The sequence below is a fragment of the Paenibacillus sp. FSL H8-0260 genome, from assembly GCF_045040625.1.
Classification (GTDB): Bacteria; Bacillota; Bacilli; order Paenibacillales; family Paenibacillaceae; genus Paenibacillus_AQ; species Paenibacillus_AQ odorifer.
In genome coordinates this window covers 1,499,456-1,614,798 of record NZ_CP150298.1, presented here as the reverse complement: position 1 = coordinate 1,614,798, position 115,343 = coordinate 1,499,456, and the positions used below count along the sequence as shown (strand labels likewise).

The 115,343-nt window shown below is 45.1% G+C and carries 94 protein-coding genes, 1 tRNA gene and 2 pseudogenes (2 of these 97 running past the window's edge); 23 read left to right on the top strand and 74 right to left on the bottom strand.

Going from position 1 to position 115,343, the window contains the following annotated elements:
* Nucleotides 1–648, bottom strand: the 5' end (the start) of a protein-coding gene (locus tag MHI51_RS07035) for a hypothetical protein (RefSeq protein WP_405173717.1). Its footprint begins 1,161 nt before the window's first position; the window shows 648 of its 1,809 coding nt (coding positions 1–648); it begins with the start codon at nucleotides 646–648; its stop codon lies beyond the left edge, outside the window.
* 73 nt (nucleotides 649–721) lie between these two features.
* Nucleotides 722–1,864: a DUF2264 domain-containing protein gene (locus tag MHI51_RS07030; protein WP_405173716.1), complete on the bottom strand. Its 1,143-nt coding sequence runs from the start codon at nucleotides 1,862–1,864 to the stop codon at nucleotides 722–724.
* Between the two features lie 180 nt (nucleotides 1,865–2,044).
* On the opposite strand from MHI51_RS07030, the gene MHI51_RS07025 reads away from it, so the two are divergent.
* Nucleotides 2,045–2,881, top strand: coding sequence for an AraC family transcriptional regulator (locus MHI51_RS07025; RefSeq protein ID WP_076185376.1), 837 nt, complete (start codon nucleotides 2,045–2,047; stop codon nucleotides 2,879–2,881).
* Between the two features lie 167 nt (nucleotides 2,882–3,048).
* On the opposite strand, the gene MHI51_RS07020 is transcribed toward MHI51_RS07025, so the two are convergent.
* The 4 genes from MHI51_RS07020 to MHI51_RS07005 all read right to left on the bottom strand — a co-directional run bounded on the left by MHI51_RS07020 (nucleotide 3,049) and on the right by MHI51_RS07005 (nucleotide 13,115).
* On the bottom strand, nucleotides 3,049–9,729 hold the full coding sequence (locus MHI51_RS07020) for an S-layer homology domain-containing protein (RefSeq protein ID WP_405173715.1): 6,681 nt from the start codon (nucleotides 9,727–9,729) through the stop codon (nucleotides 3,049–3,051).
* Nucleotides 9,730–9,878: 149 nt separating this feature from the next.
* On the bottom strand, nucleotides 9,879–10,718 hold the full coding sequence (locus MHI51_RS07015; protein ID WP_081383301.1) for a carbohydrate ABC transporter permease: 840 nt from the start codon (nucleotides 10,716–10,718) through the stop codon (nucleotides 9,879–9,881).
* Nucleotides 10,719–10,733: 15 nt separating this feature from the next.
* A complete protein-coding gene (locus MHI51_RS07010) occupies nucleotides 10,734–11,672 on the bottom strand; it encodes a carbohydrate ABC transporter permease (protein WP_036675858.1) in 939 nt (312 codons plus the stop codon).
* A 99-nt stretch (nucleotides 11,673–11,771) separates the two neighbouring features.
* Nucleotides 11,772–13,115 carry a sugar ABC transporter substrate-binding protein gene (locus MHI51_RS07005; protein WP_036675860.1) on the bottom strand — a complete coding sequence of 448 codons (1,344 nt, stop codon included), beginning with the start codon at nucleotides 13,113–13,115 and terminating at the stop codon, nucleotides 11,772–11,774.
* A 227-nt stretch (nucleotides 13,116–13,342) separates the two neighbouring features.
* On the opposite strand from MHI51_RS07005, the gene MHI51_RS07000 reads away from it, so the two are divergent.
* The 5 genes from MHI51_RS07000 (at nucleotide 13,343) to nrdF (ending at nucleotide 20,679) form a co-directional block, all read left to right on the top strand.
* Complete coding sequence (locus MHI51_RS07000) at nucleotides 13,343–15,166, top strand: sensor histidine kinase (RefSeq protein WP_081387872.1); 1,824 nt, start codon at nucleotides 13,343–13,345, stop codon at nucleotides 15,164–15,166.
* Nucleotides 15,167–15,196: 30 nt separating this feature from the next.
* Complete coding sequence (locus MHI51_RS06995) at nucleotides 15,197–16,846, top strand: helix-turn-helix domain-containing protein (protein WP_076185377.1); 1,650 nt, start codon at nucleotides 15,197–15,199, stop codon at nucleotides 16,844–16,846.
* 403 nt (nucleotides 16,847–17,249) lie between these two features.
* A complete protein-coding gene (nrdI, locus tag MHI51_RS06990) occupies nucleotides 17,250–17,609 on the top strand; it encodes a class Ib ribonucleoside-diphosphate reductase assembly flavoprotein NrdI (RefSeq protein ID WP_036675861.1) in 360 nt (119 codons plus the stop codon).
* Complete coding sequence (gene nrdE, locus MHI51_RS06985; protein WP_405173714.1) at nucleotides 17,596–19,680, top strand: class 1b ribonucleoside-diphosphate reductase subunit alpha; 2,085 nt, start codon at nucleotides 17,596–17,598, stop codon at nucleotides 19,678–19,680. Before nrdI ends, nrdE begins: the two co-directional genes overlap by 14 nt.
* A gap of 39 nt (nucleotides 19,681–19,719) precedes the next feature.
* Nucleotides 19,720–20,679, top strand: a complete 960-nt coding sequence (gene nrdF, locus MHI51_RS06980; protein ID WP_076099522.1) for a class 1b ribonucleoside-diphosphate reductase subunit beta — start codon at nucleotides 19,720–19,722, stop codon at nucleotides 20,677–20,679.
* A gap of 64 nt (nucleotides 20,680–20,743) precedes the next feature.
* On the opposite strand, the gene MHI51_RS06975 is transcribed toward nrdF, so the two are convergent.
* The 16 genes from MHI51_RS06975 to MHI51_RS06900 all read right to left on the bottom strand — a co-directional run bounded on the left by MHI51_RS06975 (nucleotide 20,744) and on the right by MHI51_RS06900 (nucleotide 40,094).
* Nucleotides 20,744–21,103, bottom strand: a complete 360-nt coding sequence (locus MHI51_RS06975) for a hypothetical protein (RefSeq protein WP_036675871.1) — start codon at nucleotides 21,101–21,103, stop codon at nucleotides 20,744–20,746.
* 498 nt (nucleotides 21,104–21,601) lie between these two features.
* Entirely contained in the window at nucleotides 21,602–22,375 is a 774-nt protein-coding gene (locus MHI51_RS06970; protein WP_036675873.1) for an SDR family NAD(P)-dependent oxidoreductase, read from the bottom strand.
* Nucleotides 22,376–22,664: 289 nt separating this feature from the next.
* A complete protein-coding gene (locus tag MHI51_RS06965; RefSeq protein WP_405173713.1) occupies nucleotides 22,665–23,927 on the bottom strand; it encodes an ATP-binding protein in 1,263 nt (420 codons plus the stop codon).
* A 101-nt stretch (nucleotides 23,928–24,028) separates the two neighbouring features.
* On the bottom strand, nucleotides 24,029–24,688 hold the full coding sequence (locus tag MHI51_RS06960) for a response regulator transcription factor (RefSeq protein ID WP_076219014.1): 660 nt from the start codon (nucleotides 24,686–24,688) through the stop codon (nucleotides 24,029–24,031).
* A 15-nt stretch (nucleotides 24,689–24,703) separates the two neighbouring features.
* Nucleotides 24,704–25,465, bottom strand: a complete 762-nt coding sequence (locus MHI51_RS06955) for a lantibiotic immunity ABC transporter MutG family permease subunit (RefSeq protein ID WP_076219009.1) — start codon at nucleotides 25,463–25,465, stop codon at nucleotides 24,704–24,706.
* 2 nt (nucleotides 25,466–25,467) lie between these two features.
* A complete protein-coding gene (locus tag MHI51_RS06950; protein ID WP_076219010.1) occupies nucleotides 25,468–26,214 on the bottom strand; it encodes a lantibiotic immunity ABC transporter MutE/EpiE family permease subunit in 747 nt (248 codons plus the stop codon).
* A complete protein-coding gene (locus MHI51_RS06945) occupies nucleotides 26,211–26,921 on the bottom strand; it encodes a lantibiotic protection ABC transporter ATP-binding protein (RefSeq protein ID WP_405173712.1) in 711 nt (236 codons plus the stop codon). Before MHI51_RS06945 ends, MHI51_RS06950 begins: the two co-directional genes overlap by 4 nt.
* 158 nt (nucleotides 26,922–27,079) lie before the next feature.
* Entirely contained in the window at nucleotides 27,080–30,151 is a 3,072-nt protein-coding gene (locus MHI51_RS06940; RefSeq protein ID WP_405173711.1) for a glycoside hydrolase family 2 TIM barrel-domain containing protein, read from the bottom strand.
* Between the two features lie 37 nt (nucleotides 30,152–30,188).
* On the bottom strand, nucleotides 30,189–31,010 hold the full coding sequence (locus MHI51_RS06935; protein ID WP_036675882.1) for a carbohydrate ABC transporter permease: 822 nt from the start codon (nucleotides 31,008–31,010) through the stop codon (nucleotides 30,189–30,191).
* Complete coding sequence (locus MHI51_RS06930; protein ID WP_232061505.1) at nucleotides 31,010–31,822, bottom strand: carbohydrate ABC transporter permease; 813 nt, start codon at nucleotides 31,820–31,822, stop codon at nucleotides 31,010–31,012. The genes MHI51_RS06935 and MHI51_RS06930 overlap by 1 nt, the downstream gene beginning before the upstream one ends.
* A gap of 228 nt (nucleotides 31,823–32,050) precedes the next feature.
* Nucleotides 32,051–33,352 (bottom strand): ABC transporter substrate-binding protein, encoded by a 1,302-nt coding sequence (locus MHI51_RS06925; RefSeq protein WP_076125404.1) that lies wholly within the window; start codon nucleotides 33,350–33,352, stop codon nucleotides 32,051–32,053.
* A gap of 184 nt (nucleotides 33,353–33,536) precedes the next feature.
* Nucleotides 33,537–35,327 carry a sensor histidine kinase gene (locus MHI51_RS06920; protein ID WP_076218298.1) on the bottom strand — a complete coding sequence of 597 codons (1,791 nt, stop codon included), beginning with the start codon at nucleotides 35,325–35,327 and terminating at the stop codon, nucleotides 33,537–33,539.
* Nucleotides 35,324–36,883: a response regulator gene (locus tag MHI51_RS06915; RefSeq protein WP_076218316.1), complete on the bottom strand. Its 1,560-nt coding sequence runs from the start codon at nucleotides 36,881–36,883 to the stop codon at nucleotides 35,324–35,326. The genes MHI51_RS06920 and MHI51_RS06915 overlap by 4 nt, the downstream gene beginning before the upstream one ends.
* A 239-nt stretch (nucleotides 36,884–37,122) precedes the next feature.
* Nucleotides 37,123–37,353, bottom strand: coding sequence for a hypothetical protein (locus tag MHI51_RS06910; protein ID WP_076218299.1), 231 nt, complete (start codon nucleotides 37,351–37,353; stop codon nucleotides 37,123–37,125).
* A gap of 6 nt (nucleotides 37,354–37,359) precedes the next feature.
* The gene (locus tag MHI51_RS06905; protein ID WP_076218300.1) at nucleotides 37,360–38,583 is read right to left on the bottom strand and encodes a Ger(x)C family spore germination protein; all 1,224 of its coding nucleotides are present in this window, start codon (nucleotides 38,581–38,583) and stop codon (nucleotides 37,360–37,362) included.
* On the bottom strand, nucleotides 38,580–40,094 hold the full coding sequence (locus MHI51_RS06900) for a spore germination protein (protein ID WP_076218301.1): 1,515 nt from the start codon (nucleotides 40,092–40,094) through the stop codon (nucleotides 38,580–38,582). The genes MHI51_RS06905 and MHI51_RS06900 overlap by 4 nt, the downstream gene beginning before the upstream one ends.
* Nucleotides 40,095–40,239: 145 nt before the next feature.
* On the opposite strand from MHI51_RS06900, the gene MHI51_RS06895 reads away from it, so the two are divergent.
* Entirely contained in the window at nucleotides 40,240–41,343 is a 1,104-nt protein-coding gene (locus tag MHI51_RS06895; RefSeq protein WP_405173710.1) for an endospore germination permease, read from the top strand.
* 292 nt (nucleotides 41,344–41,635) lie between these two features.
* Here the strand turns inward: MHI51_RS06895 and MHI51_RS06890 are convergent, their stop codons facing one another.
* A complete protein-coding gene (locus MHI51_RS06890; RefSeq protein WP_036679993.1) occupies nucleotides 41,636–42,049 on the bottom strand; it encodes a zinc ribbon domain-containing protein in 414 nt (137 codons plus the stop codon).
* A 286-nt stretch (nucleotides 42,050–42,335) separates the two neighbouring features.
* On the opposite strand from MHI51_RS06890, the gene MHI51_RS06885 reads away from it, so the two are divergent.
* Nucleotides 42,336–42,554 carry a PspC domain-containing protein gene (locus tag MHI51_RS06885; protein ID WP_038569266.1) on the top strand — a complete coding sequence of 73 codons (219 nt, stop codon included), beginning with the start codon at nucleotides 42,336–42,338 and terminating at the stop codon, nucleotides 42,552–42,554.
* Nucleotides 42,555–42,613: 59 nt separating this feature from the next.
* The gene (locus tag MHI51_RS06880; protein WP_405173709.1) at nucleotides 42,614–43,306 is read left to right on the top strand and encodes a PspA/IM30 family protein; all 693 of its coding nucleotides are present in this window, start codon (nucleotides 42,614–42,616) and stop codon (nucleotides 43,304–43,306) included.
* Between the two features lie 28 nt (nucleotides 43,307–43,334).
* Here MHI51_RS06880 and MHI51_RS06875 read toward each other — a convergent pair whose 3' ends face one another.
* The 4 genes and pseudogenes from MHI51_RS06875 to MHI51_RS06860 form a co-directional block, all read right to left on the bottom strand.
* Entirely contained in the window at nucleotides 43,335–44,045 is a 711-nt protein-coding gene (locus MHI51_RS06875) for a DNA alkylation repair protein (protein ID WP_076185389.1), read from the bottom strand.
* A 22-nt stretch (nucleotides 44,046–44,067) separates the two neighbouring features.
* Complete coding sequence (locus tag MHI51_RS06870; RefSeq protein ID WP_405173708.1) at nucleotides 44,068–44,685, bottom strand: DNA-3-methyladenine glycosylase family protein; 618 nt, start codon at nucleotides 44,683–44,685, stop codon at nucleotides 44,068–44,070.
* Between the two features lie 184 nt (nucleotides 44,686–44,869).
* Nucleotides 44,870–45,541, bottom strand: a complete 672-nt coding sequence (locus MHI51_RS06865; RefSeq protein WP_248547966.1) for a VWA domain-containing protein — start codon at nucleotides 45,539–45,541, stop codon at nucleotides 44,870–44,872.
* Nucleotides 45,542–45,652: 111 nt separating this feature from the next.
* Nucleotides 45,653–46,168 (bottom strand): annotated as a pseudogene (locus MHI51_RS06860) (TerD family protein); the annotation flags it as partial.
* A 111-nt stretch (nucleotides 46,169–46,279) separates the two neighbouring features.
* On the opposite strand from MHI51_RS06860, the gene MHI51_RS06855 reads away from it, so the two are divergent.
* Nucleotides 46,280–46,936, top strand: coding sequence for a 3'-5' exonuclease (locus tag MHI51_RS06855; protein ID WP_076125424.1), 657 nt, complete (start codon nucleotides 46,280–46,282; stop codon nucleotides 46,934–46,936).
* Nucleotides 46,937–47,006: 70 nt separating this feature from the next.
* On the opposite strand, the gene MHI51_RS06850 is transcribed toward MHI51_RS06855, so the two are convergent.
* Together MHI51_RS06850 and MHI51_RS06845 are read right to left on the bottom strand one after the other, a co-directional pair.
* Complete coding sequence (locus MHI51_RS06850) at nucleotides 47,007–47,963, bottom strand: 3'-5' exoribonuclease YhaM family protein (protein ID WP_036680004.1); 957 nt, start codon at nucleotides 47,961–47,963, stop codon at nucleotides 47,007–47,009.
* A gap of 197 nt (nucleotides 47,964–48,160) precedes the next feature.
* Entirely contained in the window at nucleotides 48,161–50,458 is a 2,298-nt protein-coding gene (locus MHI51_RS06845) for an FMN-binding protein (protein ID WP_405173707.1), read from the bottom strand.
* A gap of 450 nt (nucleotides 50,459–50,908) precedes the next feature.
* On the opposite strand from MHI51_RS06845, the gene hemH reads away from it, so the two are divergent.
* A complete protein-coding gene (gene hemH / locus MHI51_RS06840; RefSeq protein WP_175617361.1) occupies nucleotides 50,909–51,922 on the top strand; it encodes a ferrochelatase in 1,014 nt (337 codons plus the stop codon).
* Between the two features lie 92 nt (nucleotides 51,923–52,014).
* On the opposite strand, the gene MHI51_RS06835 is transcribed toward hemH, so the two are convergent.
* The 23 genes from MHI51_RS06835 to MHI51_RS06725 form a co-directional block, all read right to left on the bottom strand.
* Nucleotides 52,015–52,467, bottom strand: a complete 453-nt coding sequence (locus tag MHI51_RS06835) for an IDEAL domain-containing protein (RefSeq protein WP_076125508.1) — start codon at nucleotides 52,465–52,467, stop codon at nucleotides 52,015–52,017.
* Nucleotides 52,468–52,825: 358 nt separating this feature from the next.
* Nucleotides 52,826–54,643, bottom strand: a complete 1,818-nt coding sequence (locus tag MHI51_RS06830; RefSeq protein ID WP_405174042.1) for an adenine deaminase — start codon at nucleotides 54,641–54,643, stop codon at nucleotides 52,826–52,828.
* 234 nt (nucleotides 54,644–54,877) lie between these two features.
* The gene (locus MHI51_RS06825) at nucleotides 54,878–56,110 is read right to left on the bottom strand and encodes an alanine--glyoxylate aminotransferase family protein (protein WP_076276658.1); all 1,233 of its coding nucleotides are present in this window, start codon (nucleotides 56,108–56,110) and stop codon (nucleotides 54,878–54,880) included.
* Nucleotides 56,111–56,144: 34 nt separating this feature from the next.
* Nucleotides 56,145–57,401, bottom strand: coding sequence for a Zn-dependent hydrolase (locus MHI51_RS06820; protein ID WP_405173706.1), 1,257 nt, complete (start codon nucleotides 57,399–57,401; stop codon nucleotides 56,145–56,147).
* Complete coding sequence (locus MHI51_RS06815; protein WP_076218308.1) at nucleotides 57,398–58,792, bottom strand: allantoinase; 1,395 nt, start codon at nucleotides 58,790–58,792, stop codon at nucleotides 57,398–57,400. The genes MHI51_RS06820 and MHI51_RS06815 overlap by 4 nt, the downstream gene beginning before the upstream one ends.
* A gap of 33 nt (nucleotides 58,793–58,825) precedes the next feature.
* Nucleotides 58,826–59,200 (bottom strand): hydroxyisourate hydrolase, encoded by a 375-nt coding sequence (uraH, locus tag MHI51_RS06810; RefSeq protein WP_076125436.1) that lies wholly within the window; start codon nucleotides 59,198–59,200, stop codon nucleotides 58,826–58,828.
* Nucleotides 59,200–60,150 carry a factor-independent urate hydroxylase gene (gene pucL / locus MHI51_RS06805; protein ID WP_076218309.1) on the bottom strand — a complete coding sequence of 317 codons (951 nt, stop codon included), beginning with the start codon at nucleotides 60,148–60,150 and terminating at the stop codon, nucleotides 59,200–59,202. The genes uraH and pucL overlap by 1 nt, the downstream gene beginning before the upstream one ends.
* 39 nt (nucleotides 60,151–60,189) lie before the next feature.
* The gene (gene uraD, locus MHI51_RS06800; RefSeq protein ID WP_076218310.1) at nucleotides 60,190–60,702 is read right to left on the bottom strand and encodes a 2-oxo-4-hydroxy-4-carboxy-5-ureidoimidazoline decarboxylase; all 513 of its coding nucleotides are present in this window, start codon (nucleotides 60,700–60,702) and stop codon (nucleotides 60,190–60,192) included.
* 4 nt (nucleotides 60,703–60,706) lie between these two features.
* Nucleotides 60,707–61,243 (bottom strand): (2Fe-2S)-binding protein, encoded by a 537-nt coding sequence (locus MHI51_RS06795; protein WP_081387469.1) that lies wholly within the window; start codon nucleotides 61,241–61,243, stop codon nucleotides 60,707–60,709.
* Nucleotides 61,230–63,524 carry a xanthine dehydrogenase subunit D gene (gene pucD / locus MHI51_RS06790; RefSeq protein ID WP_076276661.1) on the bottom strand — a complete coding sequence of 765 codons (2,295 nt, stop codon included), beginning with the start codon at nucleotides 63,522–63,524 and terminating at the stop codon, nucleotides 61,230–61,232. Before pucD ends, MHI51_RS06795 begins: the two co-directional genes overlap by 14 nt.
* A gap of 34 nt (nucleotides 63,525–63,558) precedes the next feature.
* The gene (locus MHI51_RS06785) at nucleotides 63,559–64,458 is read right to left on the bottom strand and encodes a xanthine dehydrogenase family protein subunit M (RefSeq protein ID WP_076276662.1); all 900 of its coding nucleotides are present in this window, start codon (nucleotides 64,456–64,458) and stop codon (nucleotides 63,559–63,561) included.
* A 58-nt stretch (nucleotides 64,459–64,516) separates the two neighbouring features.
* Nucleotides 64,517–65,446, bottom strand: coding sequence for an ABC transporter permease (locus MHI51_RS06780; protein WP_042185778.1), 930 nt, complete (start codon nucleotides 65,444–65,446; stop codon nucleotides 64,517–64,519).
* A gap of 3 nt (nucleotides 65,447–65,449) precedes the next feature.
* Complete coding sequence (locus MHI51_RS06775) at nucleotides 65,450–66,592, bottom strand: ABC transporter permease (protein WP_076276663.1); 1,143 nt, start codon at nucleotides 66,590–66,592, stop codon at nucleotides 65,450–65,452.
* Nucleotides 66,589–68,121 (bottom strand): ABC transporter ATP-binding protein, encoded by a 1,533-nt coding sequence (locus tag MHI51_RS06770; protein WP_405173705.1) that lies wholly within the window; start codon nucleotides 68,119–68,121, stop codon nucleotides 66,589–66,591. Before MHI51_RS06770 ends, MHI51_RS06775 begins: the two co-directional genes overlap by 4 nt.
* Nucleotides 68,122–68,230: 109 nt before the next feature.
* Nucleotides 68,231–69,391 carry a BMP family ABC transporter substrate-binding protein gene (locus tag MHI51_RS06765; protein ID WP_036680038.1) on the bottom strand — a complete coding sequence of 387 codons (1,161 nt, stop codon included), beginning with the start codon at nucleotides 69,389–69,391 and terminating at the stop codon, nucleotides 68,231–68,233.
* Nucleotides 69,392–69,645: 254 nt separating this feature from the next.
* Entirely contained in the window at nucleotides 69,646–70,218 is a 573-nt protein-coding gene (locus tag MHI51_RS06760; protein ID WP_175617362.1) for an NTP transferase domain-containing protein, read from the bottom strand.
* Nucleotides 70,160–71,284 carry an XdhC family protein gene (locus tag MHI51_RS06755; protein ID WP_076276665.1) on the bottom strand — a complete coding sequence of 375 codons (1,125 nt, stop codon included), beginning with the start codon at nucleotides 71,282–71,284 and terminating at the stop codon, nucleotides 70,160–70,162. The genes MHI51_RS06760 and MHI51_RS06755 overlap by 59 nt, the downstream gene beginning before the upstream one ends.
* Before the next feature lie 74 nt (nucleotides 71,285–71,358).
* Nucleotides 71,359–72,954: a PucR family transcriptional regulator gene (locus MHI51_RS06750; RefSeq protein ID WP_076276666.1), complete on the bottom strand. Its 1,596-nt coding sequence runs from the start codon at nucleotides 72,952–72,954 to the stop codon at nucleotides 71,359–71,361.
* A gap of 348 nt (nucleotides 72,955–73,302) precedes the next feature.
* Nucleotides 73,303–73,638, bottom strand: coding sequence for a hypothetical protein (locus MHI51_RS06745; protein ID WP_143761899.1), 336 nt, complete (start codon nucleotides 73,636–73,638; stop codon nucleotides 73,303–73,305).
* A gap of 93 nt (nucleotides 73,639–73,731) precedes the next feature.
* Nucleotides 73,732–73,884 carry a hypothetical protein gene (locus tag MHI51_RS06740; RefSeq protein ID WP_179087005.1) on the bottom strand — a complete coding sequence of 51 codons (153 nt, stop codon included), beginning with the start codon at nucleotides 73,882–73,884 and terminating at the stop codon, nucleotides 73,732–73,734.
* A gap of 665 nt (nucleotides 73,885–74,549) precedes the next feature.
* Nucleotides 74,550–75,974 carry an amidase family protein gene (locus tag MHI51_RS06735; protein WP_405173704.1) on the bottom strand — a complete coding sequence of 475 codons (1,425 nt, stop codon included), beginning with the start codon at nucleotides 75,972–75,974 and terminating at the stop codon, nucleotides 74,550–74,552.
* Nucleotides 75,975–76,092: 118 nt separating this feature from the next.
* Nucleotides 76,093–77,670, bottom strand: a complete 1,578-nt coding sequence (gene ggt, locus MHI51_RS06730; protein WP_076276667.1) for a gamma-glutamyltransferase — start codon at nucleotides 77,668–77,670, stop codon at nucleotides 76,093–76,095.
* Between the two features lie 517 nt (nucleotides 77,671–78,187).
* Entirely contained in the window at nucleotides 78,188–78,565 is a 378-nt protein-coding gene (locus MHI51_RS06725) for a PH domain-containing protein (protein ID WP_036680049.1), read from the bottom strand.
* 178 nt (nucleotides 78,566–78,743) lie between these two features.
* Between MHI51_RS06725 and MHI51_RS06720 the strand changes: the two genes are divergently transcribed.
* The 3 genes from MHI51_RS06720 (at nucleotide 78,744) to MHI51_RS06710 (ending at nucleotide 81,485) form a co-directional block, all read left to right on the top strand.
* Nucleotides 78,744–78,911, top strand: coding sequence for a hypothetical protein (locus MHI51_RS06720; RefSeq protein WP_162636617.1), 168 nt, complete (start codon nucleotides 78,744–78,746; stop codon nucleotides 78,909–78,911).
* Between the two features lie 120 nt (nucleotides 78,912–79,031).
* Nucleotides 79,032–80,993, top strand: a complete 1,962-nt coding sequence (locus tag MHI51_RS06715) for an ABC-F family ATP-binding cassette domain-containing protein (RefSeq protein WP_405173703.1) — start codon at nucleotides 79,032–79,034, stop codon at nucleotides 80,991–80,993.
* A gap of 24 nt (nucleotides 80,994–81,017) precedes the next feature.
* Nucleotides 81,018–81,485: an ASCH domain-containing protein gene (locus tag MHI51_RS06710; RefSeq protein ID WP_405173702.1), complete on the top strand. Its 468-nt coding sequence runs from the start codon at nucleotides 81,018–81,020 to the stop codon at nucleotides 81,483–81,485.
* Nucleotides 81,486–81,586: 101 nt separating this feature from the next.
* Here the strand turns inward: MHI51_RS06710 and MHI51_RS06705 are convergent, their stop codons facing one another.
* The 4 genes from MHI51_RS06705 to MHI51_RS06690 form a co-directional block, all read right to left on the bottom strand.
* Nucleotides 81,587–81,739, bottom strand: coding sequence for a hypothetical protein (locus MHI51_RS06705; protein WP_155288093.1), 153 nt, complete (start codon nucleotides 81,737–81,739; stop codon nucleotides 81,587–81,589).
* A gap of 202 nt (nucleotides 81,740–81,941) precedes the next feature.
* A complete protein-coding gene (locus MHI51_RS06700) occupies nucleotides 81,942–82,559 on the bottom strand; it encodes an NUDIX hydrolase (RefSeq protein WP_076218513.1) in 618 nt (205 codons plus the stop codon).
* 33 nt (nucleotides 82,560–82,592) lie between these two features.
* On the bottom strand, nucleotides 82,593–83,546 hold the full coding sequence (locus tag MHI51_RS06695; protein WP_076218514.1) for an RsmD family RNA methyltransferase: 954 nt from the start codon (nucleotides 83,544–83,546) through the stop codon (nucleotides 82,593–82,595).
* A gap of 42 nt (nucleotides 83,547–83,588) precedes the next feature.
* Entirely contained in the window at nucleotides 83,589–83,984 is a 396-nt protein-coding gene (locus MHI51_RS06690) for a helix-turn-helix domain-containing protein (RefSeq protein ID WP_244886429.1), read from the bottom strand.
* A gap of 115 nt (nucleotides 83,985–84,099) precedes the next feature.
* Between MHI51_RS06690 and MHI51_RS06685 the strand changes: the two genes are divergently transcribed.
* The gene (locus tag MHI51_RS06685) at nucleotides 84,100–84,783 is read left to right on the top strand and encodes an SDR family oxidoreductase (protein ID WP_076276670.1); all 684 of its coding nucleotides are present in this window, start codon (nucleotides 84,100–84,102) and stop codon (nucleotides 84,781–84,783) included.
* A gap of 158 nt (nucleotides 84,784–84,941) precedes the next feature.
* Entirely contained in the window at nucleotides 84,942–86,297 is a 1,356-nt protein-coding gene (locus MHI51_RS06680; RefSeq protein ID WP_405173701.1) for a dipeptidase, read from the top strand.
* A 316-nt stretch (nucleotides 86,298–86,613) separates the two neighbouring features.
* Here MHI51_RS06680 and MHI51_RS06675 read toward each other — a convergent pair.
* From MHI51_RS06675 to MHI51_RS06660, 4 genes and pseudogenes are all read right to left on the bottom strand, one after another.
* Nucleotides 86,614–86,877: pseudogene (locus MHI51_RS06675) on the bottom strand (cation diffusion facilitator family transporter); the annotation flags it as partial.
* A gap of 147 nt (nucleotides 86,878–87,024) precedes the next feature.
* Nucleotides 87,025–87,098, bottom strand: a tRNA-Gly gene (locus MHI51_RS06670).
* Between the two features lie 64 nt (nucleotides 87,099–87,162).
* The gene (locus MHI51_RS06665) at nucleotides 87,163–89,289 is read right to left on the bottom strand and encodes a bifunctional diguanylate cyclase/phosphodiesterase (RefSeq protein WP_076192986.1); all 2,127 of its coding nucleotides are present in this window, start codon (nucleotides 89,287–89,289) and stop codon (nucleotides 87,163–87,165) included.
* 244 nt (nucleotides 89,290–89,533) lie between these two features.
* A complete protein-coding gene (locus MHI51_RS06660) occupies nucleotides 89,534–90,493 on the bottom strand; it encodes an aldolase catalytic domain-containing protein (protein WP_170914180.1) in 960 nt (319 codons plus the stop codon).
* Nucleotides 90,494–90,731: 238 nt separating this feature from the next.
* On the opposite strand from MHI51_RS06660, the gene MHI51_RS06655 reads away from it, so the two are divergent.
* From MHI51_RS06655 to MHI51_RS06640, 4 genes are all read left to right on the top strand, one after another.
* Nucleotides 90,732–90,974 carry a FeoA family protein gene (locus MHI51_RS06655; RefSeq protein WP_036680093.1) on the top strand — a complete coding sequence of 81 codons (243 nt, stop codon included), beginning with the start codon at nucleotides 90,732–90,734 and terminating at the stop codon, nucleotides 90,972–90,974.
* Nucleotides 90,971–92,983, top strand: a complete 2,013-nt coding sequence (feoB, locus tag MHI51_RS06650) for a ferrous iron transport protein B (RefSeq protein ID WP_405173700.1) — start codon at nucleotides 90,971–90,973, stop codon at nucleotides 92,981–92,983. Before MHI51_RS06655 ends, feoB begins: the two co-directional genes overlap by 4 nt.
* Before the next feature lie 44 nt (nucleotides 92,984–93,027).
* Nucleotides 93,028–93,207, top strand: coding sequence for a FeoB-associated Cys-rich membrane protein (locus MHI51_RS06645; RefSeq protein ID WP_405173699.1), 180 nt, complete (start codon nucleotides 93,028–93,030; stop codon nucleotides 93,205–93,207).
* A gap of 103 nt (nucleotides 93,208–93,310) precedes the next feature.
* Complete coding sequence (locus MHI51_RS06640) at nucleotides 93,311–93,457, top strand: hypothetical protein (protein WP_172628785.1); 147 nt, start codon at nucleotides 93,311–93,313, stop codon at nucleotides 93,455–93,457.
* Nucleotides 93,458–93,555: 98 nt separating this feature from the next.
* Here MHI51_RS06640 and MHI51_RS06635 read toward each other — a convergent pair whose 3' ends face one another.
* From MHI51_RS06635 to leuB, 5 genes are all read right to left on the bottom strand, one after another.
* Nucleotides 93,556–95,061, bottom strand: a complete 1,506-nt coding sequence (locus MHI51_RS06635; protein ID WP_143761989.1) for a leucyl aminopeptidase — start codon at nucleotides 95,059–95,061, stop codon at nucleotides 93,556–93,558.
* Nucleotides 95,062–95,168: 107 nt separating this feature from the next.
* The gene (locus tag MHI51_RS06630) at nucleotides 95,169–96,272 is read right to left on the bottom strand and encodes an ATP-binding protein (protein ID WP_076218519.1); all 1,104 of its coding nucleotides are present in this window, start codon (nucleotides 96,270–96,272) and stop codon (nucleotides 95,169–95,171) included.
* Between the two features lie 391 nt (nucleotides 96,273–96,663).
* Nucleotides 96,664–97,071, bottom strand: a complete 408-nt coding sequence (locus tag MHI51_RS06625; RefSeq protein ID WP_036680100.1) for a hypothetical protein — start codon at nucleotides 97,069–97,071, stop codon at nucleotides 96,664–96,666.
* Between the two features lie 225 nt (nucleotides 97,072–97,296).
* Complete coding sequence (locus MHI51_RS06620) at nucleotides 97,297–97,836, bottom strand: peroxiredoxin (RefSeq protein ID WP_076278011.1); 540 nt, start codon at nucleotides 97,834–97,836, stop codon at nucleotides 97,297–97,299.
* 181 nt (nucleotides 97,837–98,017) lie between these two features.
* On the bottom strand, nucleotides 98,018–99,100 hold the full coding sequence (gene leuB, locus MHI51_RS06615; RefSeq protein WP_036680106.1) for a 3-isopropylmalate dehydrogenase: 1,083 nt from the start codon (nucleotides 99,098–99,100) through the stop codon (nucleotides 98,018–98,020).
* 226 nt (nucleotides 99,101–99,326) lie between these two features.
* On the opposite strand from leuB, the gene MHI51_RS06610 reads away from it, so the two are divergent.
* Nucleotides 99,327–100,307 (top strand): aldo/keto reductase, encoded by a 981-nt coding sequence (locus MHI51_RS06610; RefSeq protein ID WP_076218520.1) that lies wholly within the window; start codon nucleotides 99,327–99,329, stop codon nucleotides 100,305–100,307.
* A gap of 76 nt (nucleotides 100,308–100,383) precedes the next feature.
* Here the strand turns inward: MHI51_RS06610 and MHI51_RS06605 are convergent, their stop codons facing one another.
* The 4 genes from MHI51_RS06605 to MHI51_RS06590 form a co-directional block, all read right to left on the bottom strand.
* Nucleotides 100,384–101,475, bottom strand: a complete 1,092-nt coding sequence (locus MHI51_RS06605) for a DUF4097 family beta strand repeat-containing protein (protein WP_076218521.1) — start codon at nucleotides 101,473–101,475, stop codon at nucleotides 100,384–100,386.
* Nucleotides 101,476–101,492: 17 nt separating this feature from the next.
* Entirely contained in the window at nucleotides 101,493–101,990 is a 498-nt protein-coding gene (locus MHI51_RS06600) for a hypothetical protein (protein ID WP_076125480.1), read from the bottom strand.
* A 75-nt stretch (nucleotides 101,991–102,065) separates the two neighbouring features.
* A complete protein-coding gene (locus MHI51_RS06595; protein ID WP_038569222.1) occupies nucleotides 102,066–102,518 on the bottom strand; it encodes an anti-sigma factor in 453 nt (150 codons plus the stop codon).
* On the bottom strand, nucleotides 102,515–103,096 hold the full coding sequence (locus tag MHI51_RS06590) for an RNA polymerase sigma factor (protein WP_076125482.1): 582 nt from the start codon (nucleotides 103,094–103,096) through the stop codon (nucleotides 102,515–102,517). The genes MHI51_RS06595 and MHI51_RS06590 overlap by 4 nt, the downstream gene beginning before the upstream one ends.
* 103 nt (nucleotides 103,097–103,199) lie before the next feature.
* Between MHI51_RS06590 and MHI51_RS06585 the strand changes: the two genes are divergently transcribed.
* Together MHI51_RS06585 and MHI51_RS06580 are read left to right on the top strand one after the other, a co-directional pair.
* Nucleotides 103,200–106,298 carry an ATP-binding protein gene (locus MHI51_RS06585; protein WP_076218522.1) on the top strand — a complete coding sequence of 1,033 codons (3,099 nt, stop codon included), beginning with the start codon at nucleotides 103,200–103,202 and terminating at the stop codon, nucleotides 106,296–106,298.
* An 83-nt stretch (nucleotides 106,299–106,381) separates the two neighbouring features.
* A complete protein-coding gene (locus MHI51_RS06580; RefSeq protein WP_081398187.1) occupies nucleotides 106,382–107,527 on the top strand; it encodes a response regulator in 1,146 nt (381 codons plus the stop codon).
* A gap of 67 nt (nucleotides 107,528–107,594) precedes the next feature.
* Here MHI51_RS06580 and MHI51_RS06575 read toward each other — a convergent pair whose 3' ends face one another.
* The 5 genes from MHI51_RS06575 to ilvB all read right to left on the bottom strand — a co-directional run.
* Complete coding sequence (locus MHI51_RS06575) at nucleotides 107,595–111,569, bottom strand: collagen binding domain-containing protein (protein ID WP_405173698.1); 3,975 nt, start codon at nucleotides 111,567–111,569, stop codon at nucleotides 107,595–107,597.
* Between the two features lie 287 nt (nucleotides 111,570–111,856).
* Nucleotides 111,857–113,398, bottom strand: coding sequence for a 2-isopropylmalate synthase (locus MHI51_RS06570; protein WP_038569217.1), 1,542 nt, complete (start codon nucleotides 113,396–113,398; stop codon nucleotides 111,857–111,859).
* Nucleotides 113,399–113,500: 102 nt separating this feature from the next.
* Nucleotides 113,501–114,493, bottom strand: coding sequence for a ketol-acid reductoisomerase (gene ilvC, locus MHI51_RS06565; RefSeq protein ID WP_036679485.1), 993 nt, complete (start codon nucleotides 114,491–114,493; stop codon nucleotides 113,501–113,503).
* A gap of 177 nt (nucleotides 114,494–114,670) precedes the next feature.
* Entirely contained in the window at nucleotides 114,671–115,159 is a 489-nt protein-coding gene (gene ilvN, locus MHI51_RS06560) for an acetolactate synthase small subunit (protein WP_170914191.1), read from the bottom strand.
* Nucleotides 115,156–115,343, bottom strand: partial view of a biosynthetic-type acetolactate synthase large subunit gene (ilvB, locus tag MHI51_RS06555; protein WP_036679490.1) — the 3' portion only. Its footprint extends 1,555 nt past the window's final position; only the last 188 of its 1,743 coding nucleotides appear in the window; the start codon falls outside the window, past its right edge — the gene reads right to left on this strand; the stop codon is at nucleotides 115,156–115,158. The genes ilvN and ilvB overlap by 4 nt, the downstream gene beginning before the upstream one ends.

Sequence of the window (115,343 nt, the reverse complement as noted above, 5' to 3'; positions counted from 1 at the left end):
CTCCACAGACAGCAAGGCGGCAGCCCCGATTGATCCCGCACAGACCGCTGCCCAATTATGCCGCGCTGTCTCCCAATCATAAGGACCATTTTCAAGAAATGGACGAAACAGTCTCCGCTCTACTTCATGGTGGATTCGGGATCTCAGAAGCTGCGAAAGTCGTTCCCCGAGCAAAAGTAAAACTTCACTTAAAGTAAATCCGGTCTCGGAAGAAAACAGATCAATATACCGGTTGATATCAGCTGCATTATGATCCGCTGGGAGGTGGGCCGGAAGACACCAGGTGTACTCATCGCAAATAGCCCAGAGGATGTCCTCCAGCTTCTCCAGTACTTCCGGATGATCCGGCTCCAGCAAAGCCAGAAATACATAAGTATTCAGCCTTCTTCTCCGTTCAAAATAGACCCGTTCATATTCCAGCCTTGAACCCGTACGCGAATAAATGGAAAATAACGTATACGACATTTCAGGTATAGACTGCCCGTCCAGCCTTACCGCCTCCGCGCGGATCTCGCTGATATCTGCCTGTAGTACTCCCGATGATAACGCCCGTTTCCAAAAAGCAGCCGCATCCCCCTTTGGATAATATAAGCTCAGATCGACTGGCTTCATTTCATGCACTATTTCCAAAAGCATCTGTTTATTCATGCCTTTTTTCCTCCTTAAAGGTCAGTCAGTTCCGCGAAGCATCTTATTCTTCACTAATATGGCTGAATACTTTTTATTCCAAGGCATGATCTCTCATAACATCCTCACCGGCTGCAATTTTTAGTGAAGTCCATTTCATCTCTTCCCCTGACCAGAATGGATCAGAAGGGAGCAGCCCCAGCGGGAGGAATACGGAGGCGCATAAATAAAGACTGCCTGTATTGATATAGCTCTCCGCAAGCTCCGGCTGATAACCGTATACCCCCGGACGTAGCCATCCGGACTCATCAAGCGTTCCCGGATATTCCATAATTCGCGTAATCACAGCTGTCAAAGCGCAGCGTACCTGTGCAGGGGGCAATGCTTCCTCCAAAAAATGCTGCAGCGCCGCCTGCGACAGCAGTTGAAACGCCCCAAAACGGTAAACGATCGAACGCCCGATAAAGGGATAGGTTCCATCCGGTGCAATGATCCGTTCGAGAACAGTAGCGTATCGCTGTGCCCGTTGCTGAATCAGCGGTTTCAATGCGGAATATTGCTCCGACTCCTGTTCAAAAAGTGCCACCACATCCACCAGCATCGGCTGAATAACAAAGCTGTTGTAATAATCCCAGTGAAAGTCCTTGCCATCCCCGTAAACTCCGTCGCCCTTATACCAATCCATGAACATATGGACCGCATAGCCAACGCGCATCCGGTCATATTCAGGATCGCCAAGTATATACAAAGCGGCTTCCACCATTGCGCTGAACAGCAGCCAGTTGCTGCCGCTTGGCGCTGTCCGGCGTGTCTGCTTCAGCGCTGTTATTACATTGCCTTTGACCCGCGCACTCAGCTTGCCGGCAAGCTGCTTTGGCGCACGCACCAGCGCGTGTGCCAAGAATGCCGCATCAACCAGCGGTTGGCCTTCAGTCTTGAATTCCATATAGTCAGGTGAATTCGGATCAACAGCGGCATCAATGGCTTCCAGCATTAGCCCGGCATAACGCGCTCTAAGCTGTTCTTCCTCACCCTCAAGTCCCTCTAGCTCAAGCCAAGGGGCCATTCCGCATGCCAATCTCGCAAAAGCCTCCAAATGGGCAAACTGGCTCCGGTCACTATGAAACTTAGTAGGCAACTGTTCCTTTAATTTCCGCTCAGCCAAAGCATTCAGCACAGGCCCCCCGATCAGCAGCATTGTATCCAGCCAGTATTTACGCTGTTCCTTCCCATTCATGCACAATTCCACCCTTTCAATTGCATCTAATCAGCTACAGCTACTTCTCTTGCCTACCGCCTGAATCTTGTTATATTGCGTAATCTTCTACTATAGTTTAGTGTTGTATTATTGCAATGTCTTTGCGAATAATGATGTTTTATTGCGTATATTGTGATCAATCTGAAAGGGGCAGTTCCAATGAAGCATGCCCAGTATTATGAGCCGTTCGATGGAGATATTCTGGCAGGTATCGGAAATTCGCCGATCTCACCTACCAGGGATTTCCACATCCATGACCACTATGAAATTTTCCTGTTCTTGGGCGGCAAGGTGAACGGTTTTGTAGATCAGTTCAGCTATCCCCTGCAGCGGGGCAATGTCCTGTTGTTCAACAATCACGAGATTCATAAAATCATCAATTTATCTCCGGAGCCCTATGAACGGTTGACAATCCATTTCAAAGCTCCACTTGTCTATCCCTTCTGTACCGCATCTACAAATCTGCTCGCTTGTTTCCAGAACCGCCAGCCCGGAGAGCATAATCTCGCGCAAATGGATGAACCGCTGATTGAAGAGTATACAACCCTTGCTTCCCGCCTGATTGAGACATTAGAGAATCAGCAGTACGGGAGCGAAGTTCTGGCTCTGACCTACCTGGTTCAGATCCTCGTCCTCATCAATGAGCTGTACAGCCGCACCCGATCCACCGTGCCCAGCATCATTTCCTCACATATTCAATCAGCCATGAGCTATATCGACAACCACTTGCATCTAAATCTGTCACTGGAGCAAATCGCTGGAGAACTGAACGTCGATAAATATTATCTCAGCCATCTGTTCAAACAGCAGACAGGCGGAACCATCTACCGTTACGTCTTGCTCAAAAAAATTGCGTTATCCAAGCAGCTCTTGTCCGCCGGGAACTCCGTATCCGATACCTGCTATCTGTCCGGCTTTAACGATTATGCCAATTTCATCCGTACCTTCAAGAACATCACGGGCATCCCACCCGGAAAATATAGTAAAAGAAGCTGAGCTTTAAAACTCAAATTCAAGGATTTTTCAAAAAAGATGCAATCGCTACTGCGGTGAATAGTTGGACTTCCGGCCGCTGTTTTCCTAAGCACTCCCCCGTCTCTCCAAATCTATAAAGAACCTGGCAGCCCGCTTAATGCAGCCTGCCAGGTTCTTTGAAATGCTACTTACAAATATCCCAGCAGATTGGAGATAACTTGCGCACCTTCGGCACGGGTCATCGTCTCTTGTGGCGCGAATTGCTTATTGCCGCGTCCCTTGATCAGTCCCGCCTGTTCGGCGATGTTTGCTGCGTTCTTCGCCCAGTCATGAATCCGGGAATAATCACTGAACGATCCTACAGCAGGTTCATTGGTCTCGCTTCCCTGCAAATATTCATAAGCACGAACGATCATCACAGCCATTTCCTCGCGGGTAATGCTCTGATCCGGGGCGAACGAATCCGCACTGCGTCCGAGCACGATACCCGTTCCGCTAACAGCTGCAACGGCTTCGGCATACCAGGCTTTGGAATCCACATCACCAAATGTTGAATGGCTTCCTGCCTTAAGCCCAAGCGCGCGTGCAATCATAGCAGCGAATTGTGCCCTAGTTACCTCCCCTTGCGGATTAAACTCCGTACTGGAAATGCCTTCAATAATATGCTTCGCAGCCATGGTCTTAATCACATTGCTGGCCCAGCTGTCACTGCTGACATCTGTGAACAGCTTATCGTATTCCAGGACTGCATACTGGCTGAAATGCCGTATTTCAGCAGTCCATTTACCATTAGTCAACGTTCCGCCCATGAATTCAAGCGCACCATTTGCAGAAATATAGTAGCTGCCGAGCAAGCTTATATTGGCATCCGGATCTACGTTGAACGTAAGTGTCAACGGTTTATCAAAAGCAGTTACCGTTACAGCAGTGCCGTTGGCAGCAACAACCTCCAAGCTGAAGTTAATCACATCACTTGCCGCAGATAAATGTACGGAACCATTAACAGCCCGATTATTGATTAACTGTTCCACAGCATCTCTGGATACCTTCACTGCTGAGAGCTTAATTCGCGCCCCCTCCGTTTGACCTCCAGTAGCTTTTTCTTGAATGCTCTTCAGCACTTCTGGGGTCAAATTGATAACAACCTTACTCCAAGCCAGACGTAGAGTGTTCTCTCCGATGATTCCTGATAATCCTGCTGGAAGCAGTACGGATTCTGTAGCTTCAGTAAGCTGAACCGTTATTACTCCTCCAACCGGTGCCGTAAAATCCTTTGGATCAAGAACCTTTTCGGTCTGCGGCAGCGGTGTTGGCGTTGGGGACGGGGTGACTGCTGGTGTCGGTGCTACCGTCCACACTGGTGCTTCCGTTGGCGCCGGCGTAGATGTTGCTGCTGTTGTTGGCTCCGGTTCCGGTGTTGGTGTTGGTGTCGGTGTTGGTGTTGGCGTCACTACCGGAGGTTGCTCTGCTTCGCCCACTGTCACGGTTCTAGTCACTTCGATAGCCGCGTTGCCCGCCGCATCACTCACATTATAATGATAGGTGTAGATGCCTGCCGCCTTAGTGTCCAGTGCCAGCACATTCTCCTCATTCTTCGTAATCGTTGCTACAATGTGCTCCGTAATGTCGCCGTCACGGTCATCTACCGCTGTCGCTCCGGCATCCATATAGCTTGCGCCATTTTCCAGTTGAATGGACGGTTCACCAAGCAGTGTAATCACCGGCTTCATTACATCCGGATCAAGTGCAACGACTACTTTTCTTGTCACTTCTTCAGCCTCATTGCCCGCAGTATCGCTGACATTATAATGGAAGGTATAAATATCAGCTTTCGCTGTATCGAGAGCAGTCAAGCCGTATACTTCACTGCTAACTGTTGTTGTTATACGGTCTGTAATATCACCATCCTTGTCATCATAAGCAGTCGCTCCTGCATCTGTATATTCAGAACCGATGTGCAAATTCACTATTGCATCACCTAACAGAGTAATCAAAGGCTGAACAGTATCCGGTTCCGGCAGCTTGATTGTTCCGCTCACCGAACTGTCCGCTGTGGCCTCTCCCTTACTCAGTGATACCGTAAAGTTGAAACTGCCGTTAGTCTCATCGGTTGCTTCTTGGAAGGAAGACAAGGTAATCTCACCGATCGCAACTCCGGTATCATTGAGACCGGGCAGAGCGCCTATCGTCTGCAGCAGCCAAGTCTGGACAGCTTCTTCGCTGTTTGCCACTTCCTTCTGCACGCTGTATACCGCACCTTCTATGATACTCTTAGCCTCATTTACAGCCTGCTCATTAGCAACACTGGCTTTATCTCTAGCTACAGCCACATAGCTGATCAATGCAGCCTGATTGCCTGAATACGTATTGTTTATTGAATATTTCACAGTACCGCTCACCGGAAGCGTGAAGTCATAGTTAATCATAGCGCCATTAGGACCTGCGACGAGTCCGGTTCGGACCGGTTTGGTCACTTCTTTCCCTTCAGCGTCGATATAGCTAAGCGTAATATCCATCGTGCGGTTGGTGTTGTTCCACCAGTCCCGATGGAATGACGTAATCGTATATTTGCCTGCGTTCAAAGGGAGCAGGTATACAAGTGGATTATTTTTTGTATCCGAACCATAAACACCTGTCTGACTTTTATCAGAGAGAACTACAGCGCCACCAAGCCCCTTGAGGAGGTACTTAGTACTGGTATGCCCCCATACGCCATTGCCTGTCGAAGGCTGATCCGCCTTGTTATTAAGCAAGCTGTCACCTACAAAATCCTTGATTAACGTATACGGCGGCGTGATACCGTCCACCGATACACCAGCATCGAGGAAGTATAAGAGACCCTCCGGTACCACTTCCACATAACAAGTTGTTTTCAGATTTCCATAAGTGCCGGTTACAGCTACCCGTTCATACGGATTGTTGAAGCTGGCCGCATTTACATTCCACTTTACTGATACCAGCAATTTGGATCCGTCTGTCCGAGTGGCTTCCACCTTGTCTGGAAGATCCGGCAGTTTTCCGGCATAAGTAGCCAAATCCTGAGGAGCGACAAGCTCCCGTATATCTCCCGTAGTCAACTGGTTCTGGGCGGAGATCAGGCGTGCTTCAAGCTGAGTAACTCCTTCCTGATCCAATTTGTATAAAATAGGATTATCCAGTGCTTCCTGTGCAGCGCTCTGTGCATCTACGAAGAGCTGCCAGTCTCTGTCCGAATATTCATCCTGTTTGTTCATTTCTTTCGCGGCTGTTACCGCCGCCTGAAGAGCAGCAGTATCTACAGTACCGGTTACTTCCCCGGAAACAACCGCCACCGCGTCGACAACCAAGGTGCCGCTTACCACCTTTATCTGCACATGGTGCTGGCCATATTTAAGCCCGCGGAGTGCGTACGTCTGGTACAGCTCCTTGGAAGCTAATGTATCAGCCGATAGAGCAATAACTTTTCCGTCCACCGTTACCTCAAGCTTCGCCGATCCGTTATTCGCTCCTAGAATATCCAGTCCGGTGCCTTCAAACGTATATTCCATTGCAGCGTCTACAGCCTGGCTGGTAGAAAGAGAACGCTGGTAAATGTACATGCCCGCTCCATTTATATGGCTCCACGACCCGGTATATATCAGTTTAGGGTTCGGAGCAGCTGCCAGGTCATACATCTCAAGATTGTCTAGAAGCTCTGAATAATACGGCGTGTAGCCCTCAACCTTCTCCACCTTCAAATTATCGAAGCGGACGTGATAGTAGCCGCTGGCCAGATCTACCCGGCCGGACAATTCAGGAGTAGGGTCGGTATAGGAAGCCAGCTTCACCCCATCCAGATAGGCAGTCACTTTATCGCCTGCAACCTGAACGGCAATATTATGCCATGCGTCATATGCGGTATCGAATCCGTCGATCTTCACGCCGCCGGAACCGTTCGCGGCATTTCCGCTCGCAACTGCGCTATTGTTGACCAGCAGCTGCCAGCCGCCGTCGAACCAGAATTTCAGCACATACGGTGTACCGGTTATGGAGTGGGAACTGCCACCTCCCTGATAACGGGCGCCTATCGCAGCATAATTGGCTCCGCCCTGAGTATTGTTTGTTTCGAACGAAACATCAACACTGGCCTTGTAGTTCATCCACCGGTTGTCGCCGATGGCCGTTACGGGATCTCCGCTGTTCCATGTGCCGCCAAGCCCCATGGTTCCCGTGTCCAGCTGCTGCCGCAGGACATAATTGTCTGAACCGTCCGGAAGATAGGCCTCAAATGCCCCGTTGCGGTCATGGGTATAACGCGGGATAACGCTTTGGGAACCGCCGCGGGATTCGATATAGCTCTGGGTACCCTCAAATTGACCGCCTGCACCAATCTTCACAACAGTCTGCTTGGAATAGTCAAAATCATCAGCGTACAGAATGTTGTCCCCAGTACTGTGTCCTGCTCCTGTAGCATCAGTATCCAGTACGGTACGCTCGCCTTCTACAGGCAGCGGTGTATTATATTCTTCTTTGTCCTTGTTCTTCAAAGTAGACACAGTCACGGTCGAATACGGTTTAACCTTAACGGTATACACCCCGCTGCCATCAGCAGTGACATCACCGAGATACTGCATATAATTGCTGTTGAACGCTTCTCCTGCATCAGCGGCACGGGTTTCCCATACTTCCATGGATGGATTACCCGTATAAGCCATATTGACTGTCTGCAGCTTGTAGATTTTGGAATACTCGCTATCGTTCACGATAACCGTCGAGAAATCTTTTTTATCAGGTGCTGCAAGGGTTATATAGCTAGGGGAACCGTTGCGGCCGCTGACCGGATTGGTGCCTGTCGCACCTGTAGAGCTGGCTTGAGGAACCGCTCGCCAGATCCCAGCAGTATTATCCTCGTTCTCCCAGCCTACATTCGCAAACCAGCTGTAATGCTGCAGAGTGACAAGACCCGCATCATAATGAATCCATCCCGTCCACGGATCGCGCATGCTGACCAATTCCTTGAAGGAATATTGTCCGCCTTCATAAAAGGAACCAATGGCGGGCTGGTAAATAAAGTGTGTCCGGCGGGAGTTAACGAATCCTTTAATAATCGTGTTACTCATCTCCAGCGGACTGCCGACACCACCAATGCCGGTTCCTGCCACTGTAGGATCTTTCATATTGTTGTTAGGACGGAAAGAGGAATTACTGAAGGTAGACTGCGCCTCGCTGTTCCAAACCTCAATATCATATTGTTCTGCGAGTTTTTTGAAATTGCCTGCGCTGTCGTCGTCCGTGTTGTAGTGGTATCCAGCGATCGGCACGGCTTCCCGCAGAGAAGGATCACTCACCATACTGGCACCGAAGCTGCCAATCCCGACTTCATCGGATATCACAGACTTGATCCGGTTGTACAGTTCCCGCTCTTCGGTGCTGTTGAAGCCTTCGCTGTCAGTCTTGACTCTCTCAGCGTACTGTTTGGTCCACGCCAAATCTGGAGCGTGCTCGTTGATATAAGGATTAACGTAATCGGCCATATAACCGTATTCACGATAAGCAGCCAGGATGGTTTTTTTGTACCATGTATAGATTTTGTCGTTGTTATTCGCCCAGGCCGGAGCACTCCATCGCAGGATACTCACTTTAAGATCAGGGTTCACTGCCTTGGCATCTGCGGCAAGCTGGAAGCCGGGATGCCGGGTAACATTTGCCTCTTCATCGGCCGTACGCATAGTCGCCGGGTCAGGTCCCGTGGAGTTATTGCGGTCATTGCCCATCTCGATTTTCACATGCGTCATGAGCGGATGTTCTCCACCAAATAAGATCTGTAGCATTTCTGCATAAGCCTCTGGATGCTCTGACTTATAGTCCAGCAAAAGCGCACTGGTGCTGTTAGCGCTTAGTACACCAAATCCCTTGAATGTGAGGCCGTTGACATTGTCAGCTTGGATATCGTTGCCGTCAAGCAGAACCTTGACCATAGAAGCTGCGCTCTGTGTAGCCTCTTCGATCTGTTTCTTGATTCCGCCCTTGGCAACGGCGAACCAGCTCAAAATAGGTTTTTCGTCAGCAACATAGGCGTAAGTCAACGTCATTGGACTACTAACGTCAATGTCTCCAGGAATGGTGAATTCGCCGGAAATTAGTTTAGTCACATTAGTGTTGAACTGGTCAAACAAGATGTTCTTGGTTGCCCCGCTAGCATCCTTATACTCGATCTGAGGACGTATTACACGGGAGCGGCTGCCGTACCAATCATGGAAACCGCTGCTGAGCGTATAGGTTCCAGCTTCAAGCGCTTTTAATTTATACACGATATGATTGCTGGCAGGGTCGGCACGAAGTCCGACAGTCCATAGGGACGGATCGGTGGCTGGATCGGTAAGTCCCCCGTCTTTGGAATTCTTGACCTTGTTTACGGAATCATCAAATCCCCAGTCCGCCGTACCGCTGATATACTTCTGGTCGGGTGACTGGTTGAGCAAATCGCTGCCGTTCAGCGTGCGCACCGCTTCGTACAGCGGCGAGGAAGTAGGCCCGTTGCCTACGGAATCGCCCCCTCTGCCGCTATCTACAAAGTAAACCAACGGATTACTTGCGGGCGGAATAACTTCCACACTGGCTACGACCGGCCCCCCGTTTGCTGTACCGCTGACGGTCACGGCATCGTATGGCACGGCAAAGGTATCTGCTCCAATATTCCAGTTCACTGCTGTTCTCTGGCCTCCGATATCAATGCTGGCTGGCAGCGTTGTATCTGCAATTGTTGTAGTCCCCATATGGGCGGCAGCGTAGATAGAATTTACGGTAGCAGCAGAGGCTGCAGGCAGAGTGAATGCCGGAAACATCCCAACTACGAGCGCAGTAGTCATCGTTATTGAGAAAAGCCTTTTTCGAACGTGCTTTCTGTTCATTCTCTTCTCCTCCTTTGATGGCCAATAATAAAAGAAAGCGTATTCATTTTATTGTTAAATGAAAAATTACTAGAGTTATACAGACCCCTTTGACTTATAAAAAAACCTGGCAGCCTATGAAGCATGCAACTGCCAGGTCAAATACGGTTCTAGCCCTTAATGCCCGATGCTGCAACACCTTGTACAAAGTACTTTTGCAGAGCCAGGAAAACAATTACAACCGGAATAATGGACACCACACTCGCGGCCATAATCAGGCCATATTCGGCGGAATATTGCGAGATGAACATTCTTAGTCCGATTTGGATAGTCTTGAGTTTCGTATCTGTCAGATAAATCATTGGCCCCAGGAAGTCATTCCAGGTAGCGACAAAGGTGAAGATCGTCAATGTAGACAATGCTGGCTTGGACAACGGCAGCATGATTCGCGCCCAAATTCCATATTCGCTCAAGCCGTCAATACGGGCAGCCTCGCATAATTCATCCGGAACACCTTGATAGAACTGGCGCATCAGAAATACTCCAAATGCCGAGAATGCCTGCAGCAGTATGATTGCCAAATGCGTGTTGTTAAGTCCCATGTAACGCATCAGGATAAATTGCGGCACCATGTAAGCCTGCCAAGGGATCGCAATCGTTGCAATATATCCAAGGAATAGAATGTTTTTTCCCCGGAAATGCAGTTTGGAGAACGCGTACGCAGCAAAGCTGGAAGTCAGTAGTTGTAGAATCGTTACGATAATCGATAATTTCGCCGTATTGTAAATAAAACGGCCCAGCGGAATGCGTGTCCAGATATCCGCGAAATTCTCCCAGCGCGGATTCTGTGGAATCCACTGCATTGGGAAGGAAAAGACATCTTTGTTCATCTTGAGTGAAGAAGACAACATCCATATATACGGAACCAGCATCGCCAGTACTGTCGCAAACAACAAAATATACACAAGAACCATAATGCTGATTCGAAGTCCTTTACTTTTACCAACCATATCTTTTGAATCCTCCTATTGTCCGTATTTCTTCTCGCCGCGGAACTGGACGATGGTGATGCCAAGTACCAGCAGAAACAATACAATGGCCATGGCGCTGGCATATCCGTAATCAAGCGAGCGGAACGCCGTATTATAGATTTGATACACCATAACCCTTGTAGAATCATTCAACTGGTTATCGGCGCCGGCAAATAGGTTGATAAAGATATCGTAGACTTTGAACGAATTGATGACTAGAATCATCAGAACAAAGAAAGAGGTAGGCGCCAGTTGAGGGACCGTCACATTGCGGAATCTTCTCCACGCGCCCGCACCATCAAGTTCAGCAGCCTCATACAATTCAGGGTTGATGCCCTGAAGACCTGCCAAGTAAATAACCATGTAATAACCCATGTTTTTCCATACTGTAAACAGTATTACTGTGAACATCGCCCAGTGTTTATCCGCTGCCCAGCGGGGAAGATCCTCCAGCGGGATACCGGTAAGGGTATGCAGGATATTGTTGATCGGACCCATCGTAGGACTGAAGATAAAGTTCCATACGGCAGCAACGGCTACCAGCGATGCTACATAAGGGAAAAAGAATACAGTTCTCATGAAATTGCGGGCCATTATCTTCTGATTAAGCAGAATCGCCAGCGCCAGCGCGACAATCATGGTGAACGGTACTACGCCAATAGTGTAAACAATGGTATTCCATAATGCTTTGTGAAATGTTGTATCTCTGATCAACCGGGTGAAATTGTCCAGCCCGATAAACTTCATTGGATTGGCCCCGTCCCATTTCACAAAAGCAAGGATAAAGGCAAAAAACATAGGTACCAGTGTAAACAGGGCAAATCCGATAAAGTTCGGCGCAATGAAGCTGTAAGCTACCAGGTTTTCCCGGACACCTTTTGACAAATGACGTTTAGGGATCTTTTTTGTACCCAATATGGTTTCGTTCTGCATTCTTTCTCCTCCAAACCTTCTAAAACTTTCCCCACAAATCTATACTTTTTAATATAAAAGGCGGGCTTTCACCCGCCCTTAGAACCGGCTCTCTTAAGGTTAATTATTCAAGAGCTGCTGTACGCGAGCATTCATATCATCCAAACCTTCGTCAATCGAAGCATTTTTAGTCATAATATTGTCATGCGCTTCATTCAAAATAACTTCGATGTCTGCGCTCTTTTCATGCATAGGCATTTCCAGATAAGTCTTAACAGTAGTCAGTGCCGCTTTGCTGTTCTCATCCGTAGGGAAGCCCTCGATGGAAGTAATGGAATTGATAACTTCATCATTCTTAATCGCTGGAATGGTTCCGGTGGAAGCAATAACTTTAGCGCCTTCTTCACCAGTCACGAATTTCATGAAATCAAGTGCTGCTTCTTTATGTTTGGATTTCTGATTTACAGCTAGGGAAGTAATTGTACCCAAGGTTGTACCGGCTTCCACACCATCCGGATGAGGGTATTTCGCAATGCCCCAGTTAGCCGATTGGGACTCGCCACTCTTCACTTTCTCAATCTGTGTAGCGATAAACCAGCTGCCCATGTTCATAGTAGCAACGGAATTATTGTAGAATACGCCAGAATAGTGCGTGCTTGAAGTCTTCAGTGTGGCGTAATCCATTACGATGCCGTCTTCCTGTTCTTTCAGGATCCGCTCATAGGTTGGCTTCAAGAAATCGTAGTTTCCGTCAACAACAGTGTTCTTGCCGTCCAGAATACCGAACAGTTGAACCGCACTACGCCAAGTATGGTAGTGAGCTCCGTACACTTTTTCAGAACCGCTGCCGGAAGTCATTTTTCTGGCCAACTCATCATATTGCTCGAATGTCATATCATTGCTTGGATATTCAACGCCTGCTTTGTCGAACAAATCTTTATTGTAGTAGAGAATCCAGAAATCGCTGCGGAAAGGAAGCGCATACACCTCATCGTTCACTTCGATTTGTTCTACAGTACCTCCATATACCGAAGGATCAATAGCGTTGCCACTCATAAAGCTTTTAAGCGGCTCCAGGTGATTCTGTTTCACAAGGTTCGAGTAGCCCGGAATATCTTTAATTGTAAGTACGTCCAGATCTGCGCCACCGGACAGTTGTGTGCTTAACATGGTCATATAGTCCGTCGACCCCAGATCGACATATTCGATCGTTACATTCGGATGCTCAGCTTTATAGGCATCGATTAGCGGCTTGTAGTAAGCAGTAGCTTCCCAATCCCACAAGGCCCATTTCAAAGTCACAGGCTCCTGGCTCGGTTCAGCGGAAGCGTTTGCAGAATTCCCCGTTGCTGGAGCTGTCGTTGCAGCAGCACCTTCGTTGTTGTTATTACCAGAACATCCAGCCAACAGACTCATGGAGAATACTGTGGCGAGGGTTATGCCATAGAATCTTTTCAGTTTCATTTAAATATCCCCTTTTCTTCTGATTGTGTAACTACGATCGGCTCTTCTGAGCTTAGTTCAAAGTTTATAGCTTTTTTCGCAAGAATGGCATGCATTATCAAACAAAGTTCATTCACTTTTCTGTGTTCTTCTTCCCTGCTCCGGTTCAAACCTGTAATTTTCTATCTAAAACATGTAAAATATTCAGCTTATGTACCTCCCCCTGTATCGGAACGCAGGAATATGCTATGGTATATGAAAACGCTTTATATGTTTTCACATTTTGTAGAGGAGTGTTAAATACGGTAAGAAAATCCACCATTAAAAGTCGCATTATTCTGCTCATGGCCGTATTCGCACTGCTGATAGCGTCGCTGTTGTCTTTTTTTAGCTATGAATTAATTACTTATTATCAGCGTAAAACAACCATCCAGGCGACCGAGTTCAATCTGCAGCTGGTATCCCATATTATTGAACAGGATTTAATTGATCTGTCATCGCTGGCGATGACCTGCAGCACTAACTCTTCTACTAATACCCTGATTACAGACTACTTCAGCTCACCTAAGGCTAGCTCTAAGGAAGCAGTTAATGTATTCAACTCGATGCAGCAGGACTTCCTGAACAACCGCTCCAACAGCTATGCCCGCCGTCTGATTGTTACGGACAGCAACGGAAAGTTTCTGCAGGTGGATAAAACCGGCACCTCTGTTCCGCTTACCATACACAATATCGGTCAAATTACCGGCCTTAGCAACGATGCCGAGGAGAAATGGGACCGGGTGATCAAGGACCCGCTGTCTAATACGAACGGGATTCCATTTGTTTTTCCTATTTACGGCAAAGGGGCTTCCCGGGTTGGAACGGTGTACCTGTTAGCAAATACCACTGTTATTACCGACAAGCTGAAAGGGTACTCCCTGCCGAAGAATTCCCGGCTGCTGCTGACGCTCGGCAATCATCATTATCAGCTCATCGGCGATCAGGTCATCGCCATTGCAGAGCCGTATGAACCGGTGGCCTATACCAATGATAAACCTGTCGGTCCGCAAACTGAGCTGTCCATGGTCAAGCTCGAGGACGAGAAAGAGAGCCATATCGTGGTATCTTATCCCGTCCGCAGCGGAGTCATTCTGTCACAGACTTTATCCAATGACCTGTTCGCTCCCAAGACAAATATATGGATTCTGGTTATGCTCGGCGTCTGTCTCCTGGTTATTGTCTTAAGCGCTATCATTACGCTGTATCTGACCCGTACCATCAGTCTTCCGGTGGAAAAACTGAAGAAGCGGATTGATAAGATCGCCCAGGGCAATTTCCTGCTGGACCGCAATATCGAATGGAACAGCGAGCTTGGCGATGTCGGCCGGGGCATTAACCGCCTGTCCCAAGATATCGTAGCGCTTATGGACAGCCGGCTCGCTGACGAGAAACAGAAGCAGGAGCTGGAATACCGGATGCTGCAGAGTCAGATCAATCCCCATTTCCTGTACAACACACTAAATTCGATCAAATGGATGGCTACAATTCAGAATGCTACCGGCATCGCGGAAATGACCACTTCACTATCCAGACTGCTGCGCAGCATCGCCAAAGACAACCGTAGACTAATGCCCTTGAAAGATGAGCTGAGCCTGCTGGATGATTATTTTCTAATTCAGAAATACCGCTATGGCAGTACGGTCTCTATGGTAAAGGAGATTGACAACGAGGAACTGCTAACCGGCCTAATTCCACGATTCACGCTCCAGCCCCTGGTCGAGAACGCCATCTTCCATGGCATTGAGCCCAAAGGCAGAGGAGAAATTCTCATTAAGGTGACCAAAAGTGGATTCGCCGATATTCTAGTTACGATTGAAGACAATGGTGTAGGGATGAAGGAAGAAGAAATCTCCACGATTCTGTCGAATCCAGGTGATGGAAGCAAAGAAATGCCCGAGAATATTGGACTCCGCAGCGTAAATGAACGTTTGCGCCTGGCATTTGGGGATAATTACGGTCTTTCGATTGAGAGTGAGTCGGGCCAATATACCCGGATGAAGATTCTTCTGCCGTTCCTGCAAAAGGAATAGAGTAGCATATCAAGCAAGGATGTGATGGAATTGATCAAGTTGTTAATTGCTGATGACGAGGCGCTGGTCTGCATCGGCTTGCAGTCCATGCTTAAGTGGGAGCAATATAATATAGAAATTGTCGGCATTGCACACAACGGGGCTCAAGAGGAAGAAATGATTGACACCCTACGTCCTGACATCGTAATCAGCGATATAAAAATGCCAATTAAAAGCGGCTTAGAAGTTGCCAATGCGGTACGCAAAAAACACGGCCGGCTTCCGCTGTTCATCATCTTAACAAGCTACGAGGAATTCGAATACGCGCGTGGAGCGATTGAAGTGCAAGCCACAGATTATCTAGTGAAGCTAGAACTGACACCAGAGGCACTTGATGCCTCCATTCGGAAAGCAATTTCCCAGTTGGAGGCTTTTCAAACCCTAGACAGCTATCCCATGCTTGCTCATAGAGGCAATCTACAAGCTCAACGCGATAAATTTTTCATCCGCCTGTTCAATAACTTATTCGCAAATAAAAACCAGTACCTTTTGCAGAGAGATGATTTAAACCTTGAGCTCAAGGAACCTGCTTATCTAGTCTGCACTTGCCGTATTTTGGGACCAGACAGTGTCCCGCCACGCGGCGATAAAATGGTTGCTCTGTGCTCAAGTACCGTCCAAATGGCTAAAGATACGCTTACTTCCATAAGACCTTGTTATGTGAGCAGTCTGGACTTGCGCAATTTTGCTGTAACCCTGCCCGTCAACGGGACGGATTCACGGCAATGGATGCCTGAGATTGAAATGCTATTGACCCATATGGCCTCCATACTCCATAACTACTTCAATGTAAGGATCATCGGCGCGATCGGCTTTGCGGTCGAGGATCCTTATTTGCTGCGGGAAAGCTACCTCGCTGCCCGAAAAGCGCTTCCTGCTGCGGTTAAAGCACAGTCGTTTGTGTTTTTTGCCGAAGGAGAGTCGCTGGAGCAGGATCATCTGTTGTTTGATTTCTCCGAATTGCGTACAGAGATCCGCCGTGCTTTTGAAGAAATGGATACCCAAGCTTTATACGCCATTATCTCCAAAATGATCGAAATCTTCGACGGCCGGGCCGACCTGCTGGTTCCCGCCACTGATGCCGCCTGCAACATTCTGTACATGGCCACTTCACTGCTCGCAGACGGTGAGAACATTGTGGAACAAATTTTCGAAAATGAACCGGAGGGCTACCGGGCTATCTACCAGATGCATACGATTGAAGAGATCGCTGGCTGGCTGATCCAGTTCCGGGACGGTTGCTCAGACATCCTCTCTACCCGCAGACAAAGCTACAAGGAGCAGCTCGTCAAAAATGTCCAAGAGTATATTAAACGAAATCTCGGAACTAAGCTCTCGCTCAATCAAGTGGCTGATGTCTTTAATTTCAGTCCCAACTATCTGAGCCACCTTTTCTCCAAGGTTGCCAAGGTCAACTATGTGGAATATATCACGGAGATCAAAATCACGACAGCCAAAGAAATGATGGCACGTGGGGAAGGTCGCATCTACGAAATCTCACAGAAGCTGGGATATGAGAGTGCCTTCTATTTCAGTAAAGTTTTCAAAAAGGTAACCGGAATTTCCCCCAGGGAATACATGCAGCAACTTAAAGCAGATTCACCATCTGACCGAAGCCTCGGAGTGAACAACCGTTCTTGAGATCAAGAGATTATTAAGAGTAATCCCACTTCGCAAAAATAAAGCCAATAAATCTGCAAGGAGCAGGCTCTGTTCCTTGCAGATTTATTGGCTTGCCATCACCCTCAGCAGCATCCCTAAGTATCACCCTTATTCCTGCAATTTTTTTATTTTTATTTTTAAACTAGCAAAATGCTAATACTCCGGTCTTTCTGCCCTAAAAGTCTACCAAAAAACCGCTTACGAGACACTTTCTCAGCTATTAAGACTGCTGTTCCCATATTGACTTTTCAACATATAGTAATTAAAATAAACAACGCACACTAAATATAGTATAGATACGATTTTTCAGAATTTATAGCTTATCCATTCAGTTTTCATACTATTTTCAATAGTTTTTAATATTTACAGGGGGACAGACACCATGCTAGTCGCGTATGATTCAAAAACAGGAAATGTCAGACGCTTCATCAGCAAACTTAAGTTGCCGGCTGTGCAGATTGAGGAGCATATGACGATTGATGAGCCCTATGTGCTTATTACATATACCACCGGCTTTGGACAGATTCCAGAAAAGGTGTCTACTTTCTTGAAGAACAATAATGCCAATCTGAAGGGCATCGCCGCCAGCGGCAATAAGAACTGGGGCGAGCTGTTCGCGCACAGCGCGGACTTGATTGCAGATCGGTATAACGTGCCCGTTATCGGTAAATTTGAGTTATCGGGTACATTTGGCGATGTAGAACGGATTAAACAGGAGGTGAGCCGGGTTGCGGCATATTGAATTAAACAACATGTTGATGAAGAGAGACGAAAGTGGCTTCTTTCAGTTAGACAAAGATCTTGAGGCAGTAGCCGAATTTATGCGGGATGTAGAGCGCCGGAGTCTGGTTTTTGCGAATACAAAAGCCAAGGTTGATTATATGATTGAACAGGATTTCTACGAGAATTTTTACGAACAGTACAGCACGGCGGAAATTGAAGAAGTCTACCAGATTAGCCATGCCTACAACTTCAGTTTTCCATCTTATATGGCAGCTTCGAAATTCTACACGGATTACGCTGTAAAAACCAATGACCGTAAACAATATCTGGAGCATTACCCGGACCGTGTGGCGGCAGTCGCCCTTCACCTGGGACGCGGCAACGCCGATACTGCGGGGGTACTTGCCCGTTCGATGATGGAACAGCGCCTGCAACCTGCGACACCAACCTTCTTAAATGCCGGTAAGAGCCGGCGTGGTGAGCTCGTCTCCTGCTTCCTAATCGAAATGGACGACTCGCTCAATTCCATCAACTATGTGCTGAATACCTGCATGCAGTTGTCGAAGATCGGTGGCGGTGTGGCCGTTAACCTATCCAAGCTACGCTCCCGTGGTGAAACTATCAAGGGTGTTGAGGATGCTGCGAAGGGAATTATACCTGTACTCAAGCTGATGGAAGACGGCTTCTCCTATGCAGATCAGATGGGTCAACGTAAAGGATCAGGAGCAGCCTATTACAACATTTTTGGCTGGGATGTTCTGGAATTCCTTGACAGCAAGAAGATCAACGCCGACGAAAAAACAAGACTCAAAACCCTGTCCATCGGCCTGATTATTCCAAACCGCTTCTATAAGCTGGCGAAGGACAATGAAGCGCTGCATGTATTTGCTCCTTACAGTGTGTACAAAGCCTACGGCACGCATCTCGACGATATGGATCTGGATGACATGTATGATAAGCTGCTGGCCGATCCACGTGTCAAAAAGAAGAAAGCTATGAGCGCACGGGATATGCTGACCAAAATTGCCATGATCCAGCTGGAATCTGGCTATCCATATATCATGAACAAGAGCAATGCCAATGCGGCCCATGCCCTGAAAAACGTCGGACAGATCAAAATGTCCAACCTTTGTACTGAAATCTTTCAGCTGCAGGAGACCTCAGAGATTGCCGACTACGGACAGGAGAGTACAATCCGCCGCGATGTAAGCTGCAATCTGGCTTCCTTGAACATTGTTAACGTGATGGAACATGGCAAAATCCGTGAATCCGTACATGAGGGCATGATCGCCCTAACCGCTGTTAGCGATATGACCAGTATTTCCAATGCCCCAGGCGTAGCCAAAGCAAACAAGGAAATGCACTCTGTCGGTCTTGGCGTCATGAATCTGCACGGCTATCTGGCTAAGAACAACATTGCTTATGAAAGCGAGCAGGCACGCGATTTTGCCCGGACCTTCTTTATGACTATGAATTTCCACTCGCTGGAGAAAAGCATGGAAATCGCTGCCGCCACGGGCCGATCTTTCCATGGATTTGAGGCTTCTGATTATGCTACGGGAGCTTATTTCGAGCGTTACCTGACTACTAATTACCGCCCGGTTACCCCAAGGGTACAAGAGTTATTCGGAGATATTTATATCCCATCCCCAGCAGACTGGGAACAATTGCGGGATGCGGTAAAAGCAAATGGCCTATACCATGCTTACCGTTTGGCGATTGCGCCAACGGCCAGCATTTCCTATATCCAAAACGCCACTTCAAGCGTTATGCCGATTGTTGAGCAGATTGAGACTCGGACTTATGCTAATTCAACTACTTATTATCCGATGCCGTACCTGCGGCCGGACAATGTGTTTTTCTATAAATCGGCTTACCAGATGGACCAGTTCAAGGTAATCGATCTGATCGCGGAAATTCAGCCCCATATCGACCAAGGTATCTCGACCGTTCTGCATGTTAACAGTGATGTTTCCACCAGAGAACTGGCCCGCTCCTACCTGTATGCGGCGCATAAAGGATTGAAGTCGCTGTATTACACCCGGACCAAAAAGCTGTCCGTCGAGGAATGCCTCACCTGCTCGATCTAAAAGGAAGGCTATAGCCGCAGAAAAGGAGATTGCAATATTATGACCGCTATCCAAGCCGTTAACTGGAACCGTCCCGACGACGATTTCTCATTGATGTTCTGGAATCAGAACATTATGCAATTCTGGACGGACGATGAAATTCCATTATCCGATGATAAAATGTCCTGGCTCACGCTCAGTGAGCAAGAAAAGGACTCCTATATGAAGGTGCTGGGCGGCCTTACACTGCTGGATACGATTCAAGGCGGAGTCGGAATGCCACAGATTATGGAGCATGTCGAAGGCCTTCAACGCAAAGCCGTACTGGGCTTCATGGGTATGATGGAACAAATTCACGCCAAATCGTACAGCAGTATTTTCACCACTTTGTCCTCTACAGAGGAGATCGACAGTGTATTCCGCTGGGTAGAAGAGAACCCCTTCCTCCAGTTCAAAGCGGAGACCATCTCACAATATTACAAAAACATAGACTCACCAAAAGACCTGTACCTCGCCATGGCAGCCTCCGTGCTGCTCGAGAGCTACTTGTTCTACAGTGGTTTCTTCTATCCCCTATATCTGGCTGGGCAGGGCAAAATGACTTGCAGCGGTGAGATCATCGACCTTATTCTACGGGATGAGAGCATCCATGGGGTATATGTCGGTGTGCTGGCACAGGAGATCTTTGACGGGCTCCCAGAAGACGAGCAACGCGAACTTCACCATACGCTGGTAGAATTGCTTCGACTGCTGCATGAGAATGAAGAGCGTTATACCGAGCAGATCTATGCCCCTATCGGATTGGTGGACGAGGTTAAGACTTTCCTAAGATACAATGCCAATAAAGCGATGATGAATCTGGGCCATGATCCGCTATTCGACGAGGAAGAGATCAACCCGATTGTTCAGAACGGGATCAGCACCCACACCAAGCAGCATGACTTCTTCTCGAAGAAAGGCAACGGATATGTCCGGGCGCTTAATGTGGAGCCACTGAAGGATGAAGATTTTCAATTTTAAATATAGATAAAACAAAAAGTGCGGAGAAAGCTCTCCGCACTTTTTGCTAACTCTATTTATTAGATTATTGCAATTTTTTCAGTACTGTTCTAGCTTCTTCATAGGTATCGTAAGCATCAGCAAAATCTCTGCCAAAAATACGTTTCAATTGCATTTTCCAAATTGGGTTTTTAGTTACATAAGCCCATCCTGCTTGGCCAGCTGCTTTCGCCATCTCACCTGTTGGAGCCAACATTGCTGCAACTTCAGGGGAAAGTACACTTGCAGATTCAGTTACATCAGTTGTACCCGTAAATTTAGGACTAACAAGCTTCATGATATTCTCAAAATCTTTCAAGTATCCTGGAACATCCTCAGCAGAAAAATCGATAGATACTACATCGATGTGGTTTTCACTTTTGTTGTATTTAATTGTGTATGACATAATTGTATTCCTCCAAGTTTTAATAGTTATTTTTTAATAATAGAAAGTAATGTATGTAACTCCAACAGACAAAAAATTTCTGCCCAGGCTTTTCAGTAACTTCTACTTTTGGCAACTGGGTTTGGAACAAACTGCCTTGTTTAAATGATGCCATATCGTTACAATCAATAGTTAATGACATCTATTTCCTGTATCGTTTTATTGCAACATCCTCTCTAATATATTTTAACTCATACCTATTACCTATATTATTATCGACAAATTTCTTTTTTTATTTATATTAAAATACAAATTTCTACAAATTCCAACATATTCATGGTTATATTTGCCTTAATTTCATACACAATTGTGTAATTCCGTTATCGTTTAGAAACAACTAAAAAAGGCTCTGCGTGCGCCTTCCAACTCCAGTCCATTCATCCTACAGGATATTCGAACAGGAATACGCCGCAAAGCCTTCAATACTAGATGCATATATAAGTAAATTAATCCGTCTAATTACTTAGTTGCGGAGTAGCCCCCGTCAATCACATGTGCTGTACCTGTAATAAATGAAGCCTCATCACTTAGAAGGAAACATGCAAAAGCAGCTACTTCCTCAGGCGTACCATATCTGCCCAAAGCCGTTCCAGAAGCGATAAGAGATTGAAGCATCTCTACATCATCAGACAACAGCTTTTCGTATCTGTTCATGGTTGGTGTAGGAATAGGACCAGGGCAAATAGCATTTACTCTGATATTACGGTGACCCACTTCTTTAGCAACCGATTTAGTCATGCCCACAATGGCGTGTTTACTTGCTGAATAAGCTGCATCATTTGCCATCCCAATAAAAATACCATGCAAGGAGGAACAGTTTAGAACGGAAGCACCGGATTTCATATGTGGTAATGCATAATGCAACATGTAGAATTGGCCATTAAGATTTGTCTGAATCACCTTTTGAAACAATATCGGATCATATTCTGTAACATCCGCATTATCTCCTGTAATTGCTGAGTTATTATAAAGGCAATCAATCTTTCCATAAGCTGCTAAGGTTTGATCTACGATATTTTTGCAGTCTGCTTCAACTGAAACGTCTGACCGCACAAACAGCGCTTCTCCACCTAAAGCTTTGATTTCTTCGACTGTGTTAGCGCCAGCATCTGATCGATTGGCAACTACTACAGTACCACCCTCTCTTGCTACTCTCAATGCTGTAGCTTTTCCGATTCCGGTACCAGCACCCGTAATAATAACTACTTTGTTTTCAAATCTGTTGCTACTCATTATGCGCACCACTTTCTTATGTCTTTTTCAGGAAGAGGATTTGAACCTCATAGACCCTAATGTCACCTGATACAATGTGGATTGGAACATTTTTGCAGAAAAATCGACAAAATTATCCTCTATATGACAACTTTATTGTATTTAATTGTATATAGCAATCAATATTTTAATCTACTTTTCCAACAATTGAGAATTTGGTTTTGATCGTCATAAAAAATACACCCCTTAGAATTTCATCAGATAAACCAGAAGTTTTATCCAATGTTATTCTAAGAGGTGTAATAAACCTCTACCTAACTCCACGAACTGGGATGTCGATTCGAACTTGACCTCCACCCGTCAGGGGAGAATTGCTAATATGCAGACTACCCTGATGCTGCCTGACAATGGTGTCGGCAATGTAAAGTCCCAATCCATAGTGACTTTTGGAGGTACGGCTACTGTCCCCTTGATAAAACTGCTTAACTGCTGATTGGAGTCCCTCACTTGTAAATCCTGATCCACTGTCTGCTACCGTTATACTCCACCGATCTTGTTTTGCCTCAACCTGCAAATAAATCACACTCTCATACGGGGAATACTCTACCGCATTAGCGAGTACATTCATCACAGCCCGATGAAGTAGCTCATCGTCAATCAACACCTCAAGGGGCAGATTATTGTCCTGGTGGAATTCTATCTGAAGACGCTTAGGGACAACCAACGCATCTAACTGCGTACGAATTTGCTGGATAAAGGCTTCCGTTGCAACCCATTTAGAGCGGGGAGAAATTTGTTTTCTTGTATTAGAAATCTCAATGAGTGTTGCCATGTATTGTTCGATTTGATCTGCATTTTTGGAAATATACCCTATATATTCTTGCTGATTCTCTGCTAAATCTGAGTCTATCAGCAAATCTGCATTTCCTTGAATAATCGTAAGAGGAGTCTTAATGTCGTGGGCAAGGGCAGAAATCTGCTCTTTTTTCATTTGTTCCAGATTCCATTGCTGTTCTAGTGACTTTTTCAATTCCTCTCTCAGCTGTTCCAGGGATGATAGCACCTCATCAATTTCACTGACCCCAGAATACACGACAGTAAAATCCAAATTTTTAGCTTCAATGTGATGTGCAGCTTCCTGCAAGGAAGCCATTTTTTGACTCAGTCTTCGAGCGAAAAATCCAGAAATCAGAATAACTTCCAGTAACATCAGAACTACAAAAAACAGCAATAGCGTTAATTGCGGATTAGGCAGCGTGTTATGCAGAAAATTTGAGGTGAACTGCGGTACAATTGCATATTGCAGTACGATAACCTCATGCTCCCGCTCAATCACATCGCTGCAGTTTGTACCCATGAGATTGCAACTGCTTTGATTCTTCTGCAATATATCTAGAGCGCGTTCTTTAGGAATATTTCCTGAAATATAGTTCTTTTGCTGATCCAATACCGCATATTCCGCTCCCCAAGGGATCATTTCTTCCGTAATTTGTGGCGCACGCTGCAAAACATCCCAAGACTTTGCAATGGATTGCTCGGTATGGTTTGCTGGAACAATCATTCCATACTGCATTAAGAGAGTAAATACCCCTAAACACAGAAATGCCAATAATAGAGTACACGCACCTAATGATAATAAATATTGAATGAAGACTGTACGGAGCCGTATTCGTTTCACACCCATTTGTAACCTATCCCCCAAACGGTTTCAATCGGTGAAACCTCCCTCGCACTCAGCTTACTGCGGATATTTTTCACATGTTCTGTAATAGTTGAGCTATCGCTTTCTCTGTCATAGCCATAAACCGATTCATAAATTTGTTCTTTGGAAAAAACCTGACCTTTATTTCTAGCAAGAAATTCACATATCTGATATTCACTTTTAGTGAGATTTATTTTCTCTTTATCAACAAAAATCTCCTTTGCCGAGAGATTGAATTTCACTCCAGATGCGCTTAACATATGATTTTTCCCTCGATTTTCACGCCGCAAATGAGCGTTAACCCGAGCCTTTAACTCGCCTGCGCGAAAAGGCTTCACGATATAGTCATCTGCACCTACACTAAGTCCAAACATAATATCCGTTTCCATTGATTTAGCTGTAAGAAACAGAATCGGACAGTCTACGATATCCCTGATTTGAGTACAGAGCTCAAAACCATCCATATCTGGCATCATCACGTCCAACAGGATTAAATCAAATGTCGAGTACTCATTCAAAGGCATATGTCGTGCACTTGTTTTTATCGTAACCCTATGGTGATCTTTGCTAAGAATATTATTTACTAGCGCCAAAATATCAGGTTCATCATCTATTATTAAAATATTAGCCAGTGACCTCACTCCTATTCATTCATATGATTTCCTACCCTGAAAGTAATGAAACCATATCAAGCCTAACACTGCCATTACCATTGTACTAATAAGTATAGCAGGTACGGAATGAAGAAGTTGCAGCTTCAATACTTCCGTTTCAATGAGCCCGTTGGGTTGTGCATAAAATAAGGGAAGTTGAATCATCCGCATCGACCAGGCCCACGGTATGTATAACCACACTTTATCGCCTACAATTGTTCCACCTACGATAGCTGCAATTAGCGTACCTGCACTACCCACCGTTAGAGAAAGTCCCATGCCTCCAGCATAACTTAAGATGAGATGAAAGATCATTAAGATTAGAGCAGTGCCTACTACCCAACAAGCTCCTTGCCAGAATATTAGATATTGTATCCGCTCTATATGCAAAATTTTTTTCATGCCCAGTATTAGAATTGATGTTGAACCGAATACGATCCATATCATCGCCAAGATTATGAACCCTAGTTTTCTTATATAACACTTCGGACGTGAAAGAGCACTTAATAGATTATAGAATCCCCCTGCCCCCTCCTCTAAACCACTCATTAAAGCAGAGAATAATCCTATCCCAACAGGCAACCCAAAGGCTAGTAATGAAAAATAACCATCATAGATGTGAAGCTGATCCGCACGCTGTGAAAAATACCAAAGTACCATCATCGGATATAGAACAGGAACAAGGAATATCAACCAACGAATTGCAGTGTGCTTAGTCATCAACCATTCAGCTTGTAATAGTCGGAGTATCACCATCTCTATCGCACCTCTCTTCTACTAAACCAGCAGCTAGTTAAGGTGAGGGTTACCAAAAAGAATACAAGCGACACCACAATTCCAGTTAAAATAACCGAAGAGTCTCTTAGAGCATCCTGTGCTGAAAGAGCCACACCATTGGGACGCACACCAACAATGGGACACATTAACCTTAAAGCCCAACTCCACGGAACATAAATCCATGAAGGTTGATCCGCTGCTAGTACACTCACAATCATCCCAAACAGACCTGCAAGAATAGATACTACCGCCCCAAATTGTTCGGCTAAGAATAGATAGAGCGGAATCATCCCCAAAGAGGTCAACCAAACAACAATAGCGGCTGTTGTAATTTCAGATAAGGGTGCTGCACCCAAAGGAAACAAAAGACCAGATAGGTACATTACTGCAATAAGGAGCAGCGAAGACAGCAGCAAATAATATGACACTACAATTATTTTACTGAGCCAAAGTTTAGCGATACTAATTCCGTGACTGCTTAAGCTACGGTACCCTCCAGCCTTACGATCCTTGTTATTCGATAGTGTAGACAACAAAGCAGATCCTATGGTCATGAATAACAGCGGCCACCAATTAAATACCATTTCCATAAAATAGTGGTCTTCCGTTTGCAGGTTCTGTTGTGTGAAAAATGAAAATAGAAGAAAAAACAGTGGCACCGCAACAATCAATTTTCGCGAAAATGTTCGTTTGAATTTAAGATTTTCGGATAACAGATAGTGGATCATCTTGTTACCTCCTGTCTGTTCCGAGTCACGACTTCCATGAACAATTTCTCCAAATCATCACCAGGATATATTGCCTTCTGATACCCTAGAACACCATTACTAATGATCCCAATATGATCGGCAATTTGCTCCACCTCATGTAGAATATGACTCGATAAGATGACTGTAATCCCTTGTGCAGGAAATGAGCGTATAAGCTCACGTAATTCCTGAATCCCAATCGGATCAAGCCCATTTGTCGGTTCATCCAGAATCAAGAGTCTAGGTTGATTTAACAAGGCGATCGCAATCCCGAGACGTTGCTTCATGCCCATAGAGAATTGTCCCGCTCTTTTTTTACCTGTTGTTGTTAAATCAACAATTTCAAGAACTTCCCGAATCCGAGAATCCGGTAAGTTTAATATTGTCGTATGTACCTTCAAATTTTGGGCAGCAGTCAGATTCCCATAAAGTGGCGGGGACTCAATCAGCGCTCCAATGTGTAGTAAATCCTTACGTGTCCATGGATGACCGTCAAATAAAATTTGTCCTGACGTCGCTCGAAGAATCCCTGTTATCATTTTTAGAGTCGTCGATTTACCTGCGCCGTTTGGGCCTAACAGTCCATAAATCGAATTAGTTTTTACGGTTATGCTGATATCATTAACCGCACACTGCCCCCTAAAATTCTTACATAAATTATTAGTTTGTAAAATATATTCTCCCATCCTATATCATCCTCTCATTTGCTATACGTTGATCATATATAGCAAATCTAAGGACTTTATAAGGTTTTACTGAGCTCAAATTATACGGGATTATAACGAGCATAAAAAAAAGCTCGGTTCAAATTTAACGTTGAACCGAGCCTGTTGAATTTTTATCATCATGCTCTGCGAATTGTAAATTCAAAATCCATATCTAAGGATGGATTGATTTGATATTCATCAAGAACTGGAGCTCCCCAGCTGTCATCCCCGCCTACGCCCATTTGACGTCCAGCAATGGTAACAACGGTATAGTGAACGTTCGGCAGCTCATAATGATGTGTCGCATTCTCCAGCTCCATTGCCGAGTAAGGCGAGATATTGGCTTCAACAGGGGCTGTAGCTGGTGCCGATATTATAATGCCTTGACCATAATCGTTCTTAATGGATACTTCGCGCACACCTGTGCGGTTGCCCGATTCCTGCGGAACCAAATAGGACGACACATTATCCACCGCATGATTCTGGAAGCGACACAATCTTGCTCCACACGCACGGTCGATATAATTTTCTTCCGGCCCATTTGCATACCAATTCAGCTGGTGATAATCCGCTGGCACCTTAAAGCTTAAAGCGAAGAGTGGAAGCTTTGGTAAACCCGCTGCTCCATGGTAGCTTGATTTCACCTGTATGCTTCCATCGGAGAACACTGTGTAAGTTACACGTACACGTACCTCCTCTGATACACTAAGCTTATACACGTAAGTCACGGTCGCACGATCTTTCTCCTCCACGAGCTCGAAGCTTAACGTTCTACGGGTCAAGCTTGCTGCATACCAAGGGGAAGAGTCGAAATGCATTCCTGCCCCCTTATCATTGTCTGTCATTGCTCTCCAGAAGAGTGGTGCCGGCGGTGAAGAGATCATTTCCTGTCCTGAATATTTAACAGAAATTAATGTACCCGCCTGCTTTGAGAACATTACGGAGAAGTCACGACCATGTACACCAATATTCACATCTCCTTCAACCACGCGAAAATCATTCACGACAGATGTTATTTTAGCATCTGTTAAAGACTCCTCGGCTGACGTATTTGCCACTTGAAAAACATGCTGGCCAAAAGCGATTTCATAACCGCTATTCGCCCATAATGAATCTTCCTTCAGGACAAGTGAAACATCCAAGCTATACTCGCCAGACTGATTCGTGATATCGGGCAGATCAACTTCTACATATTTTTCCTCGCCTGGATTAACCTGAGCGAATACAGTTCCACGCTGGATGACCCTACCCTCATAGTTCAGAGCGTATTGTAATTCATAAGCATCCAAGCCCACAAATAAGTTTTCATTTCTGATTGTAAAACCCTGACTGTCCGGGAGCAGCTTGACGTTCTGATACAGAAATTTCACTTCCTGCATTTTTGGCGACCATCTCCGATCCGCATACACAATTCCGTTACCGGAGAAGTTGTAGTCGGTTGAACGGTCATCAAAGTCTCCTCCATAAGCCATGAAGGGCTTACCGTATCGATCATTTTTTATAATCACCTGATCCATATAATCCCAGATAAATCCACCCTGATACATTGGATACTTCTGTTCTAGCTCTGTGTATTTATGCAGTCCCCCGACGGAATTACCCATCGCATGCATGTATTCACAGCTAATATATGGCTTTAACGGATCTTCTGTTAAATATCTTTCAATATCTGCCGCTTTCGCATACATGCGGCTTTCCATATCGCTCGAATCATCATATTCACGGTTATGGAACACCCCTTCATAATGAACCAAACGAGTAGGATCCTTCTCTCGAAAATAATTGGCTACGTTCAAAATTACTTCTCCTGCAAAAGATTCGTTCCCACAGGACCAAATTAGAATGGAGGGATGGTTTTTGTCTCTCTCTACCATGGAAACCGCACGATCCATCACGATATCCTGCCATTCAGGCTTATTGCCGGGGATGTTCCAAGACGGCTCAACTGCCCCCATTTTCTGCCATGATCCATGCGACTCTAAATTCATCTCGTCAATGACATAGACTCCGTATTCATCACACAACTCATACCAGAGCGTCATATTCGGATAGTGCGAGGTCCGCACAGCGTTGATGTTCGCCTGCTTTAAGGTTTTTATGTCCCATAGCATATCTTCTTTTGTAATGCTGCGTCCAAAGCGCGGATTAAACTCATGTCGGTTGACGCCTTTAAATACAATACGTTTGCCGTTTAAGTGCATAATCTTATCTATCATTTCGAATTTCCGAAAACCAATTTTTTGCGGCACAACTTCTACAAGATCCCCGGATGCGTTGTAAACAGAGACGTAAAGGGTATACAGATTAGGAGCTTCTGCGCTCCACAGCTGCACCTTTGTTGCCGCAAGCGTAAGCGAAAGGGAATCTCCTGAAACTTCACTTTCCCCACTAGCTACAAGATTACCTGCTCTATCCTTTAGCTCAAGGAGCACTTTTGAGGCAGAATTACCTATCAATTGCATGACAGCCGTCAGCGTTCCTTGCTCAAACTTTTCATCCAAATCGGTTTGAACGTGGAGATCCCGCACATGAACATCCGGCACGGTGTATAGATACACCTCACGAAAGATTCCCGAAAAGCGCCAGAAGTCCTGATCCTCCAACCAACTCCCCGTGCTGCGCTGATAGACTTCGACCGCCAGCTTATTTTCACCTTCCGTCAAGTACGATGTTAAATCAAATTCACTCGGTGTAAAGCTATCTTCGCTATAGCCAACAAATTCCCCGTTTAGCCATATATAAAAAGCCGATTCAACTCCTTGAAAAGATATATACACCGGACGTTGCTCCCAGCCCGCAGGAACTTCAAAATATTTGACATAGCTGCCTACAGGATTGTGGTCCTCAGAGATCATTGGAGGTCTAAGATGCTCATGACCGTCCCATGGATACATCGTATTCACGTACTGAGGCTGCCCATAACCCTGAAGTTGGATATGACCGGGAACTTTAATATCCTTCCAGCCTCTGCAAGACACATTCTCCTTATAAAAATGAACCTGTCGTTCCATGGCATTTTGGGCATAACTAAATTTCCAGCTGCCGTTCAGGCTGTGGCGCCAGGGCATTTCTCCAAGCGCTTCGGCTTCATTTTTCGTTTGGTAATATCGATGGTCAGAATGCGCGTGCACTCTGCCTATTGCATAAATGGAAGGGTCTGATAACCATTCCAGACTTGGAGTGAGGTTTCGTTCAACCTGCTGCTTCATCTATATTTCCTCCTCTATTCATAACATGATCGCTAACTTATTTAACCGAACCCGTCATCCCAGCTACAAATTGCTTTTGCATCATGAAGAACACTAGTGCTGTCGGCAAGGTTGTAATGACAATCGCAGACATGATCAGACCATAGTCAGGGGCATAACCTGAGCCTAGATTCGAGATAAGAAGGGGCACAGTCATATTTTCTGGTGATTGCAATACGATCAAAGGCCACAGATAATTGTTCCAGCTGTTTAAAAATGTGATAATCGCTGCGGCAGCGTAAGTTGATTTCATCGTTGGCATATAAATGCGGAAGAACAAACCAAATTCCGAAAGACCATCGATGCGCCCAGCCTCCATCATATCCTTAGGAAACATTTTTGTACTTTGACGAAAGAAAAAAATTAGAAATGCTGTTGTAAATGTCGGAAGAATGACCGCCGATGCTGTATCGATGCCCAGAAAAGGCACTACACTAGATACTTTTGCGAACATTTGAAATAGAGGTACCATGATCGCCGCAAATGGAATCATCATTGAAGCAAGTAAAATATTGAATACGATATCTTTACTCCGGCTGCGGTACATTTCAAAACCATATCCAGCCGCCGATGCGACTAGCAGTGAAAGCACAGTAGTCACCACAGAGATTTTTGCAGAGTTCCAGAGAGCCTGCCACATATCCACTGAACTAAATAGATTGTTTATATTTTCCACTAGATGTGCACCCGGCAGCAATGTCCCTTTGGTTACATCAACCGACTGGTTCGTGGCGCTTATAACCATCCAGATAAATGGAAAGATAGAGATCAGCGCAGCGATGATTAGAAATACGTAAGTAAACATGCGTTTGGTTTTCATTATCTCTTATCCCCTCCTACTTTGTTCTGAATAAGCGTCAGAATGAGCACCATTACAACAATCGAATAGGAGACAGTTGCAGCATATCCAAAGTTAGGTGTGTATTCAAAGGAAAGGTTATAAATATATTGGGAAATCGACATGGTTGCATTGCCGGGTCCACCTTTCGTGATGTTAACCACCTCGTCAAACAACTGAAGGGTACCAATGGTCGATGTGATCGTCGTGAACAAGATAATCGGCTTCAATAGGGGAATTGTAATTTTGAAAAATTGTGTAAATGCACTCGCACCATCTATATGAGCAGCCTCATATATTGATTTGTCGACATTTTGCAGTGAGGACAAATAGAAAATCATATTGTAGCCAGTAAAGCGCCAAGTGATAGCGATAATGATAGTGACTTTGGCCCAGAAGGGGTCAGTAATCCATTGAATCGGTTCGCTGATTAGATGCAGATTCACCAGAAATTTATTGACGATACCTTCGGCTCCAAACATGTACTTGAAAACAACGGAGTAGGCTACAAGTGAAGTTACCGTTGGCAGAAATATGGCCGTTCTGAAAAACCCTTTAAATTTCAGTCTTTCGTCATTTAGCAGCACAGCGATAAAGAGCGCCAGCACCAGCATAACTGGGACCTGAATAATCAAGTAAATAAAAGTGTTTTTGACGGCTGTAAGGAAAGTGGTGTCGCTAAACAGCCGAATATAGTTATCAAGGCCGGTAAAATGAAGATTGTTGCCTCTACCTGTCTTGAAGGATAGAATTAAGGCTTGAATCATTGGATAGAAATAGAAAATACTGATCATAATTACCGGCACAATAACGAATAACCAACCTGTCAGATGGATCTGCCGTTGACCCTTAGAGCTTTTATGTCTTTGAGAGCTTAGCCCTGGCTTTACATTTTCCACTCCACTTCACACCCTTCTGTCTGATTTATTAGAGATGAAAGCCCCTGCTACCCATCCTTCTGTAGAAATCCAATTTACAGGAGAAGTAGAAGCAAGGGCTTAGATTGTACAGCCTAAGTGTGATTAGCGAACTTGGGTATCTGCTTGCTTCTGGGCATCTTTCAGAACAGTATCTACATCTTTTCCACCAAGATAAGATTGCACTGCTACAACCATAATGTCCTCTATTGCGTAAGTGTTCATGCCGTAGTTGACGTTAGGAATTTGCTCGGTCCATGCCGCAAAATCTGATACAACCTTTTGACCTTTGAAAAATTCATCCGCTGCTGAATAAGCTTCTCCGCTTGCCGCAGCTTTTAAAGTGCCGATAACACCAACTTTTGTATTCAACGTCTGATACAAATCAGCATCAGAAGCAAATGTTTTTGCAAGGAACTCCGCAGCGGCTTCTTTACCATCTACATTCATTACATACCAGGAGCTGCCCCCAAGGTTAGATGCATGGACGGAGCCTGCTGTTGCTGCCAGCTTAGGAAGTGGAGCTACTGCCCACTTACCGGATTGGGAAGCTTCGGCTTTAATTGAAGGGGTAATCCAGTTACCCGTCGGCACGGTTGCCACTTCACCACTATTAAATGCGCCTACAAATTGGCTCCAGTCTGAGTTAACTTTCACGATGCCGGAATCCATCATTTCTTTGTACAATACAAGTGCCTCTTTCAAAGCAGCGTTGTCTGCAATGGTCGGAGTCTGACCGTCTTCACCTGTATACCATGCACCCGCCGATTGAATCATGACCCGGATAAGTCCAAGATCATTGGGATCCAGTGTGATCATGCTTTTGCCGGTTTTTTCTTTTACAGCTTTACCGATCTCGATATATTGCTTCCAGTCGATATCCTGTAGTGCATCCAGGCTGTAGCCTGCTTGCTCAAGATAGTCTGTCCGTACATACATTCCAGTCACACCAGAATCAAACGGAACACCGTATTGCTTGCCGTCAACACTGGTCGGGCCAATCTTATAATCCGCAAAATCAGCGGCTTTTACAACATCAGTCAATTCATAAAAGGAATCCGGATACGCTTGTAAAAAGCTTTGCGCACGGTAATCCTCGATCAATACAATGTTAGGAAGACCCTTCGTAGATCCAGAGTTCAGCCCTGTGTTCAGCTTTTGCACGATATCAGCCTGCGCGTTCTCTACGACGTTTACCGTTATGTCTGGATTGACTTTCGCATAAGCTTCTTTGGCAACATTCATGGCTGCAATGTTAAACGCTGGGTCCCAAGCCCAAACTGTGATTTCTTGTGGCTTACTGCTACCTTCGCTTCCGGAGTTGCCCGTTTCGTTTTTCGTTCCACCTGAGGAACATGCCGAAAGTAGAACCACACTAGCCAGCATCACGGATAATAATTTTTTCACTTCGTAACCCCCTTGTTAATCTGTAAAATAATAAAGATGGAAGCGTTTTCTCTGCTACAATTCCATATTATCATTTTGTATTCGCTTTCTTTGGCAGTATCTTTGTTAGCTTTGGTGTTATTATTGGATTCTATTTTCCCTCTGAGATCGACGCTGGTACTAATTTTAGATTTTTGTAAATTTTTTAGCCTTTTAACAATGGAAGCGTAATTATGATCTTCGTACCTTCATTTCGTTTGCTTGTAATGTTAATACCATAACTCTCTCCGTACAGTAATTTGATTCTGTCATCAACATTCCGTATACCGATCCCGGAGAACAATTGGCGTTTGTGCTTCGAGGCTGGCAACTGTTCTTCTTTCAGAAAATTAGGATCAAGGTCCATCCCGTCACCATTATCTACAACTTCGCATACAAGCTGATCTTCCTGAACGGCGATCATGATTAGAATTCTTCCCTCATCTTTAAGATTGAATGCATGAAAGAACGCATTTTCGATAAAAGGCTGCAGAATTAGCTTTGGCATATGATAATCCAAGCTTTCAGGCTCCACAAAATAATTCACGCGGATCTTCTCGCCGTACCTTACATGATTGATATATACATAATGCTTCAGCGATTCTAATTCCTGACTAACAGGTATAGTGGATTGAACATCACTGACAGTATTTTGCAGGAGTGAGATTAGCGAATTTATCGTGCCAGCTGCTTTTTCTTTGTTGCCCTGTTGCACCAGAAATTTGATAGAAGCCAGTGTATTGTATAAAAAATGGGGATTGATCTGCATTTGAAGGGCGGCCAGCTCCGCATTACGCTGCTGCTTCTGGGTCTCCATCAACCGATCAACATAATCATGTAGGGAATCAAGCATAAAATTAAAGGCATTGCCTAGCTCCTTAACTTCATAACTACTAGTAGCGACATCCACGTGGTTATCGAATCCCCCCTTAGGAATACTCGACATCTGTTCAACGAGTACACGCAGGGACTTCGTCATTTTCCTTGTAATTAAAAATACAATAATAAGCGAAATGGCTACGATAGCCATGATCGTCAACGACACTGCTTTGGCATTAACCATTTGCCCGGTCACAGCTTTTTTATCGATCAGATTCACCAAATAAACATCAAATTCAGGCAAGTATTCCGAGAATACTACCCGTTCATTCCCCATCACATAGACAGATTCTCCATTGTCTCCTGTGCTCTGTTCATCAACTACTTCTTGAAGCAGCTGTTGATCGTTCAGTCCAATCAGCTCTGTCCTGTTGCTGGATACAATTTGCCCTTTTGCATTCAGCAATACAACATCATTACCTTCACTCGTAAAATTGGCATAGAAGGCCTTGAAATTACTATCACGAATTGCAATGTACATAGTGCCATAGATACTGCCAGTCGAATGATCAAATAGAGCTTTAGAAGCCACTAACATGATCTCTTTCTTATGGGTTTGACCATCCTCTTTTTGATAAAGCTGGTACAGAATTTGCTGCGGATGAGCCACTGTCGCTTTCGTAATCGGGTGGTTCTTCAATTCTTCAGCAGTAGCAGACCAATACCAAGGGTCAGTTGAGTAACTTCTGCCATTCGCACCTACAATCATAATCCCCACATCAAAAGCACTGAGGTTGGAGCGGACTGCCCGCATGCTTTCTGTCATCTGGTAGGTTTTGATAGCAAGTGTTAATGAATCCGTCTCTCCCCCAGACAAATAGCTGCGGATGGCACCTTTCTGAGCTGTCATTGTAGCACCCGTAGCTACAACGTTGTTGTAGGACTCCAAGTTTGTCTTCATCTGATTTAGTAGTTTGCCATTCGTTATGCTGAAGGTCTTTAAGAATAAATTTTCTGACATACGGATGGTAATAGACAAAGTCAGCAGGGATACAGCAACAATGCTTATGAGGGTCACAAGAAAAAGCTTGAGAAATAGGCCCTGCTTTCTAATCTTGTTAATGATAGTTCCAATCATGGTCGCTCTACGTCCCGTCTTCGGTACTGGCTCGGAGAAATACCAGCCTGTTTCTTAAACACTTTAGTAAAATAACTCTGATCCGAATACCCCACACTAGCGCTGATATCAGAAATTGTTTTTTCCGTCGTCACGAGTAACTCCATGGCTTTCTCCAACCGGACCTTGTTCAAATATTCATTGAATCCTTCACCATTCTGAGCAGTGAAATGGCTCGATAAATAAGAAGCGTTGAAATGAAACTGCCGTGCAACCCCAGTCAACGTGATGGGATCAGCGTAATGAGTCTGAATGTATTCAAGCAATCGGGTCATATTGGGATTGGTCGTTAGGTTCGTCTCACCAATCGCACGTTCAGCTTCGCGAATAAAGGCTTCAACAACAGCAATTGCGTCTCCGGCATACATCGCTTCATCTATTTTTCGAAAGAAATCGTATTTGGATGCCTCCAAGCCTCCAGTCTCGTACTTCATTTTTCCAAGTGTGGTCGCTACGTTAAATATGAAATTCCCCAATAACGATTTGAATTCGAAAATATCGGTCCTATAATCCATCGAACGGAGATGAACATATTCCAGAAATCCAGTAAATGCCTTCTGGTATTGCTTACGTTTCAGTTGTTCCATTAATTCGCCCATATCATATTCCTGATAAGCTCTCGGAAGGCTGGGCAAATGATCGTTTTCAATTAAGCTTCGATCCGGCAAGTAAAAGCTGTATCGTGTAAGCTTTAAATAATTGTCTCGATAAATCTCTCCCAGCTTATTAAAATCCGTAAAGCTTTGGCTGATAACGAAATGTGTTTCTCTCGCCCAATGATCCATTTCCGAGACCAGATATCGGAGCTCTATAACAAGCTCGTCCCACTGTTCCGGGTTTGCATTAAGCAAATAAATAACCGAATCATTGACAAACTTCAGCCGAATAAACACTGTATCACCCAAAGGGAGCGTACTAAGACCTTTTTCTATTTTCTGTGTGAAAGTTAACCTATCCCCAGAATCTTTAATATGTCTCATATCCGCTCCGAAGAAAGCGAATAGTGGGTGTGGAAACTTCGCATGAAGCAAAGCAGGTTCAAGCCCAGACTCATATCCGGTCATAAGCTTCTCGATAACTAGCAAAATTTGCTTTTCGCCAGGATCCGTTCCTTGATCGGACATCTCCATCCCTACCAATTTAGCAGTAGTTTTATTTAGGATGGATAACAAATAGTCAGCTTCCAGCTTTGGCTTCAGAATATAGTCCGCTACCCCACTTTGAAATGTGGATCGGACATAATCGTATTCACTGAAACTACTTAAGACGATTACTTCAATATGAGGGTATTTCTCCTTAACAATCTTAACCAGTTTCTCTCCGCCCATTATTGGCATAACAATATCTGTAATGATGATATGGGGACTGACCTCATCCATCATATTTAGTGCTTCAAGACCGTTAGCAGCCTCACCAACAATTCGATACCCTTCATTCTCCCAATCTAAAAGATGTTTGATTCCTTGTCTTACTAGCATCTCGTCATCAACAATCATAATTTTGAATATTGGTTTCATTTCTTCCCCCTTGTAACCGTTTTCTTTCCATTTGTTAGTATACAATACATCCAACAAGGAGCAAGCTTCTAGACAAGTAAAGCCGTAAGCTTACTTAAAAATTGTTCATTCCAAATCATATGCCCCACCGACAAATATGGTCAACCTCTCATTTTTCATCCCATGAAATATTCTTAAATTTAAGGAAATAACTTCTAGCATATACAACAAAAAAAGCTGCGATAATTGCAGCTTTTTTGTTAATGAAACAATAATCCAAATAAATTATTTATTGGCTTATAGATAAAAATAATAAGAAACAGCGGACTGGGGATGTTCAATTTTAACAACGAGCAGAAGGTCGCACCAAGACCCAAAATCCAAAAAATAAAATATATGCTAAGATCAGGCACTCGGCGCTTTCGCATTAATTTAGGCAAATCAAGTGCCATACAACCTACAGCAATCACCAAGAATAACAGTACTAGCATTTGACTTCACTCCTTGATTTTTTCAAGAAAAGAATTATCTGTGAGGCCCACGCGGTTAATAACTGCTGAGGCTTTGTAATGGATGGGCAATGATTTAAGGTAATCGTCACCCTTTTGTTGCTGCAGCTTTGCCCAAGCTTTAGGGCTGGCATGGTAGATCGATTGTCCGAATCCCATAATATCAACATTGAAACGATCATTTACATGCTCCACAGTTTTTTGCATCCGCTCTATAATCCGCTCTTCTGTTTCCTTTTCCAAACGTTTTATAGTCCTTTCCGATTCCAAATTTTCTACACTTTGCACTTCTTCAATATTGCAAAGCGTCTTAACACTAAGGTAAATATGCGGCTCCCCATTAATGATTTTCACTTTGCGTTTAGTTGTAGCCTGGATCGCTTCGATTACAATGGGCTTTCCGTCTTCCCCTGCGATCGGGCCAGAATGTGCGGTTACCTTATCGTTGATATAATTGTAACCAATCGTTTCTCCCTCGGTTAGCCAACCGATCAACTTGTCTTTTTTGAACACAGCTACAGTATGGTATTCCAATCTTGCCTTAGGCATTGTTCGCTCTACATTGCTTTTGTCCTCTCCATCTTTGGGATCGCCTATAATTTTCACTCCGGTTAGCACAGGATTCTCGCCTTCAGACAATAAATTCTCAATAAAATCATCCAGCGTGACAGCGACTGTTTTTGCTGAATCTTTATAAGAATTATCCAAGGAACTAAATAATTTGTTCGCTGGTAATTTATCCATAGGTGTAAGGACATTCAAGACATTGCTGGCGGTTGTATCTCTGGCAACCATAACGTAGAAATCCATCCGGGGTTCCCGACTTCTTTTAAATACATCAAGTATCTCACCCACTCCGGTGCGGGCAAGCTCCTCCCCAATCACCAACACCCGGATATGACCGAGATAACTTGACCTAGAGCTATCCAGATTCAGCTTACGCAGCGCATCATAAAACGTAGGTACAGTAAATTTATATACAACCACTGGGACTCCACTGCCTCCCCCTCCTCCATTCGTTTGGGAGGAAATCGCAGATGGAATAACGACCTGCATCGAAACGGTATAACCTTTTTCTGCCTTGTCAATCCCTATCCCCAAGACAAAAGCTATCTCATTCAGCTCATTTCTTTCCCAACAGCCGCTTAGCACTAACGTAAATTGGAGGGCTATCATTAATCGAAGAACGCCTCTAACTAATTTTTTATTCATTTTGTTGGTTCCTTATCACTGGATGTGCTTTGACGAAACAGGTTCTGCGTCTTATTCTCAGCAGGCCTTGTCTTTAAAAACGGCCACGGAAAGCGAAAAATAGAGTCTTTTAAATCTTTGGAATTATACGGTCCGAGCGGACTCATATAAGGCATTCCGAAAGAACGCAGGCTCGACAAATGCAATACGATGATGAAAATACCGAAGAGAATTCCATATAATCCGATAAATCCGGCCAAAGCTATAAGCACAAAACGGATCATCCGCGCAGCAATAGACATTCCTGTCTCCGGAATAACAAAACTAGAAATGGCTGTTAGCGATACAATAATGACCATTGCGGATGAAATAAAACCCGCTGCTACCGCGGCTTGTCCTATCACCAGCGTTCCGACAATGGAAATCGCCTGACCAATATTTTTGGGTATCCGCACCCCGGCCTCCCGCAAAATTTCATAAGTCATTTCCATGATCAGCGCCTCAATAAAAGCAGGAAAAGGAACACTCTCCCGCTGGGCAGCTAAACTGATTACAAGATTGGTCGGTATCATCTCTTGGTGATAAGTAGTAATCGCAACATACAATGAAGGGGCAAGCAAAGTAATAAAAAATGAAATAAAACGAACTAATCTCAGCAATGTTCCAATATCGGCCCTTTGGTAATAATCCTCAGCTGACTGGAAAAATGCCACAAAAAATGTGGGCACCAACAGTACAAAAGGAGTTCCATCAACAAGAATGGCCACTTTTCCTTCCAAAATACCCGCTGCAATCGTATCTGGACGATCACTGTTGTATACGGTAGGAAAAGGTGTAACTGCCGTCTCTTGAATAAACTCTTCAATATATCCACTCTCGAGAATACTGTCCGTATCTATTTTATTCAGACGGCGCTTTACCTCTTGCACCAGTTCCTTATTCGCGATGTTACTTAGATACATAATGGATACGCTAGTTTGAGTCACCCTTCCGATCTGAACGGTTTCCAGCCATAAATGGCTATCTTTGATTTTTCGCCGAACCAGTGCCGTATTCGTCCGTAAATTCTCAGTGAATCCTTCCATTGGACCCCGAACAACCGATTGTGAGCTAGGCTCCCCTACATTACGATCTTCCCAGCCTGGTAAGCCGATCCGCAGAGCGCTGGATAACCCGTCAAGCAGCAGCATTATATTACCGGACAATAAATGATGAATAAATTGGCTATAATCGTCAATGACGGCTATATCGCCGGCTATTAATATCTGTTTCTTAATCATCTCAAACTTCTGCTCGGGAGAAAGCCCCCTCAGCTGTTCGTAAGGAATGTGTTCCTGCAAGGAATACAAAATTGAATTATGCAGCACCTGAGTATCCACAAGACCATCTATGTAAACCAAAGAAATATGAGTGTTTTCTTCTATCTGCAACTCTTTTATGACTACATCAGAGCTTTCCCCCATCAATTGGTACAAATTAGCAATATTAACTTCCAACCGGCTTGATATTGTACCAATCTCCGTATCTTTCATGATGCAGCCTCCACTTCTCCATAAATAGATGAGTATAGTTTGATGTTAATTATGATAATTATTCCTTCGGATTAAAAAATCAGGATGGCATAATTCTGGTAACTACAACCATACTAAAACAAGTCCAATAAATTTGAGGGGGTATATGAGTTTGGAGAAAGATCGAATTAGTACCAATCAAATGATTATACTTGGGCTATTCACATTTATTGGGGATATGGCGCTTGTGTATCCGGCGTTAATGATATCAGGAGCGAAACAAGATGCGTGGATTGCTGGTTTGATTAGTATTCCCTTGGGTCTAGTGACCATAAAACTGTTACTCTGCTTAGCAGACCTTGAACCAAATAAGAATATTATCGAGCTTAGCCTACAAATTTTAGGAAAATGGGTCGGAACTGCTGTGGCCTTATTCTATTTAGGGTTCTTTCTGATTGCTGCCTCCACCTACATAAGAGAAATTGAAGATTTCATGTGTACACAGATTTACGAGAAAACACCCGGTGGGGTTATTCGTTTCATGGCCATTTTCCTGCTGGTATATGGGGTACGACTTGGCCTAGAAACTTTGGGCCGGGCAGCTCAGCTTTTTTTCCCTTTATTTGCAGTTTTTTTAATCGGTCTGCTGCTCCTGCTGACCCCCGATGTCAAAATGGAACGGTTATACCCCATCTTGAACACACCAGTACCGGACATGCTTCATACTTTGATGTATGGTGTTTTTTATCCTTTTGGCGAATTGTGCGTGTTTCTAATGATATATCCTTATGCTCAGAAAAATAGCAAAACAAGCCGGGATATTTTCATAGCCTTGATCATCGGAGCTCTGGGCCTTAACCTCATTTTATTTTTTTCTCTTACCGTTCTTGGGGTTTTCGCTTCTGAACATCAATTTTATGCGGCTTATATCCTTGCACAAAAAATTAATATTGCTAATTCTCTGCAGCGTATTGAAGCACTTATGGCTACAGCATGGATTATCAGCACATACTTCAAAACTGCAGTTTATTACTATGCTTTAACCTTAGGTACAGCCCAATTATTTAAACTCAAAAGCCACCGTCCTCTGATCATCCCCACTGGATTTTTGTTATTCGGGATGTCACAGCTGATTGCCAAAGACATCATTTTCTATGTGAAGGAGATCCCCGCCTACTGGGTAGATTGGGATTTCACCTGTGCATTTGTTCTGCCGCTTATGTTGCTAGTTGTGTATAAATTTAAGAAACGCCACGCTTCTAAGGTTTAAACGACACTAGATTGTGAATAAGTGAAATTAAGATTGTAGATACGAATCCCACTTAATGATCTAATTACGATCCACTAAAATAATTTGGGAATTTCTCCCTGAAATTCACAAAGTGAATATTCCGCCGCCCAACCTAATGGCATAGAATACTTTGTGTGCGTAGCCCATAGTCTATTGGCTAAAGCAAGAATCCGCTTATAGCCTTTTTACTAAAAAAGAAGCTGCCTCATAAGTAGTATTCACTACTTTTAAGACAGCCTCTTTGTTCATAAGTTTCTTGTATGAAGTAACTCTATTCCTTCTTATCCAAAGAAATCGACGATGGAGTTACATCACTGACAGGTTCTTTTGCCACTTCAAAAGTGGATCCGCAGGCCGGACAAAAGCGAGCCTCGATCGCCACATTCCCACCGCATGCTTTACAATGCTTTACATCGGACAACTCAGCAATTTGCTGAAGGTTCGTCTCAATCTCCGCCTTCAATTCGAGAATACGATTAATATTAGTCTCGATTTGCTCACTTGGCAGTGGTCCTGCACCTTGAGTTACGGCTTCAAATAACAGTTTGCCCATGACCTGATACTGCTGGTCAATATCATTTTGCTTACCGTTATTTTGCAGCTTCAACCGGTTAATCTCCACCACTGTTTTTGCTTTATTCCCAGCCTCGCTTACCCCTGCTTTTACTTTGTTAAAAAAACTCATATTCAGCCCCCAATTCCGTAGTAGTCATATATAAGCATATTTCGACACCGCCAGAAGTATTCCTTTCTTTATTGTACCTAACTTCGTCCATGGTTTGTAGCCTATAACCGATTTACTAACCCTTTCCCCGCCTTCCTGCGGGAACGAACCTCGACTCAGGTCTGGTATACAAAACCGCCTCCAGGCCGTTTTTTCGCATGCAAAAAGACATTAGAATGAGTACATAAGCAAACGGGTTGCAGGATTCAATAACAATCACACCCATACGAGAGGAAGAAAACAATAAATGAAAAAATTATATCGTTCCCAAAGTGATCAGAAGATAAGTGGTTTGTGCGGAGGTCTTGCTCGTTGGTCTGGTATTGATGCTACAGTAATCCGTCTTGTTGCTGTTGCCGCAGCATTGTTCAGCTTCGGAACTGTACTTATCTTCTACGTCATCGCTAGTATCATCGTTCCTAAAGAACCTTTTAACAGCTTTTCAGATGGACATGATTTCTATTAATTAATCGTCGTTCAATACAAGCCAGCCCTAATATAGCTATAAAAAAGGAGAGATAGAACATGAGTCTATTAAAAAGAATTTCCACAATTACTAAAGCAGCCCTACACGAAGGTCTAAATAAATTAGAAAACCCGGTATTGCTGACAGGTCAGTATTTACGTGATCTTGAAAATGATATCGCTAAGGCGGAACGCAATGAGCGTGATCTGCAAGTTACAGCAAGTGTGTTGGAACGCCGCAAGCAAGAATATACTCAGTTAGTAGAGCAAAGTGAAGCCGAAGCCGTTCAAGCAGTTGAGCAAGGAAATGAAGAAAGAGCTCGCCTGGCACTCATAGCCAAGTTACGGTACGTGGAACAGCTGGAAGAGTCCATAAATAGCCAAGTACAAACTAAGCAATCCCTGGCAGAGCTTGAGATCAATATCGCTAGAGCTAAAGAAGAGCGTGAACATCTCAAAACGAAAAGAACTGAGCTTATCGCTCGCGCTCAACAAGCCACAGAAACACTCCACTCAGCTCCACGTAGTTCTACGAAAGGTCTAAATGTAGGATCAGCTTCGCAAGGCTTCGAACGTATGGAAGAGAAGATTTTCGAGTGGGAAGCATTGGCGGAAAACTCCAAAAATAAATTCAATACAGGTACAGGAATAAGTCCTTCCATCGATCCTAACCTGCGTAGCGCTGTTGACATCGAAATCGAGCGAATCCGCAACCGTAAAACTAACACTGAAGTAAACACTGAGAAAAAATAAATAGGACAATAAACCCCTTATTACTCAGCTATTGTGCTGAATAAGGGGTTTGTTTTTTACTTCTTTTCATCCCGCGAATCCATTTTTTCGTTTCCGGATCCACGCGATAAGACTCCGTGATTTTCTGCAAAGCCTTGTTGTAAGTGAAATCATCTAAGCTGTTGTTTCTCAAATAACTCATCGTAGGCTCTGGCAATTTCACATAACAAATCGAAAGCGCCCAAGAAACCGCCATTTTTACATAATAGCCTTCATGACTGACCTTATCGAGCAATGGTAAAATCCGGCTGATATACGTTTCTTCAATAAAGAAATTAAGCAGCATTACCACAGCAAATCGGATCTCATATTCTTTATCTGATGATAAGTACGGCATTATAAACTCCCATACCCGTTCTTTATTCTTTACGGTAAACTTCAGGCCTGTGCAAAAGCTATCGCAAACCGACCAGTTATCGATTCTGGGAATAAAGTCAGCGATATAACGTAGGATTTCTTCAAGATCTGTCTTCACGTAGCCAAGCACCATACCTTGCAGCATCACTTCTTCAAAATAATCTGTCTCGGCATGCTCCAAATAGGCTCTCCAATCACCCTTTGCAATGATTTTGGCAAGCTTGCGCAGTTCCGGTAGCCTGACGCCTATAACATTATCTATCGTCGGAATTAAGGCCGCAGAAAACTTTTGGTAGTCCACATCTGCCAAATTCAATAGCTGTTCTCTTATTGTTTTTTCCATAGTAGTACTCCTTACCCGTCCATTATTCAAATGAAATTTCCCATAAATATATAGAAGCCACAGAACCCAAAGGAGTATAGTTTAGCCGGAATTGTTCAAATTGATCTTTGGTAAGCTTATCAAGTCCATACAGCTTCATCATCCCCCGACGAATCGCAATATCTCCCCAGCTGACCACATCCCGTCGTTCCATAGAATGGATTAACATCATTTCTGCCGTCCACTTGCCAATGCCCTTTAACGTCATAAGTTTTTGTATAACCTCTTGATCTGATAACCCAGGCAATTCCTCCAGCTTAAAATCACCCTGAGCGACCAAATTGGAAATCTCATGGATACATAGTGCCTTTTTCATCGTCATCCCACAGCTTTGAATCTCATCCGCCGTATGTAAGGCTAACTGTTGCGGAGTGATGTCTCCGAAATGATTCAACATTCTGTTCCAAATGGTCCGAACCGCTTTTACTGAAATAAGCTGTCCTACTATAGCATAGATAAGCGCAGTAAAAAGATCCGGTATAATTACACGTTCCACTCTGCCCATCCGTGCCATAGCTGCGCCAAGTACTGGATCCACACTTCGGAGATAATCTATTTCTTCTTGCCCATAATCAAAAAACTTAGTAACTACGCTGCTCAAAGTGTTTCCTCCCGTATCTGATAGTGATGACCCTAATCCTAATATACAATACCTATTTGGCAGTGTACGGATTGTTGAATAGAATAGCAAGATAGCGAAACTAAAAAAAGCCATAAGACCTCCTAAGATAGGTGGTTATGGCCTATAGTAACGCACAGGCTTATTCATTTTCAGTAATGTATTTTTATGTTCGCAGGATTCTTTTTTCTTTCGCTGCGCTTAGCCACAAGGGGAATTCATTCAGCAGCTGATCATACAGATCTTCATCAGTCACCTTTTCAATGTTGTCCAGATGAATAAAATTGGCGTTATCCACCAAACGGCCCTTCATCGTATCAAGTTGCTTCAATACTTCAAAATCCGAGTTACCGATTCCGACAAACTGCCAGAAAATCGGTTGGACCGAAGCAGCCATAATCACATTTTTAGTGGATTTCACTACACCACCATCGTTAATAAATATGATAAATACTGGTGTAGAATCGGGTTCTTCCTCCGTATATTTTTTAATGATATCCTCCATTACTGGCGGTTCATTATTGCGGCCAAACTTATGAATGGTACGATTATTTAAAATATGTGTAAACACATATCTTCCTAATTCCTGCTCTGTCACTGGTGGCAGCCGGCTAAACTCCGTATCGTACACCCAAACATCTAACGATTGGTTATCATCAAATTTGCAGGCAACGGCTAATATACGCTCAACTACTTCTTGAACGGTTCCATTATTATAGAGATTTCTCATAGATCCTGTAATATCCAGAACAACGCCTACCCTTGCGATGACTCCTGTCAGATTCTTTTTTTCTAAGGTAATCTGAACAATTTTTTTACGTAAATCAATAGAGGACAGTACATTCTTCTCTTCATAACGGATCGTCTCTAAAGGCAGGGATAACTCAGCTGTGGCCGCTACCTCAGGGTTCCCTTCGTCTTCTTCAATAACGAGCCCATAGTTTGTACATAACGCAGCCAATCCTCCCTCAAAGCCACTACCAATCGCACTGAATTTCCACTCTGGGCCATAGCGATATAGCTCTCCAACCACAATAGCTGTCTCCGTCGACAGGTCAGAGCCATACTCGAAAACGAATAATTCCTCACCGCTAGCAGCATCCACTAAGCGTAGATAAGGAGAGGTTACTTGCTTCATAGAGTGTCCTAATTTTTCTCCTTCATAGATCGTTAAAGTTAAAGCTATTCTAGTAATATCCTTAGGAAGTTGAGAAAATGTAATGGCGATAGCTTCTTTATCCCCTTGTTGTAAGACAGAATGAGTTACAGCTTCGTCTATAGACAACGGATTACCATAAAAGATAAAGTTCTCATCGCGTTCGCAACGGTTCTGCTCTGACAGTAAAAAAGCAGCAGAGTCTATGCCAATTCTAGTATCAGCAGTCATCCACCCAAATTTCAGCAAAAGCTTGTTCACGTTTCTCCCTTTCGTAATATCCACCTTTTGCCCCTTTATAAGCCGCACTCTATCATCTCCTTATTTTTACTGAACAGCTCATTGTGATTCACTAGATTGTATTTATCATTTTACTACTTTAATATGAAACGTATATATGATAGATAAGGAGCTTTACGAATGGACTTTATAGCAATTGACTTTGAGACCGCGAACTCCAGTCGATCCAGTGCATGTGCCTTGGGACTTGTGGAAGTTAAAGCTGGAAATATAACCGCAGAACATTCTTGGCTAATTGACCCGCAGCAGCGGTTTGATGGCATGAACATTTCGATACACGGCATCACGCCATCAATGGTAATCGGGCAACCTACTTTTCAAGAGCTGTGGCCCACCGTTGAACCGTTACTACACGGACAAATCGTCGTGGCGCATAATGCTGCTTTTGATATGAGTGTCCTGCGTTATTGTCTCGATGGAATGTCCCTGAGCTACCCAAGCTTTCAATACTTATGTACCTATTTATTAGGCAAAAAAATGCTGCCCGACCTGCCCTCCCATAAACTTAATGTAGTCTCCGAGTTTTTCGGCATTACGCTAAAGCACCATGATGCCTTAGATGACGCACGCGCAGCCGCTGCAATTCTAGTAAAACTTATGGAGCAGGAGGAGCACTATGATCCTCTATTGCTCTCTGCCAGTCAAGGATATACTAGCGGAACGATGTTTGCCGGCGGGTATACCCCATTTTCCACTCGCGCGAAAAAGCCTGCTAAGAAACAAGGCACTAAACATAAACCCTCCATTTATAGCAGCCGCGCCACTTTGTCCAAATAACCAAAGAACATCAAAAACCCCCAACCAGCTGCTTTCTGCTGATTGGGGGTTTGGTTTTATAGGGTATCTCTTAAATCTTCAAACGATACACAGCCTTATTCTCTAGACCTCTGATGAACGGTGTCCATTCCTCGGTCTCCGGTGTGGTATCCAAAGCATCCTCCACCATTTGCAGCTTCGCATCCATCGCATCGATATGATGCAGAGCGACTGCCTCAGCTGTCTGTGGCTGAACAGGACTACCCCATTCGCCCAAATTATGATGTGACAATACGAGATGCTGTAACGCCATAACCTTTTCCGAATTCAAATCAATATCTAAACGGATAGCCGCTTCCGTGATCCAGTTAGACGCCATCGAGATATGGCCAATCAACTTGCCCTGAACGCTGTATTCCGAGACAATCCCAAGCTGGGAGACCATCTCCTCCGGCTTCGCGATATCATGCAGAATGATTCCTGCCTTCATTAGATCTGGATTCAAGAACGGACGCTGCTTGCACAGAAAATCACCAATCTCCAGCATACGCACCATATGATAAGCAAGTCCGGCAAAATAAGCATGATGATGTGTTTTGGCTGCCGGATAATGCATCAATTTCTCTTCGACTTTACCCACACAAAAAGAGACAATCGAAGCAATTTCCGGATCTGAAATACTTGCCATAACCCCTTTAATCGTATGAATAAGGTCTACTGGACGAATTGGGGCAGAACGGATGAAATCCGTAAGTGCAACACCATCCTCATCGTTAACCAACCTGATTTTAGTAATTTTTATTTGTAATTTCTCACGATAAGTATGAGCAATCCCGCGTACCTTCACAAGCGCCATAGGAAAAAAAGTTTCTTTATCGGTTGTGCTGGCATCCCAATATTTCGCAGATAATTGTCCAGTGGAATCCCCCAGAACGATGTCAAAATAATCTTTTGGAGGAGTGCCGTTCGTTTGTTTAATTGCCAGCTCTCTTAAAAGATAAAAGCCAACAAATTCATCTTGTGGAGCGAGCTGTTTAATTTGTGTCATGTTGGAGCCTCCTATTAATAACAGGCTTTTGGCCTGCTCTCTATATTAAACTTTAGACACTCACCTCCAAAATCCCTTTAAATCACTATACGATCTATTTTCATATTTATGTACAAGCCAAGAATATTTGAAAAAGGAGGCTACTCCCCGGCCATATTCTGGCACTGGAATATCCTCCTTTTGTTATAAAACGATAATTATTTACCAGCCGATTCAAGCGCTGATTTAATAGCTTCTACCGCTTTAGCGGATATTTCTTTCTCTGCATCATTTTTTCCGAAGGCTGCTGGACGGTAACCATATTTGTGCAGGCTGTATCCGGTCGATGTCGACTCGATTTCACCTTTCACTGCCAGCTCCGCGTCCGTTAACTGATTGATTGTTCTTACACTTCCGTTTTTATCCAAATAATAAACAAGCATTTTGACAGGAACACCGTACTCTACATTCACCATAACATTTACAAGCTTATCGGCACTTACACCAATGAAGATTCCATCGAAATAAGCCGCTTTATTAGCTTCTACAACCTCAGCTTTTCCGTACGCTCTATCCACCGCAGTCTTCAAAGCCACGCTGCTGCTAGTTGCACCAGACACAGCATCTACTTCCTGCACACCTTCTCTAGTCCCTGCTGCGAGGAAGCTAGCCGTCAACTGAGGAATTGCTTTTACCACCTCAGGATAAGCAGCGTTCCCTCTATCTACAAGGTTCATTCCTACACGGTACAAGGCTACATTTACGATTTTGCCGTTACGCAGGGTAACGTCCGCTCTGTTCGTTCCTTTATCATAAGCATCACCAAATGCAGTAAAGGTTCCGTCTTTATAGGTTCCTTGGACTTTGGATGCATTGGTCAAAGCATCTGTCAGTGCTGCTTTAGCTGCTGCCGACAATGCTTCTTGGCCTGTAATATCGGCCATTTGCACACCTTTTTCTAACAGCCCGGATGTGAGTGTAGCTACCCATCCTTTTTGTTCTGCACTCAGTTTATCGTCAGCAATCAGCTTGCCGTCAGCTCCAAACAGACTTACTTTAATGCCTGTTACCGCGTCTGCATCAACATCAACTAGCAGCAGTACTTTAGATTGGTTATCTACTCCGGCAAATTTGCCGTCAAAATATTGACCTTCAGCAGGAACCTTCAGCGCTTTCTCAAATGCTCTTTCTACAGCTTGGTTCCAGCTGTGACTGCTTTCCGTAGCTCCGGAAATTCCGTCAACCTTTTCATCATAGTTAGCGATATATGAACCATTCGCTAGCAGCTTAGCTGTCATAGGAGCATTTGCTTTTACTACTTCCGCATAAGCTGTTGCCCCTCTGTCAATCAGGTTGTTGCCAAGTCTAAACAGCTTCACATCAACCAACTTACCGTTGCGAATCACGATGTCGGCTCTTTCAACGCCAACACTTCTTGCCGTACCATAAGAGGAATAGAATCCGTCTACATAAGCAGATGTATTGTTGATTATTGCATTCTGCTCAGCATCCCAGAAAGCGTTAATCGCTGCTATAAAGTCGGCTTCAAGACCTGCAACAGGCTGTGCCTCTGTTCCTTTGGCCAGCAAGGCTGGAGCTATAGCTGCAACCGCTGCCGCTTGCTCAGCTGTGTAAGCTTTCTCCTCAATGAAATCACCAGCGCTGTTCATAGGATACACTTTAACATCTGTAAGCTTGTTGGATTCGTAGGTCGCGAATACAGAATATTTACCTGTAGGATCTACGCCCATATGAACTCCATCAAAGTAAACGGCATTTGTATCTTTCACTGTCAGAGCTCTTTCAAACGCTCTATCTACAGACAATTTCCAGCCATTACTGGAGCGGGTAGCTCCCGAAACAGCATCAACTGCCGCTGCTCCATCTCTTGTTTTGCCAAGCAATCTATCCTTCATCAATCCATAAGCTTGCCATAAAGCACTATAATTGTTACGAGCATCTCTATCAATCAGCTTAGGACTGGTTCTCAAAAGCTCAATGCTAGTAATTTTGCCATCTTTAATTTCGATCTTGGCACCTTCCGTGCCTTTGGAGTATGCATCGCCATAAGCTACGTAAACTCCATCTTGGTATACGTTTTCATTAACTGTAACAGGCTTTGCTGTAGCCACAGGCTTAACAGTTTCCGCTGGTACTACTGTCGCTGCTGGTGCAGCGGTTGCTTTTGGGGTTGCTACTGGTGCTGCTGTAGCTTTTGGGGTTGCTGCTGGTTTGGCTGTTGCCTTTGGTGTTGCTGTTGGTTTTGCCGTTGGCTTTGGCGTTGCTGTTGGTTTTGCCGTTGGCTTTGGTGTTGCTACTGGTTTTGCCGTTGCTTTTGGTGTTGCTGCTGGTTTTGCCGTGGGTTTTGCTGTTGGTTTTGCTGCCGGTGCATCCGCTTCTTCGGAGGCTGCCGATACTGCATCCACCTTCAAGTTTACAGCAGGCACATTAAGTGTGTAAGCAAACGGCGCTAACAATATAGCCGCGCTAACCGTTAAAGAAATTAGTTTTTTCAATGAAAATTCTCCTTTACCAAACCCCAGTGATATGTAGCTTTTTGTTAACCAAACCTTTTTCGTACGATGCCCCTTCTCTTCTTATGAAGCATAACTTCTCTCTTCATAAGAACTCATCCCCCCTCTCATGCCTTTACACGCTCGATTTTCAATAAAAAATAGCTTGAATCTATTTCATTTCTTCCTTTTAACACAAAGCCGTATAAAAGGTGAAATAATTCACATAAGTTACTATAAAAACACTTACACCCGTTTTCCATCAATTTCTGGTTTGATACTACCAGACCTTTCTGCGGTTCTTCTGTATCGAAAATCACACACCCTATAAGAAACATCACTATTTGCGATTAAATTTAATTTATACGCGCAAAGTGATCTCAATAACTGTGCATTCAAGGCTAGCTATGCTATTTTAGAACGATCTCTTATATGGGAAAGGAGTTCTGTGCTTTGAGCAAACAGCCACCTATTGGAGTTATACTCGCCCAAATCGGCACCCCTACTGCACCAACTGCAAAAGCTGTACGGCCTTATCTGAAACGTTTTTTATCAGATCGCCGAATCATAGATTATTCTCCTCTGCTGTGGCAGCCTTTGCTGCGAGGTGTCATTCTGCGTTCACGTCCACGCCGGTCCGCTGAGCTGTACAGTCAAATATGGACAACCGAAGGATCACCATTGCTCTTTCACTCTTTAGCTCAGCAATCTGGATTACAAGAACTGCTGGGTCCACGGTATCAGGTAGAGCTTGGATTGGCTTATAGCGAACCCAGCATGGAGCAAGCGATGGCGAAATTCGACACCGCCGGAGTTACCCGAATTATCATTGTGCCGCTGTTTCCGCAATATTCGTCCACGACTACCGCGTCCGTATTCGATCAGGCCAGCTTTGCAGCCTTAGGTCGCCAAAGCTCCACTGGACCTGTAACTAAACGTCTGATTCCGGCTCTAAGATTTATTGATGCCTACTATAATGAGCCCGGTTATATTTCAGCCTTGAAGTCACACCTACTGCGTCAAATGGAGATTCTGAGCAAAGAACCTGATTATTTTGTACTGACCTTCCATGGGATTCCCAAACGGTATGCGGATACCGGCGATCCCTACCCGCAGCAATGTATGGAAACCGCGCATCTTCTTGCTTCTGCTATGAATTGGGAGCCCGAACGCTGGCAGCTTAGTTTTCAATCACGTTTCGGACGAGAAGAATGGGTAGGACCCTCTACTGCGGATGTTCTGGGAGAGCTTGCCGGACGAGGAATACGTAAGCCTCTGATTTTTTCACCGGGTCTTGTGACCGATTGTCTGGAAACGCTGCATGAGCTAGCCATAGAAGGACGAGAACAATTCGAGGCTGGTGGAGGACAAGCAGAGGAATTTATGGCAATCCCCTGTTTGAATGACCATGAGGATTGGCTTGATTTTTTGGCTGAACATGTAGAAAAAAACGCCCAAGGATGGTAAATCAAAAAAACCGTCTTGTCCACAGATCATTTCTGTTGCAGACAAGACGGTTAGCTATATCAATTGTTAAGCATGAAGAATCGAAAGGATACTTATGCTGTAAGCTGCTTATATTTCGTAGTCAGTTCATGGAACCACTGCTTGTCCTGCAAGGTCAACGCAAAATCAATCAGCTCGGCAATCTCACTCGGCTGTAAATCTGCTGAGTCATTAAAGGATACTTCAGCCGTAGCTGTAGCTGCGCCATTCCCATCCTCTGCGTAATCATAAGAAAAACATAACTTAATGTCACTTTCCAGAAATTCATTACGAAGGAAATATAATACCTCACACATTAACACAGGTCTAACATGATCATCAAAGACACATTCCATAACCTTTGCCCAATATTGCTGGTTGTTGAGGTGTAACTTATCATTAGTTAAGAGATATTTCTCACCCTGAAAATCGGTGACAAATCTCAGTTCAAGCGGCTTCATCTTAAAAATAGTAGCAATCTGCTTCATGCTAATATTCAAAATATCTTGCGTTTCTAGTCTGATCATCTCTCCATGCACCTCGTCCCTCTTAGTTGGGTTATTCGAAACCTGCCATTATCTATAATTCTTTATATGCCATTAATGTAAAATTAACTCCATTAATTCACTTTAATTTTATCTAATTTAACATTATTATCGTCACCTGACTATGCTTTATTTATATTTTTTTAGGATTTCGCTCAGAAAAATGTTTCATTCTCTAAAAATCTGTTTAATATTATTGTTCATTACAATAAGATGTATAAAGATTACGCATCATGTGAAGCTTTTGCTTTCTTATATTTAAACAAAAAAAACTGTTCTGAAGGGTCATTACGACCTCAGAACAGTTTTTTGCATTAGGATTATACTTCAGTTAATTTACTTAAACAAACAATGGCACTAACTGTATTCCCTCGGGTGAAATCCGCACGAGTCCTTTATCTGTGATACGTAACGTTGGGATAACCGCCAAAGCAAGCAGCGATAAAGTCATAAACGCGTAATTCAAAGTACAGCCGGCATCATACAACGCTTTACTGATCGCAGCTGATTTCTCAGCAGCAATTTCAAATGGCTCTGTAGACATTAGGCCTGCAATGGCCAACGGGAATAACGTTTCTCCACTAGATGTAATTACGGCGACCCCACCCTGAGCGTCCGCCACCGCGTTCGCAGCTTTGGCCATTAGCTCATTATCATTGCCGATGACGAGTACATTATGACTATCATGAGCAACAGTCATTGCGATAGCAGCCGGTTCTTTAAAACCGATACCTTCCACAACAGCCACTGATTTATTTCCTGTTCCTTTATGCCGTTCGAGCACAGCGATTTTACATAGACCCTCTACAGCATTTACATCCAGCTGCCCTGCTACTACAGGTACCGAAACCATACGTTCAATGGTCTCCACATGATTTTCTCTTACTTTAATAACTCTTGTAGTAAGTTCACCTGTTTCAATTGGAGCCGCGATAATAAAATCTTCGGCGGTAGGACGCTGTGGCAAATGAACCGAAGCCAAAACTTCCTCTGGATATGAGAATTTAGCAAGCTCTGCCGTCATCACACCGTTTTCGGCAACGACTACACCAGCAGCAATCGTAAGTACCACACGAACATCGGCCAAATTCCCGTCCAGCAGAATAATATCCGCAAAAGAACCTGGAGTAATAGATCCGATATCCTGAGACAACCCAAAACGCTCTGCCGTATTAATAGTTGCCATTTGGAAGGCTGTTACTGGCTTCACGCCTTGAGCAATCGCATGGCGAACAACGAAATCCATATGACCTTCGTCCCGTAACGATTCCGAGCTGCGGTCGTCAGTTACCAGCATCATGCGACGCGGATCAAGTCCACGCTCTGTATGAGCGGTGATGGTCTTGGCAACATCATGCCAAGCCGAGCCCCGGCGCATTTTGGCATACATCCCCAGTCGAACGCGCTCAATCACATCGTCTGCTGTAACACACTCATGATCACCAGTCACCCCTGCCGCAGCATACACTGGCAGTCTCCAGTCGCTGGAAGGCCATGTGAAATGACCGTCAACAAATCTGCCTGCCCGCAGCGTAGCTTGAATCTCTCTAAGCATTTTCTCATCGCCGTAAACAACGCCAGGGAAATTCATCACTTCGCCCAGAGCAATCACATCTTTGCCCCACGTAAAAGCTTCGGCAACTTCTTCAGGACCAATTGAGGCACCCGTTGTCTCGAATTCCGCACCTGCCGCAGGCACACAAGAAGCCACCTGCATGTAAGCAGCTAACGGCGTCCCCCGCATCTCATCCAGCATCAATTGAATACCCTTCAGCCCGAATACATTAGCAATCTCATGTGCATCAAAGAAACCACCTGTTGTGCCAAGCGGCAGAACAGCGCGGGAAAATTCAGTAACGGTTAGCTGGGTGCTCTCAATATGGCAGTGGCCATCGAGCAATCCCGGAGCTATATACTTGCCGTTCGCATCAATAACTTGCGTTCCTTCGCCAATCATATGTGTCACATCTTTACCAACATAAGCAATTCGTCCACCTTGAACACCAACAGACATTCCTTCTAGAATTTCACCAGAGCATACGTTGACCAGCTTTCCACCTGTAATTACCAGTGTTGCCGGTTTATCGCCTCTTGCCGTAGCCACAAGCTCAGGTACACAATCCGCTAAAGGCTTTCTTGTAAAAGTTGTCATCTTCATCTCTCCCCCGTTAGTATCCAAGTGTTGTCTTGATGTAGTGAATAGATCCGTAATCATAGAGGATTGCCTAACTATTAAGCCTAGGATAATATAGTTGCGCAGGTCTGTATTTGTAAGAAAAAACGGCTCAATCATCCCTGTAGATGATAGCCGTTTACTTATTCCCAAAGATTGTCCGAACCATCCGGACATGCCCCTGTTTTTACTCTCCCGCCATCCGCTCTATTCCAACGATTATCTTACTTTTGCCTCATATACGTCAAGTGCTGCCTGAACCCCAAACCCGCAAGGCCCCTTAAATCCATGACGCTGTAATGCGGCTTCCAGCGCTCCAAGCAGCCGCAACACGTTATTCTCACGACAGCTAAAACCCATCGTACCGATGCGCCAGATCCTTCCCTTTAACGGTCCAAAAGAACTGGCAATTTCAATTCCGAACCGCCCCAGCAGCAGCGAACGGACAGCTTCCCCATCTATCCCCTCAGGGATCAGCACACAGGTAACAACAGTAAGCTTGCAGGAAGGATCCCCGTATAGTTCTAAACCCATAGCTGTTAATCCAGCTACAAGTGCTTTTTCATGGAGGATATGTCTGGCGAATCTGGCATCCAGCCCTTCTTCAAGGGTAAGCCGCAAGCCCTCCCGCAGTGCATAAAGCATTGAGGTCATCTCTGTATGATGATTGAGACGTTGTGGACTCCAGTAATCCTGAAGCATGCCGAGATCGAAATAATTGCTGCGGACAAAAGATAAGTCACCTGGCTGGACATCACTTGCTCTAATCCCTCGTTCTACTCGTTTTCGGGTCATGAGCTTAGCTTCAGCACGATCATTATACGTTATCGGTGCCATTCCGGAAGGGACGGACAGGCATTTCTGTGTACCGCCAACGACGGCATCCAACATCCAAGCATCTGTCTCGACAGGAATGCCCCCAATGGTTGCAACTGCATCGACTATGAATAAAGTATCCATCCGGCGGCAAGCTCTACCAATTTCCGCGAGTGGCTGCACACGTCCTGTAGAGGTCTCCCCGTGAACCATTGCCACCACATGTGGCTTAAAAGTCTCCATAGCTGCTATCACTTCATCCGGCTCAAACACACTCCCCCATGGCTTTTCCAACACGAACACCTCAGCGCCACATCTTTCAGCAATCTCATGCAATAGATGTCCGAAGCGGCCAAAGATCGGAATCAGCACACGCTCACCCGGCAGGATCAAACTAACCATCACGGCTTCAATTCCAGCACGGGAGGTACCATCAATTGGGTAAGCCCATGAATTAGAAGTAGCAAACAGCTCCCGCAGCATTTCCATCGTTTCATTCATAATAGAGGTGAACTCTGGATCAAACTGACCCAGCACCGGAAAAGACATCGCCCGCAGTACACGCGGATCTACCTCGACCGGACCCGGAGTCATAATACAGCGTTGGGACGGCGACAAATCTTCGTAACGCTTCATGATGATCCTCCCTTAAAAGTTCGGCGAACTCTTTTTAATAAGCTAACTCATATAACATCGCAGTCAGAACCTCAAGCCCAGCAACGAGCTGCTCAGGGGAAGTATACTCTTCCGGAGAATGGCTGATGCCAGCTCGGCTTGGCACAAATATCATCGCAGTAGGGCAACGCGGCGCAAACAGCTGGGCGTCATGTCCCGCTCCACTTACCATCATGCGGTACGTCTTCCCCTGTTGGCGGCAGATATTTTCCAGCATTGCAGATAGCTTCGTATCCATAGGTGCAGGGACTGTGTGGAGCACGGATGTAACCTCAAGAATCACCCCACGTTTAACAGCAATTTCATTACATTCCGCAAGAAGCTTCTCACAGAAACGTTCCAGTTCGTCCTCTTCACTATGGCGGATATCTAGTGTAAAAAGAACCTCACCCGGGATCACATTTGGCGTATTCGGATACACCTCAAGCTTACCCGAGGTTGCTACAAGAGGTTCACCAGCCGTTTTAGCAGAACTTTCAAGCACGTACAGCATTTCAACCGCACTAGCCAGTGCATCCTGCCGCATAAACATCGGTGTCGTGCCCGCATGATTAGCAGTACCACTGACCTTGACCACATATCGTCTCTGGCCAACAATCCCCTGAACTACGCCTAACTGAGTGTCTGTCTTCTCCAGAATAATCCCCTGCTCGATGTGCAGTTCTACAAAAGCACCAATATCATTTCTGACTCCAGTCCGCTTAGAAGCTTTCTCCTCCGTTATGTCCTGTAAGAAGCTGGATTGTGCCATTGCTGCTTTTAACGTCACGCCCTCTGCATCCATACAGGTCTCGGCCTCGCTTCCGTCATACCTTTCCGTGACATGGCCCGAACCCCAATAAGCAAGCGGAAATCGGCTCCCTTCTTCTTCACAAAAAGATACGACCTCAAGCGTCCGCTGCGGCTGGCCAAAGTTCCTCTGCAAATCTTGAAGCGCAATCATAGCCGCAGCGATCCCATAGGCACCATCATATTTTCCGCCATTGACTACAGTATCGATATGCGATCCGGTTAAAATAACCTTTTGCTGCGGATTGCATCCACTCAATCGTCCATATACATTGCCAACCTTGTCTATGGAAACTTCTAAGCCGAGCCCAGCCATTTTTTCCTGCAAAAAAATCTGCGCCCGGCTCCATTCCTCCGTATATAGCAGTCTAGTAACTCCTGGCCCAGGTGTGCTGAATGCCGCCAGCTCCTCCAGCAGCTCCAGCAGTTTCTGAGTCGACGCTTGAACTCTGGAATCATTCATAGGCTGTACTGCTCCTTCCTAATTCGCAGCCACTGTCCACCTCCCTCACTGATCACTCCTTCTTCAGAGGTATAGATCACATTCCCGCGACAGATCGTAGCAACTACTTTGCAGGATAAAGTTCTTCCGATGTAGGGGCTGTGCTTGTGGCGATACAATAAATCCTCCGCAGTCAGCGTATAGGTTGTATTTGGATTCAGCAGAACTAAATCGGCATCTAGACCTAGAGCTATAGCGCCTTTGCGATGCTCTATTCCAAAACGTTTTGCGGGTTGCCCTGCAAGTAGACTGGAAATTATTGTAACATCCAAACCCCGCACATTCACGCCTTCATGGAACATAAGCTCCAGACTGCTCTGCGCACCCGAGATCCCACCCCAAGCTGCAAAAAAAGACAAGTCCGGCTTCACCTTCAATTCCGTTGGACAAGGGGAATGATCCGAAGCAATCAGATCGATTTTGCCTTGGGCCAGCATCTCCCATAACTTCTCCTGCTCCACCGCACTTCGCAGCGGAGGCGCACACTTCGCCACAGGGCCTAAAGCCTTCATATCATTTTCAGTGAGGACCAGATAATGTGGACAGGTTTCGGCCGAAACGTCCAGACCTCGAAGCTTAGCTTCATAGATTTTCTCAATGGCGGCGGCCGTGCTGATATGAACAAAATGCAACCGGCAGCCCGTACGTTCACCGTACAGCAGCGCCCTGGACACTGCCTCCAGCTCTGCTTCAGCAGGGCGGCAAGCCGCAAAATCACTTGCGCTGGTTCTGCCATTTCGCACTGCATCTGCGGTCAACACCGCCGTGATAGCCTCACTTTCTGCATGCAGCGCCAGAATCCCGCCCAGAGAAGCGATTCGCTGCATCCCTTGATAGAGTGTATCCTCATCCACTTCACGGAATCTGCCTTCGCCCTCCCCTCCAGGATTGGAGAGAAAGGCTTTAAACCCAGTGACGCCAGCGGCTGCCAAAACTTCTAAATCATCCAGATTGCCGGGAACGAGCCCACCCCACAGCACATAATCAACGGCAGAGTTTCCAGCCGCAGCATCTACCTTTTGACGAAGCCCAGCCTCGTTCACAGTAGGTGGATTACCGTTAAGCGGCATATCTGCATAGGTTGTGCAGCCGCCAGCTGCCAACGCCGCAGAACCGCTGCGAAAGCCTTCCCAATGTCCAAACGTTGGTTCATTAAAGTGGACATGCATATCAATCATACCGGGGAGCACATAGAACCCCTCTGCGTCGATGACTTTGGTTAGCGGCGCAAGCGAAAGTTCCTCTCCAAGTGCGACAATCTTACCCTCTGATACTGCAATATCCAGCTTGAGTACCTGATCGGGCAGCACTACATTCCCGTTCTTAATCACAAGTTCATAGGATTCCTTCATGAGCTGCCACCTCCTCCGGTCGTCAACTTTCTCTTAACTTCCCCGATACGTACTATATCCACCAGGTGCTACTAGCAAAGGTACATGGTAGTGTTGCATGGAGCTCTCTATATGAAAGCGAATAGGTATCTGTTCTAGAAAAAAAGGCATCTCACGTTGAGTGTCTGCTGACGCTTTGGCATCCGCTCTACGGTAGTAATCGCCAACCATAAACAGCAGCTCGTAACATCCAGACTCCATTTCGTTTCCCTCCAACAGCGGAGCATCCAGCCTCCCGTCACTGTTCGTGACTTCTTCACACAGAAGCTTGCTCATCCCATCCGTAAGCTTCCAGAGCTGAAGCGTCAGACCTGTAGCAGGAATCCCCCGCGACAGATCCAACACATGGGTGGTAAGACGCCCGCTCATTACGCTGTCTCTCCGGCCAGATCTGCACGGCTGACAGAAAAGCCCTGAAAACCATAGGGTGGACGAGGTTCGGTGAAGACTCCACCTTTAGTTTCTTCAGGCTCAACAATGGTTTCCCAAGTCCGGTTATTGGACTCAAATGAAACGGTAGCCAGCTGTGGAAAACGGGACAATACGCGCAGCCCAATTTGATAAATCAACGATTGGATTGATGGACTGTTCAGCTCATGAAAAGCGTTATGGGCGATATCGCGAACCTGCTCCGATGCCACATATTGGCCTAGATCTCCATCCAGAGCATGCTGAACATCACTGTAGGTCCAGTTAATATTCAGAAAAATATAAAGCGGACGGTCAAAGCTCTCCGGCAATGTTGTATACTCATCACGGACGAATCCATAAAACGAGCTTCCACTCACTTTTATCAGCTGTAAATCCTTCAATCGGCATTCATGAGCGATAACCTCAGTCCCATTCTCTCCACGTTTTATAGTTAACGAAGCCGAATAAGATTCATTATTGGAGTGACGCAGTACTAAATGACTCTGTTTAAGCCCCTCAACCCCGGGCACCATCACCTGTTCAAAAGGTAACCGGTCTGCGGAAACTGAAACTGCGGTGACATGATCGTATTTATCGAGAAAACGGCTGCTTAGAAGCTGCAGTAGCCCCTCCGTTGTGCTTCCAGTGTAGTCCGCGGTATTGCGCAGGATGAAATTTTTCATAGAATCGGTAGCAACAACCATGGAATTATCCCCCTCTGAAAAAGAAGGAAGAAACGCTTCGCCCGTGACTGCGAATGTAATATTATGTGCGAATATAATGTTGTCGCAGCCCGTGAAGGAAGATTCGGGAACGGGGGTAACGGCCAGCGGTTTAGCATAGGTACGATAAGTTAGCACATCACTTTTTCCATAAAACATTGTACGTCCGTTAATTGGTTCCAGCATGGCTGACACCCTCCCCGTTTATGATGAATGAATGAATAATTAAATAATTAAATCACTTAGGCGAAATCTCGTAATTGTACCGACTTCAGAAAAGGCTTGAACCCATTCCTCCTGAGGGGAACGCTCTACTCGCACTCCAATGGCGCTGATAATGTCTTCTTTGTTTTTGCCACGAACAGCTAGAATAAAAGGGAAATGAAATTTGTCCGTATACTTTCGATTCAGATCATTTAATAGATTGAACTCTTCCGTTGTTAACCGATCCAGTCCAGCTCCCTGCTGCTCAGAGGCAGATAAAGCCGTAACTTGAAGCCTAGTCGCCAAATCCGGGTGAGCTTTTAATAGTCCCTCCATTCGGCTCCGGTCAGCATTCAGTACGGTCTGCATCATTGTGCTGTGCAAATGCTCTAAAGAATGGAACGGAATCTGCTTATAAGCCTCCTCTGCTACCCACGGTGAATGTTCAAAAATGCCGCCTAGATGCTTCACAAAATCCGTTATACTCATGGCATTTATCTCTTCCAACGTAAACCTGCCTTCAGAAACGACCATCCACTCAACCTCCAATAGCTTTGTTAACAGCTCGTAAAATACCACCGTACCCCGTACAGCGACAAATGTTACCCGATAAAGCTTCTTCCACTTCAGCCTGAGTAGGATGCGGGTTCTCTTCCAGCAGAGCAACCACCGAGATGACCATCCCTGGTGTGCAATAACCGCATTGGAACCCCCCCTCTTCTAAAAAAGCCCGCTGAACGGGATGCAGGCCTACTTCACTAAGACCCTCAATCGTTGTAATTTCCGCACCTGAGCATTGATAGGCCATGACCAGACATGAATTCACTGGACGTCCATCCACCAGCACCATACATGCCCCGCAGCGGCCAATCTCACAAGAACGTTTTGTGCCGGTCAGCTCCAAATCTTCACGTATGACCTTTAAAAGCCGGCGGGAGGGTGGAATCTCCGTGGATATCGCTTTGCCATTAAGATTGCAATTAAAGGTGAACCTCTCTTCTGCAAAGGCTTCCTCAGACGATAAGGGGTCAAGGTTATCTTCATCTAGATTCGCTTCTGAATTATGGCTCGACATGGATGTTCACCACCTTTTGTGGAATAAACGGTGTAGACTGCAGCCATTCGGGATCAATGGGCAGCTTGGTTACCCGTTTCCCTACAGCCTGAAATATGGCTGACGCGACTGCCGGAGCTAAATTGACGGAACCCACCTCTCCAATGCCGCGAGGACCGTACGTGTCATGATCCGGCAAATCCTCTATCGGCTGCACCTGAATGCTGCCATTCATGTCGGCAATGGTCGGCACCAAATAGGTGTCTAAATTTTTGGTGACATAGCTGCCGCCTGACATCATAGCATCCTCGGACAAAGTGAAGCCTACCGCCATACTGCTGCCACCTTCGATCTGCCCGAGATAACCTTGCGGATTAGCCACCGGTCCCGCCGCTACCGCATGATATTGGTCCAGTACACGAACACGTCCTGTAAGCAGATTAACTTCCACACGGACCGCGATTGCGGAATAGGTGTATAGGAAATGTGCCCCCACTCTTTTAAAGGGTGTCGTTGGATAAGTAAACTTTGTATTACAGACAATGGGTTCTGAAATACGCTGTGCCAAGTCCTTGTAAGTCAGAAGCAGACCGCCGTCTTTTAGCCAAATGCCGCCAGGGCCGAGCTTCATTTCATAGTTATCCAGCTCTGGCTTTATCATCGCAGCTGCCTGCAGCACTCGAGCGGTGAAGTCTGGACGCAGCCGTTTTAAGGCCATCCACATCATGCTGGTTGATCGGGAAGCCGTACTAGATCCGCTATCGGGCACAACATCCGTATCGCCAATGACGATGCTTAGATCCTCTGCCGCCAAGCCAAACTGTTCAATCAGCATTTGTTCCATGGTTGCGATTAACCCCTGACCAAACTCCTCGTAACCAAACACCGCCTCAATTTTGCCCTCTAGCGTCAAAGAGAGCCTGCCACCCGCCGGATCGGGAATACCATAGCCAAGTCCTGCACCATGCATAGCTATAGCAGCACCCGTTCCAGTTACGATCCAAGGTTCCACAACACCTGAATCACTGTCTGTAGATGCGGCCTCAGTCATAAGAGGCGAACCCGCCAGCGCTTCCCACACCTGAAAGGCACCATCGGTCTGAGCAATTTCCTGACCCAGCGGCCCCAGATCTCCATATTTACGCAAATTGCGGCGGCGCATTTCCCACGGATCGATCTGCAATCGCTCAGCCAACCGATCGATTTGTCCCTCCAAAGCAAAAATCGCCTGATTGCCGCCAAAACCGCGAAATTCACCAGATACACCGTTATTGGTATATACAGCAAAACCCTTCACATCCACATGATCGATGATATAGGGGCCCATCACATGTTCTGTCGCGAAGTTGAGCACCTCCGCCCCCAGTGTTGCGTAAGCTCCCGTATCCGAAATAATTCTGACCTGATGTGCCCTGATGATTCCTTCGGGGTCGCAGCCAGTTTTCATGGTGATTTTCATGGGATGGCGTTTTAGTCCTGCACGTACCGATTCAGCTCTCGAATTATGCAGTCTTACCGGACGGAGTGTCCGCAAGGCGAGCAGCGCTCCATATGGCTGTACATTCAGCTCGTCTTTTCCTCCAAAGGACCCGCCGATAGGACTCGAGATGACGCGAATATCTTCTTGAGGAATAGCCAGAATTCTGGATAGCTGCAGGCGATCCATCAACCCATGTTGTGTAGCTGAATATACGGTAAGCCGTCCGTTATCCTCTGGGATAAACAGTCCACCTTCAGTCTCCATATAGGTGTGCATTTGGCGTGGTGTATAATAAGTCTCCTCTACCACATGACAGCAATCCGTAAATACCCTTTCCGGCTCCCCTTTCCGATATTCCGTATGATGAAGCACGTTTCCCTCGGCATGCAGCAGAATTGCGTCCTTTTTCATCGCCTCTTCCGGATTCTCAAGTAAGGGTAGAAGCTCATAATCCACTTCGATAAGAGATAAGGCATATTCCGCAATTTCGTCCGTCTCTGCCGCGACTGCCGCAATCGCATCGCCAGTGTAACGCACACGGTCACTGCAAAATACCGGTTGATGCGGCAAAGCTATGCCAAAGCCGTTAAGTCCGGGCACATCCTCATAAGTAATTACAGCGTGTACACCAGGGACTTCAACGGCCTTCTCAATGCGTATGGACAAAATACGAGCATGTGCCTGCTCACTGCGGAGCACGCGGCCGATCAACATTCCTTCTGCCCTCATGTCGGTCAAATACTGCAGCTTACCGGATACCTTGCCCTCTCCATCGCGTCGTGTACGCCAGCGGCTACCGCTGGATTCCTTATTCAGCAGCATTTTCCCTCTCTCCTTTCGTCGGGTTATTCACCTCTTAACTCCGTATATTCATAGCCTTCCACAGCTCAGATACAACCAAATTCCCAGCAGTCTTTTTCTTGTAAAGTTCTGTTGCAAAGGGATCACTATACGTCTCAAAGCTGTTCTCAACCTCTTCATATAAAGAAGCCAACAGCTCCTCTGTATACCTCACACCTTCAAGCATAACTTCAGCTCTACTTAGTCGCTGCGGCCGCCCAGAGCCCCCACCTGCGGCGATACGCACCTCACGGAAACGGAGTTCCTCATCGATTGATGCTGAGATTGCTACCGTTACAAGTGAAGGGGTGAACGCTTCCCTGCGGCCAACCTTACGAAAAATTTCTAGCCTATCCGTTAACGGACTCTCTAAGCGAGTAGGTGAGATGCGAATCTCAGCCACAAGATCTGCCGCAGGTTTTATCCCGCTCCAGTGATTGTTTAGCCACTCTATCAAAGGTAGTGCCGTCATAAATTTGCCGTCAAAGGAGATTAACTCCGCGTCATAGACCAGTAACGCAGGTAGAATATCTCCGAAGCCAGAAGCGATATTGCCCCCGAGCGTGGCAAGATTACGCACCGACGGAGCCGCTATGCAACGTGCAGCCTCTTGCAGCGCAGGAGCCACGGCCTGCAAATGCTCATTACTGCGGCACTGGGAGAGTGGAACAAGAGCGCCCAGAGATAAGTGAAATTCCGTTAAGGTAATGTCGCCGAGATTTGTGATTTGCCGAAGATCAATCAGCTGTTTGGGCATATGATCCGTTCCATTTTCCCACCCTGTTCTCAGCAATGTTCCTCCTGCGACATATCGGGAACTGTCTCCAAACGCCGTTTTTCTCTCCCAAGCTTCGTGCAGGCTGTGGGGTTGAATTACTTCAGGTAGTCTTCCATCCTCTTCCCGTATAACTCCCATACACTCCGCCTCCCTTTTTGAGTACCAGATTGCCGCTTCCCTTCTCGTATAGCCTGCCTTAAAACCTTTGTTCCCGAATATAAGGAACTCCGAGCGCCTCCGGTGTACCGGATGGTTTGTTGCGATTGCGGTACCCCAGGTACATCAGGACCAGAATGGTCACAAGGTACGGAATCATTTTGAGAAAATAGGGCGGAACTGCACTGCCCAGCAATTGAATGCGGAAGCCAAGTGAATCCAATGCCCCAAAAAAGTAAGCGCAGAACAAGGCGCGCAGCGGATTCCATCTGGCAAAAATCACTAGCCCTACCGCAATCCAGCCTCGACCGGCTGTCAGCCCTTCATTCCAGGTTGGCGCATAGGCCAATACCATATCCGCTCCGGCCAGGCCGATGAGAGCAGCACCGGTGATCACATAGCTGTAGCGGATAAGCTGCACACGGATCCCCATCACATCTGCGGTAGCCGGACTGTCTCCGACTGCCCGCAAATGCAGGCCCCATGAAGTGCGGTGAATTAGCAGATGCAAAGCAAGCACTAGCAGCAGGCTGAACCAGGTTAGGTAATCCATGTTGCCGAATATTTTTCCGATGAACGGTACATTTTCCAGCCAAGCCAGATGCAGCTTAGGGGAGGTTCCCGGCAAAGGAATGCCGCTGATCGGTTTACCAAGATAAGCGCTCAACCCACTGCCGAACAAGGTCATCGCAAGACCGGACATCGTTTGATTCGCCCGCAAGGTCACACAGAGAAAAGAATGCAGCAAACCAAGCACAGCCGTTACAGCTACGGTAGCCAGCAGAGCCAGCAACAGGTTTCCGGAGCGAATATACACGATACAAGTGGTGACCGCTCCCATCAGCATCAGACCTTCAGCCCCAAGCTGTATAATGCCGGCTCGTTCATTTAGAATGCCTCCCAGCGTAGCCAGCAGCAGCGGGGTCCCTGCGGAAATAGCGGCAATAAGTAGCTGTGTTGTAAAATCCATCGCCTATCTCCCCCCTTTCAGCTGAACCCGGCTACGGCGAATGCGGAAACGATAGATCATATCGCCAGCAATCAAGAAAAACAGGATGGAGCCCTGCAGCATTTCTGAAATTGAAGAGGGCAACCCGATGGTTTGAACACTATATCCGCCAACAATTAAACCACCGAATAAAATAGAAGTAACGATTAGACCGAGCGGATTCAATTTGGCCAACCAAGCCACAATAATGGCGGTGTATCCATAACCCGGTGAAATGCCCTGCATCAGCTTGTGTGTAACACCGGAGACCTCCGCCATGCCAGCGATCCCGGCGAGCCCCCCACTGATCAGCATGACGATAATAATATGGCGCTTGATAGGAATCCCCGCATATCTGGCTGCAACAGGATTGGCCCCAATCAGACGGAGCTCGTAACCCCACTTGGTAAAACGAATCATTAAGTAATAAATCACAACGGCGATAAGTCCAAATAACAATCCAATATGCAATCTTGTACTTCCGAGAACAGGCAGCGACTGAGCCGCAGTAAACATAGGTGATCCCGGGAAATTAAAACCTTTAGGATCTTTCCAAGGTCCGAATACCACGTAATCGAGCGCCAATAGGGCAACATAATTCAGCATTAATGAAGTGATTAGCTCATTCACTCCAAAATGCGTCCGCGGAATAGCAGTCAATAGTCCCCAAAGCGCACCCGCGGCAATCCCGAACAGTAGCATTAAGCTCAGGGACCAGAATGAAGGTAAGTCAGGAAAATAAATCGTGACCGCTGTGGCCGCCATAGCCCCAACGGTTAACTGGCCTTCTGCTCCAATATTCCATACCGAAATGCGGTAAGCCACAGCAATCCCAAGCCCACATAGGAGTAGCGGGATCGCTTTAACCATCGTTTCCGTGAGCCCATACGCAGTGCCAAATGCGCCACGGAACATTTTTTCATAGACCAGCACCGGATTCATGCCATTCGCCGCAATAAATAGGGCACACAACAATAGCGCTAAAATTATAGATACAATAGGTGTCCACCAAGGAGAACGGATGCGGCTGGCATCGTATTCGAAACGTAGAGAGAATCGTTTTCCGGAGTGAGAGGGGAGGGGTTCCAGTACAGCTGCTGCGGTATTTCTTCCATTCTCCGGGCTCATACGGCGCTCTCCTCTCTATTATGAATACCAGCCATTAGTAGTCCGATGCTCTCTCGATTCGCTTCCTCATGTGTACTCTCACCAATAATTGAGCCGTTATAGATCACTAGAATCCGGTCGGACAACTGAAGCAATTCATCTAAATCCTCCGAAATTAACAACACGCCACTACCTGAACCACGCAACTCCATAAGAAGGTCGTGAACACCAGCCGTGGCACCTACATCCAGCCCTTGTGTCGGATGAACGGCGACCATCAGCTTAGGCCGATGACTGATTTCACGTGCAAAGAGCAGCTTCTGCTGATTACCACCTGACAACTGTTGTACTGGCGTCTCCAGCTCAGGTGTTTTGACGTTAAAGCGCTGGACCAGCTCCTGTGACCACAAACGGTTCTTCGCGGACTTCAAGAAACCAAATTTGGAGTGCTCCTCTGTGCGGTAAGACTTAAACAAAAGATTATCCACCGATCCGAGGCGTCCAGCTAAACCGCTCTTCATCCGGTTCTCCGGCACGTGGGAGATTCCTGAATCAATTGCCCCTCTAACCGAAGCCGATTTCACCGTTTTTCCATCAAACGTGATTTCACCACTTTTCCAGCCTCTAAGACCTGTTAACACTTCAGCCAGTTCCTTTTGCCCGTTGCCAGCTACCCCAGCTACGCCTACAATCTCCCCTTTACATACGTTCAGAGAGAAGTGATCCAGTGCTTTTCGCCCGTGATCGGCATATACGTCCACATCTTTCACTTCTAATAAAGAATCCCCTTCAGCGGCTTCCCGTTCTTGACGGGTGATGGTTACTTCCTTGCCCACCATCAGACGAGCCAGCTCCAGTTCATCTGTATCTGCCGTGGTCAGTGTGGCGATCATTTTCCCTTTGCGCATGACGGAAATCCGATCGGAGGAAGCCATAACCTCTTTCATTTTATGAGTAGTCATAATGACCGTTTTTCCTGCCTGCTTCATGACCCGCAGCGTTTCAAATAGCTGTTCCACCTCTCCCGGGGTCAATACAGAGGTTGGTTCATCCAGAATAATAATGTCAGCCCCGCGATACAGCGTCTTAACGATTTCAACACGCTGCTGCTCACCCACGGACAACTGCCAGATCGGGCGATCCACCGGGAAATTCAGTCCAAACCGTTCCGCTAATGCCTCTATCTCCTCGCGTTTGTTCTTCATCCACTTACGGCCGCGCCAGAAAGACGACTTTTCGCCAAGCACGATATTTTCTGCTGCTGTGAGGCTTTGCACCAGCCTAAAGTTCTGAAACACCATACCTACACCCAGCTGCGCAGCATCTTTAGGAGAACGGATCTGAGCACCTTTCCCATGAATGAAGATTTCTCCTTCATCTGCTCTGTACACCCCTGACAGCATGCTCATCACCGTGCTCTTCCCGGCCCCATTCTCCCCAAGCAACGCATGAATCTCACCCGCATTTGCCGAAAAGTCGACTTGATCACTGGCGGTTACCGAGCCGAATTTTTTCACAATCCCCCGCATTTCAACTGAAGTTCCCCGCATGGCCTGAACCCCTCCTTCCTTCAAGTTGTAGTACGGGTGGGGAAGTTTCCGCTTAACGGAACCCGCCCCACCCATAGATTGTGCACATCTTATTCCCTATTTTTAAACATTATTGCGGGATAGTTCCTTCCACACCTTTTACGAGCCAGTTCATGCCCAGCACTTCCTCCAAGGTCAGCTTCTGACCCTCCTGAACCTTCACATTCCCTTGATTATCTGAGATCGGACCTGTGAAAACCTCAAGCTCACCACTGATAATTTTGGCTTTGGCGTCTTCGACAAGCTTTTTCACATCATCTGGGATCTTGTTCCCGAAAGGAGCCAGCTCCACCATACCGTCAGCCATATCACCGGAATATTGCTCGCTCTTCCAGGTTCCATCCATAACTGCCTGCACAGCTTTTACGTAATACGGCCCCCAATTCCATACCGGGTTCGTCAAATAATTGTCCGGAGCGTATTTGCTCATATCCGAGTCATTTCCCCCGGCAAAAGCCCCTCGTTCAGCAGCAGCCTGCAGGGTTGCAGGTGAATCCTGATAGGCCAAAAGCACATCCGCACCCTTATCCAGCAAGCTGATTGCCGCTTGACGTTCAGTCGTCGGGTCATACCATGTATTCGTCCATACCACATTCACCTTTACATCAGGATTGACACTTTGTGCTCCAAGGGTAAAAGCATTCAAGTTATAGATCACTTCGCTGATCGGAAAAGCCCCTACATAACCCAACTGATTATTTTTGGTCATTTTCCCTGCCGCTATGCCGCTCAGATAGCTGGCCTGATAGTTCTTTCCGAAGTAGGTCCCCATGTTCTCTGCGGTTTTGTAACCCGAAGCATGCAGGAACTTCACGTTGGGAAATTTGCCCGCTACATTTAATGTAAAATCCATATATCCGAAGCTCGTTGTAAACACGATGTCGTGTGATTGCGCAAGCTCTGTGATGATTCGTTCGGCGTCAGCACTTTCAGGGACATTTTCTACAAAGTCAGCTTTAATCCCCAGCTCCTTCTCCATATACAGCCGTCCTTGATCATGTTGGTACGTGTAGCCGCCATCCCCTGGAGGTCCGATATAAACAAAAGCAACCGTCGGTTTCTTTGCAGCCGGTTCTGTTGTTGCAGTTGCCTCTGTTGCCGCTGTAGTTGTCGCTGGTGCCTCCGTTGCATTTGTAGAAGTATTATTATTGCTGCCACACCCCACCAAAGCCACCGTCATTAGAACCATTAATGCAAGACAAGATGTTATGAACTGACCCCTTTTTTTCATAATTCTCCTCCTCCAAATCATCTCTCATCATGGCTGCAACCATTAATGTACTTCTACTATACTTAGAGGTGGCCTTGGCGTAAATTTATATAACATACGTTTGTATTTGAATATAAGAATCAGAACTTTTTTTGTGTGTAATGCACTAATTGGTATTCGGAAGGTGAGTTACGTGTCATATTATATGACCGAAGTTGGAAAAGGAACACTATTTCAGATTACTTTTCAGATTACTTTCCAGACTATTCTTTACTTCACTTTCCATTTCTCAGAATCCATTGCTCCTGAATCTCACCAAAATCTTCTTTTGTATCTGCGTCCATGAAATAATGGGCAGACTCAGATTCCAGAACAATCCCCTTATAATCAGGTGAACGCAATATCCCCGCCGCTCCTCGATCTCCATCTAATCCCTGTAGTGCTGGAAACAACGTCTTCGAGAACAAAGCCGGGGGCATAGCCGACCCATTGCTGACGCTAGCAACATAGTCCATCTCCGGAGATTGTTCAAACGTTTGTATTAGACGATTCACTAATGCTGTAGTAATAAATGGTTGATCCGCAAGCGCCACAACTACTGCATCGGGCTGTAAAGGTAATACCGCATTAAGACCGCAGCGCAATGAAAAAGACAATCCCAGATGTGCGGTTAAGCAAGTTTCGGTACGTCTGGAGCCTTGCGGTTCAATCGCGGGTGGCAGCCATTCCAAGTTATCATCCGCACGCACTACCACGATTAGCGGTTCTAGATTGCAACGATCCAATTCACTAAGCGCGACGCTCCCGAGGGAGACCTCCTGCGACAATTTCAGTGAAACCTTGGACACGCCCATCCGCCTGCTCTGCCCCGCTGCCAAATATATTCCTGCTACCTTCAATACTATCCGCTCCTTTGGGCAGCTCTCGTGAGACAACCCTTCTAATTTGAATAATTTCTGCTATAATACTGACCGCAATCTCCTCCGGACCTTCTCCTCCAATCGGCAACCCTACAGGTGCATGCAAAGATGCAGGAGCCTCAAACCCTTCCAGTAAAAGAGATATTCGCGCCTTCGAACCGATAATCCCTATATATAGAGGGGCAAGCGGAATCACACTCTCCAGGAACTGTCTATCCCGCCCAAGTTGATGACTGCAAATCAATACATAATCCTCCCGAGTTACACCCAATCGCTGAACAACCTCCAGAGGGGAACAAATTACTTGTTCAGCTCGAGGAAACTTATTGTGCAAGCTTCCTTCGCGCCAATCCGCAACCGCAACCCGAAAGCCAACTCTGTCAGCAAGTTCCGCAATTGGAACCACATCACGTCCCCCGCCAAAAATCACAAGCCGCGGTCTAGGCACGAAAGACGTATGGAATGCTGTCAATTCTGCTGGAGCGGCCATAAAGCGACCTGCCGCCAGGTTTTCTTTTGCCGAGTGGGATAATTTCGGATGTTTCTTGCTCTGCGGCAGTTCATTGTCTGGATCCAGCTCCAGCTTATAGGCAAAATCGTTCTCCACTGCTTCGCGGAACAGAATTAGCTTTTCTCCCCTAGCCAATCTGTCACTCGCCTGCACTAAAAGCTTGTAGAGCTGACCCTGCACGGGTTCAAGCACTACTTTGATTTTGCCTCCACAGCCGACAACCTCACCCCAGGACAGATCATCCGGAGACAGCATGTTGTATTCCACAATTTCGGGCAGCCCTCGTTCCCAGATTTCAGAAGTTCGCAGTTGCAGATCGTTTTCCAGACAACCTGGACTCAGGCTCCCAATCGTACCTCCTTCAAAAAACAACATCACCGCTCCGGCTTTACGATACGAGTGTCCCTCCACCTCTATCAGCGTTGCCAGCACCGCAGGCGCCTGATGGGTTTGAATATGCATTGCGATCTCATGTGTATTCACGAGGTACCCCTCCTCCGTGTTTGCATTTCAACCCAGAACTTAGACCTTAGACTTTAAACCTTAGACCTTAGAACTCAGACCTTAGAACTCACACCTAAGTCCCGTCCGAGCATCCTCCGAAACATGAATACTAACTTCAACCTCATTAGATCATTTATTTTTTTAAAATCGACGTCCAGCAGCTCACTAAGCTTCTCGATCCGGTAGGTAGCCGTGTTTCGATGAATAAACAGTTTCTTAGCCGTCTCATTAACATGACCATCGTTCTCTAGATAAACTTCCAGCGTCCGCAGCATTTCCCTGACATACTCCGGTTCTCGGCTAAGCAACCCTCTAAGACTTTCATTACAATATTTCTCCATAACCTCTGCCGGAATTTGCCCGAGTAGCAGGTTAAGCTCAAGCTGCCGGTAATGCACAACACTCCCTTTTACTCCCCCGCCCTGAAGCATTCCCATACAATCCTTTACCTCGGCAAAAGCCTCTTTCAGCCCCTCCGGCTTTGCTTTACAACTGCTTATCGCAGCTCGCGGATAATATCCCTTATCAAACTTCATGTTGTCAAAACAAACCTGGATTAGATCCCGAAATTGTTCAGGACGCTGACGATCTCCCGGATATATAGACAAAAGTCCTTGATCTATAATCACATGAATTCCCTTTACTTCCCGCAGCCCGGGATGTTCAAGATATTCTTCTTTTAGTCTGAGCAGCTCCCCTTGGCGTTCTTCCCCAGTCGCAGCTGTATCGGTCAATAAGAGACAAAATGGTGATTGAAGCAGCTCAATCTTCAAGTCGAGAGCAGCCTGCGCCAAATCTGTGTAAGATAAATTACCGCTCAAACAACGTCTCAGCAATCCGCTAAACTCCCTGTGTTCTGCCTGTTCAAAATAATCTTCGTATCCTGAATGAATATGATATGAAATAAGTTCAGCTCCCTGAACGAACAAACTTTCTTCCATTGGGAGCAACAAAGGGTCGATGGCACAAAACAATAGATATCCGGAACACTTCTCTCCTTGCAAAAGTGGCGTACGGTAGCTCACATGATCTCCCACACGAAAGCGCTGATTCCGTTTCTGCCATGGCCACCCCTCCAGCAGCTCTGAAGGATGGTATTCAGAGTTGTTGTAGATCACATCCCCCCGTGCGCTAACCACCACAAGTGAATGGCCAATCACTTCAGACACCGAGTCAAACAACGGACGGCTGCGGACAGATCTTAAGGCGAATTGCATCAGCTTTTTCTGCTTCTCCATAATGCTCTGCAGAACGTGAGTGCTGCGGCTAAGCTCGGCGCGAAACAGACCATTCATCTGATCCGAAAAAGTAAACTCGAACGGCAGCTGGATTAGAGGGAAGTTAAGACTCTCCGCTTCTGCGACCAGTTGCTCTGGTACTTCTTCCCAAAACCGCCCCAGCTTAATGCCCAAGGCCGAAGATCCCCGGCGATTTAAAGTCTGCAGCAAGGCAGAGGCTTCCTCCATATTGTCCTTTATCAAATAGGCTGTCGTTAGCAGCATCTCGCCTTCTTTGATCCAATCCGAAATATCGGGGGCATCCATCACATTAATTGACTTCACAATTCGATGTTTCCCTTTAGACCCAGCGATAAGCTTCGCCTCGGACAAAGGATAAATGGACAACGCTTCTTCAACCGTAAGATGCATGCCACCCCTCCTTATTAGGATCAATAGAACCATTTCTGATTTATAATGTTATTTTATGTAACATTATAATTAAAATGAACCGTGTTGAATAGAGGAAAGTTAAATTTTCATGATTGAATGTAAATAAACTTAACACAAAATGAACATGGATGATGAATTATGAATTATGAATTATGAATTATTGAACTTTAGCTCATATCGTTCATGCGAACTGTATAAAGGGATTGGAAAATAGTAGGTGGAGTTGGTGGAGTTGGTGGAGTTGGTGGAGTTGGTGGAGTTGGTGGAGTTGGTGGAGTTGGTGGAGTTGGAAGAGGGCTTTCGAGTAAAAATCAATTTTTTACGGGTTCAACATGGGAGTTGATAGGAGGGTATTCTCGGACCATTCGAATTGGCCATCGGATCGAAGTCGCAGGCACACCAGCGCTGCAAGACGGGGAATTGATCGGTGGAGGAGATCCATACGAGCAGAGATAATACACCCACTGCAGCAACTGTGGTAGAGGTATTATCTCTTATAGATCCATTACAGCCAGTAGAGGTGGAGGGCACTTTTGCCCTTTTTTTAGCTACATAGGCGTCTTCGCCACATTCTAAGGGATTTATCCCGTTCTTTTTAGTTACTTGTGCCACTTCCCCGACTTCTGCGGGATTTATACCGTTCTTTTTAGCTACTTGAGCCACTCACCTAGATTCTACGGGATTTATCCCGTTCTTTTTAGTTACTTAAGCCACTCACCTAGATTCTACGGGATTTATCCCGTTCTTTTTAGTTACTTAAGCCACTTTCCTAGATTCTACGGGATTTATCCCGTTCTTTTTAGTTACTTGTGCCACTTCCCCGACTTCTACGGGATTTATACCGTTCTTTTTAGTTACTTGTGCCACTTCCCCGACTTCTACGGGATTTATACCGTTCTTTTTAGTCACTTAAGCCACTTTCCTAGATTCTACGGGATTTATACCGTTCTTTTTAGTTACTTAAGCCACTTTCCTAGATTCTACGGGATTTATACCGTTCTTTTTTAGTTACTTAAGCCACTTTCCTAGATTCTACGGGATTTATACCGTTCTTTTCTCTCCAGCGACGTATTCACTTAATTCCACTGGTCTTACACCACATAATCGAGCGCTGAATTTAACTTTTTCACTCTACTGCCCCACTATTGAGCTAACTCCAACTATCTTAGTATTAAAAGCAACTCCACAAGGCTCCCCGGTGTCAATAAAACTAAGAGCAGGAGGAAATCACATGTGTATTCCGTTAATTTGTGAACGAATAAGTGAGTGTGACGTTAGAGTGTATCGCTAGAATGTAATCCTAGAGTGTATTTCTAGAGTGTATTCCTAGAGTGTATTCCAAAAGTGTATTCCAAGAGTGTATTCCTAGAGTGTATTCCTAGAGTGTACTCCTAGAGTGTATTCCAAGAGTGTACTCCTAGAGTGTATTCCAAGAGTGTATTCCAAGAGTGTATTCCAAGAGGGTAATGGAGGAATACCGGTTAACAGTAACTAGAAAAGTATCATCAAGCTATGTTGTTCAGTAGCTACGATCTGTTTAGTATCACTTTTTCAAGATCACTGCACCCAGCATCTCAGGACTGCTGCCACACTTCATTCACCCAAGAGAGTAACCGGAGATCCTGACCATGTCCGGCAATAACGGATAATCCCAGTGGCAATCCACTTGTGGAGAGCATAGGTATTGTTACCTGAGGCAAACCCGCCAACCCTGCTATGCAACTCAACATCATCGCACCGCTACGATTCTCCTCCAATTGGCGCAAATCCCCTCCACGCAGCGGCGCTGGTCCCGGAACTGTCGGAATCACAAGACAATTGTCCTCACCTAGCAGCAAGCGCATCTGATTAGAAATCTCTTTTTGCTTACATTTCGCAACACTATGATCCTCTTCCGCCAAACTAGCAGCCCACGAGAATCGCTCTGCAATATCAGGTCCAAAGACTGGTTTCTCGTTCTCAATCCAAGCGCCATGAGTTTCCCAAATTTCATTCCCCTGCAATTCTCTAAAAACATCCATCCAGACCTTTAAACCCTCCAAAGCAATCTCTATCTCCATGAGATGATCTGCCCCGGATCGCAAACACCTTAATCCCTCCGATAAAATAGCTGCATTCTCCAGATTAACCAAAGCCCAGCAGTCAGTAGCAACAAATAAAGTACCCATTGTGTTTTTGTCTTCCATATTCTTTTTTACCTTGTTCTCCGGGCCGATCTCTAAAATTTCCTCCGTACTCTTCTCAATACGCTTCTCCAAAATCATTTCTACACTTTCCTTCTGGCTCATTTCTAAATTATTTTCATCAGTCTTCACCATGTCTCCCTCTAGGTTGTTCTCTAAATTTTTAATTACATTCTTCTCTATGCTCTTCCCTACAGTTTCCTCTATACTACTTTCTATTTTCTTCGCCATCTTCACAGATGTACTCCCAGCCACAAGCAACACTTCCCCTACCTTCTGGAGCACATCCAAACGATCTGACATCCAGCCAACGGTATCAAAAGCCGGAGATAATGGAATAACACCTTGAAAATCTACAGCTCCATGCGTTGGTCGAAAGCCATATACTCCGCAATAGGAGGAAGGTACTCGAATTGAGCCACCGGTGTCCGTACCGAGCGCAAAATCAACACTACCAGAAGCTACCGCTACTGCCGAACCACTTGAAGATCCGCCCGGGATACGACCTACAGCACGCGGATTAATCGGCGTTCCAAAATGAAGGTTCTCGCCGCCCAGACTATACATCAGCTCATCCGTATGGGCAGCACCACGAAGTGTAGCACCCGACAACAGTAAACGATGTACAGCCACCGCATGCTCCGTGGACGGATGGTGGCTATGCAGCCAATCAGGATTACCTGCAGAAGAGCTGTGTCCAGCTACAGCGAATACATCTTTTACTGCAAAGGTCAGTCCATCCAATATCCCGCTACCTAAACTCTCAACCGTAAGCTCAGGATCTATAAACGCACCATACCGATTATCCAAAACCATAATTACTCCTCCTCCCCTCACCATTACTATTACAATCCCTCTAGTAGCTTTTCGTATCCGTCACCTTTTCTCCTACGATTCCTTCAGAGTCCTTCCGGCCGCTCCATCATTCCTATACCTACCACCCAATCGCCGCACCATCGCAGCGCGGGTCCGTTCCCCCACTGCGGTATCCATTGTCATCTATCGAAATCACGTGAGCATGACCCATAACCCCATCATAGTCATCTACTTTCCGGACAGTATGACCGGCTGCGGCCAAATCTGCCAGCACCTCATCAGCTATCCTGCTCTCCACCTTCAGTTCTTGCGTAGGCTCTCCCCACGTTCTCCCCCACACAAAACGCGGCTCATTCACAGCTTTTTGTGGATTCATGCCATAATGCAGCATCCTTGTGAGCAGCAGAGTTTGAGTCTGTGGTTGACCTTCGCCACCTTGCGTCCCATACAGAATTGCAGGTTTTCCCTCACGGCAGGCCATCGCTGGCATCAGTGTGTGGAAGCTGCGCTTATGCGGCTCAAGCGTATTGATGTGCCCGGGGTCCAGCGAAAAAAACGAACCTCGATTCTGCAGCAGAATCCCAGTATCCCCAGCGACCACGCCCGAACCAAATTCAAAATACAGACTCTGAATAAAAGAGACCGCATTCCCGTCTTCATCCACAACTGCAGCATAAGCTGTATCACTGCCGATAGGCTGACTTGTCAGTTGTGTAGCTTTTTGCATCGAAATCGCAGACGCTAATTGTCCTGCATAACGTTTTTCCAGCAGCTGCTCCAAAGGTATAGCACTAAAATCCGGATCCGTAAGCACCCTATCCCGATCGCGGAAGCTTAACTTCAACGCTTCAACAAGCAGGTGATAATATTCATACGATCCATGCTCGATTGCTTCAAAATTGAAATACTCCAACATATTAAGACTCATTAGTCCTGTGAAACCTTGAGAGTTAGGCGGCACTTGGTACACTGTATGCCCGTGATAATCCGTATGAAGCGGCTCGCCCCACTCGCCCTGATGATCCGCAAAGTCATCCCGAGTCAGATACCCGCCAGATGCCAGCATAAAGTCACAGATGTCCTCCGCAATCTCCCCCTTATAAAAAGCATCCCGCCCACCCGCCGCCAATGTCCGCAGGGTGGCCGCCAGCTGTTTTTGCTGGAATCGCGATCCAGCACAAGGAATCACGCCGCCTGGCGTGTAAATCGCTGCCGCCTCCGGCGACAGCGCAGAGCCCGCAACAGCCGTGTTATTCCGCTGATCCGGAGACAGCGGAAACCCCTCCAAAGCGTAACCAACGGCAGGCTCCAGTACTTCCGCCAGCGTAAAGCGGCCATACTTACTCAGTATGGCATCCCAACTGTCTGCCATCCCCGGCACCGTAATGGCGCTGCGAATCCCCCGCCGCGGGATGAAAGCTTCCCCGGCATAGCTGCTTCTGCGGACTCCGTACCCGGAGCGCCCGCTTCCGTTATAGGCCCGAACACGCGCCTCTTGCGTGTTATAGGTCAACCAAAAGGAATCTCCGCCTAGCCCCGTCATATGCGGATATACTACAGCTAATGTCGCACTGATCGCCACCGCTGCATCAAAGGCATTCCCCCCTTTTTCCAACATACGTGCACCAGCAGCAGAAGCTAAATAGTGGGGGCTAACTACCATAGTTTTTGTGCCTATTACGGGTTTCTCCGCCATGTCCCATCCCCCTATGTTTTACGGGTTTCTCCGCCATGTCCCAACTCCTTATTTTTTGCGGCGGGTTTCTCCATCATATTCAATCTCCTATATTCTGCGGCAGGTTCCTCTGCGAGCCCCCTATAACTTCTGGTTTAATTAGTGTCATTTAACATTACACGAAAATCCTTTGTCAATCGGTTACGCTGAAACGCAAAATAAACCTCTTCTTTTTGTGAGCTATGCACAAATAAGAGGTCCTCTTTGTTTAACCTTGTAGATTCACGCCTACGAATATTATAAAATCATTTTAATTACAGGGAGCCGCATACACCCATGGCGTACTTCCGTCACCTTTTGCCGCCATATAGCTACCTATCTCGAATATGTCTAGTCACCTTTTGCCGCTATATAGCTGCCTATCTCGGTTTTGTCTTGTGGCTGCCTATCTCAGATATATCTAACTGCATCTAACCTTAGTAATCTTAGCCACTTTTACTTAGGGGGGGCTTGTGCTTTGGAACACCGAATAAACAATTTATTTTAAAATATATTGCGATAACACGGCCTGCACCTCGTAAATATTTACGGATTTATTGAAGGTCTTCTTCACCGGAAGCGTGCTGCTGGAAATGTAGATACATAGCTCCGCATCCAGATCAAAATGCCCTGCCGTCTCCACGGAATAATGCGAGATGCTTTTGTAAGGGATCGAATGATATTCTGTTTTTTTGCCCGTCAGACCTTGTTTATCCACCAAAATAAGCCGCTTGTCCGTAAAAATGAACATATCTCTAATCAGCTTATAGGCGCGTTCAATTTTCTCCTGAGGGGCAAGAATTTGTGCGTATTCCCGCTGGACCTCCGTAAGATTCACTTGCGATGCATTGCCCATTAATCCGTCAAAAAGTGCCATATCTCTTCCTCTTTTCATCCGTTAAATTTAGCCACTTGCCCCCCACTACAGAACCATATTATTCTATTTTTCATATTCTATGCTGTGTAAAAATACTCTCTGACATCTTTTTACTTGCTTATTTTTTGATTTTTGATTACACTGTCATTAAATTTACTAAGAGAGGGGTGTGGAAGGAATGGATCACAATTGGACCAACAGTGTTATGAGTCGGCTACCTAAAGCGATAGCTGGCATTGCTCATGTAAATGGCGATAACGGGAGAAGTCTGTCCATTTGTATGAATTTAATAACACTACACAATTGTGAAATGCCTTTCCTGCCATCACCCGGACGGATCAGTTAACCGGAGAATGATAAGGCCGTGGGGAAATTTCCCTACGGTCTTTTTTTATGGTTTTTTACAGGATTTCGGAGCCATTTAGGGTACTGGTGGTGCGAAGGGCATTCTTAAAGGAGAATATATATGATCATCCAATGCCAAAATGTTCAAAAATACCACGGGGCACAACTCGTGCTGAATAGCATTACCTTCGATATCCGCCAAGGGGAAAAAATTGGCCTGATCGGCCGCAACGGTTGTGGCAAAACGACACTATTCCACCTGCTGAACGGGGAAGAACGTCCCGATGAAGGGCAAATTTCAATACGCAAAGGTAGCGTAGTAGGCCTGTTGGCTCAAATACAAGAAGTTAGCGAAAAAGAAACCGTATATGATGTTCTACAGCGCAGCTTTGCTGAACCTTTGCAATGGCAGCACCGCCTGCGGGAGCTTGAGCTGGAAATGTCCAGCTTTAACAGCGGAACGGATGAAACCCTCTGGAATCGGCTGTTAAAAGAATATGGCAGCTTGCAGGATAAGTTCGAGGCCGCCGGAGGGTACGAGATCGAATCCTCTATTCAGCGCGTAGCCTCGGGTCTCGGGATCGGAACCGGACAATACAGCCGACTGTTCGCCTCTCTTTCAGGAGGAGAAAAAACAAAAGTCGGACTTGCGGAGCTGCTGCTGCGCCGTCCAGACATCCTTTTACTGGATGAACCAACCAATCATCTCGATATGAATGCCATCGAATGGTTGGAGCAATTTTTACAGAGTTATGATGGAACAGTGCTGGCGATCTCCCATGACCGCTACTTTCTGGACGCTGTAGTCAAGAAAGTCATCGAGATTGAGGATGGCGAGGCTTTTACCTTCCACACCAACTACAGCGGCTATCAAGTGGAGAAGGAAACACGACTTCTTCAACAATTTGCTGATTATCAAGAGCAGCAGAAAAAAATAAAACAAATGCAGGAAAGCATCAAACGTCTCATTGAATTTGGCAATCGTGGGACCCCTCCTAACCCTTCCTTTTACCGGAGAGCAGCATCCATGCAAAAAGCACTGGATCGTATGGTGAAGGTTAAACGTCCTATTCTGGAGCGCAAATCGATGGATTTGCAGCTACAGCAAAATGACCGTTCCGGTAATCAGGTTGTCATTTTGGAGGATATCGGAAAAGCATATGGTCAGCGAAGCCTTTTCACAGAGGCAAACGAAGTGCTTCGCTACGGAGAGACTACGGCACTCATCGGCGGTAACGGGGCAGGTAAAAGTACACTTTTAAGAATTATTTTAGGGCAGGAAACCCCGGACAGCGGAAGCTGTACACTCGGCTCAAGAACTTTGGTCGGCTACCTCGCACAAGAGGCTGTTCCGGAAAATAACAAACAGTCTGTACTCCGCTACTTCCGCGAAGAAGCTGGACTTGAAGAAGGTGAAGCTCGCGGGCAGCTTGCACGTTTCCTATTCTATGGTCCCGATGTATTCAAAGACATTACGAATCTGTCCGGTGGTGAATGGACCCGCCTGCGTTTCGCTGTACTAATGCATCGCAAGCCAAACCTGCTGATTCTCGATGAGCCGACCAATCATCTGGACATAGATTCTCGTGAAGCACTCGAAGAAGCATTAGAGGAGTTTCCAGGCACAGTTCTGGCGGTATCTCATGACCGTTATTTCATCAATCGTCTATTTCACAAACTATGGTCCATTGAAGACGGGCGGTTTGGAGTGTTCAACGGAAACTATGAATATTACAAGGAAAAACAAGCTGAAAAAGCATTATTAGCTCCCTCTTTTGCGGATCAAGCTAAACCTTTCTCTGCAGAACGAACAAGTTCACGCCCTGATAAGCCTCAATCTAACAATTCAGGGAAAGAAACCAACGCTAAATCCTCCAGTTCCCGTAGGAAAAACACCACCTTCGACTGGGAAACGGCCATTGCAGAGGTAGAGAAACGCCTTGGCGTGATCGATGCCAAGATGTTAGAGCCCCTGATCAGCAGCGATGCAGTTGAACTTGCTGAATTGCAACAAGAACGTGATGCGATACAGGAACAGTTGGATGAGCTCTATACAGGATGGATGGAGACAACTGATCTATAAATTGATCTATAAGGAGATGAGCATATGAGCAACAAAGAGAAAATTAAGTTGTTATGGAAAGAATATACCCAGCTTCATCCACAAACAGCGGATAAATATGACGCCTGGGCCTTTGGTGACAGTCCCCAGATGGCCGATAAACTGCTCGATCTGGTGATTCGTGGGATCAAGACAGGAACTGCTTCAAATTATGATATATTTGAAACTTGTGACGAGACGTTTCCGCAAGTTGGCGGGCACAGTATCGTGCTGGATGGTTCTGGTGATCCGCAGGCAATAATTATTACTACAGAGGTACAAATTATACCTTTTGATGAGGTTAGCGCTGAGTTTGCCTATACTGAAGGAGAGGGTGACCGGACGCTTAAGTCATGGCGTCATGATCATGAGCAGTTCTTCACCCGAGAATCCTTAAAATTCTTAAACAAACCCTTTGATCCAAAGATGAAAGTTGTTTGTGAGAACTTTAGAGTGGTATTTACAAAAGGCTAAGATCTTCAAAAAACGCAAAAGGCTGTCTCTTCCACAAGGAAGGGACAGCCTTTTGTGTATACTATAAATTCAACAGAATTAGATCCTCATTAATTTATGGTTTAGTGCCAAAATCCCAAAATCCAGCCAATAACAGAGATCCATAACGGAATGCTGATTAAGATACCCCAAACCAGCCCAGTGGCAATATTGCCTTCTGCAGGACGCACCACATTTTCCTGTTTCAATGGAATGCTCAATTCTTCTTGTTCCATGCGATCCCCTCCTAAAATATCTTATCGTCACAGTAGAGGAAAAAATGTAGACCGCTCGACCCAAAAAATTTAAATTTTGAATTTTGGTAGATATAAAGGCTCAGCGGCCAAACCGTTGTAAGTGCTTACATATTAGATATTAACCAAATTTTGAATAATTAAAAACTTAAATTTGCGGAAGTCATACAGTATATGCAGATTCTTAGTCCAATATTACTACTTTTTCCGGATTTCGTAAATATTCAAACATCGTCCGAATCTGCGCCTCTGTATTCCGCTCTGCTGAGAGCTCAGGCAGCTTATCTTCTGCAAAAAAAGAAACTTCGCTTGTCTCTACCCCTTCCATTGCCTCTCCGCCCACAATGCGGCATAAAATAAAGAACTTATACACGTGATAAGGCTCCGGTGGATGGTTATGAAATTTCTTATCTAATACAGCCAGTAAGCGAACTGCTTCTGCCTCAAAACCCGATTCCTCTTTGATTTCTTTCACAACAACCTCACTCGGGGACAGTCCAATGTCTCCCCAGCCACCAGGAAGCGCCCAATTCCCGTCCAACTTCTCGCGAACAAGTAGAATTTTATCCTCCCGGAATACAACACCACGGACATCAACTTTTGGAGTAGCATAACCCCCTTCACCCGCAAAGGAGAGTCTAATTCTCTCCTTGCTTTCGAAGGTATAATTAGCGAGGATATCTACACTGAGCTCCCGCAAAGCTTGATACCGTTCTATATCATAAACATCCTTAGCATAAGTTAATCCAGTCTGTGCGATGGCCTGAATTTCTTTGGCCCACGTTAACCATCTCTGCTCCATTGCTGCACCCCTTTTTCGGTACCTTGATTAGGATTACTGGCAAAGCATTAAATGACGCGAGAAGGCTCCTTTTTTAGCTTCACAACGGTCTATGATTGTAAATCCAGCTTCAGTGATCATCTCATCCATCGGTTCAATCGCAACGATAACCACCCGATCTGCAATCCGGCGCGCATTCACTAGAATCGCGAACTGCTCCTCAGGTGTAATACTAGAATATAGATTATATGGCATATCTACAATGGCTACATCGTAATGATCAGTGATATCCGCAATATCCCCAAGCGTTACCTCACTGGTGAATCCAAAATGGGCAATATTTGTTCTCGCACCGGTAGCAATCATAGGGTTAATATCACGTCCAACCATATCCATTCCCATTGACAAGGCTTCTACCATTACAGTTCCAATACCACAGCAAGGATCTATAGCACGTATACCTTCAGGATTCGGAATAGCCATATTAACCGCGGCACGGGCAACACGTGTACTAAGCGCGATAGAATAGCTGCGTGGCTTCTTCATTTGGCGGAACCAAGTTGCCTTGTTTTTATGATAAGATCCGAAGTACCAGCGTCCACCCAGTGTAACAATGCCGTATACCAGCTCCGGATGGTTAACATCCGCTTCTCCTTCAATCCGCAACCCAATTTCCCGCTCGATCACTCTGCGCTCATCATACTCTATTTTGTCTGCAGGGCCCAGATCGTTGGTCTTCACAAAAATAACCTTAAACGTCTTGCCGCCAAGCTCCACCTGCTCCGTTTGATCATAAATCTCAGGCAGACTATCCCCTTCATACATTACATCTATCCGCTCTTTAATGAAGGGACTGCGGCTGACATCCACTTCAACCTCACTCTTAAAAAGAGCAGCCGGCACCTGCTCGCCAAAAAGACATCGCAGCTCCATCTGACACAGCGATAATTCGTCCTCTGAACAGGTGTAAGTATAAATAAATGTGTTTGTTCCACTTTCCTTATGCAATATAATCCATCCTCTATCCCAGTGAATTGTTCTGCTGTCTTGTTACTCCTGTGTGTCGTGCTGGTGGTCATAATCTATACGCGCTTTGGCGATCTTCCCATTGTTTTTGTTGACCCAGTCCACAAGCGAGGTTAAAGGTCCCAACAATGATTCTCCTATGCTCGTCAGACCGTATTCCACAGTCAGTGGGACTGTAGGCGTCGCTTTACGCCAAACTAATCCATCCCGTTCCAAATGGCGCAGGGTCTGGGTCAGCATCCGTTGTGATATCCCTCCAGAGCGCCTTTGCAACTCTTTGAACCGCAAAGCTTCAGCACCTAAATTGACTATGATCAGCACACTCCATTTGTCTCCGACCCTGTCCAGAATCTGGCGGGTAATGGAGCAATCCTCCAGCATCGGCATGAACCGGGTGGGTTCTTCCTTTGAATGTTCCAACTGTGGTTACCTCCATGTAACTTAAGCATTTAATAGTGCCTTCTTGTCCCTCAAGCCTATTCAGCTTATCATGGTTACTGTTAGTAATCAACAACCGGAAAGGAACTAATAAATCATGAAAAAGACCATTGCCATCATGGGTGCTGGACCCGGCCTAGGACTCTCAATCGCCAAAAAATTCGGAGCCAACGGATTTCAAGTGGCATTAATCTCTCGAAATAAAGAGAAGCTGAACACCCTTGTTCAGGAACTGCAAGCACTAAATATCGAGGCTGCTGCTTTTCCTGCCGACGTATACAATAAAGAACAAGTAGCCACAGCCTTCGATAATATCAAGAAAAAATACGGCTTTATCGATGTGCTCGAATTCAGCCCGACAAGTGGAAATTACCCTCCTACTCCTGCTTCACAAGTAACCGAAGAAAATGCACAGGATGCCTTTCAGGCACTGGTTGTAGCCGCTATCCGCAGCGTAGCACAGGTATTGCCTGAGATGCTGGAGAAACGCAGCGGCGCACTGCTGTTCACAACCGGATTGTCCTCCATCTATCCCATGCAGATGATGGGTAATGTTGGCATTGCGCTTAGCGGATTAAGAAACTACGCACTTAACCTGCATGCAGATTTGGCTCCACAAGAAATCTATGTAGGTCATTTAGCACTTGGTGTATTCATTAAACCCGGCACCGCTACAGATCCAGGACTCATCGCTGATGTTTGGTATGAGATGTATATGGACAAAAGCAAAGCTGAGGATACTTTTCCCCAAGGTGTGAGACCGGCTACAATCATCTGGTGAGAGGTTTGCCCCATCGCTTTTGATCCATAGTGAGTTCTCCAGTATAATGGTTCCTATAGAATGCTAAACAAGACGGTCACGCATGGCCAATAAGCTTATGCCCAGGCGCTTACAAAGCCGGTTTTGCGCAGCAAAACTTAAGGAGGTACATACTCACTATGTCATACGAAACTTATTTTTCAACCCACCGGGATGAACATCTCGAAGAACTAAAACAATGGCTCAGAATTCCAAGTATTTCTGCCTTATCTGAACATAAGGACGATGTACTGAAGGCAGCCCATTGGCTGACAGACACCCTGAAAAAAGCCGGACTTGAGAACATTGAGTTGCATCCGACAGCGGGACATCCCGTTATATATGCCGATTATCTTCATGCTCCAGGCAAACCAACCATTCTCGTGTATGGTCACTACGATGTACAACCAGTAGACCCATTAAACCTATGGACCACACCTCCATTTGAACCAGAGATTCGTGATGGCAAGCTTTATGCACGCGGAGCAACAGATGACAAAGGACAAGTATTCGTTCACCTCAAAGCCATTGAGGCGATTCTAAAACAAGAAGGTACTCTTCCTGTGAATCTCAAGCTTTGCATCGAAGGTGAAGAAGAAATCGGCAGTGTGAATCTGCCTCCGTTCCTTGAAGCCAATAAAGAAAAGCTCGCTGCGGATGCGGTGTTAGTCTCCGATACATCCCTATTGGAACGCGGTCGTCCTGCCATCTGCACTGGGCTACGTGGACTAGCTTCCCTTGAAGTTGATGTAACTACCGCTTTGACAGACCTGCACTCCGGTTCTTACGGCGGTGGCGTTCCGAATGCACTGCATGCCCTAGTATCTTTGCTAAGCTCACTTCATGACGACAAAGGACGTGTATCTGTAGACGGATTCTATGAGGGCGTTCCTGAACTTTCCCCAATGCTGCGGGAAGAATTCGTGAAGCAAGGTGTGAATGAAGATAAAATCCGCGAAGGTCTTGGATTGGAATCGTTATACGGCGAAGAAGGTTATTCCTTTGTAGAACGGATTGGCGCTCGTCCTACGCTAGAGCTTAACGGCGTATACGGCGGTTTCCAAGGGGAAGGCAGTAAGACGGTTATCCCTAAAGAAGTCCATGCGAAGATTACCTGCCGCTTAGTTGGCGATCAGGATCCACAGCATATCCTCGATGCCGTTGAAGCACATCTGAAGGCTAATATTCAGACCGGAGCGAAAGTGCATGTTAAGCAAATGGAGAAGGCACGTGCCTTTAACATCGATCCGTCGAATCCTATTCTGCAAACTGCAGCAGACGCATATGGCAAAGTATATGGAACCCGTGCCCTCTTCACCAAAGACGGCGGCTCCATTCCGATCATGGAGAGCTTCTCCCGTGTACTGGAAGCACCTGTCGTTCTGATGGGCTTTGGTCTCGATGATGAGAACCTGCATGCACCGGATGAGCATTTCAACCTGGAGAACTTCGACAAGGGATTACTCACCATTGTTGAGTTCCTAAAGACTGTATAAGATAGCTACAAACAATTAAAGCCAGGGTCCCTAAATTGGGAGCCTGGCTTTTTAGTATGCGGCCAAACAAAAGAGCATCATTGCTTAGTCCATTTATAAAACCACCATACCATTGCTATCACCATTATTAATAAAAGAAAAACCAGGCTTTTAACTGAGCTACTTATTATTAAAGGTCTTAAATAAGCGATCATTATCCGTCCCCCATATAGAATGAATATAAAAGAGATATAATCACCATATCACTTAATACAAAATATTGAAATAGCAGAGAAACTCTGTGCTTAATCACAATTATTATCCTTCATGTAATATCTCCAGCAACAAAAATAAGCAACGTTTCAATCGTCCCTGAGATATTCTCCACTTTGCCATGACCATAAGGATGAGCTTTATCCGCAGAGCGACTCGACCATCGGACCGAGAAAAAAGCAATCAACGAAGCTACTAAATCTAAGGAGGAGTGGATCGCTTCCGAGATAATTGCTACTGAACCTGTAAGTACTCCGACCATAAGCTTTAAAGAAACGATAAATGTATTGCTAAGTACAGATAGGAACGCAATCTTTGCACCATTCAAAAGTTTCACAACCTTTTCTTAAAAGTACGCTATATTAAAGTTTTTCCATTAGGCAAATAGTATAAACAAAAAAATCCCACCAACCATTAATAGGCTGATGGGATATAAAAAAACCCTTGCATCGCAAGGATTTGGAAGTTTGAATTATGGAGCGGGTGATGGGAATCGAACCCACGCTATCAGCTTGGAAGGCTGAAGTTCTACCATTGAACTACACCCGCACTAGAAAGTGAATACAAGAGTTATTGTATCATCTCTACAAGTAAAAATCAACATTTTTTTAGTTTACAGGGAAGCGCCGAGGGGTGCCTTTTTTAAAAATATCGCCTCAAACTCTGCTGGTTGAATAGGTTTGCTGAACAGAAATCCTTGAGCTTCATGACAATGCTGCTCACGCAAAAACTGCAGCTGCTCCTTGTTCTCAACACCCTCAGCCGTAACCTTCAGCTTCAAATGATGCGCCATAGAAGTGATTGTAGAGACTATAGCAGCATTGTTGCTGTCCTCCATAACCTCTGATACGAACGACCTGTCGATTTTCAATCTGTCGATCGGCATGTTCTTTAGATAATGCAGGGAGCTGTAGCCTGTACCAAAATCATCAATACTGATGAAGACACCAAGCTCTTTCAGACGTTTCAGCTGATCAAAGGCTGTTTCTTTATCCAAGGTCATACTCTCAGTAATCTCAAGGTCGACATAACACGGATCTAATCCAATGTCGGTTAAGATGGTATGAATCCTCCCTGCTAGATTAGGCTGAAGGAATTGCCGCATAGATAGGTTGATGGAGACGCAAATCGGCACATAGCCGGCCAGCTGCCATTTTTTATTCTGCAGACAAGCTGTTTTGAGTACCCATTCCCCAATCGGAACAATGAGTCCACTCTCCTCAGCTAACGGGATAAATTCCGCAGGAGAGACCAGACCACGTTTCGGATGATTCCAGCGGAGTAGAGCTTCCATTCCTACGATCTCTTCCGTCTCCAACAAAACCTTTGGCTGATACACCAGAAAGAATTCATTGCGTTCAAGCGCTCTGCGGAGGTCATTTTCCAGCTTTAGACGTTCCTTTGCTTTCATCTGCATAGCTGGGATATACCGGCGAATCTCCACTCCCTGTTCCTTGGCATTATGTACAGCCGTATCAGCATTCTGAATTAGATGTTCCGCAGTTTCACCGTCACCGGGATAAATACTTAACCCCATACTAAGCGAAATATGGTACTCCCCCGACTCTAAGGCAATAGGTACTTCAAACAATCGATGCAGCTCCGTAGCTCGTACCAAACATTCTCCAAGACTTGCTCTCTCCATCATAAGAAAAGCGAACTCATCAGCCCCCATACTATAAAGCTCTTCAGTAGATTTGGCCTCATTCACAAGGCGCTCAGACACCAGCTTCAATAAATGGTCTCCGGCAAAATGGCCCAGGGAGTCATTTATATTCTTGAAATGATTAATATTCATAATAGCTAACGCTGAGAATTTATCGCTCGTTTTCTTCTCTCCAGCAATAATCATCTCTTCTACACGCTGCGTCAGACGACGTCTATTGGGAAGTCCCGTTAAATCATCATGATAGGCTAAATAATTGATCCGCTCCTCAGCCAACTGCTTTTCGTAAAAAGGTTCTTCAATCGTCAGACGATATACTCCGGTAAGCAGCAAGTAGTAAGCAACTCCGCTACACACCATTCCAAAAAGATCATCTATATTGCCACTACTGAATGGACTCATAAAAAAGGCTTGGCCCAAAGAGAAAAAGATAAGTGCTCGAATAATAATAAGCAGTGAGGCTGACTTTTCACTTTTTTCAGGAAATACAATAACTGCAACACCTGCCAAGTAAACAAAAAGAACTGCTAAATCAGCAATCTGCTTCAATGGATTCATCCAAGGCTTAGTTAATAACTGAGGCAATGCCGAGTGGCTGAAAATAAACAAAACAATGGAAAGCACAATCAACATGAAGGCTATTCTAAACAATTTTCTTTTTTCAGAGACAGACACGGGCTTATCTTCCCTGCTAAAAATAAACAACATTCCTAAACCGCTGATTAGTCGTGAGAGGGTTCGCAGCCACAACGATTCTTCAAAAGTTATGAATGATGAAATCAACGGGACGCCGACAAAACCCAGTGTATGCAAGAAATCAATAATACATATTCCACCAAAAAGAGCAGCGGCATATAATCTTCCTTTAGATAATCTGCTAGAGAAGAATAACCAGCCCTGTGCAAATATTGCAAATCCAAAAGCAACATTACAGCAGCCGACAATGAGATAGAGAGAAGAAATAATATCCCAATCGTCCAATCGGTTAAGCGATGTATGGAAAATTTGAATTAAAAGGAACAGCAAGGCGCCTACAGCAGCTGCTTGAATTGTCTTTTTCTCTTCTTGTCTCATAAGTCCCTCGCGTCTGAAAATAATATCTATTAATTAACATTCAAGTATAGTTATGTCCTATGTATAAATATCGGTGGGATAGGACTTTTAAGTTACATTTCTTTTATGGGCATTCAAAAGGAAGGCGCGTTTATAAGTTATATATTCATAAATCTTGCATAAATATAAACCATTTTCTGCTAGCAGGCAACCAAAAAAGCACTTCCCCCTACGAAAGGGTTCAGTGCTTCTAAGAAACTCAAGTTTATTTGTCACCAAAGGTTACTTCTGGTGTTGTAAGCTTATCAAAAAAATCAACGGATTTATCCTTGTCTGCAGATGCACGAAGTGCCATTGCTGAACGTGGATGCTCATCAAGTGTACCTGTGATCATATAAGGAATGATATAGCCCCACTCCTCTTTCTCACGCAAAGGAATCATCAGGCGTTCAATAATATCAAGCACAGGGCGCAAGGAGTAACGTGTATTCTTCAAATGAGTTACTAACAGCTCTGTAGGGCAATTTCCTGCAGCTCGTCCCATTCCATAACAAGAAGCATCCAGTAACTCTACACCATTCTCAGCAGCAATCAACGTGTTGGAGAACGCCAACTGAAGATTATTGTGAGTATGTACGCCTAGACGTTTGTTTGGCAGATGTGTCTTGAACTTCTCAACCAGATAATTCATGTCATTGTGATCCAAGCTGCCGTATGAATCTACAATATATACCACATCAACAACGCTCTCACGGATCATTTCAAAAGCTTCCAACAATTCATTCTCCATAACATTAGACAAAGCCATAATGTTGATCGTTGTCTCATAGCCTAGATCATGGAAAGTTTGTACCAATTGCAAGGCTTTCTCTACATCTTTGCTGTAGCATGCCACACGAATCAAATCCAGCATACTTTCGCTGCGGGGCAAAATATCATTCTCATCCACGCGGCCGATATCAACCAAAGCAGATAGCTTGGTGTGACCTTTTTGCGGAATCACTTTACGCAGGAAATCATCGTCCAGAAAACGCCATGGTCCGGCACCCTCTGCTCCTTTGAGCAATTTTGGTGAATTTTTATAACCGATTTCCATATAATCAACACCAGCTTCATTCAAGCCGGCATATAAGTTTTGTACAAATTCCACACTAAAATCCCAGTTGTTCACTAGGCCCCCATCTCGGATGGTGCAGTCAACAATCTTACATTGATTAGTCTTCATAATTATCTCCCTTCAACTATTGCAATCATTATAACCGCGAATATAGCTTTACTATGCAATTTATATCGTATAATCATACTTTAATGAAGAATAAAATGTAAAGGAATTTCATCTTCTTCTCCTTAATGCTATTACCACGTCGTGTCAGCGACAATGATCACAGTAAATAAGCCCTGAAAATGCTACATTACAAGAAAATCATTGAGATTGATTATCAGTCTCTTTTGGAGGGATAAAAATGGCTTCTACCTCTTGCTCATTACTGCGACTACAACCGGGTTCGACCGGATATATTCATAAAATAGAAGGAATCAACCCCATCCTGCGTCGTCGTCTGGCTGATCTTGGCGTGTCCGAGGGTGTGAGCATTCGCCTAAAAGGAAAAGGACCTTTTTTAGGACCTATTACCTTGGAATGCAATGGACAACTGTTCGCCATCCGCCGGAAGGAAGCTTCATTGATTGAGGTGAACGTGTCTTGAGTTCAATAGCACTTGTAGGTAACCCCAATACAGGTAAAACCTCTCTCTTCAATACATTGACCTCCTCATACGAATATGTTGGTAACTGGTCTGGGGTAACGGTAGAAAAGAAGATCGGCAGCCTGAAGAACGGCGCTGGCAAGCTCATTGATTTGCCGGGCATTTATTCCTTGCACCCACTCTCACGTGATGAGGGAGTTGCTGCCCAGTATTTAATAGAAGAATCTCCTGAAGCCTTAATTAATATCGTGGATGCTTCACAGCTGGAACGAAATCTGCTGCTCACGCTTCAATTACTTGAGTATGGCAAGCCTACCTTACTCGGACTGAATATGATTGACGTCGCCAATGCACGTGGAATTCGCATCAATCATGAAGTCTTACAATCACGACTGGGTATAACTGTCCTCCCGCTTGTTGCAAGAACGGGAAAAGGCTGCGCACAAGTCCTCAGTATTTTAGAGAAATCCTCTGCGATTCCCGCTGTAAAGTTCAAGTTAAACTACGGTGAGATTGTAGAGCATGCGATATCTTCTATAGAAAAGGAATTACTTCCTACCAAGAACTTACCAAATCACCGCTGGATTGCTCTACAGCTTATGGAGCAGAATCCGGTTATTCTTCATTTTCTAAAGACACGTATGGACACCACCCGCCTGCTAAACATCTGTGAATCCTGTCAGAGTGAGCTACAGATCAAAAAGCTGGCCCTGACGCTCCCCCAATGGATTCGCTCACAGCGGATGGATTATATCCACTCCATTTGTGAGGTTGCACTTGATACAACAACGCAGAAGCCTCATAACTTAACAGAAAAATTAGATTCCATATTGACGCATCGTTTTCTAGGACTGCCCTTATTTATCTTCTTTATGTATGCTCTCTTTAAGACCACATTTGACTGGGTCGGCGGACCTCTATCAGATCTCCTCGATGGCCTGATCTCCGGACCGATTAGTGATGGAGCCAATTCCCTGCTACAGACGCTTGGAGCATCCAGCTTCACCCATGCCCTGATCGTCGATGGATTAATTAGCGGTGTAGGGGGCGTCCTCGTCTTTGTCCCGCAAATCTTCATTCTCTTCCTGATCATTTCCTTCTTGGAGGATTCAGGATACATGGCTCGGGTTTGCTTATTAATGGACAGCACGATGGAACGTATGGGACTAAACGGAAAAGCATTTATTCCATTCATCATTGGCTTTGGCTGCAATGTACCTGCCATAATGGCGGCGCGCAGCATCGAACAGCCCAAAGACCGAATGCTGACCACCTTGCTAATGCCGCTGATGTCCTGTTCTGCGAGACTGCCTGTTTACGCTTTATTCGCAGCTGTGTTTTTTCCGGCGCAAGAGGCCGTAGCAGTTCTGTCCATGTATGTGATGGGTATTGTGTTTGCACTGATTCTTTGTAAGGTATTCTCTAAATATTTATTCAAAAATGAATCCTCAGTTTTCATGATCGAGCTTCCACCTTATCGTATGCCGCAGATCAAGACCTTATCGCGCAGCACTTGGGAAAAGGGCAAAGGTTTCCTGCGAAAAGCTGGAACTATTATTCTTGCAGGCTCAGCAATTATTTGGTTTATGTCTTATGCCGGTCCTGGCGGGTTTGATGTGGACATGGATCACAGCTTCCTGGCTAAGTTTGGAGGTATGATCGCACCGCTACTGGCACCGCTTGGTTTCGGAACATGGCAGGCTGGCTCTACATTGGTTCCGGGATTTTTGGCAAAAGAGGTAGTAGTCTCTACCATGAATATCATCTATCACGCACCAGATGCTGCTGGTTTAGAAAATCAAATTTCTCAAGTCTTCACACCATTGAGTTCGATCAGCTTTATGGCCTTTATCCTGCTATATATTCCTTGTTTGGCTACTGTAGGGGTAATCAAAAAAGAAACAGCATCTTGGAAATGGACCTTCTTCTCCATGGGCTATTCTCTCGTTCTGGCGTATATCGTATCTTTAATTATTTTTCAAGGCGGACGGTTATTAGGATGGTCGTAGACTTGTAAATAATAAGATTCTCATGATGAAAGTGGGGTACCATTATGATAAATGTTGTGATTATCGCCTTAATTTTCGGTTATTCTGGCTGGACCATCTATCGACATGTGCAAAAGGGGAAGCAGGGCGCTTGTGCAGGCTGTGATAAAGGAAAAAGCTGCTCGGCAGCATCGATGGATTCCCCTCTTTCTTGTTGTTCAACACCGGTTAACAACAAGAAGTAAGCTTGTAAAACGAGCAATAAATAGAGATTTATCGTTTAGCCTCCTTAACTAACGGGTATGTTTGTTATAAGCAACTAAAGACAATACCAAGGAGGTAATTCCTATGAATACCAAAAAGACATTATTTACAACAGTCGCATTGGGAGCAGTATATTTACTGAAGAATAAGGGAACTCGCGATAAAATTATGAACGGCATTCAATCCTACACTTCCCAATCGAAGGCCAAAAAATCCAGTGGTACTGTTTAAGCTTCTGCTCTTGGATTTCAATAAAGGGGTGTTCCCTAAACCAGAGTCTGGTTTAGGGAACACCCCTTGTTGTTTAGAACGGACAGCTCCCCGGATGTTTAGATCTCGCTTTCGCTCAGCAGCCACTGAATGATAGAACGAACCATGACACCTGTTGCTCCCTTAGGATTAACTCCACGTTCTTTAGATACATATGCAGTGCCAGCAATATCTAGATGAATCCATGGCAAGCCCTCAGCAAACTCACCTACAAATAATCCGCCTGTAGTAGCTCCACCATATCTTCCAGCAGTGTTACGGATATCGGCAACCTCGCTCTTTAGCATTTCACGAAATTCCGGGTATGCCGGAAGCTGCCAGACCTTTTCCCCTGAATAGCTTGAAGCGGCCAGAAATCGCTCCAGAAACGCTTCATCATTAGTCACAGCACCTGTTGCTATATCTCCCAAAGTGGACAACACAGCGCCTGTCAGCGTAGCTACATCGATAATACGTTTCGCTCCCCATTCCCGAGCATAAGTCAGCGCATCTCCCAGGACAATTCTGCCTTCAGCGTCAGTATTCAACACTTCTATTGTTCGTCCGCTCATGGAGGTAATAACATCTCCAGGCTTAAAAGCATTGGCCGATGGCATATTCTCCGCAGATGGAATAACCATAACGACATTCATTCGTGGACGTAAGCGGCCAAGCGCCTCCATTACTCCGAGTACAGCCGCTGCCCCTCCCATATCACTAATCAGCTCTTCCATACCTGGTGCTCTTTTTAAGGAGATCCCGCCGGTGTCAAAGGTAACTCCCTTCCCTACAAGCCCCACTACGTTATCCCAATTCCCTGTCCCCTGATAACGGATGACGATCATTCGTGGAGGGTTTACACTTCCTTTTCCGACGGCGAGCAATCCGCCCATTCCTTTTTTCTCAATTTCCCGTTCGTCCAGCACCTCAGAAGGAAAGCCATATCGTTCAGCAACCTCTATAGCGGCCACAGCAAGGTCTGAGGGGGTCAATAGATTACCAGGCATGTTGGTCAAGCTCCGCGCCAAATTCGTGGCCTCACCGAAAGCTAGCCCCTTCTGAATGCCTTGAGTCCAACCCCGCCCGGCAGTACCCTCTAATTTCTCTTTTATAGTGAAAACAACTGCTGTTGGGCCTGTATAAAAAGACTGCACCTGCTTATAGGTAGCCCGACGATAGGAACCAAGCATTAGCCCCTCCGTCAGCGCATAAGCAATAGAAGTCACATCCTTCTCTACGGTAAGCTCCTGTAATTTGTCCGGCACTTCAAATATCAGCTTGAGCGCCTTCAAACGAAGTGCTGCACGGGCTGTCTGAGCCCCCATTTGCCTTAGATCCTCAGTCGTGAGAAGTTGGTCCCCCCTGCCAACCAAAATAACAACAGGACAACCAGATGAATTCTCAGCAGGTAGTACATAAGTCTGATTAAGCTTGCCTTTAAATAAACCTGCCTTTCCCAATAGGCGAATTCTGTCATCCCAGCCCTCGGAAAAGCCTCCATTTTCAACCTCAGACTCAGAAATAATAAGGATAAGGGCATCACCCTGCACATTGTTGGCAACACCACTGTTGTAATCTATATTCATTGTGATTCCCTCCATTTGTTTCCCAAAACCAACACCCATTGTAACATAAGCAAAGGCTGATCTCCGCATCTGTATTATCCGCAGGGATCAGCCTCTTATTACTTATTCTAATGGATTAATGGCAAAGAGATCACAAAATGAGTACCCTCGTTGACTCTGCTGCTAACAGAAATGCATCCGCCATGATTTTTGATGATGCGGTCACTTACGGAAAGACCCAATCCTGTACCATTCTCTTTGGTAGTAAAGAAAGGATTAAATAACCTGTCCAGTGTACGAATATCCATTCCTTTACCGTTGTCAGATATGAACATACGGACCTCAGAGCCTTCTCTGCGGGCACCAACTTCGATTTTCCCCATCGAATCATCTTCTCGATCCGCTACAGCCTCCATTGCGTTTCTAATCATATTAAGCACGACTTGCTTCATCTGTTTGACATCGCCAGAAATCACCATGTCCTCTTGAAGAGGATGAAGATTGATCTGGCAGCCTTTCATTAAAGCTTCGCTCTCTGTAAGGAGAACAACCTCCTTAAGCAATGCGGACACGGGTATCATCCCCACCTGCGGAACTGACGGCTTAGAGGAGGACAGAAATTCATGAATAATATCGTTCGCACGATCGATCTCGGCCAATATAATCTTGGCATATTCCTCTTTCCCCAGTTGATGCAAGTATGGATGAAGCAGTTGAATAAATCCCCGGATCGCGGTCAACGGATTCCGGATTTCATGGGCAATAGATGCGGATAATTTGCCTAGCATAGCCAAGCTATCGTTCTGGTAAGCCGTTTGTTCGATTAACTTATAATCCGAGATTTCCTTGACAGTGAACAAATAACAGCCTTTCATTTGCTCTCCGCAGCATAAAGTAACCTTCCAGTAACGGCCATACTCGTCTAGAAACTCATAATTTGATTTTCCTTTGTATACCATCTCTCTGTAGCTCTGCAGTACTTGTTTTTTCTTGGAACGGCTCAGTCGAATATTAGACAGCAGATGGGAAAATGTGCAGCCCACAAGAGAGTGACGGGTAAGCTCAAGCATCCCGTACATTTGCTTATTTACAAAACTTATAACTCCCTCTTCATCAAAAAGCATGATTCCGCTGTCAATATTCTCTAGAACATCCTCGTATGTAGTATCCACAGGTCCAGTTTGATAGGTTCTTCCCGGTAATAGAAGACTTTCTTGATATTGGCTAATCACGATACGAAGTTCCCCCTTTTACTGCATTTGACGAAGACGCTTAAGCGACATCAAATTACTATGTATTTGAGTGTATGACGAAGCCGCCAGAACATTCGGTAATCGTTGCACTTTTTCCAACCGGTTCAATTATATTCCAATCATATCCAAGAGAACTAGACAACGCAATCGGAGAAACTGTCGAATGGTAAAAAAATTCATAAAATGATTCCAAAGACATATGAAACATCACATCAAATTATATTTATTGCTATTTATTCGCCTAAATGATTTAAAACAATCTAAAAAGGATCACGAAAAGCTAAAAAGGATTATAAAAAGCTAAAAAGCCCCCGCGATTGCGGAGGCTTACATGGAAAAATGGGGCATGCCCAAAAAATTAGTAATAAACTTATGCCTTTTGTTGCAGGCGTAGACGGCGCTGACTCATCACAGCTAACCTTTTTTTCAATTCCCGTTCCCACTTGGTATCCTCAATCTGTTTGGCTACAGCTAGCAGGTCAAGCGCCATATCGATTTGATTGCGTACAACGGCTAGAGGATCTTCACTCTCGACGTTAATGACGTTCTCGAATATTGCAGTTTCGTCTTCCATGACATAGTCCTGAAAGTCCACGTCGGTAACACCATCTCCATGTGCATATTCCGCTAAGATCTCATATTCATTCTCGACCTTGTAGTGAACCTCCACACGATGACATACCGGACAAAAAAGCAGGGGAACATTATGGACTTGCGTGCGATAATGTTTTAGGGTCCCCTTTGTTCCTACCATACTCGCTCCACAGCAAAAGCTCATATTTGTTCGCCCTCCTTAGAAATAACCCTTTGATTGTTTATTATTGTATTACATTACCCCAATGGAGATTCCTCCACTCGAGGACATAATATAACTTTTCGCGCCTATTTTCAAATCTATTTAGATATACAAGATCTTTTGGAGCAAAAAACCCCCTTACAGAAAATTTTCTGCAAGGAGGTAGAAATCAGAATATCAAAGATCACTATGATAACGGTCGAGAATTTACAGATTCTTATCGCCCGGCTTCCAGTTCATTGGGCATAAGCCACCAGATTGCAAGGCTTGCAGAACACGAAGAGTTTCTTCCACGCTGCGGCCTACATCATTGTGGTTAACGACTTGATATTTCAATTCGCCTTCAGGATCGATAATGAACAAGCCACGCAATGCGATACCTTCTTCTTCAATCAGAATGCCATAGTCTTTAGAGACTTGTTTCGTAATATCAGCTGCAAGCGGGAAATTCAAACGACCCAGGCCATTGGAATCCTTAGGGGTATTGATCCAAGCTTTGTGGCTGTGGATCGAATCGATGCTTGCGCCGAGAATCGCTGTATCAAGTGCTTCAAACTGTGCTGCTGCGTCACTCAGAGCTGTGATTTCAGTTGGACATACAAATGTGAAATCAAGCGGATAGAAGAAGAATATAAGCCATTTGCCACGATAATCAGACAAGCTTACTTTACCAAAATCCTTACCATCACCTGATACGGTTTCCATAGTAAAATCGGGAGCCGGTCTACCTACTAAACGTTCCGCCATTGCTAGAATCCTCCCTCTGATTATGTAAGAAAAAGTACCATTTGTATCTCTCAATATACTGAAATATATTGAAATTTGCAGAAATCGATAATATCTTGTCTACTAAACAAATGGTATCATCGCACAAAATCAAAGTCAAGATTAGATGAATTATTTATTTGTAATCATTATAAACTAATAATTAAGCTTTGCGGATTGCTGCAACAATCAGGTCGCCCATTTCAGTTGTACTGATCGCTTTGCTCTTATCCACGGCGATATCACTTGTACGGTGTCCTGCATCCAATACAGCAGCAACTGCAGCTTCGATTGCAGCAGCAGCATCCTCATAACCAAAGGTTAAGCGGAACATAAGGGCCAGCGACAAGATTGTTGCGATCGGGTTCGCAAGCCCTTGTCCGGCAATATCAGGAGCAGAGCCGTGAACGGGCTCGTAGAGACCATAGTTGCCGTCACCCATCGAAGCCGAAGCAAGCATACCGATAGAACCTGTCAGCATAGCAGCCTCGTCGCTCAGGATATCACCAAACATGTTCTCAGTAACGATAACGTCAAAGCTAGATGGACGGCGCAGCAGCTGCATTGCGCAGTTATCAACCAGTACATGCTCTACCTCTACCTCCGGATATTCTGGAGCGATCTTATTCACAACCTCACGCCACAAACGTGAAGTTTCAAGTACATTCGCTTTATCAACACTCGCCAGTTTATTGCGGCGCTTGCCGGCAATTTCAAAAGCTTGGCGGACAATTCGTTCTACTTCCATTACGTTATACACACAGGTGTCCACAGCTTCTTCACCATGTTCTCCTTGACGGCGCAATTTATCTCCGAAATAAATCCCGCCAGTCAGTTCGCGAACTACCATAAGATCTGTGCCTTCCAGGACTTCAGGCTTCAAAGTCGAAGCATCCTTAAGACAGTCAAATACGACAGCTGGACGCAGGTTTGAGAACAACCCCAGTGCTTTGCGAATTCCGAGCAGTCCGGTTTCAGGACGAAGTTCCTTTGGATTATTATCCCATTTCGGTCCACCAACAGCACCCAATAACACAGCATCTGCGCTACGACAGATTTCAAGTGTATCTTCCGGCAGCGGAGTGCCCTTCTCGTCTATAGCGATACCGCCAAATAATGCATGCTCTGTTTCAAAGGCATAACCGAATACTTCTTCTGTTACTTTCAATACTTTTTCCGCTTCTGCTACAACTTCTGGTCCAATACCGTCCCCTGCGATAACGGCGATTTTTTTAACTTCACTCATCTCAGTCACTCCTCAAGTTTTCTGCTCTAACAGACATAGTTCTTCTTTATATTGTTGTATCATACCCAGTCGTAAAGGACAAAGATATAGATTCTATTGAGCTGATAGGTATAGCCTATAAACAGTGAGAATCAGACCACCACCGTAAATGCTGAGCATATTTGCTCTTAGTTCTGAAGATGTTTACAATTACTATGAAGTCATCTATCAAAGGAGTGAATGCGAAGTGCATTATACAAAGCTTGGCAAATCCGGCATGAAGGTCAGTCGCCTATGTCTAGGAACGATGAATTTTGGCCCACAGACGGATGAAAAAGAAGCCTTCCGCATCATGGACGCTGCACTGGATGCAGGTGTTAATTTTTTTGATACCGCTAACATTTACGGCTGGGGCGAAAATTCTGGCCTGACTGAAACCATTATCGGACGCTGGTTTAAACAAGGCGGCGGGCGGCGGGAAAAGGTCGTACTAGCCACCAAAGTTTATGGAGCCATGAATGATAAGCTTGATGGTCCTAATGATGAAGAAGGATTATCCTCATATATCATTCGCCGCCATCTTGAAGGGTCCCTGCAGCGTCTTCAGACCGATCATATTGAATTGTACCAGATGCATCATATAGACCGCAGTACGTCCTGGGAAGAGCTCTGGGGGGCTTTCGAGCTGGCTGTGAGTCAAGGCAAGATTGGTTATGTCGGTTCCAGTAACTTCGCAGGCTGGGATATCGCCATAGCACAACAAGAAGCAAAGGCTCGTGGTTTTCTTGGACTAGTCTCAGAGCAGCATAAATACAGTCTGACCTGTCGGCTTCCTGAACTTGAAGTTTTGCCAGCCGCTCGCCATCTGGGGCTAGGTATTATTCCTTGGAGTCCACTCGATGGAGGTCTGCTCGGAAGAAATGCACTCAAAAAAATAGAGGGCAGCCGAAGTGGCGGAAATGCAGATCGTGTAGAGCAGCACAAGAGCCAGCTTGAGGCTTTTGCCAGCTTATGTATGGAGCTGGGAGAACCACAGGATAATGTCGCTCTTGCTTGGCTACTGGCTAATCCTGCTGTAACAGCTCCTATTATCGGCCCCCGCACACTGGAGCAATTTGAGAGTGCGCTGCGCAGTCTTGAGATTGTACTAGATGAAGCTGTGCTTAAACGACTAGATGAAATATTCCCTGGACCCGGCGGTGAAGCCCCTAAAGCCTATGCTTGGTAGGTAAGTTCTATCACAAAAGGAGCTGAGGCCTCAGCAGAATCCATTCGCTGAAGCCTCAGCTCCCTTTTACTCATACTTATTCAGCTGTGTCCACGGTCACACTTCCATTACTCGTGCTTAAATCCACAGTATACGTGGCTTTCCCAAGCACAGCGGTACCATAGCTATCGCCGTCCCGATCCCAGGGTACATTCCCCTTCAGCGAGCCATTGCTTGTATCTGCAATAATTTTCGCATCCGACACGGCCGGCAAGCCCACTATAATCTTTCCGTTACTGGATGTACATTTCCAGTTTCCGGTCACTGCTGAGTTTATAGTAATTTTGCCGTTGCTGCTCTTGGCTGACAACGCCCCATCAATGTTATCCAATACTATGGCTCCATTAGAGCTCACAAGTTCAACTTCACCTTGGATATTCTGTACGGATAGTGACCCATTGCTGGTATGCGCATCCACTTCGCCGACAATATCATGAATATTTAATGCACCATTACTTGTCTCAACCTCTATACCTGACTTAAGATTCCAGGCTTCTATAGAGCCATCACTTGTCTCAACCTCAACAGCAAGGTTATTGGGTGCACTTATATTTAAATAAGGACTTTTGGTATTGAATCCAAACTGAATGTTAGAGAACCAATTATGATCGGTATCAAGCTCCATAATCAGTGTATCTCCTTCAGTACTAACCTTCCATTTCTTTTCCAGTGCACTTTCAGCATCACTTTGCGATTTTCCAGGCAGCAGTAAACTCCCCTCATAATCCAAAGAGCCTCCAGCTACACCCTCAACCTTTACTTTTCCACTTGGAAGTACGATTTTGAGCGTCGTAATATTCTCTTTCACTTCCACATTCCCACTAAGCGGAGTTAGATGTGTATTACCGATCAGATTGCTGAGTGAACCTCCAGCCATTACTGTCTGAGCAGCACTTGCTCCGATCAGTACAATAATTAACAGGATGGCCCAGCCGCTTACACGGCTTTTGACATCGGATTTGATAAAAAGTCTAATCAACATCTCAATTCCGAATAAGACCAACAACGCCGGCCATAAAAAACCAAGCACCTCATAGCTGATCATATCATACTGAGCCATCACGATAATGACACCAAGGGCAATGCAGCCCAAGGCTGCTGTGAAACTTCCTATTTTCCATCTCCCCATAGTTAAATCCCCGTTTCTTATGCTCTCGTATTGTTCCTTAACATCTTCAGTCCGTACGCAATCAGACCCACTGATAATAAGATCGTGCCGATGTTGATCTCAGTCAGCATATCCCAAAGGGTAGGGAAAGCTGTGATTACCAACATAAGGAACCCAGCAACAACACAGCCGATTCCCACCCAAGCTGGATTGATCTCTTCATGTGGATATCCAGGCATAGAGGACATACCCATGGTCCAAGGGGCTCCGAAGCTGTCTGGATGAAACATCATTCGTTCGTGTTCAGCAGCAGTTATTTTCATCCAAGCCGCCTTCTGCAGGGCATCAAACAACTGATAAAACCACAGCGCCGCCAGGGCAAACGGGAAGATCAAGGGCTCGGACGGAATAAACATTATACATAAGGAGGCCCCGATCATAAACTGTAAACCCTGCTTTTTAAAGCCTAAGTACAAATGACCTACTCCAGGTATCATAGCCAGCATAAAAGTGAGCCAACGTCTCTTCTTAATCATAATACATCCTCCTAAAATTTGGGTAGCAAAACTTTAGCCAATTTATACATCTATTGATGATCAATTATTTTATTACTATCTCCCAAAGCCACCAAACCACTGGGTTACTGAATTCGACATATGGCCGTTTATTTCGGTAATGCCATAGGCCAAATTCTCAAATACCCCAAACTGCAACAATAACAAACTGAGGCAAGCAGCCACTCCATAATGAATCCATGAGGTTTTTGGGGCAGAACGACGTCTTACATTGGTTGCCTTAGTCGCTCGTGATCTGCGCCCTGTTTCGAGCTGCTCAATATGTGTCATAACATCTGCTGCGAGATCCGGGAAGTCCATCTGCGCCTGCAACTGTTCTCTGTCAGCATCCATTTCCGACCACAGCTCCGACATTGCTTTGGCTTCCTCCAGCCACTCTGCGCAATCAGGACATGACTCTATGTGCAATCGGATACTCAGCTCCATCTCTGGAGACAGTAGGCCGTCTATATAATGTGGCATCCATTCCTTCACTATTGCACAATTCATCGCCATTCCTCCCTTTGTTTACGCATCATCTGTCTGGCTCGATAAAGCTGCGATTCGATTGTTTTCACGGAAACTCCCTTTTGCTCTGCAATCTCTTGATAGGAATTTCGCTGAAAATAGTACAGCTGGACGACCGACCGGTACGGTTCCGCCAGACTATTCACATTCTCACCTAATTCAGCTGATGTTTCCTGCTCAAGTACCTCATGCTCCGGAGTTTGAGACGTTACCCAATCATTTTCTGTGTAATCAGCTGCACTTCGGTACTTCCACTCCCTATCGTTGGCCCGTTTCCAGTCCAGACAGGTTCGGTAGGCAATCCGATACAGCCATGTCGAGAAGGAGGATTGTCCTCTGAAAGAGGGGAGCGCTTTATATGCTTTTATAAAAACCTCCTGGGCCATATCTTTGGCCGATTCGGCTTCTCCTGTGATTTTGACGCATACTCTGTATACCATGCCTTGGTAACGTGTCACCAAATGCCCAAAGGCTTGATGTTGACCGTTCAGCACAGCAGCAATCCATTCTGCCTCTTCCAGCTTTCTCCCCTCCTTCACCTTCATAACGTTAGACGCCAACCAATCGTTCTCCCCTGCAACCTATACATAAATTTTTTTGGTTTTTTTGAAATAGGCTGAAGAGAGGAATATATAGTTTGTTGTCGAATAATGTTTAACTACTATGACTAAAAGAAAACTCTTCTTAATTATCGCATTGTTTCTTATTATACTCACTGGATTCCGTATCCTATGGGTAAAGATTTCTCCGCACACCACACAACCACCACTGATCAATGGTGTGTTGGATTTACGGGATAAACAATGGAATCAGGACAAACTCCTTATTTTAAATGGGCAGTGGGAGTTCTATCCGGGTATGCTGCTTCCTTCATTCAACGAACAACCTGTAACTGCTGCTCTTGCAAAATATATACAAGTCCCGGGGAACTGGAAAGATGCCCTTAGCGATAGCGATAAATCTGCTTATGGCTACGGCTCCTATCGGCTACGTGTCCTAACAGATAATCATAAGAAGCAATCCTATAGTCTTCTAATTTCCGGAGCTCGGTCCTCTTCAGAAGTGTATATCAACGGTGAACGGCTGGACAGCTCTGGCACTCCTGCTGAGAGTAAAGAACACTATATTCCGTACATACTGCCTTATTCAGTATCCTTTACAACCGATAAAAGTGAACTTGAAATTGTGATCCATGTAGCCAACTATTCCTTTTCCCAAACGGGAGGAATTTCTAAAACGATTGTATTTGGCAGCGAAAAAGCTTTAACACAGGAAAGACTGCTCTCTATTAGCCTACAGTTGCTATTATGTGTTGTTCTAATACTGCACGCTGTATATGCTGTTATTTTATATATAATTGGGCTGCGGCAAAAGATGTTGATCTATTTTTTTCTACTGGTAATATCCGCTATAACTACCGTACTCATAGATGATGACAGGCTTTTATTGCACGTATTTCCCTTGAACTATCAATGGAATTTCAAGCTATTTTTTATCTCTTATATTGCTGTATTTATTTTTATCCTGCAGACAAGCAAACATCTTTTGTTCGCGGATTTAAAAATAAAAAGTATTCGTATCCTAACCATCCTGTCCGTAATAGACATCCTGTTCATATTATTTGGACCCGTTGTTCACTATTATGAATTTCACACACTGATTTTCGGCATAAATTTATTAGTTTTAGCATTAGGTGTCGTAATTCTTTTTCTGAGATCTATTGTTAAAAATTACGAAGGCTCTATTTTCCTGTTGTTATCTATGTTTGCCATCGTTAACAGCACACTTTGGGGAATGTTCAAGAATTATAACTGGGTTAACGTTACCTATTATCCTTTTGATCTAATTATCGCCTTTTTGTGCTTTGCGACTTTTGGATTTAACCGATATCACTGGAATACTAAGGAGACAGAAAAACTGGCGCACAGCCTGCAGAGAAGTGTTACGCAAAAGGATGTTTTTTTGGCTAACACCTCACATGAATTAAAAAATCCGCTGTACAGTATCATTAACATTGCCGAAACTGTCCTGGACAGCGAGCGTGACACTGTAACGCATCAAAATGCTGAGAATTTAAAACTGCTCATTACCGTTGGAAGACGTATGTCCCTTCTGGTAGACGATCTGCTGGATCAATCCCAGCTCCGTGAAAGCAATATACAATTGCAGCTCAGAGAACTTAAGATCCAATCCTTCGCAGTGGGTGTGCTTGATATGTTCAAATTCTTAACGGAAGGGAAATCTTTAACCTTAATCTCAGAAATACCAGATTCATTCCCTTCTATTGTGGCTGATGAAAAAAGACTCATTCAGATCTTGTTCAATCTGCTTCAAAATGCTGTTAAATATACGACTGTAGGCACGATAAGAATCCATGCAGATATTCATAAAAAATCGGCGCAGATTCATATTACGGATACGGGTCTTGGCATGAACGAGGAGACGTTGCTCAGAGCTTTCCAGCCCTATGAACAGGGCGATTCCAGCATGAACGAATTTAGCGGTGGCATCGGGCTTGGATTAAGCACCAGCAAGCAGTTAGTTGAACTTCACGGCGGGAAAATCAGTGTAGTCTCTACACTTGGAGAAGGTACTACCTTTACATTCACAATGCCATTATACGATTCAACCAGCCGGGTATTGAGTTCAGAACTGCCCTCTATGACTGAATTCTCAGACACGCCATCTATGATCACTTTATCCAAATTAACCGCACCGGGTATCGTTTCATCAGACCATGGAAGGAGACCCAAGCTTCTGGCTGTAGATGATGATCCGGTTAATCTAAAAATACTTACCAACGTACTTTCCATCAAGGACTATGAAATCGTTACGGTGACCAGCGGAAACGATGCTTTACTATTGCTGGATACCGTTCAGTGGGATTTAATTATTACAGATGTAATGATGCCACAAATGTCCGGGTATGAGCTGGCGCATAGAATTCGTGAACGTTACACCATTGCTGAGCTTCCCATTCTGCTTCTGACGGCACGAGGCCAAGCGGAAGATATTTATACCGGTTTTATTTCAGGTGCAAATGACTATGTAATGAAGCCTATGAATGCAATAGAGCTGAAGGCCCGTGTACGCTCCTTAACAGATCTAAAACAGTCCGTAAACGAACGGCTTCGTGTGGAAGCTGCCTATCTTCAAGCGCAAATACAACCACATTTCTTGTTCAACACATTAAATTCAATATCCGCGCTGGCTTCTTTTGATATTAATAGAATGAGTCACCTTGTGGATGCCTTCAGCTCTTATTTGCGTTTAAGCTTCAATTTCCTGAATGCTGAGCCTATGATACCGATTGAACGAGAGCTTGAGCTTGTTCATGCCTACCTCTACATAGAAAAGGAGCGCTTTGAAGATAGGATGACCATTCTTTGGGATTATGAGGAAAGCTTGCATTTTCAGCTGCCGCCCCTGACTATACAGCCACTGGTTGAAAATGCTGTCCGGCACGGTATTTTGAGTCGCTCCCAAGGAGGAACGGTGTCCATAACCATCAAGGAACAAGCTGGCGATATTGAAATCACGATATCAGACAATGGCCAAGGCATGAAAAACGAACAACTCCAGCAGTTGCTCAGCAATCCGTCTAATGATGCAAGAGGAATCGGATTTTTAAATACACATAAACGGCTGCTGCGGGTCTACGGAAAAGGGCTGCAGATTAAAAGCTCCGAAGGGAAAGGAACTTCTGTGAGTTTTATTATTCCTTCTGACAAAAAAAATCCGCTTCGAAAACCTTCTGATTAACAGACAAACTATTGTGAACCGAAATATCAAGTAAGGATTCGACGTATTTTGGCTAAAATACTATATCTGAGTGGTGATTAATAATGATTCAGGCAATATTAGTTGACGATGAACGGCTTGCCCTTGTGAAATTAGAGTTTATGTTAAAAAAAATACCATCTTTACATATAGCCGCTTCCTATACGGACCCCTCACAGGCCATTCAAGAGGCTCCGTCTTATCATCCTGACGTTATTTTTATTGATATTGAAATGCCTGAAATTAATGGTCTTCAAGCTGCGGAGATGCTCCAAGAGGCCTGTCCAAATGCAAATATTATCTTCGTTACCGCGTATAACCATTATGCTGTGGAGGCTTTTGAGATCAATGCGCTCGATTATATTTTGAAGCCTGTGCGAAATGACCGACTATTGAAAGCTGTCCAGCGGTTAGAAGAAAGATTGTCACTTGCACCAAAACTCATAATTGCAAAAGAAGAGGTAACCATTCGTTGTCTTCAATCGCTTCGTTTTGAACGAGGCGGACAATCTCTAAATAATCTGCGTTGGAGAACCTCTAAGGCCCAAGAGTTATTTGCCTTTTTGCTCCATAATCGCAACCGCTTCGTAAGTAAAGACATGCTGATTGAGCTGCTGTGGCCAGACTTCAATCTGAAAAAGGCCTCTACCCATCTCTATACAACAATTTATCAAGTCCGGCAATGCTTAAAGCAGAATGAAGTCGATCTGCATATCAGCAACCTTAGCGGGGGGGAAGGCTATACCCTTGAAACCGGATCAATGTTGATTGATGTAGATAAGTGGGAACAGGGTATCCTGGCTCTGGAAACCATCAGTGAAGTTAATTGTGCGGAGCATCAAGTTTTATTCGAGCTTTATTCTGGAGATTACTATGACGATTATGATTATTTATGGGCTGAAAGTGAGCGGCAACGCCTTCGTACCATTTGGCTGCACCATGCAATGGGCATAGCCCAATTTTATATAGAAAGCAACAGAATTGCCGAGGCCGTTACTGTCTATCAACGAGTAGTGCAGCTACAGCCTTATTTTGAACAAGGGCATTTAGGATTAATGAAGGTCTACGACAGCATTGGAGAACGTTCCGCTGTGGAAGAGCAGTACAAGCTGCTCAAGGATTTGTTCCAAAAGGAACTTAACCTTGGCCTTCCAGCCAGCGTTGAGCACTGGTACGAGCAATGGGAACAGCTTAACCATAGAGTGCGATGAGCTAAATACCCTATCAAGACATAATAAAGACACCCGGATAAAACCGGGTGTCTTTATTATTACCTTCCTAGTTATTACGTTTGAATCGTCTTGTTAATACAAACCCTAAAAGCACCAGACTTCCACCAGCCAAGTAGATCGGAAACGCGCTGTCTTCTCCTGTTTTCGGAAGCTGAGTCGGTTTATTGCTGTTATTTCCTGGCTCAGTAACTGTACCCTTTGGTACTTCCTCCACATCAATCTCTATGAGGATTTCTTCTTCATTTCCATTCTCATCTGTAACAATAATGGTGAACTTATCTTTACCAATATAGCCCGGATCAGGTGTGTAGACCCATTTGCCATCCTTAGTAATAGTCACTTTACCATGTCCCGGCTCATCTCCCAGGCTTGGCACTCCCCCAAGTGGAATTTCACCTTCAATAGGAACATCTTCATTGGTAATCTCTTTCTGCACAGGTGGAGTTACCTGCGGAACAACAGGCGTACTAGTTGCCACAGGCTGGCTTGGAGTAGCTGTTGGCGTAACCGTTGGCGTTGCCGTCGACACTGGCGTTACCATCGGTGTTGGCGAAGGTGTTGCCACCACAACTGGTGTTGCTGTTGGTGTAGAAGTAACGACTACTTCCGGTGTCGGTGATGGTGTCCAGATAGGACCTGTCGGTTCCTCTGGAGTCGGCGTTGGTGTTGCTGTCGGTGTCGACGTTGGTGTTGCTGTTGGTGTCGATGTTGGTGTTGCTGTCGGTGTCGACGTTGGTGTTGCTGTTGGTGTCGATGTTGGTGTTGCTGTCGGCGTCGACGTTGGTGTTGCTGTCGGCGTCGACGTTGGTGTTGCTGTTGGTGTCGACGTTGGTGTTGCTGTCGGTGTCGACGTTGGTGTTGCTGTTGGCGTCGACGTTGGGGTTGCTGTCGGCGTCGACGTTGGTGTTGCTGTCGGTGTCGACGTTGGTGTTGCTGTCGGTGTCGACGTTGGTGTTGCTGTTGGCGTTGGCGTTGGTGTTACCGTTGGTGCGGGCGTTACGGTCGGTATAGGCGTTGCTGTTGGTGTCGGAACTTTGTTTTTTACCTCAAGGCTTATCCCTGTCGTCGAAGAAATAGTCACTTCATGTGGTGTTTGATCAAGAACATAACCAGCAGGCGCTGTTTTCTCAATTAATATATATTTCCCACCTGTTAGTTTGGTAAATTCAAGTATCCCGTTTGTATCCGTAGTGCCTTCCTTAATCCAGATCTTATCGGCATCAACTACCCGATACAGATCAAAAACGGCCCCACTTAACACCTTACTCGTATTCCCGTCTTCTACTTTGGTAATCGTCAACGGTCCTCTTACGCCGCTTCCTGTGCCGGAGCCGCTAGAGAGCTTAACGATAATTTCCTCGGTGCTTACACCTGGAACTACCTTGATGTTTTTACCATCGAAACTAACCTTATTGGTTACCTTATCATTGTTTTGTGCTGTGATCAGGGAGTCATATTTCAAAATATAAGCTTCGGAAATATCCTTCAGGAAACTAAGCTTAAAGCTTTCTTTTCCGTCATTATCCGTAGTGATTTCCAGCTTATAATCTGTACCACTCACCAATTCTTGGTTGGTCGATGTTACATCCCCATTGCTTGCAACTTTCGTTTTGTAGACATGGAATGTATTGGACAGCAGGATTTGATTATCGCTTGGAATATCCGTAATTACCGCTTCTTTTACAAAAGATTGGTTACGGTTGATGTAAACCGTCCAATGAATTTTATTGCCATCCTGCGCACCTTCTTTGTTAACGTATTCCCCGCCCTGAGGGATATTAACAGAAGCTTGCAGTTTAGCGGACTCTACTTTCGCACCGTCATATAACGTAGCTGTATTTTTAATTTCATTTGAATCAATCGCTTGATCCGCGAACGTTGTTTTGAAAGTGACGTAGAACGCATAATTAATCGTTTTATTAAATGTCACCTTCAGCTCACTGCCATCCAGCTCCACTTTATAGTCCGCGGAATTCACACTAGCTTGAGGAGAAGGATTTCCATCCTTTCCATACTCCCATTTATTCACTTTCACAGAATCCATATTTACAACTTGGCCAGCTGAAATGGTATCAACCAGTTGAGCTTGGATTAACGTTTTCTGATTATAATTAGCCCCAATGTTCCAAGTGATTTCCTTAGTTACAGCATTGTAGGAACCACTCTTCTTCCCATTGTTTTTAACCTCATCTCTTGGATTAAAGGTTACGGTCGCTTCTTTATGCTTAGACTCCTGCACCCCATTAACCGTTTCTTTCCAATCGAGTGCACCTGTATTAGTGAATTGAGTTTTGCCCGGAGCCAGCCAATCATAGTTAAAGCTTGTTGTATAAGTAATTGTGTAAGGCTCATTTATCGGCGCATTAAAAGTAATCACAAATCCATCGTTTACTGCAACCGGATCATGCGCATTGTAAACAACACTATGGACGGTAGCAGTTCCACCTTTAGTTGGTTGAACCTTTAATGTACCCGGGACAAGCTTTAATCCAGCATTGCCAAAAGTATCTGTCACCACTAGATTTTCCATAGTCTTGCTGTCATCGTTAATTTGGATAGTCCAATCGAGGGTCTTAGTCGCATAATTAACGTTACTATAATTTTTATGGAGAATTTGCTGCTTGATATCACTGTAACCCGTTTCTGTTTTTCCATCATAAGTAATCTTGTTCGTAATCTGACCATCAACAAATACTCTGCCGTTTGCCTTTGTCTGATATTCAATACGGTAGGCAGAATTTATATCATTGTTAAATTTCAGATCAAAACCATTTAATCCCGTTGCAGTTGTTGGAGTTATTGTATATTCGCTTGAAGCGATTTCCGCGCCTTTAACCCCGTTGCCATTACTGTCGATCGTTACAGGATAAACTTTAACCGAGTTGAGAATTAGATCTTGAGTGTTATTGAATGTATCCTTCAAAATAGCATTTGCCGCTAAAATTGTTTTTTCATTGTAATTGAAATTAACAGCCCAGGAAATCACCTGATTCGCTGCATCGTAATTGGTGGACTCTTTCGATAGTGGTTTGCCACGTCCTACTGTAACTGTAGTGCTAGCCTTTTTAGAAAATCCGTTATCTCCTGTTAAGACTGCCTCATTCAAAAAGGTTTTCGCATCTACACCAGTACCAGTAATATCCGTAGAGAAGCCAATCCGGTAAGCTTTAGTAAGCGGGTTATCCGCAAATTTCAGCTTTAACTCTCCCAAAGTGGATCCTGTCACATCATACTTGCTGCTGTCCACTAGATTGCCAAGACTCACAGTCCCATCGACCTTCACATCAAGCTCATAAACAGCAATAGATACCGTATTCAGTGATAATCCCGCAGGGAGTGTGTCTGTGACCACTGCATTTTTTACGCTTTCCAGTGCCTTATTCACATCAACCGTCCAAGCGATGCTTGTTGGGTTATAATACTGCGGTTTAGGCGAACCGTCTTTTTCTATAGTAGAGCTAACCTTCGGCTTAAAATTAAGCTCAATGGTCTGAGTACCGCCTTGTATCGGGAAAATCAGGGTTTGCTTCGTGGAGCCTGTAATTTTCTTGGAGCTCAAAAGCGACCTAACGGAGAAAGTCCCTCCCACTTTATCGTGGGTTTCGATATAAGCATTAAATGTAAATACAACGCGGTTAGTATTTTTGTCGACGGTATAAGTCCCTACAGGCTCATCGTCAAAAATAAGATCACCATTCAGATCGTTATAAAGTTCAAACTGTGTTGGAAGATCAAAGGTATAGGTGGACCCATCCTTATATCCATGCCCATCTGGAAGTGACCATGTATAGTTCAATTCCGAATAGGAATCAAGTTCATATACACTTTCTGTAACCGTATTTGTGTATTTATCATCGGTGTATACAGCAAGCGTAACACTAGTAATGAGGTCATCTCCAATTACAGTACCGTTGCCACTCGCATATGCCTGCGAATTGACTCCAAAGCCAAAGCTGTAAGCCCATTGCGTCACAAGCAAGAATACTACGAGCAATGCGCTAATTTTCTTTTTTGATAACATTATTAAAAATGCCTCCTTTGTCACTCCGTTTATCGTGCTTTTCCTAAGCTTTATCCTTTGAATCCCGTACTCTACTCCCCCGCATTAACCTCCTTGACGCTTTCTCATGATATAAATTTGCAACCTAACAACTATTGTAAATAGTCCATCTATACATAATCTGAACAGCGTCCTATTGCAGTCTTGGAGATCTTTTTATTGCAAAAAAAAACAGGGATATGCGCAATAACTCGCATATCCCTGTCGTATTTACTACTTAGTGGAAAATAAAAATAACATTGTACATCTTATAGACTAGCGTGATCACGTTTGGTGTAAGTCTTACGCTTCTCCAGAAGCTTGTTCAGCGCATCAATATAAGCGCGGGCACTTGCTTCTAGAATATCGGTGCTAAGTCCACGGCCTTGTGCAGCTACTTCTCCCTGCGAAAGCACCACATGAACCTCACCCTGCGCATCTTTACCACGGGAGACCGATTTAATCGAATAATCTCCAAGGGTAACTTCCTCATTCGTGGCTTTATCAATAGCATTGTAGATGGCATCTACTGAACCATTACCTTCGGCCTCAGCTACAATCGGCTGGTCTTCCGGACCCGCAATAATAACCTTGGCGGTTGGAACAGCTTCATTACCATAAGTAACGAACATCGTTTGCAGCTTAAAGACTTCTGGCGTATCAATTAATTTCTCTTCAATCAAAGCCAAAATGTCTTCATCTGATACTTCTTTTTTCTTATCTGCCAAATCCTTAAATCTAGAAAAAGCGGTGTTCAGCTCTTCTTCGGACAAATCATACCCAAGATCACTCAACTTATCGCGGAAAGCGTGCCGTCCAGAGTGTTTGCCGAGTACCAGCTTGCTCTCTTTAAGTCCAATAGTCTCCGGTGTCATGATCTCGTAGGTAGTTTTCTCTTTTAGCATCCCGTCCTGGTGAATACCCGATTCATGAGCAAATGCGTTAGCTCCTACAATCGCTTTATTCCCTGGAACCACCATACCTGTAAGCTTGCTGACCAGACGGCTTGTGCGAGAGATCTCAGATAACGTAAGCGATGTTTTTGCACCAAAAAATTCAGCCCGTGTCTCAAGCGCTAGCGCAACTTCTTCAATCGCTGTGTTCCCGGCACGTTCACCGATACCGTTGATCGTTCCTTCGATCTGATCTGCACCATTCTGAATCGCAGCCAGCGTATTTGCTGTAGCCATACCAAGATCGTTATGACAATGGGCACTAAGCTGTACGCGTTCAATATCAGGCACATTCTCTTTTAGATATTTAAAGATAGCTCCGTACTCCGAAGGATTCAAATAACCTACAGTATCCGGGATATTAACAACATTAGCGCCTTCCCGGATAGCCATGCCGACCATTTCAGCCATGAAATCATACTCCGTACGGCCCGCGTCTTCTAATGAAAACTCGAGCTTAGGGAAATATTTTTTAGCGTATCGGATAGCAGACTGTGCAGTTTCCAGCACCTGAGCCTTATCCATCCGTAGCTTATGCTGGCGGTGAATAGGAGATGTAGCCAGAAAAATATGAATACAAGGGTCCTGCGCTCCCTGTAGTGCTTCTTTTACAGCATCAATATCTGTCTCTCTAGAACGAGAAAGGCCGATTACCGTGACGTTCTTCACAGCTCTTGCCACCGCATTAACAGAAGCTAGATCACCTGGAGAAGCTGCAGGAAAACCCGCTTCCATGCGATCAATTCCCAGCTTCTCTAACTGGTAAGCGATCTCCACTTTCTCACGCGTGTTGAGGTTCACACCTGGTGACTGCTCTCCATCTCGCAGTGTCGTATCGAACACATAAATTTTCCGCATGCTAAGCACCTCCCAAAAATTGTGCTGAAACTCTCAAATGCGGCTCGCAAAGTCACGGCCGCATTTGAAGGTAATACTATTTAATCATAAGTATGATTATGATTATTTCTTAATCCAGTGCATCATTTCACGCAATTGGCTACCTACAACTTCTACTGGGTGAGCAGCTTCGTTGCGGCGAGTAGCGGTAAGGAAAGCACGTCCGGATTGGTTCTCAAGGATAAAGTCACGAGCGAATTTACCTTCTTGAATATCTGTCAGAACAGCTTTCATAGCTTTTTTAGTATCTTCAGTTACAATACGTGGTCCAGTTACATAGTCACCGTACTCAGCAGTGTTACTGATAGAATCGCGCATGCTGGACAATCCGCCTTCGTATACCATGTCAACGATCAGCTTCAATTCGTGCAGACATTCGAAGTAAGCCATCTCAGGAGCATATCCTGCTTCTGTCAATGTTTCGAAGCCAGCTTTGATCAGTGCGGATACACCACCGCAAAGTACAGCTTGTTCACCGAACAAGTCAGTTTCGGTTTCTTCACGGAAGGAAGTTTCGATAACCCCTGCGCGTGTACAGCCGATACCTTTTGCATAAGCAAGACCGATTTCTTTAGCTTTTCCAGTTGCATCTTGTTCGATAGCAATCAAGCCAGGAACGCCAAAGCCTTCAACATAAGTACGACGAACCATGTGACCTGGAGATTTTGGTGCTACAAGCAGCACGTCTGCATCTTTAGGAGCAACGATTTGTCCAAAGTGTACGTTAAAGCCGTGGGAGAACATCAAAGCTGCGCCTTTTTTAAGGTTTGGTTCTACTTCATTTTTATATACCGAAGCCTGTGTTTCATCTGGCATTAGGATTTGCACAACATCTGCACGGGATACTGCTTCAGCTACTGGCAATACTTCAAAACCGTCATTTTTCGCAGTTTCAAAAGATTTACCTTCACGAAGACCGATGACAACTTGAAGACCACTGTCACGCAGGTTTTGTGCTTGGGCATGTCCTTGGCTACCGTACCCGATTACCGCAATTGTCTTTCCTTTTAATACACTAAGTTCTGCATCCTGTTCATAGTACGTTGTAACTGCCATTGTCAATATCCTCCTTTAATTTGAGACCCATCATAAAGAGCGGGTGCTTCAAGAGAACTGGAATCATAGAAGATCTAGCTGCTCCTCAAGCTCCCGCTCTTTAGCGGGAAGTTCATTCATATCATATCAGATTAATGCAATCAAGCAGTAATCCGTTAAAGTCGCAAAATAAAATATTTAAGAGTTACCGCGTACCATAGCCGTAATACCCGTGCGAGACAGTTCTCTGATTCCATAAGGTTTCAAAAGCTCGATCATCGCATCAATCTTCACTGTATCTCCAACTACCTGTACTAACAATGTAGTGCTACCAATATCAACAACTGAAGCCCGGAAGGTTTCTACAACGCCCATAATTTCCGGACGCTCACTTGGATCAGCATTCACTTTAATCAGAGCCAGCTCACGAGCAACCATGGGCTTAGATCCAAGATCAACGACTTTAATTACATCAATTAACTTGTAGAGCTGCTTCTCGATTTGTTCAAGCGTATGCTGGTCTCCAAGAGTAACGATAACCATCCGGGACAATCCAACCTCTTCAGACTGGCCAACCGTTATACTCTCAATATTAAATCCGCGGCGACCGAACAAACCCGACACCCGTTGAAGCACACCCGGCTGGTCATTTACGAGTACAGAAATCGTATGTCTTGTCACTGTTATTCATCCCCCATCAGCATATGATCGATGGTTGAACCTTGAGTTACCATCGGGTAGACATTCTCGTCTTTTGGAACAACGAATTCTACCAATACTGGACCCGGTGTTTCCAGTGCTTTCTGCCATGCATCACGTGCTTCTTCCTTATTCGTCGCCCGTAGACCTTTTACACCATAGGCCTCAGCCA

Excerpts from the sequence above, each read along its gene's own strand:
- MHI51_RS07030 (WP_405173716.1), bottom strand. The coding sequence starts at position 1,864 with ATGAATGGGAAGGAACAGCGTAAATACTGGCTGGATACAATGCTGCTG.
- MHI51_RS07025 (WP_076185376.1), top strand. The coding sequence starts at position 2,045 with ATGAAGCATGCCCAGTATTATGAGCCGTTCGATGGAGATATTCTGGCA.
- MHI51_RS07020 (WP_405173715.1), bottom strand. The coding sequence starts at position 9,729 with ATGAACAGAAAGCACGTTCGAAAAAGGCTTTTCTCAATAACGATGACT.
- MHI51_RS07015 (WP_081383301.1), bottom strand. The coding sequence starts at position 10,718 with ATGGTTGGTAAAAGTAAAGGACTTCGAATCAGCATTATGGTTCTTGTG.
- MHI51_RS07010 (WP_036675858.1), bottom strand. The coding sequence starts at position 11,672 with ATGCAGAACGAAACCATATTGGGTACAAAAAAGATCCCTAAACGTCAT.
- MHI51_RS07005 (WP_036675860.1), bottom strand. The coding sequence starts at position 13,115 with ATGAAACTGAAAAGATTCTATGGCATAACCCTCGCCACAGTATTCTCC.
- MHI51_RS07000 (WP_081387872.1), top strand. The coding sequence starts at position 13,343 with ATGGTATATGAAAACGCTTTATATGTTTTCACATTTTGTAGAGGAGTG.
- nrdI (WP_036675861.1), top strand. The coding sequence starts at position 17,250 with ATGCTAGTCGCGTATGATTCAAAAACAGGAAATGTCAGACGCTTCATC.
- nrdF (WP_076099522.1), top strand. The coding sequence starts at position 19,720 with ATGACCGCTATCCAAGCCGTTAACTGGAACCGTCCCGACGACGATTTC.
- MHI51_RS06975 (WP_036675871.1), bottom strand. The coding sequence starts at position 21,103 with ATGTCATACACAATTAAATACAACAAAAGTGAAAACCACATCGATGTA.
- MHI51_RS06970 (WP_036675873.1), bottom strand. The coding sequence starts at position 22,375 with ATGAGTAGCAACAGATTTGAAAACAAAGTAGTTATTATTACGGGTGCT.
- MHI51_RS06965 (WP_405173713.1), bottom strand. The coding sequence starts at position 23,927 with ATGCAGTATGGAATGATTGTTCCAGCAAACCATACCGAGCAATCCATT.
- MHI51_RS06955 (WP_076219009.1), bottom strand. The coding sequence starts at position 25,465 with ATGGTGATACTCCGACTATTACAAGCTGAATGGTTGATGACTAAGCAC.
- MHI51_RS06950 (WP_076219010.1), bottom strand. The coding sequence starts at position 26,214 with ATGATCCACTATCTGTTATCCGAAAATCTTAAATTCAAACGAACATTT.
- MHI51_RS06945 (WP_405173712.1), bottom strand. The coding sequence starts at position 26,921 with ATGGGAGAATATATTTTACAAACTAATAATTTATGTAAGAATTTTAGG.
- MHI51_RS06940 (WP_405173711.1), bottom strand. The coding sequence starts at position 30,151 with ATGAAGCAGCAGGTTGAACGAAACCTCACTCCAAGTCTGGAATGGTTA.
- MHI51_RS06935 (WP_036675882.1), bottom strand. The coding sequence starts at position 31,010 with ATGAAAACCAAACGCATGTTTACTTACGTATTTCTAATCATCGCTGCG.
- MHI51_RS06930 (WP_232061505.1), bottom strand. The coding sequence starts at position 31,822 with ATGATCAGTATTTTCTATTTCTATCCAATGATTCAAGCCTTAATTCTA.
- MHI51_RS06920 (WP_076218298.1), bottom strand. The coding sequence starts at position 35,327 with ATGATTGGAACTATCATTAACAAGATTAGAAAGCAGGGCCTATTTCTC.
- MHI51_RS06915 (WP_076218316.1), bottom strand. The coding sequence starts at position 36,883 with ATGAAACCAATATTCAAAATTATGATTGTTGATGACGAGATGCTAGTA.
- MHI51_RS06910 (WP_076218299.1), bottom strand. The coding sequence starts at position 37,353 with ATGCTAGTACTGTTATTCTTGGTGATTGCTGTAGGTTGTATGGCACTT.
- MHI51_RS06905 (WP_076218300.1), bottom strand. The coding sequence starts at position 38,583 with ATGAATAAAAAATTAGTTAGAGGCGTTCTTCGATTAATGATAGCCCTC.
- MHI51_RS06900 (WP_076218301.1), bottom strand. The coding sequence starts at position 40,094 with ATGAAAGATACGGAGATTGGTACAATATCAAGCCGGTTGGAAGTTAAT.
- MHI51_RS06895 (WP_405173710.1), top strand. The coding sequence starts at position 40,240 with ATGAGTTTGGAGAAAGATCGAATTAGTACCAATCAAATGATTATACTT.
- MHI51_RS06890 (WP_036679993.1), bottom strand. The coding sequence starts at position 42,049 with ATGAGTTTTTTTAACAAAGTAAAAGCAGGGGTAAGCGAGGCTGGGAAT.
- MHI51_RS06885 (WP_038569266.1), top strand. The coding sequence starts at position 42,336 with ATGAAAAAATTATATCGTTCCCAAAGTGATCAGAAGATAAGTGGTTTG.
- MHI51_RS06880 (WP_405173709.1), top strand. The coding sequence starts at position 42,614 with ATGAGTCTATTAAAAAGAATTTCCACAATTACTAAAGCAGCCCTACAC.
- MHI51_RS06875 (WP_076185389.1), bottom strand. The coding sequence starts at position 44,045 with ATGGAAAAAACAATAAGAGAACAGCTATTGAATTTGGCAGATGTGGAC.
- MHI51_RS06855 (WP_076125424.1), top strand. The coding sequence starts at position 46,280 with ATGGACTTTATAGCAATTGACTTTGAGACCGCGAACTCCAGTCGATCC.
- MHI51_RS06850 (WP_036680004.1), bottom strand. The coding sequence starts at position 47,963 with ATGACACAAATTAAACAGCTCGCTCCACAAGATGAATTTGTTGGCTTT.
- MHI51_RS06835 (WP_076125508.1), bottom strand. The coding sequence starts at position 52,467 with ATGATCAGACTAGAAACGCAAGATATTTTGAATATTAGCATGAAGCAG.
- MHI51_RS06830 (WP_405174042.1), bottom strand. The coding sequence starts at position 54,643 with ATGAAGATGACAACTTTTACAAGAAAGCCTTTAGCGGATTGTGTACCT.
- MHI51_RS06825 (WP_076276658.1), bottom strand. The coding sequence starts at position 56,110 with ATGAAGCGTTACGAAGATTTGTCGCCGTCCCAACGCTGTATTATGACT.
- MHI51_RS06820 (WP_405173706.1), bottom strand. The coding sequence starts at position 57,401 with ATGAATGATTCCAGAGTTCAAGCGTCGACTCAGAAACTGCTGGAGCTG.
- MHI51_RS06815 (WP_076218308.1), bottom strand. The coding sequence starts at position 58,792 with ATGAAGGAATCCTATGAACTTGTGATTAAGAACGGGAATGTAGTGCTG.
- uraH (WP_076125436.1), bottom strand. The coding sequence starts at position 59,200 with ATGAGCGGGCGTCTTACCACCCATGTGTTGGATCTGTCGCGGGGGATT.
- pucL (WP_076218309.1), bottom strand. The coding sequence starts at position 60,150 with ATGCTGGAACCAATTAACGGACGTACAATGTTTTATGGAAAAAGTGAT.
- uraD (WP_076218310.1), bottom strand. The coding sequence starts at position 60,702 with ATGGTCGTTTCTGAAGGCAGGTTTACGTTGGAAGAGATAAATGCCATG.
- MHI51_RS06795 (WP_081387469.1), bottom strand. The coding sequence starts at position 61,243 with ATGTCGAGCCATAATTCAGAAGCGAATCTAGATGAAGATAACCTTGAC.
- pucD (WP_076276661.1), bottom strand. The coding sequence starts at position 63,524 with ATGCTGCTGAATAAGGAATCCAGCGGTAGCCGCTGGCGTACACGACGC.
- MHI51_RS06785 (WP_076276662.1), bottom strand. The coding sequence starts at position 64,458 with ATGGGAGTTATACGGGAAGAGGATGGAAGACTACCTGAAGTAATTCAA.
- MHI51_RS06780 (WP_042185778.1), bottom strand. The coding sequence starts at position 65,446 with ATGGATTTTACAACACAGCTACTTATTGCCGCTATTTCCGCAGGGACC.
- MHI51_RS06775 (WP_076276663.1), bottom strand. The coding sequence starts at position 66,592 with ATGAGCCCGGAGAATGGAAGAAATACCGCAGCAGCTGTACTGGAACCC.
- MHI51_RS06770 (WP_405173705.1), bottom strand. The coding sequence starts at position 68,121 with ATGCGGGGAACTTCAGTTGAAATGCGGGGGATTGTGAAAAAATTCGGC.
- MHI51_RS06765 (WP_036680038.1), bottom strand. The coding sequence starts at position 69,391 with ATGAAAAAAAGGGGTCAGTTCATAACATCTTGTCTTGCATTAATGGTT.
- MHI51_RS06750 (WP_076276666.1), bottom strand. The coding sequence starts at position 72,954 with ATGCATCTTACGGTTGAAGAAGCGTTGTCCATTTATCCTTTGTCCGAG.
- MHI51_RS06735 (WP_405173704.1), bottom strand. The coding sequence starts at position 75,974 with ATGGTTTTGGATAATCGGTATGGTGCGTTTATAGATCCTGAGCTTACG.
- ggt (WP_076276667.1), bottom strand. The coding sequence starts at position 77,670 with ATGGCGGAGAAACCCGTAATAGGCACAAAAACTATGGTAGTTAGCCCC.
- MHI51_RS06725 (WP_036680049.1), bottom strand. The coding sequence starts at position 78,565 with ATGGCACTTTTTGACGGATTAATGGGCAATGCATCGCAAGTGAATCTT.
- MHI51_RS06720 (WP_162636617.1), top strand. The coding sequence starts at position 78,744 with ATGGATCACAATTGGACCAACAGTGTTATGAGTCGGCTACCTAAAGCG.
- MHI51_RS06715 (WP_405173703.1), top strand. The coding sequence starts at position 79,032 with ATGATCATCCAATGCCAAAATGTTCAAAAATACCACGGGGCACAACTC.
- MHI51_RS06710 (WP_405173702.1), top strand. The coding sequence starts at position 81,018 with ATGAGCAACAAAGAGAAAATTAAGTTGTTATGGAAAGAATATACCCAG.
- MHI51_RS06705 (WP_155288093.1), bottom strand. The coding sequence starts at position 81,739 with ATGGAACAAGAAGAATTGAGCATTCCATTGAAACAGGAAAATGTGGTG.
- MHI51_RS06700 (WP_076218513.1), bottom strand. The coding sequence starts at position 82,559 with ATGGAGCAGAGATGGTTAACGTGGGCCAAAGAAATTCAGGCCATCGCA.
- MHI51_RS06685 (WP_076276670.1), top strand. The coding sequence starts at position 84,100 with ATGAAAAAGACCATTGCCATCATGGGTGCTGGACCCGGCCTAGGACTC.
- MHI51_RS06680 (WP_405173701.1), top strand. The coding sequence starts at position 84,942 with ATGTCATACGAAACTTATTTTTCAACCCACCGGGATGAACATCTCGAA.
- MHI51_RS06665 (WP_076192986.1), bottom strand. The coding sequence starts at position 89,289 with ATGAGACAAGAAGAGAAAAAGACAATTCAAGCAGCTGCTGTAGGCGCC.
- MHI51_RS06660 (WP_170914180.1), bottom strand. The coding sequence starts at position 90,493 with ATGAAGACTAATCAATGTAAGATTGTTGACTGCACCATCCGAGATGGG.
- MHI51_RS06655 (WP_036680093.1), top strand. The coding sequence starts at position 90,732 with ATGGCTTCTACCTCTTGCTCATTACTGCGACTACAACCGGGTTCGACC.
- MHI51_RS06645 (WP_405173699.1), top strand. The coding sequence starts at position 93,028 with ATGATAAATGTTGTGATTATCGCCTTAATTTTCGGTTATTCTGGCTGG.
- MHI51_RS06640 (WP_172628785.1), top strand. The coding sequence starts at position 93,311 with ATGAATACCAAAAAGACATTATTTACAACAGTCGCATTGGGAGCAGTA.
- MHI51_RS06635 (WP_143761989.1), bottom strand. The coding sequence starts at position 95,061 with ATGAATATAGATTACAACAGTGGTGTTGCCAACAATGTGCAGGGTGAT.
- MHI51_RS06625 (WP_036680100.1), bottom strand. The coding sequence starts at position 97,071 with ATGAGCTTTTGCTGTGGAGCGAGTATGGTAGGAACAAAGGGGACCCTA.
- MHI51_RS06620 (WP_076278011.1), bottom strand. The coding sequence starts at position 97,836 with ATGGCGGAACGTTTAGTAGGTAGACCGGCTCCCGATTTTACTATGGAA.
- leuB (WP_036680106.1), bottom strand. The coding sequence starts at position 99,100 with ATGAGTGAAGTTAAAAAAATCGCCGTTATCGCAGGGGACGGTATTGGA.
- MHI51_RS06605 (WP_076218521.1), bottom strand. The coding sequence starts at position 101,475 with ATGGGGAGATGGAAAATAGGAAGTTTCACAGCAGCCTTGGGCTGCATT.
- MHI51_RS06600 (WP_076125480.1), bottom strand. The coding sequence starts at position 101,990 with ATGATTAAGAAGAGACGTTGGCTCACTTTTATGCTGGCTATGATACCT.
- MHI51_RS06595 (WP_038569222.1), bottom strand. The coding sequence starts at position 102,518 with ATGAATTGTGCAATAGTGAAGGAATGGATGCCACATTATATAGACGGC.
- MHI51_RS06585 (WP_076218522.1), top strand. The coding sequence starts at position 103,200 with ATGACTAAAAGAAAACTCTTCTTAATTATCGCATTGTTTCTTATTATA.
- MHI51_RS06580 (WP_081398187.1), top strand. The coding sequence starts at position 106,382 with ATGATTCAGGCAATATTAGTTGACGATGAACGGCTTGCCCTTGTGAAA.
- MHI51_RS06575 (WP_405173698.1), bottom strand. The coding sequence starts at position 111,569 with ATGTTATCAAAAAAGAAAATTAGCGCATTGCTCGTAGTATTCTTGCTT.
- MHI51_RS06570 (WP_038569217.1), bottom strand. The coding sequence starts at position 113,398 with ATGCGGAAAATTTATGTGTTCGATACGACACTGCGAGATGGAGAGCAG.
- ilvC (WP_036679485.1), bottom strand. The coding sequence starts at position 114,493 with ATGGCAGTTACAACGTACTATGAACAGGATGCAGAACTTAGTGTATTA.